Genomic DNA, 114,475 nt, shown 5'->3' on the forward strand with positions numbered 1-114,475 from the left:
CCGGCTCTACGGCTGGTGTTACGTGCGGATCGCCTTCGCGGTGCTGCGCCGCCAGGAGATCGAGGCCGACCGCGCCGCCGCCGCGGTCGCCGGACCCGCGGTCACCGGCGAGGCGCTGCGCTCCGCCCTGGTGCTGATGGCCGCCTGGACCGACTTCCGGGACCGCTTCCTCACCCCACTGGCCGCCGCCGGGGCCGTGCCGGATGACCCGTTCAGCGCCTTCGAGGCCATGCTCGCCGACCCCGACTACCGCGATGTGCTCGCCCAGCACCGCGCCGCGCCACCCGAATCCGCCCGCGCCGCCCTGGACACCCACCCCAGCCTGGCCGACCGGCTCACCTACCTGACCACCCTGCCGCCCAGGGACCTGCCGCGCGAACTGCGGCCCGCGCTGAACCTGCTCGGCGCCGACCCGGCCGAGGCCGCGCACCGGGTCCGTGAAGCCATGTTCCCCAAGCAGCGCAAGACCATGCCGTGGCGGGAATGGGTGGCACTGGCCGCGGGCAGCCACGTCGAACGCCAGCTCGCCTGGCTGCGCCCGGCCGTGCACACCCTGCGCGGCGGCACAACCACCGAACTCACCATCAACGCGGTGCTGGAACTCCTCGACGCCCGCCGTGCCGGGGAACTCGCCGACCAGGTCGCCAAACACGCGGGCGTCCCGGCCGAGCGCGGCCCGGACCTGCTGCGCGCGTCCCTGGTCAGCCTGCTCGGCGCCGCCCTGGTCCGGGCGGGCTCGGCCAGCTGGACCGCGCCCTGGGCAGGCACCCCGAAACTCATCGTGCGCGATCCGGCCATCGAACTCGGCGACCTGGTGCAACGCGCCCTGGACAATCCGCGCGAGGTCCCCCGGCTGCGACTGCACCTGGCCGCACTCGGCGTGGACAGTCACAAACCCCGCCCCGCCCCCGCCGCCAAACCAGGCAAGACCGAGCTGCGCCTGGGCATCGCCGACCCGGAGATCCGCGCGAACAGCAGGCGCAGCCAGAAACTGAGCCTGTGGACCGCCTGCATCGTCGCGGTCGGCGTGCTGCTCGCGCTGTTCGTCTTCCGCGAGGAATACCGCCCCTACCGCCCGCCGCTGAACACCCACAACCCATTCCGCACCCCGGCGTACCAGCAGCCGGTGTACCCGGTGCTGCCCAGCCTGCGGCTGCCGACTTTCGTGCTGCCCACGATCCGGATCAACCCGAATGACCTGCGACCGGTGACCCCACGGCGCACGGCGGGCCAGCCCTGAACTGGGCGTTGGCGTCAAAGAAGAGAAACGGCTATATTTGCCATTCCTGAGCGCATCAGACTGTGCGCATGGGAAACGGACACTGAAAATGTGTCTGGCACGAGCTTAGTAGAGGGGAAGCCCGCTTGTCAACCGACGAGGACCTGCGGACGGCGGAGCTGGCTCGGGAGCAGGAGCACGTCTCCATGCTCTACGGCAGGCTCGACGGGTTGCGCGCCCGCGCGAAGACCGGGCTGGCCAAAACCCTGCGCGAATCCGCGGGCGGCAGCCTGTCCGCGGGCACCGAACGCGATGTCTCCGCCGCGCACTTCAACCGCCAGCTCGCCCAGTACAGCGCGGTCGAGGCCGGGCTGTGTTTCGGCAGGCTCGACTACGACAACGGCGAGGCCAGGCACATCGGCCTGATCGGCATCTTCGACGAGGACAACGAGTACGAACCGCTGCTGATGGACTGGCGCGCGCCCGCCGCCCGCCCGTTCTACCTCGCCACCGGCGCCAATCCCCTGGACGTGCACCGGCGGCGGCACATCAAGACCCGGATGCGCAAGGTCGTCGACATCGACGACGAGGTCCTGGACATCACCGCCGACAACAAGGGCCGCCAGTCCAGGCACGGCGACGGCCTCACCGGCGAGACCGTGCTGCTGGCCGCGCTCAACGCCAGCCGCACCGGCCGGATGAAGGACATCGTCCAGACCATCCAGGGCGAGCAGGACCGGATCATCCGCGCCGACCTCTCCGGCGTGCTGGTCGTCCAGGGCGGGCCCGGCACCGGCAAGACCGCGGTCGCCCTGCACCGCGCCGCCTATCTGCTCTACACCCACCGCGACATGCTCACCCGCCGCGGCGTGCTCATCGTCGGCCCCAACCAGACCTTCCTGCACTACATCGGCGAGGTGCTGCCCTCCCTTGGCGAGACCAGCGTGCTGATGGCCACCATGGGCGAGCTGTACCCCGGGGTCACGGCCACCGGCCAGGAATCCCCCGAGGCCGCCGCGATCAAGGGCGGCCTGGATTTCCTGGGTGTACTCAAGGCCGCGGTCAGGGACCGGCAGCAGCCCCCGGAGGAGTCCGTCGAGATCCTCTTCGAGCGGCAGCGACTGGTGCTCAAACCCGCCGACTGCCGGGGCATCGTCAGCCGCGGCCGCCGCTCCCGGCGCCTGCACAACCTGGCCCGCCCCCTGGTCGAACGCGAACTACTGGAACGGCTGACCAGCAAGGTCGCCGGCAAACTCGGCCGGGAGTTCCTCGACCGCGGCGACCTGGCCGACATCAGGGCCGAACTGCGCGCCGAGGACGAGGTCCGGGCCGCGATGGACCAGCTCTGGCCGGTGCTCACCCCCGAACAACTGCTGCGCGACCTGTTCAGCGACCCCGACCGCCTGGAACGCGCCACCCCGCACCTGTCCGAGGCCGAGCGCAAACTGCTGCTGCGCGAACCCGACGCGCCGTGGACGCCCGCGGACGTGCCGCTGCTGGACGAGGCGATGGAACTGCTCGGCGTGGACGACCGGGCGGAGAAGGCCCGCGAGCGCAAACGCCAGGAACAGCGCCGCGCCTACGCCCAGGGCGTCCTGGACATCCTCGACCTCGACGACGACGCCGACCCCGAGATGCTGATGGCCTACAACCTGATCAGCGCCGAACAGCTCGCCGACCGCTACGACGAAGTCGACACCCGCACCGCCGCCGAACGCGCCGCCACCGACCGCACCTGGACCTTCGGGCACATCATCGTGGACGAGGCCCAGGAACTGTCCCCGATGGCCTGGCGGCTGCTCATGCGGCGCAGCCCCAGCCGGTCGATGACCCTGGTCGGCGACATCGCGCAGACCGGCGACCTGGCCGGGGCCAGCTCCTGGCAGGACGTGCTCGGGCCCTACGTGGCCGAGCGCTGGAAGCTGACCCAGCTCACGGTCAACTACCGCACCCCGCGCGAGATCATGGACATCGCCGCCGAGGTCCTGGCCGAACTGCCGGCCGGGCTCACCCCGCCCAGCTCGGTCCGGGACAGCGGACAGGCCCCGTGGAGCCGCCGGGTCGACCGCGGTGAGCTGGCCAAACAGCTCGCCGACACGGTGCTGCGGGAACTGGCCGAGATCGGCGAGGGCCGCCTCGGCGTGATCGTCCCGGCCGCCGAGCTGGCCGAACTGGGCGAGGCGGTCCTGGAGGTCGTGCCGGGCGCCGCGCTCGGTGAGAGCCCCGAACTGGAGAACCAGGTGGTGCTGATGAGCACCCGGCAGGCCAAGGGCCTGGAGTTCGACGGGGTCCTGGTCGTCGACCCGGCCGAGATCCTGGCCGAGTCCCCGCGCGGCGCCAACGACCTCTACGTGGCGCTGACCAGGGCGACCCAGCGGCTCGGCGTGCTGCACACCGCGCCGCTGCCGCCCGCGCTGAGGGGCCTGACACAGGTCGAGGCCAGCTAAGTTACCGACTGGTAGCCTACCGGGGATCTTCTTCCAGGACGAAGGGACCCGACCGTGGGCAACGAGGTGCTGTTCAACCCCGACAGCTACGACCCGACGCACCTGGACGCCGAGTCCCGGCGCCTGCTGCGGGCCACGATCGACTGGTTCGAGGCCCGCGGCAAGCGCAGGCTGCTCGCCGACGCCCTGGATCGGGTCTGGTACACGGAGTTCCTGGACTTCGTGCGGCGGGAGAAGCTGTTCGCCACCTTCAACACTCCCGCCGCCGACGCCGCCGGGGACGAGCACAAGCGCTGGGACGCCGCGCGCAACGCCGCGCTGAGCGAGATCCTCGGCTTCTACGGCCTGCCGTACTGGTACACCTGGCAGGTCAGCGTGCTCGGCCTGGGCCCGATCTGGATGAGCGAGAACAAACAAGCCCGCGACCGGGCGGCCGAACTCCTGGACAGCGGCGCGGTGTTCGCCTTCGGCCTGTCGGAGAAGGAACACGGCGCGGACGTCTACTCCACCGACATGATCCTCACCCCGGCCACCGACGGCGGGTTCACCGCGACCGGGGACAAGTACTACATCGGCAACGGCAACGTGGCCGGGATCGTCTCGGTGTTCGGCCGACGGTCCGATGTGGACGGTCCAGAGGGTTACGTGTTCTTCGCGGCAGACTCCCAGCACGAGCGGTTCTCGCTGGTGCAGAACGTGGTCGACTCGCAGATGTACGTCTCCGAGTTCCGCCTGGAGGACTATCCGGTGCGGGAGCAGGACATCCTGCACACCGGCCCGGACGCCTTCAGCGCGGCGCTGAACACGGTCAACGTGGGCAAGTTCAACCTGTGCACGGCATCGATCGGTATCTCTGAACACTCATACTATGAGGCAATCACGCACGCGCACAACCGGATCCTCTACGGCAAGCGGGTCACCGAGTTCCCGCACGTGCGGCAGAACTTCGTGGACGCCTACGCCCGGCTGGCCGCGATGAAGCTGTTCGCCGACCGGTCGGTGGACTACTTCCGCTCCGCCACCGCCGAGGACCGGCGCTACCTGCTGTTCAACCCGATCACCAAGATGAAGGTGACCTCCGAGGGCGAGCAGGTGATCGACCTGCTGTGGGATGTCATCGCGGCCAAGGGTTTCGAGAAGAACACCTACTTCAACCAGGCCACCGCGCACATCCGGGCGCTGCCCAAGCTGGAGGGCACGGTGCACGTCAACCTGGCCCTGGTGCTCAAGTTCATGCCCAACTACCTGTTCAACCCGGCCGGGTACGCCGACGTGCCCACCCGGCACGACGCCGCCGACGACGAGTTCTTCTTCCGGCAGGGCCCGGCCCGCGGCCTGGGCAAGATCCGCTTCCAGGACTGGCGCGCGGTGTACGAACGCTTCGCCAAGATCCCCAACGTGGCCCGCTTCCTGGAGCAGGCCGACGGCCTCAAGACGCTGCTCACCACCGCCGCCCCGGATGAGGCGCAGCAGAAGGACCTGGACTTCCTGCTCAACCTGGGTCAGCTGTTCACCCTGGTCGTCTACGGCCAGCTGATCCTGGAACAGGCCGAGCTGACCGGATCCTCGCCGGACCTCCTGGACCAGGTCTTCGACGTGCTGGTCCGCGACTTCTCCGGTTACGCGGTGGCCTTGCACGGCAAGGCTTCCGCCACCGACGCGCAGCGGTCCTGGGCCCTGGCGCACGTGCGCGGCCCGGTGGTGGACCGGGAGCGGTTCGAGCGGCTGTGGGGCGAGGTGGCGGAGCTGTCCGGCCGCTACGAGATGCGCCCCTGAGCCTCCGGCGCCCAGACACCGGCGGCCGTCCCCGCGCGGACGTGCCGCCGGTACGCGCTGACCTTGCCCTGGATCACCGCCAGATTCGCCTCCAGGTCGGCGATCTTCTCCCGCACCGCCCGCTCGTGTTCCTCCAGCAGGGCAAGGCGTTCCGGCTCGTTGCCGGGTCCGAGCCGGACCAGGCGGGCGAACTCCTTGATCACCGTGATCGGCATGCCCGAGGCACGCAGCCGGTTGCACAGCACCAGCCAGTCCACATCGGACTCCTCGAAGAGCCGCTGGCCGCCACTGGTGCGCGGGATCTCGCGCAGGAACAGCCCTTCGCGCTCGAAGAAGCGCAGCGCGTGCACGCTCAACCCGGTCGTCTCGGCGACCCGTCCGATCGGCAGCCCGCCGCCACTCGTAGCCACGGCACTCCTTGACCTAGAGAACACTCTAGATTTTAGCGTCGTCGCATGTCCTTCACCGCGCAGCACACCGCCGCCGAAGTCCTCACCGGCATCGACCTCACCGGGCGCACCGCCCTGGTCACCGGCGGCTATTCCGGGCTGGGCCTGGAGATCACCCGCGCGCTGACCGCCGCGGGCGCACACGTCCTGGTCCCGGCCCGCCGCCCCGAGATCGCCCGCACCCACCTCCCGGACACCGAGGTCGAGGCCCTGGACCTGGCCGACCAGCACGACATCCGGGACTTCGCCGCCCGGTTCCTCGACTCCGGCCGCACCCTGGACCTGGTGATCGCCAACGCGGGCATCATGGCCTGCCCGGAAACCCGGGTCGGCCCCGGCTGGGAAGCGCAGTTCGCGGTCAACCACCTCGGCCACTTCGCCCTGGTCAACCAGCTCCGCCCGGCCCTGTCCGGCACCGCTCGGGTGGTGTCGGTCAGCTCCTCCGGCCATTTCCTCGCCGACATCCGCTGGGCCGACCCGCACTGGCGCACCGGCTACGATCGCTGGCTGGCCTACGCGCAGAGCAAAACCGCGAACGCCCTGTTCGCCCTGCACCTGGACACCCTGGGCGTGCGGTCCTTCGCCGTGCACCCCGGCAGCATCCTCACCCCGCTGCAACGCCACATCCCGCGCGCGGAACAGCTCGCCCTGGGCTGGTTCGCCGCCGACGGCACCCCCGCGCCCGGGTTCAAGACCCCGGCGCAGGGCGCGGCCACCGCCGTGTGGGCGGCGACCGCGCCCGAACTGGACGGGCACGGTGGCGCGTACTGCCAGGACAACGCCCTGGCCCGGCCCGCGGACACCGAGGACATGCTGATCGGCGGCGTCAAAGCGTGGGCCAGGGACCCGGCGGCCGCGGCCCGCCTATGGGACCTCTCCGCCGAGCTGACCGGGGTGGGCTGAGGTCAGCGGAAGGCCCCGGCATGCTCGGCCACCCAGTCGGCGAAGGTCCGCGCGGGCCGCCCGAGCAGCTGCTCAACGTCCGGGTGCACGGTGTAGCCCTCCCGCGGCGGATCGGCGTACCAGCCGATCACGTGCTCGACCGCCTCGGCCGAGTACCCCCCAGCTCCGCATCCGCTCCTTGGCCTGTTCCTCGGTCAGCTCGACGAACCGGAGGTCCCGGCCCAGCGCGGCGCCCAGCTGCCGGACCCGGTCGGCGAAGGTCAGCACCTCGGGTCCGGTGAGCACGTAGTCGCGGCCGGCGTGCCCGTCCTCGGTGAGCGTGCGCACCGCCACCTCGGCGATGTCGTCCTCGTGCACCATGGCGCTGCGCAGTTCGGGAAAAGCCTCCCGCACCACGCCTTCGTCCCGGATCGACTGGACCCAGGTCAGCGTGTTGGACATGAACTCCACCGGCCGCAGCACGGTCTGGGCGAGCCCGGCCGCGTCGATCGCCCGCTCCACCGGCCCCGGCTCACCGCCCCACAGCGTGCTCACCCGGCGCACCCCGGCCGCGGCGATCTCGGTGGCCAGTTCGGGGCCGGTGCGCAGCGGGGCGCCGGTGGCCGCGTCGTAGGTGAGCAGGAACAACGCGCTCGCCCCGGCCAGCGCGGGGCGGAGGCTGCCGGGGTCGGCCAGGTCGCCCACGGCCACCTCCACCCCGTCCGGGAACGCCGCTCGTTCCGGACTCCGGGTCAGCGCCCGGACCCGGTGGCCCCGGCGACGCAGTTCGGCCAGCACCCGGCCGCCGATGTTCCCGGTCGCCCCGGCGACCACGGTGATTCCGTTGTCATAGATCATGATCCGGAGGCTATTTCCTCCATTTAACTGGAGGTCAACGGCCGAATCGCGGGAGCTGCGGACCGCCGCCTACGATTCACCTCGATATGAGCGCCACACTCGTCGCCAAGGGTCTCGCCGCAGGGCATGGGGACCGTGTTCTGTTCTCCGATCTGGACCTGGTCGTCGCCCCCGGCGATGTGATCGGCCTGGTCGGGGTGAACGGGGCGGGCAAATCCACCCTGCTGCGCACCCTCGGCGGGCTGCTCGCCGCTGAGGAGGGCTCGATCCGGCTCAACCCGCCCAGCGCCGTCGTCGGCCACCTCCCCCAGGAACCGGAACGCCGGGCCGGGGAATCGGTGCGGGACTTCCTGGCCCGCCGTACCGGGGTCGCCGCCGCGCAGACCCGGATGGACACCGACCTGGAAGCGCTGACCGCGGGCGCGCCCGGCTCCGACGACGCCTACTCCGACAGCCTGGAACGGTGGCTGGCCCTCGGCGGCGCGGACCTGGACGAGCGGATGGGCGAGGTGGTCGCCGACCTGGGACTCACCGTCGGGCTGGACGCGCCGATGACCGGGCTCTCCGGTGGGCAGGCCGCGCGGGCCGGACTGGCCTCGCTGCTGCTGAGCCGGTACGACATCTTCCTGCTCGACGAGCCCACCAACGACCTCGACCTGGACGGCCTGGACCGTCTCGAAGCCTTCGTCACCGGGCTGCGCGCCGGGACGGTCCTGGTCAGCCACGACCGCGAGTTCCTCACCCGCACGGTCAACCGGGTGGTCGAACTCGACCTGATCCAGCAGCAGATCCGCAGCTACGGCGGCGGCTACACCGCCTACCTCACCGAACGCGAGGTGGCCCGGCGGCACGCCCGCGACCAGTACGACGACTACGCCGACACCGTCTCCGCCCTGGAAGCGCGGGCCCGCACCCAGCGGTCCTGGATGGAGAAGGGCGTCAAGAACGCCCGCCGCAAAGCCGGGGACAACGACAAGCAGGGCCGCAAGTTCCGCAGCGAGTCCACCGAGAAGCAGGCCTCCAAGGCCCGGCAGACCGAGCGGCTGATCGAACGCCTGGACGTGGTGGAGGAACCACGCAAGGAGTGGGAGCTGCGCATGGAGATCGCCGCCGCACCCCGCGCGGGGGCGGTGGTGGCGACGCTGCGGGCGGCGGTGCTGCGGCGCGGCGGCTTCACCCTCGGACCGGTGGACCTGCAGGTCGACTGGGCGGACAAGGTCGCCATCACCGGCGCCAACGGGGCCGGGAAATCCACCCTTCTGGCCGCGTTGCTGGGCCGCGCAGAACTCGACTCGGGCCAGGCGTCACTCGGTCCGGGCGTGGTGGTCGGCGAGGTCGACCAGGCCCGCGGCCTGTTCCTCGGCGGCGAACCACTGGTGGACGCCTTCAACGCGGCCGTGCCCGAGCAGGCCCCGGCCGAGGTGCGCACGCTGCTGGCCAAGTTCGGGCTGAACGCGGTGCACGTGACCCGCCCGGCCGCGACCCTCTCCCCCGGCGAACGCACCCGCGCCGCTCTCGCCCTGCTCCAGGCCCGCGGCGTCAACCTCCTGGTCCTGGACGAGCCGACCAACCACCTGGACCTGCCCGCCATCGAACAGCTCGAACAGGCCCTTGCGAACTATCCGGGCACGTTGTTGCTGGTCACGCACGACCGGCGGATGCTGGACACGGTCGCCACCACCCGGCACCTGCACGTGGACAACGGCAAGGTCACCGACCGCTGAAACCCGGGCCGCACCGGGGATTCCCGGCGCGGCCCGGTCAAGCTCAGCGCGGCAGGTGCGACTGCACCCACTGCTCGATGCCGTCGGCGGTGATCGGCAGCGCCTGGGACAGCACCTCGTTGCCGGTGTCGGTGACCAGGAGGTCGTCCTCGATCCGGACGCCGATACCGCGCAGTTCCGGGGGCACGGTCTCGTCGTTGGGGTGGAAGTACAGGCCCGGCTCCACCGTCAGCGTCATCCCGGCCTCCAGGGTGCCCGCGTGGTAGGCCTTGGCGCTGGAAGAGGCGCAGTCGTGCACGTCCAGGCCCAGGTAGTGGCCGGTGCCGTGCACCATGTACCGCCGGTGCTGCTGGCCGTTCTGGTCCAGGGCCTCGGCCACCGAGACCTTCAGCAGGCCCCACTCGTGCAGGCCGGTGGCGATGACCTCCATCGCCTTGTTGTGGAAGGCCCGGTACTCCGCGCCCGGCTTGACCTCGGCCATCGCCGCGGTGTGCGCCTGGTGCACCAGGTCATAGATCCGCCGCTGCGGCTCGCTGAACGTGCCGGAGACCGGGAAGGTCCTGGTCACGTCGGCGGTGTAGAGGGTGCGGACCTCGACGCCGGCGTCCATGAGCAGTGCGCAGTCCTCGGGCACCGGGCCGTCGCAGCGCACCCAGTGCAGCACCGGGGCGTGCGGTCCGGCGGCCAGGATGGAGGCGTAGCCGACGCCGTTGCCCTCGGTGCGGCCGCGCCGGTCGAAGGTGCCCTGCAGCCAGCGCTCGCCGCCGCGGCTGATCGCGTACGGCAGTTCGCGGGCCACGTCCTGGAAGCCGAGCACGGTGGCGTCGATGGCCTGCTGGAGCTGGCCGATCTCCCAGTCGTCCTTGATCCGGCGCAGTTCGGACAGGGTGCGCCGCAGCTGCAACGTCTCACTCACCGTGCCGGGCGCGAGTGCGTCCAGGAGTGGTTCGACGCCGCTGGTGACCAGCACCGCCGGGATCGCCCCGCGCAGCGCGGAAGGCAGTTCCTCGATCGGCCGCACCGGGATCTCCAGCGCTGCCGACCAGTCGGGCAGGCCGGGCACCGGGCCGATCCACAGTTCGCCATCGCGGGCGTTGGCGAAGAAGTCCGGCTCGTCGGCGCGGGCGGGCTGCCGCAGGTGCAGCACCGCGTCGTGGCCGCCGCCGGAGGGGGTCATCACCAGCACCGCGCCCTCGGCCTGGCACCCCGTCAGCCAGACGAAGTCGCTGTCGGCGCGGAAGTCGTAGTCGGTGTCGTTGGCGCGAACCGGGGCGCGGCCCGCGGCGACCGCGATGCGCTTGCCCGGCAGGGCGGCGGAGAGCCGGGAGCGGTGCGCCGCCGAGGCCTTGGCCAGGCCCTCGGGCACCCGGACCGCGCGGTCCGCGGGGCCCCAGCCAGTGCCGATGAGGGCCCGGAAGCCCTCGGCATCAATCGGCCGGATCGGGTCGCGCCGGGCGGGTTCCTCCGCCTCGTTCTGGGTAGTCACTGCTCCTCCTGCCGTGTTCACGCCTGTACCTGCACAGTACGGTCCCTGGTGTAGAACCGGACGGCGGCCTTGCCCTGCTCCTTCTCGCCGTACCCGGAGTGTTTCTCGCCACCGAAGGGCAGGTGGAAGTCGACGCCGTTGGTGGGCAGGTTGACCTTGACCATGCCGGACTCGCTGCGCCGGACCGCGGTCAGCGCCGCGCCAAGGTCGGCCGTGTACACCGAGGTGACCAGCCCGAACTGGGTGCCGTTGGCCCGTTCGAAGGCCTCCGCCACGGTGGCCACCCCGGCGAGGGCGGCGATGGGGCCGAAGACCTCCTCGTGGAACAGCGGCGCGTCCGGGCCGATCCGGTCGACGATCACCGGGTTGAGGTACCAGCCGTCGGTGGCCTCGGTGTAGGGCGTGGTGAGCAGCCGGCCACCGGCGGCCTCGGCCTGGGCGGCGGCGGTGAGGACCTGCTTGCGGGCGCCTTCGGTGATCACCGGGCCGAGGTCGGGGCTCTCGGCCGGGTCGGCCACCCGCAGTCCGGTGACCGCGGCTTCGAGGCGTTCGGTGAACGGGCCGGGGTCGCCGACGACGAAGATCCGTTTGGTGGCGGTGCATTTCTGCCCGGCGTAGCCCATGGCGGCGCGGGCCACATCGTGCGCGGCCCGGTCCAGGTCGGCGTCGGGCAGCACGATGGTGGCGGAGAGGCCGCCCATCTCGGCCTGCACCGGGATGCCGCGCTGGGCGGCGGCCACCGAGATGATCCGGCCGACCGTGGTGGATCCGGTGAAGGACACCACGTCCACGGTGTCCAGGAGGGCCGAGCCGGTTTCCGCGCCGCCGGGGGTGACGGCGAGGAGTCCGGCGGGCAGCACCCGGTCGAGCAAGGTGGCGAACCGCTGGGCGACCGCGGTGGCCTCCGGCGCGGGCTTGATCACCACCCCGTTGCCTGCGGCGAGCGCGGGGGCGAGCTTCCACACCGGGATGGCCAGGGGGAAGTTCCACGGGGTGACGAGTCCGGCGACGCCGCGGGCGCGCCGGGTGGTGAAGGCCAGGCCGCCGCCGGTGGGGTAGTTCTCCCCGGCCGGGTCGTAGGCCTGCTGGGCGTAGTAGCGCAGGATGGCGATGGACCGGGCCACCTCGGCGACGGCTTCCTGCCGTGGTTTGCCGACCTCGCGCACGATGAGGTCGGTGAGGTGCGCGGAGTCCCGCTCGAATTCGGCGACGGCGGCGGTCAGCGCGGCCGAGCGCACGGCGGGTCCGGCGTCCTCCCAGTCCCGGCCGGCGGCGCGGGCGCGGGCCACGGTGGCTTCGACGGCGGCCCGGTCGGCGGCCGCGGTCTCCACGACGATGTCGCCGGGCCGCTGCGGACTGGTGGACACGATGGTGCTCACAGCACGAACCCCCTCGGGAACGGATCGGTCGGGTCGAGCAGGTACTGGCCCATCCCGGTGATCCACGCGCGTCCGGTGACGGCGGGGATGATCGCGGGCCGGTCGGCCACGGTGGTCTCCCCGGTGATCCGCCCGGTGAAGCGGGTGCCGATGAAGGACTCGTTGACGAAGTCGGCGCCGACCTCAAGCTCGCCCCGACTGTGCAACACCGCCATCCGCGCGCATGTTCCCGTGCCGCAGGGGGATCGGTCGAACCAGCCGGGGTGGATGGCCATCGCGTTGCGGGCGTGCCCGCCGTGCCGGCCGGGTGCGGTGAATTGGACGTGCTTGCAGCCGTTGATGCCGGGTTCCAGGAGGTGAACCGGGCGGTCGGTGGCGTTGATGGCGTCCATGATGGACAGTCCGGCGGCCAGGATGCGGTCTTTTTCGGTGCGCTCGAACGGGATGCCGAGCTGGGCCAGGGGCAGGATGGCGTAGAAGTTGCCGCCGTAGCCGAGGTCGTAGCGAACCTTGCCGTAGCCGGGCACCTCGACGGTGGCGTCCAGGCGGTCGGTGTAGGCGGGCACGTTCTGGATGGTGACGTGCAGGGCCCGCCCGTCCCGGACCTCGACCTCGGCCACGACCAGGCCGACCGGGGTGTCCAGGCGGACCCTGGTCATGGGTTCGCTGACCTCGACCATGCCGGTCTCCACCAGCACGGTGGCCACGCCGATGGTGCCGTGCCCGCACATGGGCAGGCAGCCGGAGGCCTCGATGTAGAGCACACCCCAGTCGGCCTCCGGGATGGTGGGCGGTTGCAGGATCGCGCCACTCATCGCGGCGTGCCCGCGGGGTTCGTTGACCAGCAGTTCGCGAAGGTGGTCGAGGTGGGTGATGAAGTGTTCGCGGCGCGCGGCCATGGTGTCGCCGGGGATGACCCCGACGCCGCCGGTGATCACCCGGGTGGGCATGCCCTCGGTGTGCGAGTCGACCGCGCTGAAGTACCGGGCCGCGCGCATGTCAGCCCGCCCGCAGCGAGTCGACGGCCCGGATCATGTCCGCGCGCAACCGGTCCAGCTGCTCGGGTGCGAGCGGGCCGCGGGGCGGGCGGCAGGGTCCACCGTAGCGGCCGACGTGGTCCATGCCGTACTTGATGGCCTGCACGAACTCCACCCGCGAGTCCCAGCGGAACGCGGCCACCAGTGGTTCGTACAGCTCCCGCGCCTCGGCGAGTTTCCCTTGGGTGGCAAGCTCATACAGCCGGACGGACTCGGCGGGGAAGACGTTGGGGAAGCCGGCGAACCAGCCGGTGGCGCCCATCAGCAGGCTTTCCAGGACGACGTCGTCGGCCCCGGCGACCACGGTCAGTTCGGGGGCCTGCTCGCGGATCTCCAGTACCCGCCGCACATCGCCGGAGAATTCCTTGACCGCCACGATGTTCTCGATCTGGGCGATCTCGGCGAGGAGTTCGGGGGTGAGGTCGACCTTGGTGTCGATGGGGTTGTTGTAGACCATCACCGGCAGTCCGGCCTTGGCCACCTCGCGGAAGTGGTGCAGCACCTCGGCCGGGTTGGCCCGGTACATCGTGGGCGGCAGGCACAGCACCCCGTGCGCACCGTCCTCGGCGGCCAGTTCGGCCCAGTAGCGGGCCTGGTGCGCGCCGACGCCGTGCACGCCGACCACGACGATTCCCTTGCCGCGCACGGCGTCCACCGCGGTACGGGCCACCACGCGGCGTTCGGCGTCGGTCAGCGAGGAGTACTCGCCGAGCGAGCCGTTGGGTCCGACGCCGCGGCAGCCGTTGTCCACCAGCCAGCGGCAGTGTTCGGCGTAGCGGTCCAGGTCGGGTCGCAGTCCCGCGGGCGCGGCGGCGTCCTCGGTGTAGGGCAGCGCGGTCGCCACGATCACGCCGTCCAGTTTCTCGGTGCTCAACTCAGCTCTCCTCCTCGTCCTCGACGGCCGCCAGGTCCCGCAGGCGCACCGGAACCGCGATCGGCCGGTTCTGGGTGAACGGGGCGCCGGTGAGTTCACCGACGATCCGCCCGCAGATCCGTCCCTGACACAGTCCGAGCCCGGCTCGGCTGACGAGCTTCACGGCCCGCATCCCCAGCGCACCCTGTGCCACGGCGGCACACAAGTCGGACATCCGGACCTCTTCGCACCGGCACACCACGGTGTCCGCGGAAACCCAGTCCCGCCAACCGGATCGCACCGGATAGGCGGTCGCCAAAGCCCGCCCGAACCGCCGCCCGGCGCGCACCATCCGCAGCGCGTCCCGGGGCACGGCGACCGCCCGCCCGACCCGCGCGGCGGCCGCGTACCCCGCCACGGTCCCTTCGGCGGCGGCGGGCCCGGCCCCGGCGATCCCGGTCACCTCGCCCGCCGCGAACACCCCGGCGACGGAGGTCCGCTGCGCCGGGTCGACGGCCACGGCCCCGTCCTCGATCCGGCACCCGGCCGAGACGGCCAGTTCAAGCTGCGCGGTGAACCCGAACCCCAGGCACACCGCGTCAACCTCAACAACCCGCTCGCTCCCGGCTACCGGGCGCCACTCCCGGTCCAGCCGGGCCACGGTGACCGCCTCAACCCGCGATTCCCCGTGCGCCGCGACAACAGCGGCCCCGAACCGCACCGGCACCCGCCGCCGGGCCAGCATCCCGCCGTACCCCGCCAGCTCCCCCACCTTCCCCAACGCCCCCAACGGATCCCGCCGCCACCCCCAGGAACTGCCCACCGAGTTGGCCTCCACCACTTCCGCGACCCGGGCCCCCACCTCAACCAAGGACCGCGTCACCGGCAACAGGAACGGCCCGGTCCCGCCAACCAGCACCCGACGCCCCACCGAGATTCCCTGCCCCTTGGCCAAAGCCTGCGCGGCACCCGCCGTGTACACCCCCGGCAAATCCCAGCCAGGAAACGGCAGCACCCGGTCATAGGCCCCGGTCGCGATCACCAGCGCCGCAGTGTCCACAGTGGACATACGACGTCCCGGCGCGTCGGCGGCCCCGGTCTGCAACCGGACCCGATGCCTGCCCGCCACGGTTTCCACGGCCCACACCGAGGTCTCCGGCAGCCACTCGATCAACGGATGCACCGGCACCCGCGCCGCCCGCAACCCCGACTGCCGCCGATACTGCCCACCCACCGCGGCCCCGGAATCCACCAGCAACACCGAAGCCCCAACAGAAGCCGCCGCCCAGGCCGCCGCGAGTCCCGCGGGTCCGGCCCCGACCACCACGACCCGCGACATCAGCAGTCCTCCGGAAGCTCGGCCCCGCACTGCGCCCGAACCACGTCCCCGTCGGCGACCCGGCGCTGACAGGCCCGGACATCAGGCACCCCGTTCACCACGACCAGGCAGTCGAAACACACCCCGATCCCGCAGAACACCCCTCGCTGCCGCCCGTCCCGCCGCGTGCTCCGCCAGGAAGTCCGCCCCAGCCCCAGCAACACCCCGGCCACCGTCTGCCCAGGCACCGCCGCCACCCGAACCCCGTCCACCTCAACCCAGATCCCGCTCACCCGAGCACCGCCGCCCGATCCACCCGGAACGGCCGCGGATCCACCCGGGGTGAGCGGCCCAACACCAAGTCCGCCAGCAGTTCCCCGGTCGCCGGGGCCAACCCGATCCCCGCGCCCTCGTGTCCGGTGGCGTGCCACAACCCCGGCACCCGCGGATCCGCCCCGATGATCGGCACATGGTCCGGCGCGTAAGGCCGGAACCCGCCATAAGCCCGCATCACCGGCACCTCGCCGAGTACCGGGAACAACGCCATCGCCTTGACCGCCAGCTCCCGCAACACCCGCACCCGCAACGATTCGTCGAAGCCCACCCGCTCCCGGCTGGACCCGATCAACACGGTCCCGCCCCGGGTCGACTCCACCACCGCCGAGGTCTGCAAGGCCGCGTCGCCACTGGCCACCGCGCCCACGTAGTCGCCGTCATACACCTTGTGCCGCACCACTTCCGGCAACGGCCCGGTCACCAGGACCATGCCCCGCCGGGGCAGCACCCGGATCGGCGCACCCATCACCGCCGCGAACTCCCCGGCCCACGGTCCGCACGCGTTGACCACGGCACCGCACCGGATCACGCCCTCGGAGGTCAGCACCCCGCCCGGCGCCAGTCCGAGCGCGGTGACCCCGGAGCGCACCGGCATCCCGCGCAGCAAGGCGGTCGCCGCCAGCACGGGCTGTACCTGGGCGTCCTCCGGGTAGTGCACGGCGCCGGTGGCCCGCCGCGTCAGGTGCGGCTCCAGGTCCCAGGGATCTTCGACCACCCGGGCATCCACCCCGGCGGCTCGCTGTGCCGCCGCGAACTCGAACAACGGCCCCGGATCCCGGGTGGCGACGGTCAGTCCACCCTTGGCCTCCCACTCGACCCCGGCCAGCTCGGCCAGCGACGCCGCTTCACCCACTGGCGCCTCGGCATCGCCCCGCGCGCCCGGACCCGCCTCGCCGGGACCAACGGCCAAGCCCGCCGGACTCGCCCCGGAAAGCCCGCCCGGCCCGGTCCGCGAATCCGCGACGCCGCTGCCCGCCCGGCCCCGCGCAGCCGCCAGACCAGCCGTTCCCACCCCGCCGCCCGCGTTCCCGGCCGCGTCCGCCCGCCTGGCCCGCTCCGCCGCCCCCAACTCCGCCAGCACCCCCGGCCACAACCGCCGGGACTCCACCGCCAGCTCCAGCTCCGGTCCCGGCGCCTTGTCCGAGACCAGCACGTTCCCTTCCCCGGCCGCGGTCGTCCCCGAAGCGGGCGTGCCCCGTTCCAGCACCAGTACCCGCAACCCGGCCCGCCGCAGCGCGTACGCGCACGCCGCCCCGATCACCCCGGCTCCGACCACCACGACGTCCGCCGCCACACCCACCTCCCATCGTTCAGTAAAATGAACGATCCCGAGGCTAGGTGCCGGACCGGTCGCCGTCAACGGCGGCTACTCCGGCGGATGTTCCAGCAGCAGCACCGACCGCACCTCGCCGTCCACCGCCGCGTACTGGTGCGGGGCGCCCGCGCGGAAGCGCACATAGTCGCCTGGGCCGATCTCGTGCACCCGCCCGTGCACCGTCACCCGCAGCGTCCCGGTCACCACAGCGGTGTGCTCAAACCCCGGGTGACCAGCGGATTCCTGCACCACGCCCGGTCGCACCCGCTGGTCGTAGACCTCCACCACCGCGCCGCCGTGCTCGATCCGCCGCAGCAGGCGCAGATCAACCGCCTCGCCGCTGAGCACCTCCAGGTCGGCCGAGCGCACCACCACCACGTCCGGGTCGGCCTGTTCAGTCAGCAAACTGGAAACCGGGACATCAAGAGCGTTCGACAAACTGAACACCGTCTCGATGGTGGGGTTGCCTGAGCCGGACTCCAGCTGGGAGAGCGTGCCCTTGGCGATGCCGGATCGCCTGGCCAGTTCGGACAGCGAGATACCGAGGGCCTCCCGCCGTTCCCGCAGGTTCGCGCCCAGCACCTGACCGGCCCGCTGACTCGTCATGCCGCCTCCTTCACCGTGCGGCCCATCGCACCACACCTGCCCGCCTGGTATGCAGGAGGACATGCCAATCGTGCACACCGTCGGCGGCGCGAAGGACCCGGACCAGCTCGGTCGCACCCTGATGCACGAGCACGTGTTCGTCCAGGACCCCGAGATCATGGCCAACTACCCGCACCTGTGGGACGAGTCCGCCGAGATCGACAACGCGGTCACCCGGCTGCGGGCCCTGCGCGACACGGGCATCACCGCCATCGCCGATCCCACCGTGCTGGGCCTGGGCCGGGACATCCCGCGCCTGCTCCGGGTGGCGGCGCGGGTGCCGGATCTGACGATCATCGTCGCCACCGGCCTCTACACCTACCGCGACGTGCCGCTGAGCCTGCACCACCGCGGGCCGGGCACCACTCTCGGCGGCGAGGACCCGCTGATCCCGCTGTTCCTGCACGACCTCACCGAGGGCATCGCGGGCACCGGTGTGCGCGCGGCGTTCCTCAAGTGCGCCGCCGACATCCACGGCCTGACCCCGGACGTCACCCGGGTGCTGCACGCGGTCATCGCCGCCCACCACCGGACCGGCGCGCCGATCACCGTGCACACCAGCGTCACCAACGACACGCCACTGGAAGTCCAGGCCCTGCTCAAGGCCGAGGGTGTGGACCTGTCCAGGGTGGTGCTCGGCCACGTCGGCGACAGCACTGACCTGGATCTGTTGAAACGCTTGGCGGACAACGGTTCCTACCTCGGCATGGACCGTTTTGGGCTGGATCTGGCGATCACCGCCGAGCAGCGGATCGAGACCGTGCGGGCGCTGTGCGCGGCGGGTTACGCGGAGCGGATGGTGCTGTCCCAGGACAGTTGCAGCCACATCGACTGGTTCCCACCCGGCGTCAAGGAACAAATGCTGCCCAACTGGCGCTACGACTACCTCAGCGACACCGTCATCCCCGCCCTGCTGGCCCAGGACGTTCCCCAGTCGGCCATCGACCAGATGCTGATCACCAACCCCCGGGACTACTTCACCCCCGCCTGACACGCATATCGTCGGCATATCAAAAACCGCATACGGGCTGACAACACCGCGCTGCCTTCACTGGCGGTATGACCCTCGGCGAATCAGCACGAACGGCGCCCCGCCGTACCCGGACGGCAATCCTGGTCAGCCTCGCGATCGGCGCGGCCGCACTTCTCGTTGTCCTCATCCAGCTGTGGCCATCCGCCTCGCCCCTGTCCTCCCTCGACATTCCCCACGGCGACCGGCATGGCCCACCTGATCTCACCATGACCGACGGTTCGGTCCCGGACGGTGTGACGGTCTTCGCCAATGACGTTCCGGCCGTGACCAAACTCAGCCCCGCTCTGCTCGACGCCTTGCGGAAAGCCGCGAAGGACGCCGAGGAGAAAGGGATCCAGTTCGTCGTCAACAGCGGCTGGCGTTCCCCGGAACACCAGGAACGACTACTCCGCGACGCGGTCGCGAAGTACGGCTCGAAAAAGGAGGCCGCCCGCTGGGTGGCCACCGCGGAAACCTCGCTGCACGTCTCCGGCGACGCGGTCGACATCGGACCCGCCAAAGCCACCACGTGGCTGTCCAAGCACGGCGCCGAGTACGGGCTGTGCCAGATCTACGGCAATGAGCCCTGGCACTACGAACTACGCCCCCAAGCCATCAGGAACGGCTGTCCATCCCAGTATCCCGACCCCACCAAAGATCCGAGGTTGCAGCGATGACCAGTGAGTTCGATCGGCGTTCGGCGTTGCGGGCGATGGCCGTACTGGCCAGCACCGCCGCGGCCGCACCACTGCTGGGCGAGTCGGCCCTGGCCCAGACCGGCCCCGCCGGTGACGCGGACACCCTGTTCAAGGCCGGGAAATTCGACCAGGCCGGTCGCGCCTACGAGAAAATCCTGACCACCGACCCCGGCAACGTGCGCGCCGCCCGCCAGCGCGGCTATGTGGGGTTGCTGTCCAACAACTTCCCCGACGCCGAGAAATACCTCACCACGGCCATCACACTGGCGCCGCAGGACAAAGACGCCAACCGGCTGCTGGCCGACTGCTATATCCGGCAGGACAAGTTCGCCCTGGCGGCGCCCCGCTGGCAGGCGGCAGGCCAGGAGAACACGGCCAAGTTGTTCGCGGCATTCCGCGGTGAGCCGTATCAGATCCACGGCGACAGCGCGCGGGTGCCATGGCAGCAGCTGGACCCGGTGCCGCTGGTAGAGGCGTCAATCAACGGCGGCCCACCCAAGAAGCTCTCGTTCTACACCCGCGTCGGGCCGCTGAACCTGTCGGAGAAAACCGCCAGAGAAGCCGGACTGCAGGCCGTCGCCAAGGAACAGCACGAGTTCGAGGGCAAGCTCGTGTGGAGCTACTACGGGGTCCTGGACTCCTTCAGACTGGGCGACCTCGAACTCCGCAACATCCCCGTACGCTGGTCCGACGGCGAGGCCCGGGTCGGCGCGGACGGCTTGATCGGCACCTGGATCCTGTACCACTTCCTGACCACCATCGACTACGCGGGCCGGTCCCTGATCCTGCGCCGCCGAACCCCGGGCACGGCCAGGCAGGCCCGCGCCGCCGCCGAACGAGCGGGCGCCGAGCAACTGCCGCTGTGGCTGGCCCGCGAGCACCTGCTGTTCAGCAAGGGCAGCGTCGTCGACTCCGGTCCGCGGGTGGCAGGCCTGAACATCGGCGGAACCGGCGAGATGCTCGCCGGCATGACCCAGGAAACAGCCAAGCAGCTACGAGTCCGCATCGACCACGACCGCCCACTGGAAACCTCAGCCGGCGGCCAGTTCCTCACCACCTACCCCTGCTACCCAAAGGAAGTCCGCCTCGGCAACGCCATAGCCAAGGACAGCTACTGCTACGCGAACGACCAACCCGCCCTAGGCCGCGAAGGCTTCGACGTCCTGCTCCACTTCTCCCACTCCTTCTACAAGCCCTACCACGTAACCCTCGACTTCACCGCCATGACCCTCCACATCGCCCAAGGCCCCGCCACCTAACCGCGTGTTGGCTGTTGTTGCACGGTGAGTTGGCCGTTATGGACGCCGAATTGGCCGTTACGGACGGCGAGTTGGCTGTTGTGGGACGGGGCGGAGGGGTGAAACCCCCACGACGAGGGCCCTCGCGTGTTCTCCGTACGGCCTGGAGCATGCAGACCGCGCCTCGCCGAGTGGCCCCTGCAACCTGCCGCCGCCTGCCCGCCCAACGCGACCGGGGCCGCTCGGTGAGGTGTGGTTGGCTGGCGGAAGGCCGTACGGAGAACACGCGAGCCCTCGGAGCCACGCTGGGTCTCAAGTCGGCAGCCCAAACCCCGCCCCGCAACCCGCTGGACCCGGCTCTTGATCTGCCCCACCCCCTCCGGTGGTCTGCCCGGCCGGCGAGGCCATCCTTTTTTGATCTTAAAACCGAAGATCAAGATCGTCCTCGCCGGACGGGCAGGAATCAAAGGATGGGGGGAAATTCAAGAGCAAAGAGCAGTGCTCGTGTGCGGTTCCCCATCCCCGTCAGCCCTCCGATACCAAACCACATCTCACCGAGCGGCCCCCGTCACGCTGGGCAGGATTGGCGACGGTTTGTGTTGCAGGGGCCACTCGGTGAGATGCGGTGTGTCCTCTCCAGGCTGACGGGGATGGGGAACCGCTCAGGGAAAGTTTTCGAAAAGCCACCCCCGCTGCCCGTTCCGGGCTTCGCCCGACCGCAGTGCCCATGGCGTCCCACCACGGCCAACGTGGCGTACAACAACGGCCAACACACCGTCCATAACGGCCAACTCGGCGTACGACAACGGCCAACACGCGCGGAGGTTGAATCCTCGCTGGCGTGTTGGCCGTTCTGGGACGGGGTGTTGGCCGTTTTCGTCGCCGGAGGATCGGTTTGGCGCTTGGTTAGGGGAGGCGTTCGATGATGGTGACGTTGGCTTGGCCGCCGCCTTCGCACATGGTTTGCAGGCCGAAGCGGGCGCCGGTGCGTTCCAGTTCGTTGAGCAGGGTCGCGGTCAGTTTGGTGCCGGTGGCGCCGATGGGGTGGCCCAGGGCGATGCCGCCGCCGTTGACGTTGACCTTTTCCCACGGGGCCTTGATCTCGCGCATCCAGGCCAGCACCACGCTCGCGAAGGCCTCGTTGACCTCGAACAGGTCGATGTCGTCCACGGTCATGCCTGCCCGGCGCAACGCGTGCCGGGTGGCCCGGATCGGGGCGGTCAGCATCGCCACCGGGTCCGCTCCGCGCGCGGACAGGTGGTGTACCCGGGCGCGGGGCTGCAACTTGTAGCGGCGGACGGCTTCTGCCGAGGCGACCAGGATGGCGCTGGCGCCGTCGGCGAGTTGGCTGGACAGGGCGGCGGTGATGCGGCCGTGCTCGCGCAGGGGTTTCAGGCCGGACATTCGTTCCAGGGTGGTGTCCGCGCGGGGGGTCTCGTCGTCGGAGATGCCGTTGCAGGCCACGATCTCGCAGTCGAAGCGGCCCTCGGCCCTGGCCGCGATCGCCCGCTGGTGACTGGCGAGGGCGAACTCCTCCATCTCCGCCCGGCTGATCTCCCAGCGCAGGGCGATGTGATCCGCCGCCCGGAACTGGGACAGCTCCTCATCGCCGTAGCGGTGTGCCCAGCCTGGCGACATGGCGGTCGGGGTCGGGTCGCCGAACTGCTCACCCAGGGTCATCGCCGAGCCGATCGGGATGCGGCTCATGTTCTGCACGCCGCCGGCCACCACCAGGTCCGCGGTGCCGCTCATCACCGCCTGGGCGGCGAAGTGCAGGGCCTGCTGGCTTGATCCGCACTGCCGGTCCACGGTCACCCCTGGCACCTGCTCCGGGTAGCCGGCGACCAGCCACGCGGTGCGCGCGATGTCCCCGGCCTGGGCGCCGATGGTGTCCACGCAGCCGAACATCACATCGTCCACTTCGGACGGATCGGCGCCGGTGCGCTCGAACAGCGCGGTGATCACGTGCGCGCCCAGGTCCGCCGGGTGGATGGTGCTGAGTCCGCCGCCGCGGCGGCCGACCGGAGTGCGTACTGCGTCGATGAGGTACGCCTCGGGCACGGAACTCTCCTCCTCTGATCACCTACGCCTTGCGGACGGGACGTCGCCGGGTGGCGATGCCGTCGAGCAGGATGCCGAGGTACTGCCGGGCCACGTCCTGCGCGGACAGCGGGCCGTCCGGCCGGTACCAGTGCACCGCCACCCACACGGTGTCCCGGACGAACCGGAACACCAGCTCGACATCCAGGTCCGGCCGGAACACCCCGGCGCGCACCCCGTCCTCCAGGATGCCCACCCACAGTTTGCGGAATTCCACGTTGTGGTCGCCGAGGTAGCCGAACCGTTCCTGCTGGGCCAGGTATTTGGCCTCGTTCTGGTAGATCGCCACCTCGGCGTGGTGCGCGTCGATGCACTCGAAGGAGCTGATCACGACCTGTTCCAGGCGTTGCCGCGGGCCGAGGTCGGTGGCGGTGATCTCCCGGTAGCGCCCGAACAGCTCGTTCAGGAACCCGGTGAGGATCTCATCGGCCATCGACTCCTTCGAGTCGAAGTGGTGGTACAGGCTGCCGGAGAGGATCCCGGCGGCGTCGGCGATGTCGCGGACCGTGGTCGCCCGGAACCCGCGTTCGGCGAACAGTCGCGCGGCCAGCGCGAGCAGTTCGGCCCGGCGCTGCGATCCGCCGGTGTCGGGGGCACGTCGTGGGGTCACGCGGTTCTCCTTGGTCACGGGTGCTGGCTGCTCACCGACAGCACCTCGCCGGTGAGGTAGGTGGCGTAGTCGCTGGCGAGGAAGATCATGACGGTGGCCACCTCCCAGGGCTGCGCCGCCCGGCCGAACGCCTCCCGCCCGGCCAGTTCGGCGAGCAGTTCCGCGCTGGTCACCTTGGCCAGGAAGGGATGCGTGGCCAGGCTGGGCGCGACCGCGTTGACCCGGATGCCGTGCTGGGCCACGTCCAGCGCGGTGCACCGGGTGAACGCCATCACGCCCGCCTTGGCCGCAGCGTAGTGTGCCTGCCCGGCCTGGGCGCGCCACCCGATCACCGAGGCGTTGTTGACGATGGCGCCGCCCTCGCCCTGCTCGACCAGCAGCCGCAACGCCGCCCTGGTGCACCGGAAGGTCCCGTTCAGCGTCACGTCCAGGACCCGTTGCCACTGCTCGTCGGTCATGTCCAGGATCGACGCGGTGCCACCGAGCCCAGCGTTGTTGATCACTACGTCGAGTCGTCCGAAGTGGACGGACGCGCCGGTGAACAGGTGCTGCACCTGGGCTTCGTCGGTGACATCGCAGGGAATCCCGGTCACCCGGTCTCCGTGTTCGGCGGCCAGCCGCTCGACCGTCTCGGCCAGTCGCCGTTCATGCCAGTCGCTGACCACCACCGCCGCGCCCTCCAGGAGGCAGCGTTCGGCGGCGGCCGCGCCGATCCCGGTGCCCGCGGCCGCGGTGACCACCGCGACCTTCCCGGTCAGCAGCCCGTGTCCCTCGGGTGGCTTCACGGCCGAACCTCCTTGGGCAGCCCCAGAATCCGTTCCGCGATGATGTTGCGCTGGATCTCGTCCGAGCCGCCGTAGATGGTGTCGGCGCGGCTGAACAGGTACAGCCGCTGCCACCGGTCCAGGTCTCCCGGCGCGGTCAGCCCGGCCGCGCCGCGCACCGCCATGGCCAGCTCGCCGAGTCCGCGATGCCAGCGGGACCAGCACAGTTTGGCCACCGAGGCCTCGAATCCGGTGCGTGGCCCGGACATCGTGCGCACTGCCTGCGCCCGCATGACCTCCAGGCCGATCCAGGCCCTGGTCACCCGTTCCCGGATGCCCGGATCTTCCAGCGCACCACAGTCCCTGGCCAGTTCCACCAGCGCGGTCAGCTCCCGCCGGAACCCGACCTGCTGACCCAGGGTGGCCGCGCCGCGTTCCACGGTCAGCGTGCCCATCGCCACCCGCCAGCCGTCACCCGGTTGGCCCACAACGAGTTCCGCGGATGTGCGGGCGTCGGTGAAGAAGACCTCGTTGAACTCGGCGGTGCCGGTGAGCTGCCGGATCGGCCGGACCCGCACGCCCGGCTGGTCCATCGGGATCAGCAGGTAGGACAGCCCGGCCTGGCGCCGCGAGCCCGGTTCGGTGCGCACCAGCGCGAAACACCATTGGGCCAGATGGGCCAGCGAGGTCCACACCTTCTGTCCGTTGACCACCCACTCGTCGCCGTACCGGCGCGCGGTGGTGCGCACCGCGGCCAGGTCCGATCCGGCCTCCGGTTCGGAATAGCCCTGGCACCACAGCTCGCGCACCGCGGCGATCTCCGGCAGGAACCGTTGCCGCTGTTCGGGTGAACCGAAGGCGATCAGCGTGGGCCCCAGCAACTCCTCACCCACATGGCTCACCCGGGCCGGGGCCTCGGCCCGCGCGTACTCCTCGTGGAAGATGACCTGTTCGGCCAGGGACAGTCCGCGGCCACCGTGTTCCAGGGGCCAGCCCAGGCAGGTCCAGCCGGCCGCGGCGAGGCGCCGGTCCCAGGCCAGCCGCTGCTCAAAAGCCTCGTGTTCGCGGCCCGGCCCGCCAAGACCGCGCAGCGCGGCGAACTCGCCGGTCAGGTTGGTCGCGAGCCATTCCCTGACCGCGCAACGGAACGTATCCATGTCGGCCTCCAGGCTTCTCAAGGCGCACCGACCTGCGTAGGCTAGCCTACCAAGCACTTGCTTGGAGGTGTTCGGTGAATCCCAGCACCATCCCCGCGGCGTTGCACTCGGCGGCGCAGCACTTCGGCGCGGCCGAGGCCGTGGTGGACGGCGAGACCCGCTGGAACTTCACCGGCCTGCTGGACCGGGTGCGCGCGGCGGCCGGGGTGTTCCTCGGCGCGGGCCTGCACCCGGGCGACCGGGTGGCGGTGCTGGGGCCGAACACGGCGCACTGGATTGTGGCCGCGCTCGGCGCGTTGTACGCAGGCGGCACCTTGGTCCCGCTCAACACCCGGTTCACCGCGGCGGAAGCTCTGGACGTGCTCACCCGCAGCGGCGCGAAAGTCCTGGTGGCCACCGAGGTTTTCCTCGGCGTCGACCGCCTCGCCGAACTGCGCCGGGCCGGGTTGCCAGCGGAACTGCGCACCGTGCTGCGCATCCCAGTCGACTCCGCCGCCCCAGCCCCCGACCTGGCTCGCTCGCCGGTTTCGCCGCACGCGGTGGCGGCGCGGGCGGAATCGGTGCGGGACAACGACGTCAGCGACATTCTTTACACCTCGGGCACCACCGGCCGCAGCAAGGGCGCGATGAGCGCGCACCACCAGTCCCTCGGTGTGGCCGCGGCCTGGGCCCAGCTCGCCGGACTGCGCACGGGCGACCGCTACCTGGTGGTGAATCCGTTCTTCCACAGCTTCGGCTACAAGATCGGCATCCTGGCGAGCCTGCTCACCGGCGCGACCCTGGTGCCCCAGGCCGTGTTCGACCCGGCGACCACGGTCCGGCTGATCGAGCGGGAGCGGATCACCGTGCTGCCCGGGGCGCCGACGATCTACCAGTCGCTGCTGGATCACGAGCACACCGCGGACCTGTCCACGCTGCGGCTGGCGGTCACCGGCGCGGCCGTGGTGCCGGTGCGCCTGGTCGAGCGGATGCGCACCGAACTGGGCTTCGACACCGTGCTCACCGCGTACGGGCTGACCGAGGCGGTGGTGGCCACCATGTGCCGCCCCGGCGACGACCCGGTCACGGTGGCCACCACCTGCGGTCGCCCCGCCGCCGGATTCGAGCTGCGACTGGCCGGGAACGGCGAGGTCCTGTTGCGTGGCCCCAATCTGATGCTCGGCTACCTGGACGACCCGGTCGCGACGGCGGCCGCGATCGACGGTGACGGCTGGCTGCACACCGGCGATATCGGCCGCCTGGACGAGCGCGGCTGTCTCACCATCACCGACCGGCTCAAGGACATGTACATCAGCGGCGGGTTCAACGTGTACCCGGCGGAGATCGAGCAGGCCCTGGCCGAACTGCCCGGGGTGTCCGCCGCCGCGGTGATCGGGGTGCCGGACGAACGGCTCGGCGAGGTGGGCCGCGCCTTCGTGGTGCCCGGCCCCGGCCTCGCACTGTCCATTTCGGACGTTATGGAGTTCTGCAGGGAAAGGCTGGCCAACTTCAAGGTGCCGCGGTCGGTGGAGTTCCGGGATTCCTTGCCCAGGAACCCTTCCGGCAAGGTGCTCAAACAGCGGTTGCGCGAGGAGAGCTGATGGTGGTCGAGTACGTCCGCAAGGACGCGGTGGCGGTCGTGACGATGAACCGCCCGGAGTACCGCAACGCGCAGAACTCGGCGATGACCTACGCCATGGACGAGGCGTTCGCCCGCGCGGTGGACGATCCCGAGGTCAAGGTGATCGTGCTGGCCGGTTCCGGCGAGCATTTCTCCGCCGGCCACGACATCGGCAGCCCCGGCCGGGACGCGGACACCGCCTTCGACCGGAAAGCCGTGCTGTGGTGGGATCACACCGACCGCGAAGGCGGGGATCGACGCTATGCCAGGGAGATGGAGGTCTACCTCGGCATGTGCCGCCGCTGGCGGGAGATCCCCAAGCCGGTGATCGCGATGGTGCAGGGCGCCTGCATCGCGGGCGGGCTGATGCTGGCCTGGGTGTGCGATCTGATCGTGGCGGCCGAGGACGCGTTCTTCGCGGATCCGGTGGTGCGGATGGGCATTCCCGGGGTGGAGTACTTCGCGCACCCGTGGGTGCTGGGTCCACGCGCGGCGAAGGAGGTGCTGTTCACCGGTGACCGGTTCAGCGCGGCCCGCGCCTACGAATGGGGCATGGTGAGCCGGGTGGTGCCACGTGCCGAACTGGCCGAGGCCACCTTCATGCTGGCCGAGCGGATCGCCAGGATGCCGCAGTTCGGCCTGGCCCTGACCAAGCGCGCGGTCAACCAGTGCGAGGACCTGATGGGTCAGCGGGCAGGCATGGACTCGGTGTTCGGCCTGCATCACCTGGCACACGCGCACAACGCCGAAACCAGCCCGGACGCGCTGGCCGGGCTGGATGCCAGGTCGATGCGAGCGGACAGCTGAGGTGGACCTGACCCTGGACGCCGAAGCCCGCGCTTTCCGCGCCGAGGCAACGGAATGGCTCGCCGCACACACCCCTGCGCGGCTGCCATCCCTTGACACCGCAGCGGGTTTCGCCGCGCACCGCGAGTGGGAACACACCCTGGCCGAGGCCCGCTGGTCGGTGGTCAGCTGGCCGCGGGAGTTCGGCGGCCGGAACGCGAGTCTGCTGCACTGGCTGCTGTTCGAGGAGGCGTACTACGCCGCCGGCGCTCCGGCCCGGGTCAGTCAGAACGGCATCTTCCTGTTGGCCCCCACCCTGTTCACCCACGGCACCGAAGAACAACGCGACCGCCTGTTGCCGCCGATGGCCCGCGCCGAGCAGATCTGGGCCCAGGCCTGGTCCGAACCCGAGGCGGGCAGCGACCTGGCCGCGATCCGCTGCCGGGCAAGGCAAACCAGCGGCGGCTGGCTGCTCTCCGGTCAGAAGGCCTGGAGTTCCCGGGCCGCCTTCGCCGACCGGGCCTTCGGCCTGTTCCGCACCGATCCGGACGCGCAACGCCACCGCGGCCTCACCTACTTCCTGTTCGATCTGCGCGCCCCCGGCGTCACCGTCCGTCCCATCGCTCAGCTCGACGGCGAACCCGGCTTCGCCGAGATCTTCCTGGACGAGGTTTTCGTCCCGGACGCCGACGTGCTGGGCAAACCCGGGGACGGCTGGCGGGTCGCGATGAGCACCTCGGCCAACGAGCGCGGCCTGTCCCTGCGCAGCCCCGGCCGCTTCCAGGCCACCGCCCGCGCACTCCTCACCCTCTGGCAGCAGAACAAAAACCCGGTGCACCGGGACCGGGTGGTGGACGCCTGGATCGGCGCCCAGTCCTACCGCCTGCACACCCTGGCCACCGTCACCCGCCTGGCCGAAGGCGGCGAACTCGGCGCGGAATCCAGTGTGGGCAAGCTGTTCTGGTCCGAACTCGACCTGTCCCTGCACGAGACCGCCCTGGATCTCCTTGGCGCCGAGGCGGAACTGGACGGCGACTGGCTGCGCGGCTGGCTGTTCGCGCTGGCCGGACCGATCTACGCGGGCACCAACGAGATCCAGCGCACCGTGGTCGCGGAACGCCTGCTCGGCCTCCCCCGGAGTCCCCGATGAGATTCGCCCTCACCCCAGAGCAAACCCAATTCGGCAAAACCCTGCACGCCGCACTGGAGTCCACAAAGGACCCATGGTCGACGCTCACCGACCTCGGGGTCCCCGCCCTGCTCATCCCCGCCGAACACGGCGGTCTGGGCGCGGACCCGATCGACCTGGTGGTGGCCATGGAGGAACTGGGCCACCACGCCGTCCCCGGCCCGCTCGCCGACACCCTGGCCGCACTCCCGGCCCTGCTCACCGACCTCGACCAGCCGGAGTCGCTGGCCGAACTGGCCACCGGAACCCAGGCGGCACTGGTGCTGCCGCCGCACGTTCCCTTCGCGCTGACCGCCACCCGCTACTTCCACCTCGACCACGACACCCTCGCCACCGCGACACCCACACCCCGCCCCAGCCCCAACTCCGTCGCGCCCCGCTCCGCACTGTCCTCTGTAGACCCGCACCGCCACCTCCACCAGCTCACCCCGACCACTCCCCTCGCCCAAGGCCCCGCCGTCCGCCTCGCCGCCGCCCGCGCGTTCAACCTCGCCACCCTGGCCACCGCCGCCCAGCTGCTCGGCGCGGCCAGGGCCATGCTCGACCTCACCGTCGCGCACGCCAAGGCCCGCACCCAGTTCGGTCACCCCGTCGGCGCCTTCCAGGCCGTGCAGCACCGCCTCGCCGACACCCACGTCGCCCTCGAACTGGCCCGCCCGCTGACCCACGCCGCCGCCCTCACTGGCACCGCCCGCGATGTCTCCGCGGCCAGGGTGGCCGCCGCCGACGTCGCCCAGCGCACCGCCCGCACCGCGCTGCAACTGCACGGCGCGATCGGCTACACCCGGGAATATCCGTTGAGCCGCTGGCTCACCCTGGTCCGTGCCCTGCACACCAGCTGGGGCACCCAGGACCACCACCGCGGCCGGGTCATGGCCGCGCTCACGGAGGACTCATGGACCTGGGATTGACCGAGGATCAGCTGGCCCTGCGCGCCACCATCCGCAGCGCACTCTCCCGTGGCCACCGGGACATTGATCTCGGACTGTCCATTCCGGACACCCACGGCGGCCAGGGCGGTGGTCTCGCCGAGGTCGCCATCGCCCTCGGCGAACTCCGCCTCACCCCCAACCCCCTGCTCAGCTCCACCCTGGCCGCCCAGGCGATCCTGGCCACCGGAAACCCGGAAGCCCAGGCCCGCCTGCTCCCCCGCATCGCGGGCGGCGAACCGGCCACCCTCGCCTGGACCGACCACAAAGGACACTGGGCAGCCCCGGCCTGCGCCTACGACGGCACCCTGACCGGCACCGCGCACTACGTCCTCGACGGCGACCTCACCCTGGTCCTCGCCCAGACCGACACCGGCCCCGCGCTGTTCCTGCCGCGAACCTGTTCCCGCGTCGACGCCAACGCCCTGGACCCCACCCGCCCACTCGGCACCATCCACTGCGCGGGCACCCCGGCCGACCACCTCGGCCCGGTGGACCTCGACCGGCTGCGTGACCAGGCCTGTGTGCTGCTCGCCTACGAACAGGCCGAGATCGCCGCCGAGGCCCTGGCCCGCACGGTCGGCTACGCCAAGTCCCGCGTCCAGTTCGGCCGCCCGATCGGCTCCTTCCAGGCGATCAAGCACCGCCTCGCCGACCTGCACCTCACCGTGGAAACCGCCCGCTCGGCCGCCGCGTCCGCCCTGCACGCCCTGGCCAACCCGACCGAACTCCCCCGCTACGCCGCGCTGGCCAAGGTGCACTGCTCCGAGGCACTGTCCACAGTGGCCGGTGAGATGATCCAGCTGCACGGCGGCATCGCGATCACCTGGGAGCACGACGCGCACCTGTTCTTCAAACGCGCGCACGGCAGCGCGCACCTGTTCGGCACTCCGGCCCAGCACCTGGACCGGCTCGCCGGACTCCTGGAATTCACATCCAGTCGGTCGGCCGCGACCAGGTGACCAACGAGTCCAGGTGTCCGGGCGACTCGCCGCCGCCGTCGGTGGCCGCGTACCGCCCGCGATAGAACAGCAGTGGCCGCCCGTCGCTGACCGGCCCCAGCTCGCGCACCTCACCGACCACGATCACGTGATCACCGGCGTCGTGCTCGGCCCGCAACTCACAGTCCACCCAGGTCAGCACCCCGGCCAGCAACGGCGAGCCGCTCCCGGCCGGATTCCAGGCCACCCCGGCGAACTTGTCCGGTCCACTGCGACCGAACACAGTGGACAGTCCCTGCTGATCTTCCGCGAGCATATTCACGGCGAACACGCCCGCCTGCCGGATCAGCGGCAACGACCGCGAGGACCGCCCGGCGCAGAACAGCACCAGCGGCGGGTCCAGGGACAACGCGGCGAAGGACTGGCAGGCGAACCCGACCGGTCCCGGCGCGGTCACCACCGCCACCCCGGTGCAGAAATGCCCGAGCACCGCGCGGAACCGGTCCGCGGTCAGTCCGCTGTGGACGGTCACGACGGTGGCTGCCCGATGCTGAAGTCGTGACCCCACAGGCTCACCGCCGTGCTCTCCCTGGCGATCCAGTTCTCATCCTCGACCTGCCTGCCCTCGCAGCCGTACTCGACGTCGAACCCGCCGGGGGTCTTCATGTAGAAGGACAGCATGAGGTCGTTGACATGCCTGCCCAGGGTGGCCGACATCGGCACCTTGCGCCGCAATGCCCGATCCAGGCACAGGCCCACGTCGTCGGGTTCCTCCACCTCGACCATCAGGTGCACGATCCCGGACGGGGTGGGCATCGGCAGGAAGGCCAGGCTGTGGTGCCGCGGGTTGCAGCCGAAGAACCGCAACCAGGCCGGATCGCCGTCGGCGGGCCTGCCAACGAGTTGCGGAGGCAGCCGCATCGAGTCCCGCAACCGGAAACCCAGCACATCCCGGTAGAAGGCCAGCGCCGCCGCGTCGTCGTGAGTGGAGAGCACCACGTGCCCAAGGCCCTGCTCGCCGGTGACGAACCGGTGTCCGTACGGGCTGACCACCCGCCGGTGTTCCAGGGCCGCGCCGTGGAAGACCTCCAGGGTGTTCCCGGACGGGTCCTCGAAGCTGATCATCCCGGTGACCCGCCGGTCCGCCAGTTCCGCTTTCGCCGCGACCTTCACCGGCACCCCGGCCGCGTCCAGGCGGTCCGTGACCCCGGTCAGCTCGGCCTCGTTGGCGACCTCCCAGCCCGCCGCGGCCAGCCGGTCGCGCTCACCGGGCAGGATCACCAGGCGGGCCGGGAAATCGTCCATGCGCAGGTACAGCGCGGCCGGGTCGGCGCCCTTGCCCTCGACCATGCCGAGCACCTTGAGGCCGAACTCGCGCCACTTCGGCAGGTCGGTGGCCTCGATGCGCAGGTATGCCAGCGATCGGATGCCCATCTCAGTCCTCTCCGAGGAAGTCCAGCGCCAGCCGGTTGAACTCGGCGAACTTCTCCAGCTGCGCCCAGTGCCCGCACCGCCCGAACACGTGCAGTTGGGCCCGCTGGATCAGCTTGAGCGGCAACAGCGCGCCGTCCAGTGGGTTCACCCGGTCCTCCCGGCCCCACACCAGCAGCACCCGCTGCCGCAGCCGATGCGCCTCCCGCCACAGCATGCCGTCCTCATAGCTGTCCGGCCTGCCGAAGGATTTGCCCATCGAGGCCATGGCGCGCAACGACTCCGGCGTGCTCGCCACCGCGAACCGCTCCTCCACCAGTTCATCGGTGACCATCGCCGGGTCGAAGACCAGGGTGCGCAGGAACTCGGCGAGCTTCTCCCGGCTCGGCCCCGGCGGCGCGCCGAAGCGGGCCAGTTTTTTGACACCTTCGGTCGGGTCGGGCGCGAACACGTTGAGCCCCAGCCCACCCGGCGCCATCAGCACCAGTCGCCCGGCCCGCGCCGGATGCCGCAGCGCGAACCGGACCGCGGTACCGCCGCCGAGGGAGTTGCCGAGCAGGTCCGCCTTGCCGATCTCCAGGTGATCCAGCAGTGCCAGCAGGGCATCGGCGCTGAAGGTGAAGTAGTGCCCGGTGATCTCCGGCTTGGCCGAGTGCCCGAAACCGGGCTGGTCCAGCATGATCGTGCGATGCCGGTGGGCGAACACCGGCAGGTTGCGGCCGAAGTTGCTCCACGAACTCGCCCCTGGTCCGCCGCCGTGCAGCAGCACCAGCGGCGGGCCGTCCGCGGGTCCGGCCTCGTGGTAGTGCAGCCGCAGCCCGCCGACCTCGGCGTAGCGACTGGTGGACTCGAAACTGAGCACCGAGGCGGTCATCAGAACATCCCGTCCCGCACTGGAATGCCCAGCTCGTGCTTGCCGAACATCACCAGCGCGCGTTCCAGATCGTTGGCCGCGTGCGCCCGCGCGGCGTGCGCGTCCCGCCAGAACCGCGGGATCGGCAGCCCATTGTTGATCGCCTTTCCGCCCGCGGACTCGAACAGCCGGTCGATCGCCGCGATCGCCCGCCCGGTGCCCATCACCTGGTCCCGCCGGGCCCGCAGCCGCAGCGTCACCGGGATCCGCTCGTTCGCGGCGATCAGCGCCAGCTCTTCGTCCACAGTGGACCGCAGTTGCAGCCAGGCGGCGTCGATCTCGCCCGCCGCCTCGGCGATGCGCACCTGGGCGAAGCCGTCCTCGGCGGCCTTCTCGCCGAGGTAGGCGGCCCGGATCCGGGCCCGGGTGTGCCCGACGTGCGCCTCATACGCACCGCGGGCCATGCCGATGATCGGCGCGGTGATCGCGAACGGGTGCACGGTGCCGTAGGGCAGCCGGAAGATCGGCTCCGGGTTGACCTCCTGGCCGGGGCACACGCATGTGGCGGTGTGGCTGAAGCTGAGCGTGCGGTGCTCGGGCACGAACACGTCCTCCACCAGGATGTCGTTGGACCCGGTGCCGCGCAGGCCGACCGTGTCCCAGACGTCCACAATGGAGTAATCGGCGATTGGCAGCAGGAAGGTCCGGAAGTCCACCGGTTTGCCCTCCGGACCGATCACCAGTCCGCCGAGCAGCACCCAGGTGGAGTGGTCGCAGCCGGAGGAGAAGCTCCACCGGCCGCTGAACCGGAACCCGCCGTCCACCGGGGTGGCCCGGCCGGCCGGGGCGTAGGAGGAGGAGGCCAGGGTGTCCTCGCTCTCGCCCCACACCTCCTGCTGGGCCCGGTCGTCGAACAGGCCGATGTGCCACGGATGCACGCCGAGCACCGAGGCCACCCACCCGGTCGAGCCGCAGGCCGAGGCGAGCTGGGTGACCGCTTCGTAGAACACCACCGGGTTCGCGGCCGCACCGCCGTAGCGGGTGGGTTGCAGCAGTTTGAAGAAGCCGTTCTCCTGCAACGCTTTGATGGACTCGGTGGGAATGCGGCGCAGGTCTTCGGCCTCCTGCGCCCGGTCCCGCAGCGCGGGCAGCAGCTCGCGGACGGCGGCGGTCACCTGCTCGGTCATGAGACGATCCCGTTCTCTCGCTGGAGTTCCAGGGCGATGTCGATGAGCTGGTCTTCCTGGCCGCCTACTAGGTTGCGCGCGCCGGCCCGGACCAGGATCTGCGCGCCCGAGACCTGATGGCGGCGGGCCAGGTCGTCGGCGTGCTTGAGGAAGCTGGAGTAGACGCCGGTGTAGCCCATCACCAGGGCGAGCCGGGAGAGCAGGCATTCCTCGGGCATGGCCGGGCGGACCACGTCCTCGGCGGCGTCGGTGATGGCGAAGAAGTCGATGCCGGTGCGGAAACCGAGCTTGTCGGCCACCCCCACGAACGCCTCGGTCGGGGTGTTCCCGGCCCCGGCGCCGAACCGGCGGGCGCTGCCGTCGATCTGCCGGGCGCCTGCCCGGACCGCGGCCACCGAGTTGGCCACCGCGAGGCCCAGGTTCTCGTGCCCGTGGAACCCGACCTGGGCGTCGGCGCCGAGTTCGGCGACCAGCGCGGCCACCCGGTCACTGACCTGTTCGAGCACCAGCGCGCCCGCCGAGTCGACCACGTACACGCACTGGCACCCGGCATCGGCCATGATCCGCGCCTGCTTGGCGAGCACCTCCGGCGGCTGGGAGTGGGCCATCATCAGGAACCCGACGGTCTCCAGTCCCCAGTCCCTGGCCAGCCCGAAGTGCTGGACCGATATATCCGCCTCCGTGCAATGTGTCGCGATCCGGCATATACCGGCGCCGTTGTCCCTGGCAGCGAGGATGTCGTCGGTGACGCCGACGCCCGGCAGCATCAGGAAAGCGATCCTGGCCTGGCTCGCGGTCTCGGCGGCGACCCGGATGAGGTGCTGTTCGGGGGTGTGGCTGAAGCCGTAGGCGAAGGAGGAGCCGCCGAGTCCGTCGCCGTGGGTCACCTCGATCACCGGCACCCCGGCCCCGTCCAGCGCGGCCACGATCGCGCGCACCTCCTCGGGCGTGAACTGGTGCCGCTTGTGATGCGACCCGTCCCGCAGCGAGGTGTCCGTGATCCTGATGTCGATCATGCCCGCACCTCCGCCAGCTGTTCGCCGACCCGGGTCGCCGCGGCGGTCATGATGTCCAGATTCCCGGCATACGGCGGCAGGAAGTCACCCGCGCCTTCGACCTCCAGGAACACCGTCACCCGCGCCATGCCACCGGTCGCCGGACTGGGATCGTCGTACTGGGGTTCGTTGAGCAGCCGGTAGCCGGGCACGTACCCGGCGATCTCCGCGGCCATGGCCAGCACCGAGGCGGTGATCGCGGCCCGGTCGGCGTACTCCGGGATGGCGCAGAACACGGTGTCCCGCATGACCATCGGCGGATCGGCCGGGTTGAGCACGATGATCGCCTTGCCCCGTTCCGCGCCGCCGATCCGCTCGATGCCACGCGCGGTGGTGCGGGTGAACTCGTCGATGTTGGCCCTGGTGCCGGGTCCGGCGGAGACCGAGGCGACGCTGGCCACGATCTCGGCGTAGCGCACCGGCACGATCCTGGACACCGCGTGCACCATCGGAATGGTGGCCTGCCCGCCGCAGGTGGTGAGGTTGACATTGCCCGCCTCGCGGTGCTCGCCGAGGTTGACCGGCGGCACCACGGCGGGGCCGAGCGCGGCCGGGGTCAGGTCGATCGCGGTGATCCCGGCCTCGGCGTACCGCGGCGCGTTGGCCCGGTGCACCGCGGCGGAGGTGGCCTCGAACACCAGCTCCGGCAACTCGGGTTGGCCGAGCAGCCAGTCCACCCCGTCGGCGGAGGTGGCCAGGCCCAGGTCGGCGGCCCGCTTGAGCCCAGGACTGTCCGGGTCCACCCCAACCATCCACTGTGGACTGATCACCGGCGAGCGCAACAGCTTGTACAGCAGGTCGGTGCCGATGTTGCCGGAGCCGACGATGGCGGCGGCGGCCTTGGTCATGCCTGGCCCTCCTGGAACGTCAGGGACACGGTGCCGAGTCCGGTGAAGTCGGCGTGGAAGGTGTCGCCGGGACGGGCGTCGTAGGCCCGGGTGCAGGAGCCGGGCAGCACCACGTCCCCGGCGCGCAACCGCACGCCAAAGCCCGCCACCTTCCCGGCCAGCCAGGCCACCGCGGTGGCCGGATTGCCCAGCACCGCGTCGCTACGGCCCTTGGCCAGGACCTCGCCGTTACGGGACAGGCTGGCCCAGATCCGTTTAACGTCCACATGGGACGGTGGCACCCTGGCCGCGCCGAGCACGAACGCGGCCGAGGAAGCGTTGTCCGCCACCGTGTCCGGCAGGCTGATCCGCCAGTCGGTGATCCGGCTGTCGATCAGCTCGATCGCCGGGGCCAGCGCCGCGGTCCTGGCCAGCACCTCCGCCTCGGTGCAGCCGGGCGGCAGATCCTCGCCGAGAATGAAGGCCACCTCGACCTCCACCCGCGGCTGGCAGAACCGGCGCGGATCCACCGGCACGTCCTCGGCCAGGGCCATATCGTCCAGGAGGTGCCCGTAGTCCGGTTCGGTGACGCCCATCATCTGCTGCATGGCAGCGGAGGACAGCCCGACCTTGTGGCCCAGCACCCGCCGTCCCGCGTCCAGGCGCCGCCGGATGTTGAGCAGCTGGATCTGGTAGGCGTCCACCACGTCGATGCCGCGGTGACTGCGGATCAGCGGACTGATCGGTCTGCGCCCGGTTTCGGCCGCACGCAACAACTCCGCGGCGTCGACGCGCTGGTCAGCGGTGAGCACCGGACCTCCTGGTGGCGGCGAGGTGGGCCCCGGCGCGGCGGCCGGAGAACACGCAGTCGGCCAGGGACAGGCCGCTGACGTAGGAACGCGAGCAGAGGCCGACCGCGGAACGCCCGGCCGCGTACAGGCCGGTGATGGCCGAGCCGTCCGGCCTGCGCACCGCCCCGGTCCGCTCGTCCACGACCAGTCCGCCCAGTGGCAGCATCGGGCACGGGTTGAGCCGGTTGCGGATCGACATGTCCAGCAGGGCGAACGGCGGCCGGAGTTCCCTGGACAGCTCGGCGGGCCGTCCGGTCGGATCGGCGGCCCGGCCGCGCACCCGGTCCTGATGCGCTTGCACAGTGGCGCGCAGTCCGGCCGGGTCGACCCCGGCGCGGGCGGCCACCGACTCCAGGGTCGGCCCGGTGACCCGCGCGGCGAGCTGGGCGTAGGCCTGAAATCGTTGGAACCACAGTGCTTGCCGCGGCACCTGGCGGCGGGCCTCGGCCAGGATCGCCGCGTCCACCAGCAGCCAGCCGCGCCCGCGGTGCCTGCTGATCAACGCCTCGCCGACAGCCGCGCCGTAGCGGGACTCGTCGATCACCCTGGCCCCGTCCCGATCCACCAGCAGCCCGGACAGCAACGCGCTGGGCGGGCTGAGGAAACGCCAGGCGGACACCCGGTCCAGCAATCCGGTCGCCCCTCCCGCCTCGACGCCGAGCCGGATGCCGGAGCCGTCATCCCCAGGCGTGCCAAGGGCAAGCCCACCGCGATAGTCCGGCGCGTGCTCGCGCAGCATCTCCCGGTTCTCCGCGAACCCCCCGGCCGCGATGATCACCCCGGCGCTGGCGCCGATCCGGATCCGCCTGCCGTGCCGCCGTTCCAGCCCGGCCGCCCGCCGGTGCAGCACCCGCCGCAGCCACGGCAGGTACACCCCGGGTTTGGCCGCGTACCGGCTCAGCACCCGGTGCGCGAACCGCACCCAGCCCGGCGCGCGATCCAGGGTCCGGCATTCCACCCCGGTGACCCGCCCGCGCTCGACGATCAGTCGGCGCGCGGTGGTCTGGGTGCGCACGCGCGCTCCCTGACAGCGCACGGATTCGGCCAATGCGGTGAACAGCGTGGCCCCCGAGGTGCCGGGTCCCTTGGCGCGATGGCCGCGCGGGGCGGGCACGGCGTAGCGGCGGAAGGCGCCGGAGTTCTCGCTGCCGGAGAAGTACAGGTAGTAGCGGTTGTCCGGGTAGGAGGTCTTGTACGGGCACAGGCTGCCCTCGAACGGCACACCCTGGCGGCGCAGCCAGTCCAGGTGATCAGCGCTGGTGGCGCAGAAGCGGCGCAGGGTCTCCGGAGAGACCGCGTCACCGACCTCTTCGCGCAGGTAGGCGTGCATCGCCTCGACCGAATCGCCGACCCCCGCCTCGGTTTGGATCTTCGTGCCGCCCCCGGCGTAGACCACGCCACCGGAGATCGCGGTGGTGCCGCCGCCACTGAACCGGTCCACCACCAGCACATCCGCGCCACCGGCCGCGGCCTCGATCGCCGCGCACGCACCCGCCGCCCCGAACCCGAGGATCACGACCTCGGCACGGTCGTCCCAGGCTGTGGACACGGATCCTCCCGAAGCGCGTGTGCAACACGTTCTCTTCGCTCGATCGCAGCAATCTAAGCCAACCATAGCGTCTTGCCCCGAAAAAACTATAACCTGTTCCAGTCTGATGTTCGAGGGAGGTGGCATGGAGGTCGACCTCGTGGTGGTCGGCAGCGGGGCCGCCGGGCTCACCGCCGCACTGACCGCCGCCCAGCACGGCCTGACCGCACTGGTGGTGGAGAAGTCCGCCCGCTACGGCGGATCCACCGCCCGTTCCGGCGGCGCGATCTGGGTGCCGGGCAACTCGGTGCTGCGCGCGGCCGGGGTGACCGAAGCACCGGAACAGGCCGCGACCTACCTGGCGCACCTGCTCGGCGACTCGGTGGCCGAGGCCCGCTGGCGCGCGTTGCTCACACACGGACCCGACATGCTGGACCTGGTCCTCGCGCACACCCCGCTGCGACTGGCCTGGGTGCCCGGCTACGCCGACTACTACCCCGAGGCGCCCGGCGGAGCCCCCGGCGGCCGAACGGTCGAACCCCGGCCGGTCAGCGCGAACTCCCTCGGCGGCGAGGTCGAGGACCTCGAACCCCCTTACCTGAGCGCGCAGTACGGGCTGACCGTGACCGCGGCCGACTACCGCTGGCTCAACCTGGTGCTGCGGCATCCACGCGGGCTCTGGCGGGCCGTACGGGTGGGCGCGCGCAAACTGCGTGATGTGCTGCTGCGCCGGGAACCCGTGCTGACCATGGGCCAGGCCCTGGCCGCCTGCCTGCGCTCCGGGCTGGTCCAGGCCGGGGTGCCGGTGTGGCTGAACACCCCGCTGCTGTCCCTGGTGGTCGAGGAGGACCGGGTCACCGGCGTCCAGGTCGGCGGCGAGGAGGGCGAGCGGATCATCACCGCGCGGCACGGGGTGCTGCTGGCCTGCGGTGGTTTCGAGCGGGACGAGGAACTGCGCAGGCTGCACCACCGGGCGCCGAGTTCCGCCGAGTGGACCGTGGGCGCGGCGGGCAACACCGGCGACGGGATCGAGGCGGCACAACGACTCGGCGCGGCGGTGGAGCTGATGGACGAGGCGTGGTGGGGGCCCTCCATCCCGCTGCGCGGCGGCCCGTACTTCTGCCTGGCCGAACGCACCCTGCCCGGCTGCCTGCTGGTCAACGGGGCCGGACAACGGTTCGTCAACGAGGCCGCGCCGTACGTGGACGCGGTGCACGCCATGTACGGCCCGCCCGGCGGCCCGGCGGTGAACCTGCCGACCTGGCTGATCTGCGACCAGCGCTACCGCAACCGCTACCTGTTCGCCGGACTGCCGCCCCGCCAACCGTTCCCGGAGCGCTGGCGCACACTCGGCGTGGTCCGCAAGGCCGACAGCGTCGAAGCACTCGCCGGGCAGATCGAGGTGCCCGCCGACGCGTTGAAGTCCACTGTGGACAGATTCAACGGGTTCGCCCGCACCGGCCGGGACGAGGACTTCCACCGCGGCGAATCCGCCTACGACCGCTACTACGGCGATCCGCGGCAACGCCCGAACCCGTGCCTGGGCGCGGTGCAGAAGGGACCGTTCTACGCGATCCGGGTGGTGCCAGGGGATCTGGGCACCAAGGGCGGGTTGCGCACCGACGAGCACGCCAGGGTGCGGCGTGCCGACGACTCGGTGATCCCCGGCCTGTACGCGGCCGGGAACACCAGCGCCGCGGTGATGGGCCGCACCTACGCCGGGGCGGGCGCGACCATCGGCCCGGCGATGACCTTCGGCTACCTGGCCGCGCTGGACGCGGCACGGACCAAGGCAGGAGGAAGCTGATGACCGCGACAGCCGACGAGGTGCGGTTGATCGAATCCGGCGCGCCGCCGGCCAGGTTCGCCCGCGGCTGGCACTGCCTGGGCCTGGCCTCGACCTTCCGCGACGGCGAACCCCATCCGGTGGAAGCCTTCGGCACCAAGCTGGTGGTCTTCCGCGGCGAGGACGACCAGCTGCACGTGCTCGACGCCTACTGCCGGCACATGGGCGGGGATCTGAGTCAGGGCACGGTAAAGGGCGCCGCCATCGCCTGCCCGTTCCACGACTGGCGCTGGTCCGGAAATGGTCGGTGTGTGGAAATCCCTTACGCCAAAAGGGTTCCACTGCGGGCCCGCACCCGGTCCTGGCTGACCTTGGAGCAGAACAAGCAGCTCTTCGTCTACCACGACCCGCAGGGCAAACCGCCGCCGGAGCATGTGGTGATCCCGCGGATCGAGGGCGCGTACAGCTCCGAGTGGAGCAACTGGACCTGGGACTCGGTGCGCATCGACGGCTCGAACTGCCGGGAGATCATGGACAACGTGGTGGACATGGCGCACTTCTTCTACGTGCACTTCGCCTTCCCCACCTACTTCAAGAACGTCTTCGAGGGCCACATCGCCAGCCAGTACCTGACCACCCGCGGCCGACCGGACGTGGCGGTGGCCTCCAACTACACCGGCGATGTGCAGGTGCGCTCCGAAGCCTCCTACTACGGCCCGTCGTACATGATCAACCACCTGGCCAACGACTACAAGGGCACCGTGATCGAGACGGTGCTGATCAACTGCCACTACCCGGTCAGCGCCAACTCCTTCGTGCTGCAGTGGGGCGCGATCGTGAAGAAGCTGCCCGGCCTGACCGACGAGCACGCGGACAAGATCGCCGGCAAGTTCGCCCGCGGCATTGGCGTGGGTTTCCTGCAGGACGTGGAGATCTGGAAGAACAAGGCCCGCATCGACAATCCGCTGCTGTGCGAGGAGGACGGGCCGGTCTACCAGTTGCGCCGCTGGTACGACCAGTTCTATGTGGACACCGAGGAGGTCACCGAGGACATGGTGCGGCGCTTCGAGTTCGAGGTGGACACCAGTCGCGCGGTGGCCGCGTGGGAGCGCGAGGTGGCCGAGAACCTGGCCCGGCGGGACGGCGATGGGCAGTGACCGCGCGGACTACCTCACCGGCGGCCTGCGCCCGCTGACCTGTCCCGGCTGCGCCACCGAGGTGCTGGTGAAGAAGAACAGCCCGGAGCACACCAGCGTGCAGTGGACCACCGGCACCTCGGCCTGTCCGGTGCTCAGCGGCGCGGACCGGCCGAGTGCGCAGGTGCCCGGCTGTCCGCGGTTGCGGGCCGGGATCGAGGCGGCGGTGGCCCAGGGCGGGCTGGCGGTCTCCGATGGCTGACCGGGGCCACCGGCTCCGGGTGTCCACTGTGGTCAGTGAGACCGCCGACGCCCGCACCCTGGTGTTCGAGGTGCCACCGGAACTCGCCGAGGTGTTCCGGCACCGGCCCGGCCAGTTCCTGACCCTGCGCATCCCCGGCGAACGCGGGGAGATCGCCCGCTCCTACTCGCTGTGCAACGGCCCCGGCGAACCACCGGCGGTCACGGTGAAGCGGGTGGCCGAAGGCTACGGCTCGAACTGGCTCTGCGACCGGATCACCGCGGGCGCCGAACTGGACGTGCTGCCCCCTGCTGGGGTGTTCACCCCGCCCTCGCTCGATGAGGACCTGGTGCTGTTCGCGGGCGGCAGCGGCATCACCCCGGTCATCTCGATCATCGAGGCGGTGCTGGCCAACGGCTCCGGCCGGCTGACCTTGTTCTATGCCAACCGGGACGAGCACTCGGTGATATTCGCGGCGCGACTGCGGGCGCTCTGCGCCGCCCACCCGGACCGGCTGCGGGTGCTCCACTGGCTGGAGTCCGTGCAGGGCCTGCCCACCGTGCCCGCCCTCCGCGCCTTCGCCGGGCCACTGACCCGCTGCCGGGTGTTCCTGTGCGGGCCGGGCCCGTTCATGACCGCGGTGCTCGACGCATTGTCCACTGTGGATATTCCTGAAGACCGGATCCACCGGGAGATCTTCCTGTCCCTGGCCGACAATCCGTTCGCCACCGCACCCGAGGCGGACGCGGACGCCGCCGTGGTCGAGGTCGACCTGGACGGCGAGACGCACACCCTGCCCTGGCCACGGGAACGCAAACTCCTGGACGTGCTGCTCGATCACGGCCTGGCTGCGCCGTACTCCTGCCGCGCGGGCGCGTGCAGCGCGTGCGCCTGCCGCCTGCTCGACGGCAAGGTGACCCTGGCCAGCAACGAGGTCCTGGACGAGGAGGACCTCGCCGAGGGGATCATCCTGGCCTGCCAGGCCCTGCCCGCCGCCGATTCGGTCCGGATCAGCTACGAGTGACGGGAGCGCCATGCCCATCGACCCCGACCGCGCGATCGGCGCCGAGCTGCCGCCGGTGGAGTTCTCCTGGTCCGCCACTGACGTGCTGCTGTACCACCTGGCCCTGGGCGCGACCGAACTCCCCTACACCTACGAACCCGGGCTGCGGGTGCTGCCCACCTTCGGTGTGGTCGCGCCGACCCTGCACGTCACCGCCCCGCCCACGGTGTCCTACCCCGGGGTCGAACTGGACCTGACCAAGGTGCTGCACGGCGAGCAGTCGATCACCCTACGCCGGCCCATCCCGGTGGCGGGCACCGCGCGCGTGGTGACCAGGATCGTCGCGGTCTACGACAAGGGCGAGTCCGCGGTGGTAGTGCAGGAGTCCACAGTGGACATCGACGACGACCCGCTGTTCAGCACCCGCTCCAGCATCTTCGCCCGCGGCGCGGGCGGCTTCGGCGGCGACCGCGGCCCGTCTGCCCGCTTCGCCGCGCCGGAACGCGAGCCGGACGCGGTCCTGGACACCCCGACCCTGCCCCAGCAGGCCATGCTGTACCGGCTCTGCGGCGACCGGAACCCACTGCACATCGACCCGGCCTTCGCCGCCAAGGCCGGTTTCCCGCAGCCGATCCTGCACGGCCTGTGCACCTACGGCATGGTGGCCAAATCCATTGTGGACGGCATGTTGTCCGGTCGGACAGATCGCCTGGCCGGTTTCGGCGCCCGGTTCACCGGCGTGCTCTACCCGGGCGAGCCGGTGCGCACCCGGGTCTGGCGGTCCCCGGAGTCCTGGACCTTCGTCACCACCGCGCCGGAGCGTGCGGAATCGCCGGTGCTGACCGGGTCGCTGATCGCACTCTAGCCGCCCCGTATCCAGCCAAGGTCACGATCCTGTTGCGGGGCACCGGACCAGGCAAGAGCGGGCAGGCTACCCCGCCCGCTCGGGCAGGTGCAGAAAAATTCACTTGACCTCCACCACGCTGTAGCTTCTAGCGTCAACGGCATGAGCTTTCTGGTGGTCGGCGAGCCCGGTCCGATCAGTGACGAGGTCGAGCGATTACTGACCGAAGCGGGTGTTCCGGTCACCCGCCGCGGCCTGGGTTCGGCCGAGGAACTGCGGGCGGCCGCGATCGGCTGCTTCGCGGTGTTCCTGGACTGGCCCTACGACCGGGCGAGCGCGGAGTACGCCGCCGCTGACTCCGCCGTGGACGTGGTGGGCGCGCTGGCCGGGGAGGGCCGCCGGTTCGTGCTGCTGTCCACGCACGCCGTCCGCGACCACGAGCCGCCCGCCTCCTTCCACGGCACCCTGGAGTTGCTGGTGCGGGCCGCCACCGAGGACTGGACCGCGTTGCGGATCAGCATGCCGGCCTCGATCACGCTGAGCTGGATCGAGCAGCTGCGCGCCACCGGTGTGGTGCGCGGCCCTTATGCCCAGGCGGCGCGCACCCTGGTCGACGAACGGGATGTCGCCGAGGTGGCGGCCCGGGTCCTGCTCGACGGCGGGCACGCGGGCCGGGCCTACTACGTCACCGGCCCGGCCGCGCTGACCCACGCCGACCGGGCCCGCATCCTCGGCGAGACCTTCGGCGAATCCTGGCGGTACCAGGAGGTTCCGCGCGCGGAGTTCCGCGAGCAGCTCCTGGCCACCTGGTCGGCCGAGCACGCCGACGGCATCCTGGACCACATGGCCGAGCAGGTGGACAATCCGGAACGCCCGACCGACGTGGTCGAGCGGATCACCGGTCACCCGGCGCGGTCGCTGGCCGAGTGGGCCCGCGCGCACGCCGCCGCGTTCACCCGGTGAGCACCAGCGCGCTGGTCGGCACCCCTGTCCCCGCGGTGACCAGCACATTGTCCACTGTGGACACCTGATTCACCGCGGTGCCGCGCAGCTGGCGCACGCCCTCGGTGATCCCGTTCATACCGTGCAGATAGGCCTCGCCCAGCTGGCCGCCGTGCGGGTTCACCGGCAGCCGCCCGTCGATCTCGATGCCGCCGTCGGCCAGGAAGTGCCGGGCCTCACCGGGTCCGCAGAATCCCAGTTCCTCCAGCTGCACCAGCACAAACGGCGTGAAGTGGTCGTAGAGCACCGCGACCTGGACGTCCGCGGGCCCGATCCCGGCCTGCCGCCACAGCTGTTCGCCGACCACCCGCATCTCCGGCAGCCCGGCCAGTCCGTCCCGGTAGTAGCTGGTCATCACGAACTGGTCCGGTCCACTGCCCTGTGCCGCCGCACTGATCACCGCGGGCGGCTGCCGCAGGTCGCGGGCCCGCTGCGCGCTCACCACCACCAGCGCCACCCCGCCGTCGCTTTCCTGGCAGCAGTCCAGTAGCCGCAACGGTTCGGCGATCCAGCGCGAGGACTGGTGCTCGGCCAGGCTGATCGGCCGCTGGTGGAACCAGGCGTTCGGATTGGTCGCGGCATGCCTGCGCATGGCGACCGCGACCCGCCCGAAATCCTCGGTGCTGGCCCCGTAGTCGTGCAGGTACCGCCGGGCGAACATGGCCACCATGGCCGCCGGGGTGGCCAGTCCCATCGGGTAGTGCCAGCTGTTGTCGACCCCGTTGGTATTCGGCTGTTGCGCGGCCGCGGCGTGCGCCAGGCCGAACCGGGTGCCGGAGCGTTCGTTGAACGCCCGGTACACCACCACCACCTCGGCGACCCCGGTGGCCACCGCCATCGCCGCCTGCTGCACGGTGGCACAGGCCGCACCGCCGCCGTAGTTGATCCGGCTGAAGAACTTCAGCTCCGGCAGCCCCAGTTCCCTGGCCACCGCGATCTCGGCGTTCCCGTCCATGGTGAAGGTCACCAGACCGTCCACATCGGACACATCGAGTCCGGCGTCCCCGAGTGCGGCCCGGATCGCCTCCACGGCCAGCCGCAACTCGCTGCGGCCGGAGTCCTTGGAGAACTCGGTGGCCCCGATCCCGGCGATGGCCGCCGCCCCGGACAACGGACTCATGCACTGCCTCCCAGCTCGAACCGAACGGTCCCGGTCACGTGGTCGCCAAGCCGGCAACTCCCCACCACCGACACGACAAACCCGTTGTCCCCGAAGGTCTCCTCGACCCGGCCGCGGAAGGTCAAGGTGTCATAGGCGTAACACGGCACCCCGAGCCGGATCGCGATGCCCCGCACCAGCACCCTGGGCCCGCCCCAGTCGGTGACGAACCGCTGCACCAGCCCGGTGGTGGTCAGGATGTTGAGGAAGATGTCCGGCGAACCCCGCCGGATCGCCGCGTCCCGGTCGTGGTGCACGTCCTGGTAGTCCCTGGTGGCGATGGCGGTGCTGATGATGAACGTCGGCGTGACCTCGATGGCCAGCGGCGGCAACTCGACCCCGGTCGCGATCATCACGGCACCACCCGCCAGGCCGGGATCGAGAACTCCCCCTGCCGCTGGAACTCCACTGTCACCGACTGTCCAATGAGGACTTCATCCGGTTGCACGCCCACCAGTTCGCCCACCATCCGCGGCCCCTCCGCCAGTTCCACCAGCCCGATCACGAACGGCCCCGAGTGTCCCGGCACCGGCGGGTGGTGGTGCACCACGAAGCTGTAGACGGTGCCCCGCCCGATCATCACTGCGAACTCCGGCCGCAACTCGTGACACCGCGGGCACATCGGCCCCGGCGGATGCCGCAACTGTCCGCACGCCCCGCACTTCTGCACCCGCAGTTCACCCACCGCCGTACCGGCCCAGAAGAACTCGGTGTCCCGGCTCACCAACGGCGGAATCCCGGCCGGCGGCGGTGGTGGTGTCGGCCGGTACTTGAACACCCGGAACGACATCTCCGCCACCGCCTCGGCGCCGGAGTACCAGATGTTGTGCACCGTGACGAACCAGCCCTCGCCCAGCGCCGTCCGTTTGGGCCCGGCGACCTGGTCCAGCCGGGTGCTGATGGCCAGCTCCTCCCCCGGCCGCAGGTAGCGGTGGTAGGTCTGTTCGCAGTTGGTGGCCACAATGGACGGATAGCCCGCCTCGTCCAGCGCTTCCAGGATCTGCCCGAACGGATCGTCCGGATCCCGTTCCCCGTGCAGTCCCATCATGGTCCAAACCTGGGCCATCGCCGGCGGCGCCACCTCTGGGTAGCGCGGATCGGTGTCCCCGATCGCCTCGGTCCAACTCCGGATCATCGGCTCGTTGACCGGATCCCGCCCGAACCGCACCCCGCCGACCCCGGTGGCCATGATCCGCGCCGCCGCAACCCGCACCAGCTCGTCACTGTCCACAGTGGATGTCATCCCACTCCCTTCACCGGGGCGGCCTGGGCAACCCGAGCCCAGCGGTCACGATCAGCTCACGCTGAATCTCATTGACCCCACCACCAAAGGTCAGCACCAGATTCCGCTTGGCCTGCAGGTCCAGCCACCGCATCAACTCAGCGGTGTCGGGCGCAGCCGGATCCCCATACCGCCCCACCAGATCCAGCACCACCCGACCAACCCGCACCACCAGCTCCGAGGAGAACACCTTGGTGATAGAGGCATCCGCGACATCCACTGCCCCCGAGGCCGCCGCCACCTGCCAGTTCAACAACTCATTGACCCGCATCCCCACCCGAGCGAAAGTCAGCTCCCGCTCAACTTCCCCAGCCACCCCATGCGCCGCGGCCCAGGCGTCAAAGCGATCCAGCAACGCGGCCACCCGACCCGCTGGCCCCAACATCACCCGCTCGTGGTTGAGCTGCATGGTGATCAGCCGCCACCCCGCGTTCTCCGCCCCCACCAGCCGACTCACCGGCACCCGCACATCGTTGTAGTAGGTGGCGTTCACATGATGCGCACCGTCACAGGTGATGATCGGCGTCCACCCAAACCCCGGATCCCGGGTGTCCACAATCAGAATCGAAATCCCCCGATGCCGAGCAGCCCCCGCATCAGTCCGACAGGCCAGCCAGATGTAGTCCGCGTCATGGGCCCCGGTCGTGAACACCTTCTGCCCATTGACCACATACTCATCCCCCACCCGCACCGCACTGGTCCGCAACGCGGCCAGATCGGTCCCCGCCTCCGCCTCGGTGTACCCAATGGCGAAATGCAGCTCCCCAGCCAAGATCCGCGGCAGAAAGAACTCCTTCTGCTCCGCGGTCCCCAACGCCTGCAACGTAGGCCCCACCGTCTGCAACGTCACCCCCGGCAACGGCACGTCCGCCCGGGCGGCCTCATTCACAAAGATCTGCTGCTCAATCTCCCCAAACCCCCGCCCCCCATACGAAACCGGCCACCCCACCCCCAGCCACCCGTCCCGCCCCAACCTCCGCACGATCGCCCGATAGGTCGGCCCATGCCGCTCAGTCCGCAAAACCTCCCGCTCCGCAACAGAAACCAGCCCCGAGAAGTACTCCCGCAGGTCGTCCCGCAACGCCACCTGCCCCGCACTCAACTCAATAAGCACGCAAGCCCCCCAAAAACCGCGTCAGGTCCCGCCCCAGCGCCGAGTACCGATGCAACGGATACCCCACATCCAGTCCCAACCCCCCATGCAGGTGATGACACACCTCCAACGCCCCCAACAACTTCTCCCCCACCCAATACCCCACGACATCCACATCTCCCCGATCCCCCACCCCCGCCCCCACGCTCCAGCAAGCGGCCCGGTTCACCACCTCAACCGTCCGAGCCACCACCCGAACATCCGCCACCTGCATGGCCACCGCCTGAAACTCAGCCAAAACCCGCCCAAACTGCCGCCGCGACCCCACATGCGCCACAGTCAGTTCCAACGCCCCACCCAGCAACCCCTCCCCAAAAGCACAACCCCCCACCACGCCTAGCCACCGCACCTCCGCCAAAACCCGCCCACTCCGATCCTCCCCCAGCAACCCCATCGGCTCCGCCCCGGAGAACCGCAACGTGCACTCCAACCCCCCAGCGGAGGTAGGCGTCCCCACCACCTCAACCCCCTCACCCCGAAGATCAACCAAAGCCACCCCAAGCCCCCCATCCCCAAGCCGCACCCCAACAAGCCCCCACCGAGCCCATTCCCCAAACGGAACCCCGACCTTCGTCCCCACCAATCCCCGTTCCCCCCACACCACCTCCCCACGCCCCACCGCCCCGGTCAAACCCCCACCCCCCAACAACAACTCCTGCTGGGCCGCCGTCCCCAACCGCGCCACCGGCAGTACCCCCAACGCCACATGCGCCACCCCCGGCGAAATCACCCCACCCCGCCCCAGCTCCGTCAGCAGAACCGCAGCCTCAACCACGCCAAGCCCAGACCCACCCAACCGCTCAGGAACCGCCAGCGACAACAAATCCGCCGCCCTCAACCGCTCCCACAACCCAGCCCACGACTCCCCAGCCCCGCTCTCAACTCCTGCCCCACCAACCCGCTCAACCGCCGCCAGCCCGCCAACCCCCGTCTGCCCCGTACCCGCTCCCACTTGCCCCGCCCCAGCCAACGCGGAACCCCCAGCCACCCGCCCAACCGCCGCCAGCCCAGCACCCCGCCCGCCCTGCTCTCCTTCCTCCCGATCTCCTTGCCGCACCAGGCTTCTCGTCAACTCCCGAACCGCGACCTGAGTCTCGTCAAACTCAAAATTCACCGCCCCTTCCCCTCTCCCACAGCCCCATCCCTAGGCAACCCCAGCACCCGTTCCCCCACCATCGTCAGCAGCACCTGCGTCGTCCCCCCGGCAATGCTCAAGCACCGGCTCAACAGGAACCGGTGCACCTCAGCCGCATCCCCCACCGCGGCCCTCTCCCCCAACAACTCCGCCGCCACCTCCGCCACGTCCTGCCGATGCCGCACCCCCACCAGCTTCCGCACCCCGGACTCCGCCCCCACCTCGCCACCGGCCACCGCCCGCTGGGTGGCCCGAAGATCCAGCAACGACAACGCCAACCCGTCCACCACCAACCCCCCAACCCGCTCCGCCAGCACCGGGTCCGCCAGCAGTCCCGCCCGCTCCGCGAACGCCAGCACCTCCTCCACCGGCTCCCCCAACGCCGACCCCCGGCTCATCGCCACCCGCTCATCGGCCAACGTCCCCCGCGCCAGTCGCCACCCCTCCCCCGGCTGCCCCACCACATCCGCGTCCGCGACGAACACCTCATCCAGGAACACCTCGGCGAACCGGGTATCCCCGGTGATCTCACGTAACGGCCGCACGGATATACCGTCCGACCGCATATCCACCAGGAAGTAGGTCAACCCGCGATGCCGCGGCACCGCGGAATCCGTCCGCGCCAGGCAGATCCCTCGATCCGCCCGATCCGCCAGCGAGGTCCACACCTTCTGCCCGCTGAGCAGCCACCCGCCGTCGGTCCGCACCGCCCGGGTCCGCAACGAGGCGAGATCCGACCCAGCCCCCGGCTCGCTGAACAGCTGGCACCACCGCACCTCCCCGCGCAACGTCGCCGTCACAAACCGCTGCCGCTGCTCATCAGTGCCATGCCGCAACAACGTCGGCGCCGCCCACCCCCCGATCACCAGATCGGCCCGGCCGACCCCCACCCGAGCCAGTTCCTCCGCCACCACCAACTGCCCCAAAGCCCCCAACCCCAGCCCATAGGGCCGAGGCCACTGCGGCGCGAACAACCCGGCCGCCACCAACGCCCCGCGCCGATCCCCCTCAGCCAGCGCGGCAATCCGCTCCGCCGCCGCCCGCACCCTCCCCCGAAGCTCCCCAACCCCCAGCTCACCGGCACTCGGGCCAACCCCAAACCCCATCCCACCGGCGCCGGAACCAGCCTCTCCGTCACCAACGGCCCCAAACTCCGCACCGCCAGCACCAACCCCAGGCCTCCCAACACCAACAGCCCTGCCCGTGGCAGAGCCAGCCTTCCCACCACCCGCCGTCCCAAGCCCGGCCCCGTCCGCGCTCGCCCCACCCACTTCCCCCTGATCCCCCCTCCCGCTGCCAACCCGATCCGCCCCGCCGTCATCAACCCCGCCCGCACCGCCCTGGCCCGCACTCCCGCCCGCCACCCGCTCACGGCCCACCGCACCCAGACCCTCACCCCCGACGGCGACCTCCCCCTGGCCCCCGCCGTCGCCCACCTCAACCCGCAACCGCCGCCGAACCCCCCGCCCCGCCAGCACCGCGGCCCGCCCGCGCCACCGCACCCCACTCAGCCACTGCCGCAACACAAACGCCCGCCGCAGGTACAAATGCGCGTCGTGTTCCCAGGTGAACCCGACCCCGCCCAGCACCTGCACGCAGTCCTTCGCGTTGGCCACCGCCGCGTCCAGCGCGACCGCCCCCGCGGCCGCCGCCGACAGCGACACCGCGGGCGAGTCCTCCTCCACCGCCCGAGCCGCGTCCCAGGCCACCACCGCCGCCCGCTCCGATCGGCACAGCATCTCCGCGCACAGGTGCTTGACCGCCTGGAAGGACCCGATCGGCCGCCCGAACTGCTCGCGTTCCCTGGCATATCGGCTCGCGATATATACGCACCACCGAGCTATCCCGGCCGCCTCCGCCGCGGCCAGCACCACCGCCCGGTCCAGCACCACTTCCCGGCTCAGGTCCGGCAGCACCCGGTCGGCCGGGACCACCGCCACCACCTCGACCTCGGCCAGGTCGCGGGAGAAGTCCGTCGCGGGCAACGGCCGTATCCCGGCCTCGCCCGGCGTCAGCAGGATCCACCCGGTCTCCCCACCCACCGGCACCAGCAGCACGGCGTCCGCACTGGCCCCCAGCACCGGCCCGGTCGCCCCGGTGACCAGCAGCCGTCCGGCGGAATCCCGTTGCGCGGTCAGGGTTCCCGGCGACAGCGCGACCGCGGCGGGCATGCCACCGACCACGGCGGGCAGCAGCTCGCGGACGCCCGGATGATCGGCGAGCACCAGTCCGGCCAGCGCGGTCGGCAGGATCGGCCCGGGTATCAGGGCCTCGGCAGCGGCTTCCAGGGCCACCGCCAGGTCCACCACGGTGCCGCCGGCCCCGCCCAGCTCCTCGGGCACCGCGATCCCGGTCAGTCCCAGGTCGACAAGGCCCGGCCACAGGCGCCGCCACGCCGGGTCGCCGCGTTCCTGCGCGCGCACCGCGGCGATGGCGCCCGCGCCCTGTCCGTAAGCGAGCACGGACTCGTGCAACGCCTGTTGCTCCGCGGTGACCGCGATCGGCACAACACCTCCAGGCGAACCGAAGATGTAGAACGTGTTTCACTTTGCCGGACCGAGGAGCAGGATGCCACCCTCCACTCGGACGCACCAACAACCAGACCCGAACGGGCCAGCGCAGGGCGGGATCTCACCGAGATAGCGGGTAGGTTCGACAGGCAGAACTGGAACAAGTTTCGCCTTTGTCGTGATGTTAGCCTAACTTCATGACCACTACGCCCAAGGCCCGCGCGGGCGGGGCCGAGGCACTGACCGGCCTCGCCGAAGAGGAGCTGGGCTCGGCAGCCCAGCGCGACCGGCGCAGGCGGATCATCGACGCGACCATCGCGCTGGCCTCCAAGGGCGGCTACGACGCGGTGCAGATGCGGGCGGTGGCCGACCGCGCCGAGGTCGCGCTGGGCACCCTGTACCGCTACTTCCCGTCCAAGGTGCACCTGCTGGTCACCGCGCTGGCCAGGGAACTGGAACGGGCCAACCAGAAGATCGAGCGCGCGGCCATCCCCGGCGACACCGCCTACGACCGGGTGCTGTTCGTGTTGCGCCGCACCACCCGCAGCCTGCAACGCGACCCGCTGTTCACCGAGGCGATGACCCGCGCGTTCATGTTCGCCGACGCCAGCGCCGCCGCCGAGGTCGACTCGGTGGGCCTGCTGATGGAGCGCATGTTCGTCACCGCGATGGGCGGCGAGCCGGACACCGAACGCAAGGCGATCGCCCGCGTCATCGGCGACGTCTGGCTGTCCAACCTGGTGGCCTGGGTGACCCGCCGGGCCTCAGCCACCGACGTGGCAACCCGCCTGGAACTCACAGTCCGCCTGCTGCTCAAGGACTGACCACCACGGTGGCGCGCCGGCGACACCCGTCGATGCGCCACCGTCAGCAGCCGCTCCGGTCCGTCTGGCCGTCCGGTCCGGTCCGGTCCGGTCCGGGATTCAGCGCACCGATCTCGCCCCCAGGCCCCGCCCCTCTTCCCCGAATGAGAGCCCGCCCCCGCCCGCACCCGAATCGCCACGGCGTCGGCGGCCACGGGGTCCCGGTAAGGCCCTGCGGGCGACAAGCCGCACTGGCCGCAAGTCGACCCGGGCGCCGCCTACGCCACGAGTACCGGATCCAGTTGTCCGGCAACGGCTCCACCTGCTGGACCACCGCGTTCGAGACATACTCCGGCGCCGGAGGTATCGAGGACATCCCCATATCCGGCAACGCGACATATATCGGGACGCAGGGTATTCGCCACGCAATGCCATACCGCTTTTCCCGGCGAGAACTGGAGGCGTTCGACGCCTGCCCCAGCGAAACATGGGCGCCGAGCACGGCCTCCCCGCGGGAACCGGTCAGGCGACCGGGAACCTGGTATGGGGAGTGACGGCTCCCCACCCCTGATGGTCACCCACGACGCTGGTACTTGAGGAAGAGCACTCCGCTGTCGAACCGAGTCAGGTCGGCCAGCTCGAACCGATCCGGGCTGAACCCACCGTTGAACATCGGGATCCCCTGGCCCATCACGGTCGGATGCTGCTTCACGAAGATCTCGTCGATCTCCGGCAGCAACGTAGCTGCCAGCCCACCCCCACCAACCAGGAAGATCCCCAGCCCCTCCTGCTGCTTGATCTCCTTGACCTTGGCCAAGGCGTCCCCGGCGACCAACTCCACGGTCGGCGCGGCCTCGGTCAACGTCGAGGAGAACACGTAGTGCTTGAGATGCGTGTAGGCATCCGGAATCCCCTGCACCACACCACTTTCGTAGGACTTGCGCCCCTCCAGCACGGTGTCGAACCGGGTCAGCTCCCCCGCGATCCCCAGCGCCTCCCGCGCCATGAACGGCAAGGTGTCCCCGTAGTGCTGGAACAGATGCCCCATATGGTCACCCTCCATGAGGAAGTGACCGGACTGCGTCGGATCGGCCCCACCGGACTCCGCGATGAAGCCATCCAGAGTCGTCGCCACGAAATAAGTCAACTTACGCATATATCGCCTCCCAGAATATCCGCGGGAGCACCCCGCACCCCTAACCACTGCAACCATAGTACTCCACCCATAGTGGTTGCAAACCTCTTGTCCCCACCCCCAGCCAGCCACACCTCCACCCGGCGCACGAGCACCCCGCAGCTACCCCAGCAACAACCGCGACACCGGCCGGCCACACGGAACGATGCCTGCTCAACGGCCACAACCCACGGGCCCTACGCAAGACCACACCCAACTCGCGGGCCCCACCCCACCCCCGCCCCGCCCACGACCTCACAGGCCTCACCGACGTTTCCCGCCGCTCAGCGCACAGCTCGGCCGGCCGCCCCCAGTCCCGGCCGGTCGCTCCCCGCCCCAGCCGGTCGCTCCCCGCGCCGGCTGACCACTCCCAGCCTGGCGACCAGACCCCCGCCGGACGGGTCGTGGCCGTCACCCCAGCACCCAACCTGCCCCCCAGTACCCAACCTGCGGTCGCCGCCTGGCCCCGCGTCGCTCCGTGCGCAGGCCCGGCCCCCCGTCGCTCCGTGCGCGGATCGCGCGGCCGGTCGCCACGCCGCGGTCGGCGGCCTGCCCACACCCTGCCCGGCGAGCGCCTGGCCTACCCATGCCATCTCGGCAGCGCCCGGCTTCCAGCTCGGCAGCGCCCGGTCTATCCATCTCGCCGGTCCGTCTCGCCAGGGTCCGTCTCGCCAGTCCGGGTCCGGCTCGGCGCTCGCCTCTCCCCGCCCCGCGCACCGCTTCTTTCTGCGGAACGAAACGATCAGCGACCGAAGTTCCACGAGCCATTCAGCTCTGAGCGAACAGCCCCCAGGGCACCGACCGCAGCCTGGCGACCAGCAGGAACCAGTCGCTGACCAGGGTAGTGGCGCGGGCTGACGCAGCGAACCGGCGCAGCGAGCCGGGTGCGGTGGCGCGGCCCGGTGGCGCGGGCTGACCGCACGGCCACCGGGTAGGCCACACAGGCCGGGCGAACCGCGCTCGGTGGGGCGAACCGCGCTCGTCGGGGCACCCGGACGCCAGACTCGATCCACACTCGGCGGTCCGAACCGGCGGCCGGCTCGCACCCGAACCCGACCACCCGTGCACGCCGCAAGCCGATCTACGCGCGCGCCGCGCCGCGAGCCGATCTAGCGGTGTCGGGCGGCAGCTCGGCGGTCTTGTTTCAGCTCGTGCATGTACGGGTGGAAGTCGACCTGGATGGTGTGGCGTTTCGAGGCGATGTAGCGCTTGCGCTGGGCGCGGTTGTAGTCGGTGATGCTGCGGCGCATGGACTCCGGCGCGGGCAGGGTGGTGGTGCCGTCCAGGAGGTCGGCCACCCAGGCGGATTGGGCTTCGGCCAGGGGCATGATGGCGCCCAGGGGCTGGACCAGGCCGATGAAGTAGAGGCCGGGGTGGTCTACCGAGGCGATTCGGCGGTACAGGTCGATGTGGTTGTCGACGGGTTTGACGATGTCCTCGCCCAGGAAGGGGAAGGTGATCCGGTAGCCGGTGCAGTAGACGACCACGTCCACGGGTTCGCTGGCGCCGTCGGTGAAGTGGACCGTGTCGCCGTCGAACCTGGCGATGGTGGGGCGGATCTGGATGTCGCCGTGGCCCAGGCGGCTGAGCAGGTCCTCGGAGACCGTGGGGTGGGCGGCGAAGAGTTTGTGCTCGGGCTCGGGCAGGCCGTAGTCGGACATCTTGCCCAGCTTCAGCCGCAGGAAGGCGCCCAGTAACCACCGGCGGGCGAACATCGGCAGGGTTCTGGTGACGAAGGGGCTGCTCAACGTGTCGGTGGGGCGGCCGAAGAAGTACTTGGGCAGCACGTATTCGCCGCGACGGAAGGCCAGCAGGGTGCGGTCGGCGATGCGGGAGCTTTCCACCGCGATGTCGCAGGCCGAGTTGCCGAATCCGAGTACCAGCACGCGTTTGCCGGTCAGGATGTCCGGGGTGCGGTAGTGGTGGGCGTGCAGCTGGGCGCCGGTGAAGGTCTCGGCGCCGGGGAAGGCCGGTTCGGGCCAGCGCGGGTCCCAGTGGTGGCCGTTGGCGACCAGGACGGCGCGGAAGGTCTCGCTGTGTTCGGTTCCGTCCACTGTGGACCGGGTGTCGACCTGGTAGCCGCCGTCGGGCAGCGGGCGGACGCTGGTGACCTCGGTCTGGAACCGGATGTGCTCGCGCAGGCCGAAGTGGTCCGCGAACGAGTCGAAGTAGGCCGCGATCTGGGCGTGGTTGGGGTAGTCGGGCAGGTCGGCGGGCATCGGGAAGCTGGCGAACTCCATCTGCTGCCTGGAGGTGTTGATGTGCAGCGAGCGGTAGGCCGAGGACATGCCGTTGTCGTTGTCGTAGCGCCAGTTCCCGCCGACCTGCGAACCGGTCTCGAAGCAGGTGAACTCGATGCCCCGGGCCTGGAGCACCTGGGCGGCGGCGATCCCGGATGATCCCGCGCCGATGACACAGACCCGCTGCATGATCATCCCCTGTGATTGTGACCGGGTGGTCATGGCAGCATGCTCTGTGTCGGGGGGCCAGGGCAAGACCGCGCCAACGGAGATCGCCATGCCCACACAGACCTGGACCAACCTGCCTGCGCCACGGCGGGAGCGGGTGCTGGCGGCCGCGATCGCGGAGTTCGGGCGGCACGGCTACTCCGGCGGCAGCCTCAACGTGATCGCGCAGGCGGCCGGGGTCGCCAAGGGCTCGCTGTTCCAGTACTTCCCGGACAAGTTCGACTTCTTCCGGCACGTCACCGAGCACACCGCGCTGCGGGTGCGGGCGGCGCTGGACCCGTGGCTGGACCGCCTCGACCCTGGCGGCGGGTTCGCCGAGACGGTGCTGGACGCGGCGCAGGCGTGGATGGCCTACTTCGCCGCGCATCCGGCCGACCGCGGCATGATCGCCGCGATCAACCTGGAGCTGGACCCGGCGATCCGCGCGGTGGTGCTCGGGCCGGTGCACCAGCGGTACCGGGAGGCGTTGCTGCCGCACTTCGTCCGGGCCAGGGAGCACGGGACGTTGCACCGGGCGGCGGATCTGGACGCGTTGCTGGCGTTGTTCCTGTTGTTGTTGCCGCACTTGGCGCTGGCGCCGTTCGAACCGGGGATCGACGGCGCGCTGGGGTTGCACGGGCGGCCGGTGGCGGAGTTGCGGGCGGAGGCGGCGCGGTTGATCCGGCCGGTGCTCGCCGGATTCGGGGTGGCGGAGGCGGGGCAAGCCGGCTGACCCGGGGGCGCGACGGGGCGAGCCTGGCGGCGGTGCCGTGCCGGTGGGGTGGCGACTATCGGCGGATTGACCGGGCGGGACCACCTCTCGAAGATGGATGAAAACGTATTCACCACGCCGGGGTCGCCGCCAGCCCGGGAGGGAGAGTGGGCGATGGGGCCGTCTCGGCGGGACTTCCTGAAGGTGACCGGGCTGGCCGCCGGTGGCCTACTGCTCCCCGGCGCGGCGTTCGCGCACGCTGGTGAGTCGGCCCCCGCGCCCGAGCCTGGCGCCACGGCCGGGCCGCGCGCCTCGGCTGGGCTGGGCGAGGCAGCTGGACTGGACGAGGCAGCTGGACTGGACGAGGCAGCTGAGCTGAGCGAGGCGGCTGAGCTGGACGAAGCGGCAGGGCTGGACGAGGCGGCTGATCCGTGGGACGCGGTGCCGGGGATCCTCGCCCGGATCGTGCCGCCGACCTTCCCCGCCCGCGACTTCCCCGTCACCGGTTACGGCGGCAAGGGCGACGGGAAGGCGGACAACACCGCCGCGTTCCGCGCTGCCATCGCGGCCTGTGCGCAGGCCGGGGGCGGCCGGGTGGTCGTGCCCCCGGGGACGTTCCTGACCGGGGCCATCCACCTGGCAAGTAACGTGAACCTGCATATACAGTCCGGCAGTATAATCAGGTTCAGCACTGATCCCGCCAAGTTCCTGCCGGTGGTGCGTACCCGGTGGCAGGGGATCGAGTGCATGAACTACTCCCCCTTCATCTACGCCTACGAGGCCACCAACGTGGCGCTCACCGGGTCGGGGCGTATCGACGGGCAGGCCGCCAACGGGCCCTGGTTCGACTTCGACCCCAAGCGCCAGCCCGACTGGGAGAAGCTGCAGAAGCAGGCCTTGGACAACGTGGCGCCGGACAGGCGGGTCTTCGGCGGTGGGCACTTCCTCAAGCCGAACATGATCCAGTTCTACCGCTGCCGGAATGCCCTGGTGGAGGGCCTGGACATCCGCAATCCGGCGATGTGGACGGTGCACCCGGTGTTGTGCCGCAACGTCACCGTGCGCGGGGTCACCATCTACAGCCGGGGCGGGATGGTGGACGGGGTCGATCCGGAGGCCAGCTCGGACGTGCACGTCACCGGGTGCACCTTCGACACCGGCGACGACGGGGTCGTGATCAAGTCCGGGCGGGACATCGACGGGCGGCGGGTCGGGGTGCCCAGCGAGAACATCGTGGTGGAGAAGTGCACCTTCCTGGGGCGGTGGGGCGCGATCGCGGTGGGCAGTGAGATGTCCGGCGGGGTGCGCAACGTCTTCGCGCAGGACATCACCATCCGGCCGGGGCCGAACTACAAGACCTTCCACGCGGTCTACATCAAGACCAACAAGCGCCGCGGCGGCACCGTGGACGGTGTGCACGTGCGCAGGCTCACCGCGGACAAGATCGACCGGGGTGCGGTGTTCATCACCATGAACTACAGCCTCACCGGGCCGGGGTTCGGGCCGATCGCCAACCCGTCCGTGCGCAACGTCACGTTGGACCAGCTCACCGTGCGCGGCACGCCCTGGGCGGTGCGCCTGGACGGCCTGGCGGAGAGCCACATCCAGGACGTGCGGATCTCCAACAGCACGTTCACCGAGGTCAAGGACACCAACATCTCGATCAAGAACGCGGACCGGACCGTGTTCGGCAATGTGAAGGTGAATGGCAAACCGGTGTCCTGACGTGGCATTCTGCCCGAACGTTCGCACGAATGGGTGTGATGCGCGCCGAACCGCGTAAAGCTGGGAAGCCTCAGACGTCCCCCCACCGCACGCGACGGGCGAGACGGAAGGGCAGCAGCCATGCGCGAGGACCACGCGGAGATCGAGACCACCACGATGTTCAACCTGCTGGTGGCGCCTCCGGTGCCGGTCGAGGTCGAGTTGGGGTACTCGACCACCGACCCGTACGCGGTGCGCGCCGTGTTCAACCCCGGCGGCAGTCAGAGCGTGGAGTGGATCCTCGCCCGCGATCTGCTGGCCGACGGGCTGATCAGCGACAGCGGCGAGGGCGATGTGCGGATGTGGCCGATCCTGGACCAGGTGGACCAGGTCGTCATCGAGTTCACCACCCCGGCCGGGCACGCGCGGTTCACCGCCGACGCCGAGGAGCTGGCCGACTTCCTCAACCGCAGCTACGAGCTGGTCGCCCCAGGCAGCGAGCACGAGTGGTTCGACTTCGAGCACGAACTCACCCACCTGGGCAACGTGAACTGAGGGGCGCTCTCACCCCCGGGTGAAGCAGGTCCGCCTGTCGGGCGAACAACGACGCGCGGACACCCGGCCCGGCATCCGGCCGCCTAGGTTCGGCAGGCGAGAGCCGAACCGGGCAGGGCGCTGGTGCTGTGGGACAGCCTGCTCGTGGTGGGCGGCGCCATCGGCGTCAGCGTGCTGGCCGCCTACCTGGTGGACCGGGCGGTCAGCCGGGAGTCACGGGCCCGCTATCACGATGTGTCCGGGCATTTCTTCGCCGCGGTCGGCGCCTTCTACGCGATCCTGGTGGCCTTCGTGGTGGTCGCGGTGTGGGAGGACATGGAGTCCGCCCGCCGCAACACCTACATCGAAGCGTGGCCTACGCGCGTGCGGTGATCACCGAGGAGTGGCCGTTGCTGGCCACCGGGCAGGCCAGTCCGCAGGTGGAGGACGCGGCCAGGCGGATGTGCCGGGCGATCGTGTCCATCGACGTGTCGACCCCGCGCCAGGAGGGCCTGTACTCGGCGATGATCGAGCGGGTCAACACGATCAACACCACCCGTCGTGAGCGGTTGAACGAGGCGAGACCCTCGGTGCCGCGGTTCTTCTGGGTGGGTCTGGTCATCGGCGGCATCCTGGTGATCGGGTTCGCGTTGTTCTCCGGCCCGCCAGGTTTCCTGCCGCACGCGTTGATGATCGCGGTGCTGGCGGCGCTGGTGTCGGCCTCGCTGTACTTCACCTACCTGATGGATCACCCCTTCCGCGGACAGATCGCGGTGGCCCCGGACGCTTTCCGCACCGCGCTGGTCCAGATGGGACAGACGCCGCCGTGATGAGTAACCGAGGAGAAGTCATGCCCGCCAGCCCTTCCCGCCGCTGGTTGCGCCTGACCGTGCTCGCCGCGGTGGCCGCGCTGCTGCCGCTGGCCGGCGCCCTGCGGGCCGTTGTTCCACAGCAGGCCGACCGGGTCGGCGCCGGGGATCCGGGACCAGAGGTCGGCGCAGGTGCGGGCGATGTCGTCCAGGCCCCAGCAGAAGTGGAAGGCCGTCGGCGGGCAGGTGGCGCGGTGCACCTGCCAGGGCAGTGCGGTGGACAGGAAGGTCAGGCCCAGTTCCGCGGTGGCGGCGGCGAGCGCCGGCAGCACGGTGGTGCCGCCCAGGGCCACGACGAGTCGCGCGCCGTCGCGGGCCAGTTCGCGCACCGCAGCCCGCGCTCAGTCCACTGTGGACTGAGCGCGGGCTGCGGTGCGGAACTCGATCGGGCGACCGTGCGCGGTCAGCCGCAGCGCGCGGAAGTGTTGGGCCACATAGTGCAGCGGGTCGCCCAGCGGGGTCAGGCGGCCGGTGCGGGGCAGCGCGACGCCGATCCGCGGTGGGTCAGTCACGGGCGCTGCGCAACTCGCGGATCTCCGCCCGCAACGCCCGGAGTTCCAGCAGCACCGCCTGATCCACCGATTCGGCCGCGCGCGGTTCCGGGATGGCCGCTTCCTGCTCCGAGGCGATCTGGGACTCCATCGCGCTGACCATGGTGGCGATGAACAGGTTCAGCACGGTGAAGGTGCCCACCAGCACGAAGCCGACGAAGAAGATCCAGGCCAGCGGGTCGTCGGTCATCACCTCGCGCATGACGTCGGACCAGGCGTCGCCGGTGATGATCTGGAACAGGGTCAGCATGGAGGAGCCCAGATCGGTGAAGTAGCCGCCGGGCGCGGTGCTGTACAGGTTGGTGGCCATCACTCCCGCGACGTAGAGCAGCAGGCTCAGCACGGCGACGATGGAGAGCACCGCGGGGATCGCGCTGAGCAGCGCGGCCACCACCCGGCGCAGGTTGGGCAGCACCGAGAGCAGCCGCAGCACCCGGACGACGCGCAGCGCGCGCAACGCCGAGGAGCCGTGCGCGAACGGGGCCAGGGAGACGGTGACCACGAGCAGGTCGAAGCAGTTCCACGGGTCGCGGAAGAAGTCACGACCGTGCGCGTAGAGCCGCAACACCAGCTCCACCACGAAAATCACCAGCGCCCACCGGTCGATGGTGTCCATAATGGACCCGTACTCGCGCGCCATCGCGGGCGCGGTCTCCAGGCCGAGGACGATCGCGTTGAGCACGATGACGGCGACGATGAGCTGCTGGAAGCGGGCTGAGTCGACGAGGCTCCGAACCTGGCTGCGCAAGCAGTTCCCTTCCCGGACGGGTGTGCTGTGCGGCGGGAGCCTAACCCCTCACCCGGTCCAGGCGTGCCATTCCCTGACGCTGCCGCACTTTCCGGTGAATCCGGCGGCCGAGGGCTCAAGTCAGGCGATGCGGTCCAGTTCGCGCGAGCGGGTCTCCGGGGCGGCGAAGGCCAGCCACAGCACGGCGAGGCCGACCAGAGCGCCGACGACCAGGAAGGTGGTGGTCAGGCCGAGCAGCGGCCACAGCACCGAACCGAAGATCACCGGCACGAAGCCGGCGCCGATCCGGCTGATCGTGGAGGCCCAGCCGAAACCGCTGGCGCGCAACGTGGTCGGGTACACCTCGGAGACGTAGGCGTACAGCGCCGGGATGGTCACCTGGATCACCAGGCCGTAGGCGGCGATCCAGGTGTAGGCGCTGGCGGGCAGGTCCAGGTGCAGGGCGAAGAGCACCAGGGCGAACGCGGCCAGTGGGGCACTGAGGCCGATGACCCACTTGCGCCCCACCGCTTCCACCAGCCAGGCTGAGATCAGCACGCCGAGGGTGCCAACCGCGGTCATCAGCGTGGTGACCATGAAGGCCGCGTAGTCGCCGTACCCCTGGGCGCGCAGGATGCTGGGCAGCCAGGTCAGCGCGCCGTAGTAGAGCACGAACACGGTGAGGAAGACCGCCCACATGGCCGAGGTGATCCGGGCGCTGAAGGTCCACAGTGCCCGGAACTGGCTCAGCATGGCGCGCACCGACAGCGCGGGCACGTCCTGTTTGTCCGGCAGTGTCCAGGGTTCCGGCGTGGCCCCGGTGCGCCGGACCAGGTCGTCGATCACCGCGCGGGCTTCCTGTTCGCGGCCGCGGCGCACCAGGTACATCGGCGATTCCGGCACCGAGCGCCGCACCCAGAACACCAGCAGCGCGGGCAGCACCATGACCAGCAGCAGCAATCGCCAGTTCTGCAGCGGCAGCAACGCGGTGGACACCAGTCCGCACAGGGTGGCGCCCAGCGGCCACCAGATGTCCAGCGCGGTCAGCACCCGGCCGCGGACCTTTGCCGGGGTGAACTCGCCGACCAGGGCGTAGTCCACCGGGATGCAGCCGCCCAGCCCGATCCCGGCCAGGAACCGGAACACGCAGAAGGTCACGTAGTCCGGGGAGGCCGCGCCCGCCACGGTGAACAGAGAGAACATCAGCAGCGTGAGACTGAAGGCTTTCTTGCGGCCCACGAGGTCGGCGATCCCGCCCCAGGCGAAGGCGCCCACCGCCATGCCGATCAGGTTGGACGTGCCGACCCAGCCGCGTTCGGCGGTGGACAGGTTCCACTCGGCGCCGACCAGGGGGATCAGGTAGCCGTTGAGGGCCACGTCCCAGGCGTCGAACATGAACCCGAGGCCGCCGATGAGGAAGATCGTGCCCTGGGTGCCCCACCGCCACGGCAGTTCCTGCACCACCTGATCGCCTGTTCGCACGCCGAGCAGTCTGTCATTCAGGCCCCCGGGTAGCTGCCGAAGCTCCACAGATGGCCCTCGGGGTCGCGCACGGTGAACCCGCGGGAGCCGTAGTCGGTGTCGGCGATATCGCGCACCAGTTCGGCGCCGGCCGCGGTGGCGCGGGCGAGCACCTCATCCGGTGTCGCGGTCACCACGTAGACCGAGCCGTGGGCGCTCCAGCAGACCTCGCTGTCGCGGGTGGTGCCGAGCATGACGCCGCCGCCCTCGGGCCAGCCGAGTTCGGCGTGCGCCACCTCGCCGTCGGCCTCGCCGGGCACCACCAGGGTCTCGGTGAAGCCGAAGGCGGTGGTGAGGAAGCGGATCGCGGCCGGGGCGTCGGTGTAGGCGAGGCCGGGCCACACGGTGGGAGCTGGAGTCGTCATGCGCTCAGACTGGCGGCCGGTCCGGGTCCGGGTCTTGAGCGAATGGAAGCTCCTCGGCCAGCCAGACCGTTGGCGACAGGCCGCTGAAGGCCCGCCAGTCCCGGCTGAAATGGGCCTGGTCGGCGTACCCGGTGCGGGCGGCGATCTCGGCCAGCGCGGGACGATCCGGGCGGATCAGCAGGTCGCGGGCGTGCTGGAAGCGCACCACCCTGGCCAGCACCTTGGGGCTGACGCCGAACTCGCGCTGGAACCGGGTGCGCAGGTGCTGGCGGCTCCAGCCGACCTCGGCGGCCAGTTCGGCCACCGCCACCGCGGAAGGCGCGGCGGTGAGCCGCCGCCAGGCCCAGCCCAGTTCGGGCGCGGGGATCGCGGCCGGGCGGGCGACCCGGTCCAGGATGTCGGTGAAGCAGGCGAACCGGTCGGTCCAGGTGCCCGCCGTGCGCAGTCGATCCAGCAGTTCGGTGGCTGGAGGGCCCAGCAGGTCGCCCAGGTGCACGTCCAGCCCGGCCAGTTCGCCAGCGGGCAGGCCGAACAGGGCCCTGGCGCCCAGGGGGGTCAGATCGGCCTCGATGCCGTGCTGGAGGCCGTCGTGCTCGATGGTCACCGGGGTCTCGTGCAGGCCGCCGACCAAGGCTGCGTAGCGGCGCGGCGGGCCGTCCGGCGCACGCAGGTCGATGGTGCCGGTGACGGTGGCGATGAAAGTGAGCTTGCTGGAGGGCAGGCCGCGGTGCACTCCCGGCGCGGACCGGTAGTGGTAGCCGATGTAGCGGTTGACCAGCGGGCGCAGCCGGGGCGGCGGCAGTCCGATCACCTGGGTGGCCTGCTCCACCCGGTCAGCCTAAGCGCAAACCCCTAACGTGACCCCATGAAGGTTGCAGCCACAGTGGGTTACTGGAGCGCCGGCCCGCCCGCCGACGCCGCGAAGATCATCCAGATCGCCGACGAGCTGGGCTTCGAGTCGGTGTGGACCGCCGAGGCCTACGGCAGCGATGTGCTGACCCCGCTGGCCTGGTGGGGCGCGAGCACCAACCGGGTCAAGCTGGGCACCGGGATCGCGCAGATGGCCGCCCGGCCGCCGACCACCCTGGCGATGGCGGCGATGACCCTGGACCACCTGTCCAACGGGCGGGCGATCATCGGCATCGGCGCGAGCAACCCGCAGGTCGTGGAGGGCTGGTACGGGGTGCCGTATCCGCGGCCACTGGAGCGGACCAGGGAGTACATCGAGATCATGCGCAAGGTCATCGCCCGGGAGGGGCCGGTGACCTATGAAGGCAAGCACTTCCAGCTGCCGCTGGCCGGGGGCAGCGGGCTGGGCAAGGCGTTGAAGTCGACTTTGCACCCTTTGCGGACCGATATCCCGATTTTCCTGGCGGCGGAGGGTCCGAAGAACGTGGCGCTGGCGGCGGAGATCGCCGACGGGTGGCTGCCGTTGTGGTTGTCGCCCAAGACGAGCGACGAGTTCCGGGTGTCCCTGGAAGAGGGGTGGGCGCGGGAGGGCGCGAGGCATACGGCGGAGACGTTCGAGGTGGTGGGCGGGCCTTACTCGATCATCGTGCACGATGACGTGGAGGCCGCGGCGGACTGGTTGCGGCCGGTGCTGGCGCTGTACGCGGGCGGGATGGGGGCCAAGGGGCTCAACTATCACCACAACGTGATCGCCAAGGCGGGCTGGCACGACGAGTGCGAGCGCATCCAAGATCTTTATCTGGCCGGGGACAAACAGGCCGCCATCGCCGCGGTGCCCACCGCCATGGTCGAGGACTTCGCCATCATCGGACCGATGCCGAAGGTGCGCGAGGAGATCCAGCGCTGGAAAGAGACGGTGATCACTACGTTCTCGATCAACACCATGCAGACCCAGCACATCCCGCAGCTCGCGGAGTTCGTCCTCGGGTGATGGGACTTTTTCCAACGCTGTAAGGCCACTCGGGCGGGTCCAACCTGCCGACCCCACTAGCTCTGATGGGTGCCCTCAGTTGTGCTTCGGCCCGAGTTTTGCCATCCTGCCCCTGACTGCGCGATCGTCCGTTCCATCCCCCCGGGCGGACGGAACGCGTCAAGTCGATGCGGGGAAGGCGTTCTATCCGTCTTCCTGCGCCCAGGTCGCCGGCCGCGACTTCCTCCCCCCTAGGTCCCGGCCGGCGACCTCGCATCGTTCATGAGTGAACTCTGCTCGCGCGGAGCGCTCGCCGAGTTCACTCATTGATGTCTTCTGGGGGCTCAGCCCCCAGGCCCCGACCGGCGGGCTCCGCCCCCGGACCCCCGCCCACATGTCCGGGACCTCGATCCGCGTCCCCGTGTTCGGGACCTCGATCCGTCAGCCTCTGTGGTCACTCGGCTTCGCCGTCGGATTGCCTTGCTGGGTAATGGATTGCTTGCTCTTGTTTGTGCGAACGGGGCGACTCCGGGCACGCAAGCGACCCCCAGTCGCTTGGTGCGGGGAGTCGCCCCGTCTGGTGAGGCCCGGTGCTGCGGGACTCACGTGTCGCAGCTTAGGGTCAAAACGAGCGCTTTTGCAACACAGTGGAACGGGATGGTGCTAGTTTCCACTTCAGTGTTCTAAGGGAGGTGGGTCGTGGAAGAGCGGGAAGTGCCGGGGCAGCGGGCGTCCGATGGGGTCACGGCTGCGCGGTCCGCCTTCGTGGAGCGGTTGCGGTATCTGCTGGAACAGCATCCGGCGGGGCCGCACACCCCGGCCGAGGTGGCGGCGGGGACTGGGTTGTCGCAGTCGGGGATTTATGCGTTGTTGTCGCCTCGGGCGAACCCGACGGTGGAGACTATGGCTACGTTGGCCTCGTTCTTTGGGGTGCCTTTGGGGTACTTCGTGGATGAGCAGATCGCTGAGCGGACCCGGGCTGAGCTGGGGTTGTTGAGTCGGTTGAAGGATGCGGGGGCGCAGAAGGTGGCGTTGCGGTCTACCGCGCCGATGGAGTCTGCCTCGTTGCCTGAGCTGCTTGATCTGATCGGCGCTGCTGTTGAGCAGGCTCGGCGGTTGAAGGAGACGGACGGCCCTCGACGGCCGGATGAGTCCCCGACAGAATGAAGGTCGCCAGGTGGCGTCGCGGGGACGTCAGGCGGGAAGGCGACTCGGGGTTGCGGCGCACATACCGGGAATGCACAGCGATCGTGAACGGGCTGGATCTGCCCCAGCCCTTTGACGTGCAGGTGCTGTGCGACCGGATCGGCGGCGACCGGGGGCGGCCGATCTTCCTGGCGCCGATCAGCCTGCCGACTGGCGGGCCGTGTGGGTTGTGGATCAACACCGAGCCCGCCGACTACATCTTCTTCGAGGCCGACACCTCGCCGCTGCACCAGCGGCACATCGTGCTGCACGAGCTGGGGCACCTGCTGTGCGATCACCACGCGGCACCGGTGCTCACCCCGGATGCCTCCCGGCTGCTGATGCCTTCGCTTGACCCGGCCATGGTGCGCCGAGTGCTCGGGCGGGGCTGCTATTCGGCGGTGGAGGAGCAGCAGGCCGAGATCATCGCGTCGATGATCATCCAGCGGACCAGTTCGTGGGTGGCCGAACCGGTGCGGCCGGTGCCCCCGGAGGCCGCGGAACTGGTGCGCCGGATCGAACGCGCGCTTGAGCGAACGGTGCCCTGACCTGGACGCCGTCAGCCTGATCCTGCCGCCACTGTGCGCGCTGGTCTCCTTCATCGCGCTGCTGTACAAGCTGCGCGATCTTCGGCGTGACCGGCGGGAGCCTGGGCTGCTCGCGTTGTGCGCCACGTTCGCGGTGCTGACGGTCACCTACACGCTGTTCATTCCGGTGGTGTGGGCCTGGGTCGACCGGGTGCTGGGTGTGCCCAACATCGGCGGGATCATCAATCAGGGCATGGTGATTCTGCTGACCATGGCCCAGTTGAGTGTGGTGCTGCGGTGGTCCGCGCCTGCTGAGGTGGCCTGGCCGCGGATCCGGTATCGGTTGTGGCTGTACAGCCTAGTGCTGGCCGCGATGGCGGTGTTGTACGTGCTGGCGCTGGCTACTGAGCCGCAGGATCACGAGTACGTGCTGGCGCTGGTGCGGTCGCCGTACTACCAGGTGTATCTGGTGCTGTACCTGGGTGCTTACACGTTGGGGCAGGCCGATGTGATGCGGCTGTGCTGGCGGTACGCGAAGGTCGCGGGGCGGCCCTGGTTGCGGCGTGGGCTGCGGCTGGCGGCGGCATCGTCTGCCTTGGGGCTGGTGTACTCGGCGGGGCGGACCGGCGACCTGGTGGCCGCGTTGTTCGACTACACCGGACAGTGGTGGGAGCCGGTGGTGCAGGTGTGCATCGGGCTGGCCGCGCTGTTGAAGGTGGTGGGCTGGACCATTCCGGGGTGGGGGCCGCGGTTGTCGGTGGCGCTGGGCGCGCTGGACCGGCGGCGGGCGCTGCGCGAGCTGACTCCCCTGTGGCAGGCCCTGTACCGGTCCGCGCCGGATATCGCGCTGATCGACCCGCTGGGTGGCGGGCAGCGGCAGAAACTGGACTTCCGGTTGTACCGCAAGGTGATCGAGATCCGGGACGGGCAGCTCGCGCTGCGACCGTACCTGGATCCGGCGGTGGCGGAGACCGCGCGGCGAATCGGGACCGAGGCCGGGTTGCGCGGGTCTGAGCTGGATGTCGTGGTGGAGGCGGCCCGGTTGCGGGTCGCGTTGCGGGATCAGGCCGAGGGGTACCGGCCAGAGCACTCGGGGTCGGTGGGCTCGGACGGGGTGGGTGATCTCGCCGAGGAACTTTCCTGGCTGCGTCAGGTGTCCAGGGCGTTCTCCGGGTCGCCGGTGGTGGCCGCCGTGCTCGCCGAGACCAGCAGGGAGCACGCGTGACCATCCCGGCCTGCCCGTTCGACCAGGCGTTCTTCGCCGACCCGTACCCGGCCTACGCGGCCTGGCGGGCCGAGGCCGCCGCGGTGCCCGCGCGCACCCCGGACGGCGCGCCGGTGTGGCTGGTCAGCCGGGAGTACGACGTGCGCGCGGCGCTGGCCGATCCGCGATTGTCGGTGAGCAAGCGCAACTCCAGCGGCACCGGCTACCGCGGCTTCGCGCTGCCGCCCGCGCTGGATGCCAACCTGCTCAACCTGGACGCCCCCGACCACACCCGGCTGCGCAGGCTGGTCACCGCCGCGTTCACCCCGCGCCGGATGGCCGCGATGCGCCCGATGATCCAGGCCGAGACCGCGCGGCTGCTGGACCGGATCGCGGTGCAGGGCGGTGGCGACGTGCTCGCCGACCTGGCGTTCCCATTGCCGCTGAAGGTGATCGGCGACCTGCTCGGCGTGCCCGAGGCGGGACGGCACGACTTCGACGGCTGGACCACCACGCTGATCGCGCCCGACCCGGACGATCCGGGCGCGGCGGTCAAGGCGATCGGGAACATGCAGGCGTTCCTGGTGCATCTGGTGGCGGAGAAGCGGAAACGGCCTGCCGAGGACCTGCTGTCCGCGCTGGTGTCCGCAAAGGACAGTGGGGAGCGGGTCAGCGAGGACGAGCTGGTGTCGCTGGCGTTCCTGTTGCTGTGGACCGGATACGAGAACCCGGTGCACCTGATCGGCAACGGGGTGCTTGCACTGCTGCGGCATCCGGAGCAGCTGGCGCTGCTGCGCGAGGGCGAGGTGGACCCGGCGCAGGCGGTGGAGGAGCTGCTGCGCTACGACCAGCCCTACCAGTTCGCCATCCGCCGCTTTCCCATAGAAGACATCGAGTTAGGCGACACGACCATCCCGGCAGGCGACACCGTGCTGCTGGCGATCAACTCGGCCAACCGGGACCAGACCTGCTTCGCCGAGCCGGACCGCCTGGATTTGCGCCGCGGCCACAACCCGCACCTGGCCTTCGGCCACGGCCCGCACCACTGCCCGGCCGCGCCACTGGCCCGGATCGAGGCCGAGGAGACGATCACCGCGCTGGTGCGGCGCTTCCCCAAGCTGCGGCTGGCGGTCAGCGCGGACGACCTGCGCTGGCGGCCGTCCTGGCGCAGCCACTCACTGCACGCGCTACCGGTGGAGATCTAGGCTTCCCGCACCGGCTCGGTCACGATCCCCATCACTGTGAGCACGGTCACGCCGCGGATGTGCGGTTCTGGACAGACTGTCGTGATCATCAGGAGCAGTCTGTGCCCGCCCGACTCCGCCGCCGAAGTTCCCGGAGCACCAGGATGAGCCAGCACCAGCCGCCACCGTTGCCGCCCTACCGGGCTGTGCTGGTCGCGGACAGCCGGGACCACGGCGGCCAGGGACCGCCGCGGCCACCGGATGAGGCGGTGCCCGAGGTGCTGTGCGCGACCTTCGCCCGCATCGGCCACCCCGGCCTGTGGCAGGAGCTGACCTTCCAGGACAGCACCGCCGACGGCCACACCCTGGCCCTGGACACCCAGCACCTGCCCCTGCTGATCGATCCCTACCTCCAGGGCCTGCACCAGGAACTCGCCTTCCGGCACCGCAGCGCGCACGGCCCCGCCCTGCGCCACCCACTGCGTTTACGGATCAGCCTCAGCGTCGGCCCACTCGCCGAGTCCCCCCAGGCCACCGCCAGGGGCGAGGCGCACAACCTGGTCAGCGCCCAGTCCGTGCGCAACCTGCTGTGCCGCACCGAACCCGGCGTCGGCTTTGTCGCCGCGATCCTGTCCGACCGGGTGTTCACCGATGTGGTGCGGGCCGGCTACACCCGGCTGACACCGGCGGAGTTCACCAGGACCGAGGTGCGGGTGAAGCAGTACCACGGCACCGCGTACCTCCATCTGCCCCAGCACCGCCCGTGAATCCGCACCGGGGCTTCCGGCAGATGACCGGCGAGGCCACCTGGGCCGAGCTGCTCGGTCTGGGCCGACCGCACCGGTTCCCACCTCGGGCGGAACTGGTCCGCCAGGGCGGTTGCGACGATTTCCTGTTCGCGGTGACCGAGGGCCGGATCAAGGTGCTGCACCGGGACGAGGACGGCGAGCAGTTGCTGATGGCCGTCCGCGGACCGGGAGACCTGGTCGGCGAACTCGCCAGGACCGGGTCGACGCCGCGCAGCGCCACCGTGCTCGCGGTGGATCCCTGCTTCGCGCACCGGATCGGCTCGACCGAGTTCGACCGCTTCGTCAGCAGGCACGGGCTGACCGGCAAGGTGCTGGACTACTCCTACGGCAAGTTGCGGGAAAGCGTGGCCAACCGCACCCGGCTGGTGCACGCTCGGCCAGGCGCGCGGATCGCGCGACTGCTGGCCGACACCCTGGACCTGGCCGGTCCCCGGCTGGCCGACCCGCGACGACTGCCGTTCACCCAGCAGGAGCTGGCCACCGATCTCGGCCTGTCCCGCAGCAAAGTCGCCACGGTGATCGCCGAGCTGCGTTCGACCGGCGTGCTCGGCCGGGGCCCGCGGCTGCGGGTCGCCGACCCGGTCCGGCTGCGCGAACGCGCGAACCGGTCCTGTCACGATCCTGATGATCTGTGACCCCAGTCACGCCAATTGTGTCCAGCGGTGGACAAAATCCGTCGCTGGGCCCGGCGACGCTGTGCCTGTACCGGCCTCGGCCACCACCTTCGGCGACACCACGGAGCCATCAGCATGTCCCAGCACCAGCCCAGTGACCTGCCGCCGTATCGCGCGGTGCTCGTGGTCGACATCAAGGACTACAGCGGTTACCAGGGCGTCGAGCACCAGTCGCTGAGCGAGCAGGTGCCGGAGATCCTGGCCGCCACCTTCGCCCGCATCGGCCGCCCGGAGGTGTGGGCGGAGAAGAGCTTTCACGACAGCACCGGCGACGGCTACGCGGTGGGCCTGGACCCGCGGCGGCTGCCTCTGCTGATCGACCCGTTCCTGACCGGACTGCAGCAGGAGCTGGCCGGCCGGCATGAGCTGGCCACCGGCGCTGCGGCCCGCACCCCGGTGCGCATGCGGGTCAGTCTCAGCGTCGGCCCGCTCACCGACACCGGCCACAACCTGCTCGGCGACGGCAAGGGCGCGCACCGGGTCGAGGCGCACCGCCTGGTGGACGCGCCGGCGTTGAAGGAGCTGCTGGAGCGGACCAACCCGATGCTCACCTTCGTGGCCGCGATTCTGTCCGAGCGGGTGTTCACCGACGTGGTGCGGGCCGGCTACACCCGAGTGCAGGCCAGCGAGTTCACCCCGGCCGAGGTGCGGATCAAGCAGTACCAGGGCACCGCGTACCTGTACCTGCCCCGATCCTCGGGCGACGCCCTGGCCAACGGCCTGGTCCCCGGGACAGCACCGGTGACCTCGCCGACGGAGACCCCGCCCACCCCGGCAGCTCCCGCCGCCGAGGGGAACCGGAGCCGCGGTGGCATGGGCGACCTGCACGAGGTCAGCGGCACGATCATCGCGGGCAATGACGGGGCGGTACAGACCGGCGACGGCCAGCAGATCATCGGGGATCCCGGCCTGGCGGTGCACAACTCCGAGTTCACCGGGGGCATCCACCAGTCCGCGCCGCGCCGGAAGCGGGGACGGCGACCGTGACCGAGCCGTCCTTCGCGGACCGCGGCCGGGGTGGCATGGGCGATCTGCACAACGTCAGCGGCCAGGTGCTGGCAGGCAACGACGGTCCCGTGCAGGCCGGCAGCGGCATCCAGATCATCAACTACAACCAGTTCCGCGAGGAATTGGACGACCGGCAGGCCCAACGGCATCGCTGGGTGTCGGCGGAGCAGGTGACCTGGTTGCGGGCCCGTTTCGTCGAACCGAGGGGTTTTGGCGAGGCGGCCGGTCGGCTGGACCTCGGGCGGACCGTGTTCGTGCACGGCTCCCCGGGGTCCGGCCGCCGGAGCGCGGCGATCATGCTGCTCGCCGATGTGGACGTGGCCGGTGACATCCGGGAGATCTCCGTGATTCCCGGCGAGGCGGCCATCTTCGACCCCATGGACGTCGGTGAGGCAGAACGACTCCTGCTCGATCTGTCCACTCTGGACGGACCCGATCTGGTGCGGGCGGGCGAGCTGCTCGGCATGCTCACCGGCCAGGTCCGGCAGCGGCACGGCGCGCTGGCCGTGGTGCTCCCGGAACGCGGCACGGCCAGGGTGGACGACTGGTTCCGGGAGTCGCTGGCCGCGGTGGCCCTCGACCCCCACCACCGGAGGCTGGTGCTGGAGCGCCACCTGCGAGAGAACGGGATCGCCGTCACCCCCGCCGATCTCGACGATCCCCGGCTCGGCGTGGTGCACCGGGCGGACCCCGCCGCTGAGCTGGCCCGGCTGGCCGACCTGCTGACCACCGAACTGCCCCGGCACCGGGACTTCACCGACACGGTGGAGACCGCGCTGGCGGCCTATCGGAACTGGGCGGAGGAACTGACCCAGCGGTTCAAGGACAACACCGATCCGCGCTGGCGGGCATTGATCGTGGCCGCGGCGTTGCTGGAGGGAACCCGTCTCGAAGCAGTGCACCACGCGTGCGCGAGCCTGCTCGTCCACGCGGGTGATCCGATCTCAGTGGAACACCCGCTGGCCGCCGAGCCGCTGACGCACCGGCTTACCCTGGTCGGCGCGCAGGTGGTGGCCGGCCGGGTGTGGTTCACCAAGCTGGCCTACGGCGAAGCGGTGCTGAACCACGTGTGGCGGGAGCTGCCAGGTCTGCGCGAGCTGCTCACCCGATGGGTCGAGCAGTTGCCCACGGCGCCGCGCACCATGATGTCCGCCGCCGACAGGCGCGGCATGGCCGACCGGTTCACCGAGCTGACCCTCAACTCCGGCGAGCGGACCGATCTGCGGTGGCTCACCCGGCATTGGGCGGACTCCACCAATCCGAGGGTGGTGCCGCTGGCGCTGAGCACGCTCCGGCTTTCGGTGTTCGACCGCGGTTCCGGCGGCTACTTCCGGCAGATGCTCGCCGACTGGTCCCGGGCGACCAGCGGTTCGGCCAATCGCGCCAGAATGATCATCACAGCCTGTGCCGAGTTGCTGAACGAATCCCATCTGCCACTCGCCCTGTCCATGTTGCAGAACCTGTTGGCGCACCACGATTCCGCGGTGGTCGCCGATGCTCGCGCGGCGCTGCTGGAGCTGGCCGTCACGACCAGTGCCCGGTTCTCGGTCCTGCGGCGGGTCACCGAAGCGATGGCCCGTGGCGACGCGGTGCTCGCCAACTCCTCGGTGTTCCACACGCTGACCGCCCCGCCGGAACTGTTCGCCCCGGACGGCGTGTCGGTGCCGTTGTGGTCGACACCAGGCATTCGGGACCTGCTGCACGCCGGCTGGCGGGCCACATTCGGACATGGCCTCACCGGCGAGGCCGTCGAGGCGGTGCGGGCGTGGCTGCGACTGGTGGATGGCTCCATTGTGGACGGTGACAAGGTGCCGGTTCTGGTGCAGCTGCTGGTGGATGCCTGCGACGGCGACTACCGGCTGCTGGCCGTGTTGCGGCGCATCGCCGCCGACTGGGTCGGCGACGAGACGGAGCAGACCCCGGCCAACCAACGGGAATGGGTGCTGGCCTGGGTTGACGACAAGATCGAGGACGCGCAGGACGACGCCTGGGCACGGATCCGTGAAGAGGGGAATGTTAGTGGTTGAGCCAGTCCGTCCCGGTGAGCCACAGGGGTGTCTCGGTCAGCTCACGGCCTGGATGCGCAAAGCGGGTCAGCAGCTGCCACCGCCGGAGCCGCCGAACCCGGTGCGGGGAATCGAGGTCCGGGACTGGCAGGTGCGCAGTTCGGTGCAGGGCGTCGACTTCCACCTGACCTGCCAGATCTACTGGCAGGTGTTGGCGGGCAAGAGCTTCCACCCGGACCTGGAGGGGATCGCGCGACACGCGATCCTGCAACGGGTGAGCGCGGTGACCACCAACGGGTACCCAGGACACCACGTGTCACTGCAGATCCGGTTGAACGCCGAACTCGGGGAATCCATGGTGGACCCGACCGGACGGATCGCGGCCCGCGCCGAAGAGCTGACCCTGACCATCGCCGACGGCACCCTGGAACGGATGCAGCGGTACAAGGATCTGTTGCTGGCCAAGGCGGTCTGGGACCTGGAGTCCCAGCTGGAGCGCGATCGCAGCCGGTACTTCCAGCAGGAGGTGCTGCGCGACACCAGCGCGGCCGCCGCCTGGTGGCTGGCCCGGAACCCGGACCGCACCGAGGCTGCCCCGGACATGGTCGAACACCTCGGCCAGTGGGTGCGCGCGGCCAACGGCGCCGCCCACCCCGGACCGCCACCCGCCGGGCCGCCACTCACGACCGCGGTCGTCGAGATGGCCGCGGACATGGACGAGACGAGCCGCGAGTTGTTCGTCAACCACCTGACCCGCTTCCTCGACCAGTACGGGCGGACTAACGCCAGCGCCGAACTGCGGCAGTCGCTGTTACGGCCCGCGAACGGCCGGCACGCTCCGCCACAGTGAGGCCGTTCTCACGCTGGCATCCGGGTTAGGCGGCCCTCTGCGTGACAAAAGTCACGCTCGCCAGGCGTACGACCCTCCACACTGCTCCGGCGGGTCCATTGCCAAGGAGGGTCGTACATGACCGGATCCACACCGGTGCGGCGGACGGTCGGACCGTTCGCCGGGGTGGGCACCTGGTGGCGTTCCCGCCAGCTGCAGAAGGAGATCGGCGCTGCCGTGGTGGCCCCGGCGGTCAGTCCCGCCGCGGTGGCGCGGTATGAGGTCGCCGCCTGCCGGGTGCCCAGTTCGACCGCGGAGTTCACCTTCAGCTTCTCCTGCACCGTGCGCTGGCGCATGGTGACCTCGGACGGGCCTCGGCATCCGAATCCGGCCGGGGTGGCGGTGAACGCGGTGCTGCACCGGGCGATGGCCATCACCGCGGTCGCCGAGCTGACCGACGGGGAACGGGTCAACGCCGAACTCGCCGCCGAACTCGGCACGCCCAAGGCCGATCCGGGTGGCTGGGTGCAGGGCTGGGCCGAGGACATCGGGCTCTCCGCCGACGCCGAGGACCTGACCCTGGTCGCCCAGTTGCAACGCTTACGCCGCAAGCGGTTGGCCTGGGCGGCGGAGCGGGAATGGGAATGTGATCAGCGGCAGTATCTGACCGACAGTGTGCTTCGCGACCCCGGTTCGGCGGTCGCGTGGTGGCTGGCCCGCCACCCGGACGAGATCGAGGAAGCCGTCCGGTTGGTGGGCCCGCTGGCCCGGCTGGTCTCCGCCGTGCACCAGACCGAGATCCACCCGCTCTACCGCGAGTTCGAGCCCCGCCACCAGCTTCCGGGCCCGCGGAATCAGGACGGTTCCGGTCCCTCGCCGATCACCGGCGGCGGGACCGTGGGCAGGTCGTCCAGTCCGTAGATCTCGTCGCTGAGTGTGCGATACCTGGTGTTGTGCTCGACCTCGTCCTCCCGCCGGGCGCCGGGGGTGACTGGCGGCTGGAGCAGTGAAGCCCCTGGGGCGCCTGGCTTTCCGGGTGCACTGGGGGTCGCGCGCTGGGTGGGGGCGGTGGCCGGGGCTGGGGTTCGGGGTGTTGAGCCACGGTGGCCCTGGCCGCCCGGCACGCCGGGAAGTCCTGCGGCGGAACCGAATCCGACACTGGAGCCGCCGGAACCGGTGCCGCCACCGGCTGCCGCGCCGCCCGGGATCGGCGGTTCCGGACGGAGTGCGGGCGAGGCGGCGGCCTGCGGGCGGGTGGCGTCCGCCGGTCTGGTGGGATCGGCCGGGTCCGCGGGATTGCCTGGGACAGCGGGGGTTCCGGGATTGGCGGGGCCGGGCTCCGCGCCGGTGGGTGGCTGGGTGCGGGCGGGGTCCTCGGCGCCGCGGGCGGGTGGGTCGGGCACGGGTGGTTCCCGGCGGCCGCGGTCGCGGTCGCGACCGCCGGGTGGTGCCGGGGGCGGGCCCGCGGGCACCGCCTCGACCGCGATCCGCGGTGGGTCGGGCAGTGCGGGCGCCGACTCGGCCTGGGCCCTGGCCGCGGTCTCGAAGGCGTAGAGCGCGCGGTTGGCCGCGTCGTCGCGGGCCTTGTTGGCCGCGAGCTGCTCGTGCATGTCCTGCTGGATCTGGAGCAGCGCCAGGGGGTTGAACGTAGCGGTGGCCCCGTCGGACAGGCCGGGCTGGCGTACCGCCTGGGCCGACTCGATCCTCGGTTTGGTCTCGGCGAAGTCGATCCCGTGCGCGGCCACCCCGGCGAGGTTGGACTGGGCGGCGGTCATCGCGCCCATCGCCCACTCCAGGGACGGCCGGGCCGCGTCGAACAGGGCACTGGCCGCCGCGCCGTGCCAGTCCAGGCCGAGGTCGGCCAGCGCCCTGGCCACCCGGTCCCGGCACTGCTCCGCGGCCTCGTGCACCGCGCGCAGCGTGTCCACGGGCTGGTGCACCGCGCCGCTGCCCGCGCCCTGCTGCATCCAGTCGTACTTCACCTCCAGCGGATAGCCCTCGAACCGGTTGTGCCGTATCCGTGGCCCCTCGCTCATCCCCGCCCCCTTGTCGTCATCGTCTGCCGCGCAGCTCCACCAGGTTCCGGGTGGCCAGCTCGGCCATGGCCACCGCGCGCCCGCACAGCTCGGCCGCGGTCAGCGGCACGGGCTCGGTGTCGTAGGAGTACTGGATCCCCAGCCGCTGGCCGTCCGCCACGCTGACATCCACGAAACAGCCGCGGCCGTCGGTGCTCCGGCGGTTCTGCACCGCCGGGAACCCGGCCACGGTGACCACCTGGACCTCCAGGTCGGTCGCCCCCGGCCGCAACCAGACGTCCGCGCCTTCCTGCGGCACCGGTGTCACCCCGTAGGCGTACCGCGGCTGTCGGCCCGCCCTGGAGAAGGAGCAGCCCCGGTTGTCGAAGCGGTCTCCCGCCTGCGCGGCCATCACGAAGTCCAGGCCGAGTTCCCGCTGCTGTGCCTCGGTGAGCAGCGCGCAGACCTGTGCCCCGGTGAACCCGTCCAGGCGGATCTCCCTGGGCCGGGCCGACACCAGCGCCTTGGCCGCCGCGCGTGCCGACGCCTCGTCCATGGCCACCGGCGAACCCGGCACCGAACATCCCGCCGCGAACACCAGCGCGGCCAGAACCAGCGCGCGCGGCGCGATCATGACGGATACCGTGCCAGGGACTCGGCGATCTCGGCTTCGGTGAATCCGTATTCCTCGGCGGCGACCCGGAGTTCGACCGCCGCGTCCAACAGGGTCTGGCTGTACTTCCGGTACTGCCGATAGATCGAATCCGGGGCGTCGACGAACTTCCAGTTGTACACCTTGGCGGTGTCAATGCTGACCGGATCACCGCCGCAGGGTTGCAGCCGGAGTCGATCCTGCAACGCCCGCAACTGCTCGCGGAGCCACTCGCCCTCGCGGTAGAGCACCGCGTACGCCCTGAGCACCTGTTCCCTGGTGACCCGTACCCGATCGTCCAGCCCCACGACTACTCCCCGATTTCCACCCATAACGATCAGTAACCGTGAATGAGGAAAGCAAGTGTCACCGTGACTATTCGCACACAGCTCCGGACCTTCACCCGGATGTTTGAATCAGGTGGAAAAAATGCTTGTGTCCGCCTGCAATTTGCCACCGTTGGCCGGAATTCTATGCGCCCACCAGCCTAGTGCCACCACTGCCATTACCTCGGTGAAGGCGAGCAGGCGTTCCCACAGGCCGAGCGGGAAGATCTCCCACCAGGCCACGCCCAGCGGCCCGTAATAGGCGATCACCGCGATCAGCGGCGGGAACCACAGCAGCGAGGCCAGGCCCAGCCACCACACCACTCTGGCGAAGCCGCGCGCGGCCGCGTCCCGCAGCCAGGGCCGGGCCAGCAGCAACGCCGCGATCGGCAGGCCGAGGAAGGCCAGCGCGCTGCCGATCCGGTGGATGTCGCCGCTCATGCTCGGCCCCACCGTCCAGTCGTGCTTGGGGAAGAGCACCACCATGACCAGGCCCACCACCCACAGTCCGAGGAACACCGTGGCGGGCGCGGCGGGCCGGGTCACGCCCTTGCGCACCAACCCGAACAGGATCACCGCGGAGCCCGCGGCGAGGATCAGCAGGGCCAGGTCGAAGACCCAGCGCGCGTCGGTGAGCGCGTAGTGGCTGATGGTGCGGCGCAGCGGGGCCGAACTGGGCAGCAGGTCCAGCAGGCCGACCAGGGCGATCCCGGCCAGCACCAGCACGGTGCCGAGCGGGGCGGCGGCGCCCAGCACCCGTTCGGGGAGGGGTCTGGGCGCCGCCGCGACGGCGGTGCCGGCCGGTTCCGTCGGCATGGGGGGAACCTCGGGAACCAGCACGGGCACCTCCGCGGCAGGGCGCCGGGGTCTGCACTCCGCCGGCGCCAGGTCGTTGCGATCTGTCCTCCGGTCAACGCGGGGGCGGGCAGTGCCCGTTCCCACCCGCGGCTGTCGACATCCTGAAGACAGCTTCGGGTGCCGCCGACTTGAGGGTGAGCAACCCCACCACCCGACCGGAGCAGTGCCGCGACCAGGGCTTTCGTCCGAGCAACCGATTACCTATACACAAGGGTTTCGAAATACGGGTTAATCGATCTCACGACGCAACGTCGACGGGTTGGCCACACACAGTCAGATGTCCTAGCGTCACCCGGCATGGCGGTAAAAGACCTGTACCAGGAGTTAGCGGACGTACCGGACAAATTCGACTACACCGCGGACCACGCGTGGATCGAGTTCGGCGAGGACACGGTCAAGCTCGGCCTGACCGCGCCCGCCTCCCGATGCCTCGGCACGGTGCGCTACCTCAGCCTGCCCCCGCGTGGCGCGCGGCTGGAGGCGGGTGAGCGCTGTGGCCTGATCGCCTCGATCCGGCTGTGCAGCGATTTGTTCGCGCCGGTCAGCGGAGAGGTCGTCGAGGTCAACACCGAGGTGCTCGACGACCCCTCCTTGCTGTTGTGCAGCAACGATTCCGATGTCTCGTGGCTGGTGAAGGTGCGGCTGACGGCGTGGCCGGAGCACGTGCTGACCCCGGAGGAGTACCGGGAGTGCGTGGACGCGGCCTACCCCAGCCACCGCAAGGACTGACTCAGCCGACCGCGGCCGCCGCGGCCCGGCCCGCCGTGCGGCCGGAGAACAGGCAGCCACCTAGGAACGTGCCCTCCAGGGACCGATAACCGTGCATGCCGCCGCCGCCGAAGCCCGCCACTTCGCCCGCGGCGTACACGCCGGGCAGCGGCTCGCCACCGGCCTGGAGCACCCGGCCGTCGAGGTCGGTCTCCAGGCCGCCCAGGGTCTTGCGGGTCAGGATGTTCAGTCGCACCGCGATCAACGGCCCCGCCTTGGGGTCGAGCAGCCGGTGCGGGCTGGCCACCCGGATCAGCTTGTCCCCCAGGTAGTTCCGGGCGCCGCGCAACGCGGTCACCTGGAGGTCCTTGGTGAACGGGTTGGCGATCTCGCGGTCCCGCGCCACAACCTGACGCTCCACATCGGACAGTTCGATCAGCGGGTCGCCGCCGGTGAGTTCGTTCATCCGGCGCACCAGCGCGGGCAGGGTCTGCTCGACGATGAAGTCGATCCCGTTGCGCTTGAACGCCTCCACCGGCGCCGGCGCGCCCGCGCGGGCCCTGCCCAGCACCTGACGCACGCTCTTGCCGGTGAGGTCGGGGTTCTGCTCGGAACCGGAGAGCGCGAACTCCTTCTCGATGATCTTCTGGGTGAGGATGAACCAGGTGTGCTCGTGCCCGGAGCGCATGATGTGCTCCAGGGTGCCCAGGGTGTCGAAGCCGGGGAACAGCGGCACCGGCAGCCGTTGCCCGCGCGCGTCCAGCCAGAGTGAGGACGGGCCGGGCAGGATCCGGATGCCGTGCCTGGCCCAGATCGGGTTCCAGTTCTGGATGCCCTCGGTGTAGTGCCACATCCGGTCCGGGTTGATGATCCGCCCGCCTGCGGCCTCGGTGATGCCGAGCATGCGGCCGTCCACGTGCGCGGGCACGCCGGAGAGCAACTTGGCCGGCGGGGTGCCCAGGCGTTCCGGCCAGTTGCGGCGGACCAGATCGTGGTTGCCGCCGATGCCCCCTGACGTGACGATCACGGCCTGGGCGCGTAGCTCGAAGTCGGCGATCGGGGTGCGTGAGCTGCCTTCGCCGCGGGCCACCGAGCTGGGTTCCAGGACCTGGCCGCGCACGCCGTCGACCACGTCGCCGGTGACGGTCAGCTCGTCCACCCGGTGCCGGAACTTCAGCGTGACCAGGCCGCGGTCCACCGCGGCGCGCACCCGTTTGACGAACGGGGCGATCACGCCGGGCCCGGTGCCCCAGGTGATGTGGAAGCGCGGCACCGAGTTGCCGTGGCCGTTGGCGTCATAGCCGCCGCGCTCGGCCCAGCCGACCACCGGGAAGATGCCGATGCCCTGCTGTTTGAGCCAGGACCGCTTCTCCCCCGCGGCGAACTGCACATACGCCTGCGCCCACTTGCGCGGCCAGTGGTCCTCGTCGCGGTCGAAGCCCGCGGTGCCCAGCCAGTCCTGCCAGGCCAGGTCGTAGGAGTCCCGGATGCGCAGCCGCCGCTGCTCGGGCGAGTCGACCAGGAACAGGCCGCCGAAGGACCAGAACGCCTGTCCGCCCATGCTCGTCTCGGGTTCCTGGTCGAGCAGCAGCACCCGGCGGCCCGCGTCGGCGAGTTCGGCGGTGGCGACCAGACCGGCCAGCCCGGCGCCCACCACGATGACATCGGCATCGGCAGCCATTGACGACCCTTCTCCCGGAGCAGGTGACGCGATGCGCCGATCATGCCGCGTCGGCGGGGGCTGGTCCTAGTGACGCGCGCGGATTTCTACTCGCGGGTAGCGGATTGGCCGGGTCGCCGGACCCGCCGCTCGCCGACTTGGGCCAACCCGGCGTCCCAGTTGGGCCAAACCGGCGTACGACTTGGGCCAACCCGGTGTCCGTAACGGCCAACTCGGCGTCTGCAACGGCCAACTCGGTGTACGAGAACGGCCAACACTCGGTCAGGGGGTCCAGGCGGTGGCCAGGACGGCTACCAGGGGGGCCAGTTCGGGGAGGGCCTGGGCTTCGGTGAGGGCCTCGGCCAGGGCGTCGTCGTGGATCGGGCGGGCCTGGTCGAGCAGGCGCTGGCCGGCCGCGGTGACCTCGGTGTAGATGCCGCGCCGGTCGTCGGCGCACAGGTAGCGCTCCAGCAGGCCGCGCTCCTCCAGCCTGGTGACCAGGCGGGTGGTCGCGGACTGGCTGAGCACCACCGCGTTGGCCAGCTGGTTCATCCGCATGTGGTAGCCGTCCTGGCGGGACAGGATCGAGAGCACGCTGAACTCGCGCACCGACAACTCGTGCTCCTTCTGCAGCGCCCGCTCCAGTTTGTCCTCGATCCGGCCGTGCAGGGCCGCCAGGGTGCGCCACCCCTGAGCCCGCGCTTGCACCGCGTCGTCGGCCAGTCCCATCGCCTTCACCCCGTCTGAACTGCTCGGCTTGCGCCGTCCGGTCTACCGGTGCATCATACAGCTCGCGCAATAACCGGCGTGTGCAACTATCGCAGACGCGGGTTATTGTGAACGCCGCTAGTTGAGAACGCTACCTACCTGGGAGCTGGACATGCCCGTTGCACTGCTCGCCCTGGCGATCAGCGCGTTCGCCATCGGCACCACCGAGTTCGTCATCATGGGGTTGTTGCCCGAGGTGGCGGCCGATTTCGGGGTGACGATCCCGGCCGCGGGGCTGCTGATCTCCGGGTACGCGCTCGGTGTCGTGGTCGGTGGCCCGGTGCTCACCGCGGTGGGCTCGAAGCTGCCGCGCAAGACGATCCTGGTCAGCCTGATGGCGCTGTTCATCGCCGGGAACCTGGTCTCCGCGCTGGCCGAGACCTACGGGGTGCTGATGACCGGGCGGGTGGTCGCCGCGCTCGCGCACGGCGCGTTCTTCGGCGTCGGCTCGGTGGTGGCCGCGGACCTGGTCGCGCCGGAGCGGCGGGCCAGCGCGATCGCGATGATGTTCACCGGGCTGACCATGGCCAACGTGCTCGGCGTGCCCCTGGGTACCGCGCTGGGTCAGCAGCTCGGCTGGCGGTCCACCTTCTGGGCGGTGACCGTGCTCGGCGTGCTCGGCCTGATCGGCATCCTCGCCCTGGTCCCGCGCACCCAGGCCGCGCCCGGCGGCGGACTGCGCCAGGAGCTGGCCGTGTTCCGGATCCCGCAGGTGTGGCTGGCGCTGGCGATGACCGCGCTCGGCTTCGGCGGGGTGTTCGCCTCCTTCACCTACATCGCGCCGATGATGACCCAGGTCGCCGGGTTCACCGGCGGCACCGTGACCTGGCTGCTGGTGCTCTTCGGCGCCGGGCTGTTCGTGGGCAACCTGCTCGGCGGCAAGGCCGCGGACCGCGCGCTGATGCCCAGCCTCTACCTGATCCTGGCCGTGCTGGCCGCGGTGCTGTTCACCTTCACCTTCACCGCGCACTCCCAGCTCGGCTCGGTGCTGACCATCGCGGTCTTCGGCATCGCCGGGTTCGCCACGGTTGCCCCGCTGCAGATGCGGGTACTGACCAAGGCGGCGGGCGCGCCCGCGCTGGCCTCGGCGGCCAACGTGGCCGCGTTCAACCTGGGCAACGCCGGTGGCGCCTGGCTGGGCGGACTGGCCATCGAGCACGGGCTGGGCTACACCGCGCCGAACTGGATCGGCGGCACGCTGACCGTGGCCGGGCTGGCGGTCGCGTTGTTCTCCGGCTGGCTGGACCGGCGGCGGCGCGCGACGATCAGCACCGGATCGATCGAACCGGCCACCGCCCTGGCCCGCTGAATATCCGTCTCCACCGCATATATCGCCGTACTGAATATCCTCGCCCCGAAAGGCAGCAAGCAGCGATGAAGATCGACCTGACCGGACGCACCGCCCTCGTCACCGGCTCGACCAGCGGGATCGGCTACGCCGTGGCCGCCGGATTCGCCCAGGCGGGCGCCGCGGTCGTGGTCAACGGCCGGAGTGCGGACCGGGTGGACGCGGCCGTGGCCACGCTGAAGGCGGAGACCGGCTCGGACACCATCACCGGCGTCGCGGCCGACATCGCCACCGCCGAGGGCGCCGAGGGCCTGTTCGCTCAGCTCCCGGACGTGGACATCCTGATCAACAACACCGGGATCTTCGAGCCGAAGCCGGTCTTCGAGATCACCGACGCGGACTGGCTGCGCTTCTTCGAGGTCAACGTGCTCTCCGGGGTGCGGCTGTCCCGGCACTACGCGCCGCGGATGGCGCGGCGCGGCTGGGGCCGGGTGATCTTCGTCAGTAGCGAGTCCGCGGTGATGATCCCGCGCGAGATGGTGCACTACGGGATGACCAAGACCGCGCAGCTCTCGGTGGCCCGCGGCCTGGCCCTGGAGGTGGCGGGCACCGGGGTCACGGTGAACAGCGTGCTGCCCGGCTCGACCCTGACCGAGGGTGTGCGCACCTTCATCGGCGAGCTGTACCCGGACCTGCCCTTCGAGGCGGCCGAACGCGAGTTCATGGCCACCGACCGGCCGACCTCGCTGCTCAAGCGGCTGATCCGGCCGGAAGAGATCGCCAACCTGATCGTCTACACCGCCAGCGAGGGCGCCTCGGCCACCACCGGCGCCGCACTGCGGGTCGACGGCGGCCTGATCCCCACCATCTGATCCACCCCCTGATTTTCTGGCACGCCACGAAAGGAAGATCGATGAGCACCGTTCCGTCCCTCACCCTCAACAACGGGGTGGCCATGCCGCAGCTGGGCTTCGGCGTGTTCCAGGTGCCGGACGCCAAGACCGAGGCCGCTGTCACGCACGCACTGGCGGCCGGGTACCGCAGCATCGACACCGCGGCCATCTACGGCAACGAGGCAGGCGTCGGCGCCGCCCTGGCCGCCGCGGACCTCCCCCGCGAGGAGCTGTTCATCACCACGAAGCTGTGGAACAGCGACCAGGGCTACGACAGCGCGCTGCGCGCCTTCGACGCCAGCCTGGACAAGCTGAAGCTGGACTACCTGGACCTGTACCTGATCCACTGGCCCGCCCCAGCCAACGGCCGCTACGTGGACTCCTGGAAAGCGCTGACCAAGCTGCAGGCCGACGGCCGGGTCCGCGCGATCGGCGTGTCCAACTTCCAGCCCGGCCACCTCAACGATGTCATCGACGCCACCGGCGTGGTCCCCGCGGTGAACCAGGTCGAACTGCACCCCCGCCTGGTCCAGTCCGAGGTGCGCGCCGCGCACCAGGACCTGGGCATCGCCACCGAAGCCTGGAGCCCCCTGGCCAAGGGCGGCCTGCTCGACCACGACCTGCTGACCAGCCTGGCCACCAAGTACGACCGCAGCCCCGCCCAGGTCGTCCTGCGCTGGCACCTCCAGCTCGGCAACATCGTCATCCCGAAGTCCGTGACCCCGTCCCGCATCAAGGAGAACCTGGACGTCTTCGACTTCGACCTGACCCAGGACGACCTCACCGCCATCACCGCCCTGCACGACGGCCACCGCACCGGCCCCGACCCCGACACCTTCAACGGCTGACCCACAACGGCCAACACCCCGTACGACAACGGCCAACACGCGACACGCATCGCGTGTTGGCCGTTGTCGTACGCCGGGTTGGCCGTTGTGGGTCAGGTGCAGTGGGGGCGTTGCGGGACGCCGGGGAAGTACTGGTCCCATTCCTGCTCGGTCAGCTCCGCCCCTGGCAGGCCGCACACCGCCGCGGCCGCCTGCTCCGGATCGGCGTCCCACAACAGCACCACCCCGTCATGCCCGCCACTGACGACCGTCCTGCCGTCCGGGCTGAACTGCGCGCTGTACACCCGGTCCTTGTGCAGGGCCAGCACCGCGGACTCGGTGAGCCTGCCCTCGGCGGAGATCTCCCACAGTCGCAGCGTCTGGTCGGCGCCGGTGCTGGCCACCGTGCGGCCGTCGGGGCTGAAGGCCACCGAGTAGGTGGTGTTGCCGTGTTCGGTCCTGGCATCCACCAGCTTGGGGTCGGCCGGGTTGCGGATGTCCCACATGCGCACCGAGTGGTCCGCGCCGGTGGAGGCGACCAGGGTGCCCTCGGGGTTGATCGCGACCGAGTAGGGCAGGTCCAGGTGTCCGGTGGCGGTGGCCAGCGCGGTGGCGCGCTGGTAGTTCTCGATCCGCCACAGCCGGATGGTGCGGTCGGCGGCCGCGGCGGCCAGAATGCGGGTCTTCTCGTTGTAGGACACGCCCATGATGGCGTCGGTGGGGCTGGTCAGCTGGGCGCCGCGGCGGGGGTTGGCCGGGTCGCGGATGTCCCACATCAGCACCGTGCTGTCGATGCTGCCGGTGATCAGGGTGGCGCCGCCGTCGGCGAAGGCCACCGACAGCACCCCGTCCTCGTGGCCTTCCAGGGTGCCGCGCAGGGTGACCTCGGTCAGGTTGGTCACCGACCACAGCCGGACCTTGCCGTCCAGGGTGGCGGTGGCCAGCACTGAGCCGTCGGGGCTGAACCGGACGTCGTAGACCATGTCGTGGTGGCCTTCGAGCACCTTGATCAGTCTCGGGTGCCGCTGGTCGCGCACGTCCCACAGCCGCACGGTGTGGTCGGCGCCGCCGGTGACGAGCAGTTTCTGGCTGGGGTGCAGCACCGCGGTGCGCACCGGCCCGCTGTGCGCGCTCAGCTCGGGCAGTTCCACCGGGCGTTCCGGGTCGGCGAAGTCCCACAGTCGCACGCTCTGGTCCAGGCTGCCCGAGGCCAGGGTGGTGCCGTCGGGGTGGAAGACCACCGAGCGCACGATGTCGGTGTGCTTGCTCAGCACCGCGCCCGCCCTCGGCCGGGCGCGGTCGCGCAGGTGCCAGACCCGGAGGTCGTTGTCCAGCGCGGCGGAGACCAGGGTGTCCCCGGTCGGGCTGAAGGCGAGGTCGAAGACGGTGTCCCGGTGGCCCTCCAGGCGGGGCAGCGCGACGGGGTTGGCCGGATCGCGCAGGTCCCACACCCGCACGCTGCGGTCGACCGAGCCGGTGGCGAACAGGGTGCCGTCGCGGTTGAAGGCCGCGCCGAAGGCGGTCTGCCGGTCCACCGGCAGGTTGCCAGAGCGGGCCACCTGCAGGCTGCCCATCGGGCGCGGGTCCGCCGGGTCGCGGATGTCCCAGAACCGCACCGGCTGATCGCCGGAGCCTGCGATGGCGAAGGTGCGCTCGTCCGGGCTGAAGGCCATGCCGTGCACGGTCCTGGCGTCCTTGAACTTGGCCCGTGGCTTGGCCGCGGCCGGATCGCGCACGTCCCAGAGTTCGACCACGCCGTCCACCCCGGCCACCGCGAGCAGTCCGCCGCTGCGGTCGAAGGCCAGTGCGCTGACCGGGGCGCCCTGCCACGGCAACCGGCCGATCTCCTTGCTCTGCCGCGGATCGCTGACATCCCAGAACAGCACGCCTGCGCCGCCGGAGGCGACCAGGCCGCCGCCGGGCCGGTAGGCGAGCGCGGCCACCGGGCCGCTGTGCCCGTGCAGGGTGCGCAGCCGGTACGGGTGCCTGCGGTCGCTGACATCCCACAGGCTCAGGGTGCTGTTCTGGTTGGCCACCACCAGGTGCCTGCCGTCCGGGCTGTACATGGCCGCGCCGATGGTGTTGCCCTGTTCGGTGAGCGGGCTGGCGTAGTGGATGGCGTTGGTGCTCAACAGGTTGCCGCGGGTCTCCGGGATCGGCGCGAGCCGGTAGGCGGCCAGGCTGAGCCGGGCGGCCAGGGCGGGATTGGTGCCGCGTAAGGAGATCGACCGGTCGGAGACCTGCTGGGCGAGGGTGGTGGTGCGTTCCTCATCGGCCATCCGCTGGGAGTCCACGGCGAAGCCGGTGGCCACCACGCTGAGCACGAGCATCACGGTGAGCAGCGCGACGGCCTGCCACAGCCGCCGGGTGCGCCGCCGGTCCACCTGGTCCTGCCGGGCCTGTTCGGCCAGGCTGGCGTCGAGGAACCGCCGTTCCCCCGCGGAGAGGGTGGAGTCGTTGCGGCCCGCCCAGTCCTTGGCCACGGCCAGCCGGGAGCCGCGGTAGAGCGCGCCGGGATCGCGGTGGTCGGCCTCCCAGCCGGCGGCGGCCTCGGTGAGCTGGCGGTGCACCCGCAGGCTCTCCCGGTCCTCGGTGAGCCAGCCGCGCAGCCGGGGCCAGGACCGGATGAGCGCCTCGTGGGTGATCTCCACGGTGTCGCCGTCGCGGGTGAGCAGGCGGGCCGCGGTGAGCCGGTCGAGCACCAGCGCGGTGTCCGGGTCGGCGGTGTCGAGTTCGCCGCGGTGGATGCGGCGTTTGGTGTCCTCGGTGCCCTCGCCGAGCGCGGTCAGGCGCAGCAGGATCTGCCGCAGCAGGGCGCGCTGGTCCGCGGTGAGTCCACTGTGGACTTCCTCGGCGGTGCGGGCGACGGCGTGTTCGATGCCGCCGACGGCGTCGTAGCCGGTCAGGGTGAGGGTGGTGCCGCGGCGGCGGCGCCAGGTCTCCAGCAGCGCGTGCGAGACCAGCGGCAGCACGCCCGGCCTGCCGGAGGCGTCCGCGACCAGGCGGGTGACCAGCGCGGTCTCCACCGTGCAGCCGGATCGGACGGCGGGTTCGACGATGGCGGCGCGTAGTTCGTCGGTGCTGAGCCTGCCCACGACGATCTGCGCGTCCTGCAGGATCCCGGCGAGTTCGGGGCGTTGCAGGCAGTGGGTGTAGAAGTCCGAGCGCACCCCGATGACCACGCGGGCCCGGCCGGTGATGTCGTCGTCGGTGGCCGCGCGCAGGGCGGCCAGGAAGGCGGAGCGTTCGGCTGGGTCGGCGCAGAGGGTGAACAGTTCCTCGAACTGGTCCACGACCAGCAGGAACTCGGCGCCTGCCGGTTCGCGCTCGAGGAGCTGGCGCAGTGCGAGCCCGAGGTTGCGCGGCTGGTCCCGCAGGTCGGCGGCCAGTCCGCCCGCGGGGGTGCGCAGCCGGGCGGCCAGGGCCACCGCGCATTCCTCCAGCGGGCGGGCGCCGGGGGTGATCACCAGCGCGGGCCCGGCCTTGGGCAGCACGCCGGCGCGCAGCACCGAGGACTTGCCGGAGCCGGAGGCGCCGACCACCGCGACGAAGCGCCGGACGGTGAGCAGGTCGAGCAGTTTGCGCACCAGGTCGGCGCGGCCGAAGAACCGGTCGGCGTCCTCGGCCTGGAAGGCGGCCAGTCCCGGGTAGGGCGGCTGGTCGGTGTCGGTCTCGCGTGGACCGTCGGGTTCGAGTTCGGCGACCGTGTCCCGCCACCGCTGTTCCCAGTCCTGCTCCACGCCGCCGCAGGCCCGGACGTAGGCGCGGGTGACGGCCAGGCTGGGCAGCCGGTCGCCGCGCGCGGCCTGGGCGAGGGTGGCCATGGAGAAGTGCGCCCGGCGGGCGAGTTCGCGGTAGCTCGGGTTTCCGGCCTGCTGGCGCAGCACGCGCAGCTCCCCGGCGAATCGCTGGATCGGTCCGGCAGCCGGATCCAGCGGACGTTCTGGACGTGGCATAACCCCCACCCCGGATTGTGTGCGGGTTGATTGTGTAGTGGGTGCGGCGAAGCCACACAACAACGGAAGGGCTAAAACTGTTCGTGAGGGGCTGACACGAGTGCTGGGGGAGTACTGGGGTCACGCTGAGCGCGAGCACTGGGGGTCGCGCACGGGGGGCCCGCACAACCGGAGGATTGTGCGGGCCTTCCCTCTCTTTCCCAGCCCGGTTCAGCCGGCCAGATTCCAGGTCACCGTGTCGGTGTGGGTGCGGCCGTTCTTGAGGCCGGTCACGGTGACCGTGTTGGCGCCGGGTCGCAGCGTCACCGGCCAGGTGTGGATGCGGTCGGCCGAGGTCTTGGCGCCGTGCGAGACGCCGTTGACGGTGAGGGTGACCGAGTCCAGGTTGGCGTAGGCCTTGACCGTGGTGGCCGCGGTGCTGCGCTGGGTCCAGCGGCGGCTGGCCAGGTACACGGTGGGCGTGTCGGTCCAGTTGGCCTTGTAGTAATAGAAGGCGTCCTTGCGGGTGTGCCGGTCGTAGGTGACCAGGCCCTTGTCGTTGCGGCCGTCAGTGTCGCCCTCGGAGCGGCTGTCCACGGCGAAGTCGAACATGTTCCAGACGAAGCTGCCCCACAGGTAGCGCCGGGTGTCCAGTTGCTTCCAGTGGTTCTCGTGCAGCAGGTTCTGGTATTCCTCCGGATGCCATTTCCCGGTGGTGACCGGCGGTTTCGGGTTTTCCTCGTGCTGGTGCACGCTGGCGCCCGCGCCGTATTCGCTGATGCTGATCCGGCGGCCGGGGTCCTTGGCGTGCAGCTGGTCGGCCCATTTGCCGGGGCCGGTGTCGCTGAGGCCGTACCAGCCGTAGTACTTGTTGTAGCCGATCACGTCGGTGTGCCCGGCGAGTCCGTCGGTGTCGCCCTTGTGCGTGGCGTAGGTGGACAGCCTGCCGGAGTCCTCGGCCTCGACCTGGGCGGCGAGGGTGTCCAGTATCCCGTTGGTGACGGCGTTGTCGCTGGCCTGCTCGTTGCCGATGCCCCAGAAGAAGACCGAGGGGTGGTTGAAGTTCTGCCGGATCAGCTCGTAGAGCTGCTGCTGGAGGTTGGCCCGGAAGCCCGCTGAGTCGGTGACCTGGTTGACCAGCGGGATCTCGGTCCACACCACGTAGCCGCGCCGGTCGGCCAGGTCCAGGACGTGCTGGGACTGCTGGTAGTGCGCGGTCCGGTAGGCGTTGACGCCCATCTCGTCCATGAGGTCGAAGTCCTGGGTCTGCTGCGCCGGGCTGACCGCCCAGCCGTGGTCCAGGCGGTCCTGGTGCGCGTTGACCCCGCGCAGCTGGAGGCGTTGCCCGTTGAGGGAGAAGCCGGTATTGGCGTCGACGGTGGCCGCGCGCAGGCCGAGCGGCTGGGTGAGCACGTCGGTGACCCGCCCGGCGCCGGCGTCGATGATCTCCACGTGCGCCTGGTAGAGGTAGGGGTCGGTTTTGCCCTGCCAGCGGCGCGGGTCGCGCACGGTCAGGCTCTGCACGGTGGTGAACTCACTGGCCGCGGCCACGGTCCTGGGGGCCGAGGTGGTCTCCGCGACGATCCGGCCGGTGGCGTCGGTCAGCACGGTCCGCACCCGCGCCTGCCGGGCGGCGGGATGGTTGTTCCAGGCCTTGCTGGTCACCTCGACGGTGGCCGCGGCCGCGGTGACGGAACGTTGCCGCAGGTAGACGCCGGGCCCGCCGTAGTCGCCGAGCCGGATCGCCAGGGGGTCGACGGCGGTGAGCCGGACCGAGCGGTAGATGCCGCCGAAGAAGGTGTAGTCGGCGGAGATGGGCGCGATATCCGGGTTGGCCGCGTTGTTGACCCGCACCGCGAGGATGTTGTCCTGCCCGATGCGCAGGGCGGCGGTGGCGTCGAACCGGAATGCCGCGTAGCCGCCGCGGTGTTCGCCGAGCCGGGTCCCGTTGAGCCACACCTCGGCCACCGAATTGACCCCGTCGAACTGCAACCAGACCCGTTTCCCGGTCCATGCGGCCGACGGCGTCACGGTCCGCCGGTACCAGCCGATGCCACGGTGGTAATTGTTGCCACCGTCCTGCCCGTCCCGGGAATTCCAGGTGTGCGGAACGGACACAGCCGACCAGGACGAGTCGTTGAATCCGGGCGCCTGCGCGCCGGGCACATCGGCGCGGGTGAATCGCCAGCCGGAATCCAGTCCGGAATGCTGACGTAGCGAAGGCGCCGCATAAGCGGCGGCGACCGGCGCCGGGACGAACAGGCCGGTCGTGACCATTGCGAGGGCGAGAACCAGGACGAACAGGCGGAACCGGGACACAACACCACCTCATTGTTCATGTGTGTGAACGGTGTTCTGCTGGTTGAACGATCCAGAAAGGTAGCCAGCGTCCGGTCCGGACAGCAAGACCCATTAGTCGCCAGAGCCATCCGCGCAGGTCAAGATGCCCGCGTTGTGCGGCGGTTGGTTGTATGCCGTCGCCCTCGAAGCCAGACAACGCGGGATCAGTTAGAACTGACCACCGAAGGCACCGTCGTGACTGGGGGTCGCGACGGTGTCCGCAGGCGGTCTCCCTCGACCGCACGTGGCGGGGCCGCCACTCCCACTGCGACCCCGCCACGACCCGCCCGCTTCCGGACTGTCTGGGGCAGTTCCGGCGGAGCCCACGCTCCGAGATGTCCGCCGCCCATTCCGGATCCCGAGTTTCCCCGGAATGGTCGGCGGACACGGATCAGCTGTTTGTCCATTCCAGGGCCGCGGCGGCGATTTCCTCGTCTGGCACGTCGCGATCGTGCCGGGCGATGCACCAGCGGATTCCCGCCGGACAGCGGAAAACACCCATCCGGTCACCGGAGAAAGCGTCGCTGACCGGGTTGACCGGGGTCGCGCCCAATTCGATCGCGCGGTCGTAGACCGCGTCCACATCAGCGGTCCAGAAGGTCATGGTGAAGGCGTTGCCCTCGGCTGGGCTGGGCAGGATGCCGTAGTCGGGCATGGGTTCGCTGAGTTGGAACATCGAGTCGCCGAGGCGGAGTTCGGCGTGCAGGACCTGGCCGTCGGGGGCGTCCATCCGTTTGACCACCTCGGCGCCCAGGGCCTGCTGGTAGAAGTCGATGGCCTTGGCGCAGTCGGGGGCGGCGAAGAAGGTGTTCAGGCGGTGGTAGCCGGTGGGGGCGGGGCCGGTGGCGGCGATGTTGTCGGTCATGTGCGGCATCCTGGCTGCCGTGCCGACCGACCGGCTTGGACAAACGCGACAGCTCGCCACGACGAGCGAGTACGGCGTGCTCGGGGTGCGCGACCTCGACTTCACCCTGACCAGGGTGCCGGTCTCGCCGGACCTGGCGCCCCTGGTGGAGCGGCATTGGCTGGTGTCCTGGGCGTTGCCGCCGGGGCGGCGGGCCTCGGTGACGTTATTGCCGCATCCGTGCGTGAACCTGGTGTTCGACCGGGGACGGCCGGCCGTGAGCGGGGTGGGCAGCGCGCGGTTCAGCTACGCCTATGAGGGGGTGGGGCGGGTGTTCGGGGTCAAGTTCCGGCCTGGTGGGTTCCTGCCGTTCCTGGGTGCGCCGGTGGCGGAGCTGACCGATCAGGTGCGGCCGTTGTCGGCGTTGTGGGGCGCCGGGGCCGAGGTGCTGGCGGGTGAGCTGGCGGCGGCGCGGGACCTGGGTGACCTGGTGGCGGTGGCGGAGCGGCATCTCCGGGCGCGCTGGCCGGGGGTGGCACCGGAGACGGCCGAGGTGGGCCGGATCGTGCGGGCGTTGCTGCACGACCGGGACATCACCAGGGTGGCCGATGTGTGCGACCGGTTCGGCATCTCGCCGCGGTCGTTGCAGCGGCTGTTCCACCGGCATGTCGGGGTGAGTCCGAAGTGGGTGTTGCGCCGGTACCGGTTGCACGAGGCCGCGGCGCGGCTCGCCGAGGGCACTGCTGGCACCTGGACCGAGGTGGCCGTGGAACTGGGTTACTTCGACCAGTCGCACTTCATCCGCGATTTCACCAGGGCGATCGGGCTGACGCCGGTGGCCTACGCCGAGGCCTGCCGGTCACGGCAGGCCCCGGTCAGCGCCTGATCTCGGCGAGCAGCTCCTGGATCTGCTCCCGCTGGGGCGCGTCCTCGGCCAGCTGTGCCAGCGCGGCCGTCAGCAGCGGCCCGGCCTCGGGTCCCCGGCCCAGCCCGACCAGCAACCGGCCGCGCAGCACGTCGGCGGTCAGCGTGGGCTCCACCGCCCCGTCCAGGCCGCGGAACTTCTCGGCGGCGGCGTTCGCCCTGGCCAGGGCCGGGTTGAGGTCCTTGTCCGCGGAGAGGATGCGGGCCGCGTCGTAGTCCAGGATGGCGAGGTTGAAGATCTCCTCGGGGTCCTGGCCCAGCCTGGTGGCGAGCTGGTCGGCGGCGGCCAGGTCGGCGCGGGCCTGTTCGGGTTCACGGGCCCAGTGCCAGGACAGGGCGGCGCGGCGGCGGTGGCCGAGTTCGCGCAGGGTTTCCCCGACCTGGCCGAGCACTTCGGCGGCGGCGAGGTGGCGCTGGGCGGCCTGGGCGTCGCGGTCGAGTTCGTCCAGGATGCCCGCGGCAAGGTCGTGCATCTGGGCGAGGCCGTAGGTGTTGTCCGCGGCGGTGCAGTGCGCGGCGACCTGGTCGAGCAGGGCCAGCGCCGAATCGGGCTGGCCGAGTTCGCGGTAGGCCTTGTGCAGCAGGAACCTGGCCCTGGCGAGCAGATCCGGGTCCTCGATCGCGGCGATGGCCTCCTCCAGTGCGTCGGCGGCCTCCGCCGGCAGGTCCACGGCCATGGCCGCGACGGCCAGGTCGATCCTGATCCGGGGCAGGGATTCGACCTGGTGGCGCAGGGCGTCGGCGACCGCGTCGGTGAGGTGCCGGTAGCCGTCGGCCGTGCGCTCCATGGCCATGGCCACCCGCCCGGCCTCGTGCCGGGCGTAGCTGCGCACGACCGGGTCGACGGCCTGGAAGGCCTCGGTGAGCAGGGTGTAGCCGGCTTCCAGCTCGCCTGCGGCGGCGGTCAGGTTGCCCGTGGTGCACAGGTGCTCCCACAGCGCGCCGGCCGGCGGCAGTTCGCGGAGCACGGCGAGACCGCGCCGCGCGTAGTCGAGTGCGGCGGGGACGTGCTCCTCGCCGAGGGCCAGTTCCTTGTGGGTGGCCAGCACGAGCATGTCGGCGGCGAGTTGCCGGTCCGGGTGCCCGTCGGTGCGCTCAACCAGGTCGCGGGCGAGCCGGGCCGCGGTCTCGTCCTCATCGAGGCGGCCGTGGCCGTCAACGAGCCGGGACTGGGCGCGGATCAGCGCTTCCTCGTCCCCGGCCGGGCGCAGCGCCTCGATGGCCGCGCGCAGCAGGGCCAGTCCGGTGTCGCCGTCGCCGTCGTAGCAGTGCACCAGGCCGAGGCGGCTGCGGCAGGTCTCGGCGCGCACCGGTTCGCCGTGCTCGGCGAAGAGCGCGATGGACTCGCGCAGGCAGTCCTTGGCCCGGTCCGGGTCGGTGTCGAAGGTGGCCATCGCCCTGGCCGCCAGTCGACGGGCGCGCAGCAGTGGCGGCGGTTGCGGGCACAGCTCGTCGAAGCGGGCCCACACCGCCGCGGCGACCTCGTCGTCCTCCCGCTGGGTGGCGGCCTCGGCCGCGTCGGCGAGGTCCGCCGGGGTGTCCGGGTAGCTGACCGGTGGCGGCGCGGCCGCGGGCAGGCGGGTGGCGGCGCGGGCCGGGCCGGACAGCGACAGGTGGTCGAGCAGGGGTCGCGCGGACAGGGTGGCGCGGATCCGGTCACCCTGTTCGGTGCTGCCGTTGCGGGCGTCGAAGCGGGCGGCCAGGTCCAGGGCCTGCTCGGCGAGTTCCTCGCGCAGCGCGGCGGCGGGCCAGTCCACGGCGGCCCGGTCGCGGTGCGCGGGCCTGCGGAGGGGGGTGTCCGGGTGTCCGGCCTCGATCACCTGGGTGAGCAGCAGCGCGCCGGCGGCGGCGAAGCGCATGGCGGCGTTGGGGTTGCTGGGTTCGTCGAGCCAGCCGAGGTGGCGGGTCAGGATGTCCAGGCCACGCGGGTGGTTGCCGGTGCGGGCGCAGAAGACGAGATGTTTGCCGATCAGGCCGAGTTCGGCGCGGTCGTGCTGGATCGCCCGGTAGGCGCCGCGGTGGGCTTGCGCGGCCTCGGTGAGCCTGCCGGTGCGCAGGTAGGGCAGCAGCAGGTCGGTGCGGATGCTGTGCGGTTGCTCCCGGCAGTTGAGCGCTCCGGTGAGCACCGGCTGCGCGGCGGCCACCGCGTCCTCGTCCCGGCCGAGCCAGACCAGGTGGTTGATCTTGCCGTTGGGTTCGCAGCCAACGCAGTCGGAGAGTTCGCCGCGCGGGCTGGCGTCCCAGAGCCGGAACTGTTCGGCCGCGGTCTCCCGGTCGCCGATGTGCCTGGCGAGCATTTCCCGGTACTGGTGCACCGGGTTCATGCCGTGTCCGGCGAGCCGGTAGCGGCGTTCCATGTCGTCGAGCACGGCCTGGGTCTGCGCCAGGGGGACCTCGGGGAAGTCGGTGAGGGCGTTGACGATGCCCTTGAAGTTCCAGAACAGGTGGTGGTCGAAGCGCCGCTCGCCCTCGCCGCGGTCGTAGGCGGCCAGGCACCAGGCGAAGGGCACGAAGGTCTTCGCCGGTTCGGCGCCGTAGCGGTAGGCCTGCAGGCTGAAGATCCGGGCGGCGTACTGGAGGTCGGCCAGGCCAAGCGCGTCGGCGTGCCGGATGACCTCCTCGACCGCGGCGGTGCGGGCCGGGCCGTAGGGCAGGTCGTGGCTGGCCCGCAGCTTGTCCTGGAGTTCCTCGGGGCTCACTGGTTGTCCTCCTGGGGCACGGCCGCGTCGAGCAGACCGAGGAACGAGCGGTTGAGCAGGGCGGCGTCGGCAGGCCGGATCGGGTGGTAGCCGAGCAGCAGGGCCTGGCCGTAGAGGGCTTCCACGGCGAGGCCGATCATGGCCGGGTCGGTGAGCGCGCAGATCCGGCGCACCAGGGGGTTGCGGTGGTTGAGCACGAGTTGCGGCCGGTCCTCGGCGGGTTTCTCGAACGCGGCGAGCACGCCGGCCCACAGCTGGTCGGCCTTGGCCCTGGTGGCCTTCAGCTCACTCTGGAAGGCGGCGTCGCGGTCGATGAGGTAGAGCACGGACAGCGCGGCCGGGTCGAAGGCACGCAGCACGACCTCGCAGCCGAGCCGGTCCAGGGCACGCTGGGCGCTGGCCAGGAACGGACGCAGGCCGAGTTCGACGGCCGGGTCGAGTGGGGCGAGCCGGGTCATGACCTCGCCGGGTTCCAGGCGCTGCACGACCAGGCCGGGGTCCAGGGCGGGCAGTCTGGTGATGATCTCGCTGTCGTAGGTGTAGCCGCCGTTGACCACCGCCAGGCCCTGCGCGGAGGCGACCGCGGCGAGCTGGCGGAAGTCCTCGGCGGTGCTGGTGTAGCGGATCCGGCCGTGCCGGGCGCGGAATTCGCCGAGGGTCATCCGCCCCATGTTGGTCTCCACCGGCAGCCATTCGTCGACCAGCGCGAGCATGTCGTCGTCGTGCAGGGCGAGGGCTTTGACGCCGAGGTGGTGGATGCCCAGGAACCGGGCCAGCCGTCCGGGGTCGGTGGCGGCCAGGCCGACCAGCCAGCCGCGGAGCTGGGCGCCGAGGGCTTCGCGCACCTCGTCGAGGAGGCCGTCGTCGTAGAGGGCTTCGCGGCTGGCGGTGGGGCGCAGTTCGGTGGCGTCGACGACGCAGCGGGCGAAGAAGGCCCAGCCGGGCAGCAGGCCGTCGGCGCTCTCGGTGAGCAGCATGCCTTTGAGGTAGACGCGGTGTCCGGCGCGTTCGGCCGGGTTGGCCTGGAACGGCAGCACGTAGGCCACGCCGGTCAGCCCGGCCTGGGGCACGTCGAGTTCGACCACGTCGAAGGGGGTGAAGCCGACGGTGTCCTGGGCGTAGCCGACCAGATCGGCCAGCCGCGCTCCGGCCGGGCGGTCGTCGGCACGCCAGGGCGGTCCGTCCCCGGCGACCCGCGCTCCCCCGACGGTGACCGGGAAGGGCAGCATCGAGCCGTAGAGGGTGGCGAGTTCGATCACGGTGGGCGCGGCGAACCAGGTTTCCGCGCCGGGCCGGGCGGACAGGGTGACGGTGGTGCCCGTGTCGGCGCGCTCGGCGGCGGCGATCCGGTAGGTGCCGTCGGCGCGGCCGACCCATTCCACCGCGGGCGCGCCGGTGTGCGAGCGGGTGATCACGGTGACCTCGTCGGCGACCAGGAACGCGGAGAGCAGGCCGATGCCGAACTGGCCGAGGAACTCGTGCCGGGCGAAGCCCAGCTCATCGCGTTTGGAGCTGCGGCCGATGGTGGCCAGCAGTTCGTGCACCTGGTCCTCGGACAGGCCGATGCCGGTGTCGGTGATGGTCAGTGTCGTGCCGGTGGTGTCGATCGCGATGGCGGCGGGCGCCCCGGGTTCGGCGGCCCGGCGGGCGGTCACCGCGTCGACGGCGTTCTGCAGCAGCTCGCGCAGGTAGACCCGCGGGCTGGAATAGAGGTGGTGGCTGAGCAGGTCGACCACGCCGCGCAGGTCCACCTGGAATGTGCGATCCAAAATGATTCGTCCCCCCTGATGTGCTCGGGCCATCCTAGGCCGGTGGACGAACGCGGCATGCAGGAATTGTCCGACGCGGTGTGGACGCCGGGCGCCCGCTGGCATCCGGGTGAGCTGACCTGGTCCCGGTTGCAGCACCTCGGCCGCGCGCCGGACTGGCCGACCCGGGTGTGGCGGCGGGGATCGACGGTCCTGGCCTGGGGCTGGGTGGACCTGCCCGGCTCGCTGTACCTGCAAACCCGGCCGGAGTCGGCGGACCTGGTCGGCGAGGTGCTGGACTGGGCCGAGCCGGTGGCAACCGGACCACTGTCGGTGCACGTGCTGGACCGGGAACGCCACCTGGTGGACTCCTTGCACGCCAACGGGTACGCCGAGTCCACAGTGGACGGTCCGTTCTTCCGGCGGATGGTCGGCGGTCTGGACGAGCTGCTGGAAGTCGTGCTGCCGCAAGGGTTCACCGTCGCCGAGGCCACCGATATCGTTGCCAGGGTGGGCATTCACCGGGCCGCGTTCCACCCGTCGCGGGTGACTGTGGACAGTTACACCAACGTCGCCAGGGCCTGGTTGTACCGGCGGGAGCTGGACCTGGTGGTGCACGCCCCGGACGGCCGCCTGGCCGCGTTCTGCCTGGGCTGGCTGGACTCGCGGTCCAGGGTCGGCACGTTCGAGCCGGTGGGCACCGATCCGGGGTTCCGCGGGCTGGGCCTGGCCAGGGCGGTGTGCCTGGCGGTGCTGCACCGGATGCGGGCGCTGGGCGCGAGCACGGCCACCGTGCTGCCCAGGGGCGATGCCGCCTACCCGGTGCCCGCGCGGCTCTACGCCGGACTGGGGCTTTCCCCGATCGGCCGAACGGTGGTCTTCACCCGAACCCGCTGAACCATTCCCTCGGCGGCGGACGTTGGCCGGAGCATGAGCACCGCATCGATCGCCGGAATCCTGGTCATGCTGCCCGCGCTGGTGGGGATCGCCATCCTGTGGCGGTGGAGCGGACCGGGCCTGACCGAGCCCAAACCCCTGCCCCAGCCCCGGGAACTGCTCGCCAAGGCCAGGCAGGCCCTGGACCGGCTGGCCCCGCCCCGGCGTCCACAACCCGCGCCGCCAGTGCGGGTCGGCTCGCACCGCAGCCGGGTGCCGCGGTACGCGCCGTTGCCCACCATGCATTCGGTGGCCGAGATCCGCGCCCGCGAGGACGCCGATCACCTGTCCTACTACCCGAGGTTGCGCCGGAGTTAGCGGCGGAACCGCCAGGTCTTGCTGTCGAAGGCCACGCAGATGCCCGGCGAGAGCACGACCACCCGCAGCGTGCCGTCCCGGAAGTCGTAGTCGATGCCCTCGACCTCGAAACTGCCGGAACACCCGCTCCGCAACGGCAACTGCCCCAGCTCCCGGACCACCCCACGGACGTCCGTGCCGCCCAGCGCGGCGTCCAGATCGACCTGGAGCAACTGTTTGCCGGGACCGTCGGAGGGGCAGAGCAGCTGCGTGGCCGAGGTGAACTCGCAGCCCTGGAGGTTGCTGACGGTGCGGTCCAGCCGGATCGCGAAGGCGTACGGCAGGTTCTTGCCCGGATCGGTGCCGGCCACCCCCGGGTTGGGGAAGACCAGCAGCCGGTTCATCTCGCCCCACTCCCCCGACACCAGCCACCGGGCGTCGGGGGACACGGCGGCGAAGGAGTTGTTGCCAGCCTCCCAGGATTCCAGCTGGTGCACGTATTCCGCCCACCGGCCGTCCGGGGTCTGCACCCGGAACATCTTGGCGCGCACCGTGCTGCTCTGGTACGGCTCGACGTAGACGCCCGCGCGGGAGCCGGGGTCGCCGACGTGGTCCCAGCCCCTGGTGCGCACGTCCAGGGGGATGGTGCCGATGCCGGTGTAGCGGATGGATCCGTTGCCGTCGCGGATGATCGTGGTCAGGCCCTGGCTCTCGTCGAGTGGGCGGGCGTAGTCGGAGCCGAGGGTCCGCCAGGGACCGACGTCGGCCGAGGCTGGCGGGGCGCCCAGGATCAGGGCGGTCGAGACGAACAGGGCGGTGGCGGCGCTGCGCAGGGCGTTCCCGCGGGTCATGCTCGCTCCTGGGGGACGGACGGATGGCGCGGCGGAGCCGGTTCGGACCCTACCCGGCCGCGCTGGCCGCGGTCGAGCATTCCGCGGTCGAGTAGTCCCAATGCGGCCGCGCGCAACCCGGCCTGGAACCGGCTGGTGGCGCCGAGGGTGTCCATCAGCGCGCGGACGTGGCGTTGCGCGGTGCGCAGGCTGACGCCCAGGCGCAGCGCGATGGTCTTGTCGGTGAGCCCGGCGGCGAGCAGTTCCAGGACCCGCCAGTCCACGCCGGGGGTGGCGTGCTGGCCGGGCAGTGGGGTGGCGCGCTGCCAGCTGTGCTCGAACAGCGAGCGCAACCCGGTCAGCAGGGCCGAGGCGGAGACCAGCAGCGCGCTGTCGGTCTCGTGCCCGATGGCCACCGGCAGGATCGCCCAGCGCCGGTCGACCAGGCCCAGTTTGGTCGGCAGTCCGGGCAGCACCCGGATGCGTTCACCGCGGGATCGCCTGCGGTGCAAGGCGTCCAGGACGTGCGCGCAGTCCACATAGGACGCGTCGTAGACGGTCCGGTAGACCACGCCTGCGGCCAGCGCGCTGCGGGCCTCCTCGTTGGCCGAGCCCGCGACGTAGGGTGGCCGCTCGAACTGGCACACCTCGAACCGCGCGGCCCGCTGCAATCCGGCCCAGCGCCGCGCGATCGCGGCGTGCCCGCGCAGCAGTTCGACCGGCCCGTGGTTCTCCGAGTCGCCGGTGGCCCGGTCGTAGATGGTCATCAGCGCCGGGATGAGCGCGCGCACCCGGTGCAGTCGTTGGTGGTGGGAGACGATGTAGGACTCGATCGCCGAGTCCGGCGGCACCCGGGTCCAGCGCCCGTCCGCGCCGACCACCAGGCCGGCCTGGTCGAGGAAGGCGAGCAGATCCGCGGTGTGCGCCGGGTCGAGCCGGGCCGTGACGGCCAGTTCGTCGGTGGTCCAGGACGGGCGGGTCAGCACGATCTCGTAGACGCGCTGTTGATCAGCGGTGAGGCCGAGCACCTCCAACATGCCACACACTCCGAGCAGCAGGGGTACTCGACATCTACCGCCCCGGGCGGCGAGTGGCTACCCGCCGCCCGGAGGGTCACCCACCTACCCGGCGGGTCGGCCACCTCACGCGGCGGCGGGTTCCCGCACCGCGACCGTCGCACCGGACAGGGTCCACGCGCCGTGGGCGGCGGCGTTGGTGGCCACGCCCATCACGGTCGCCGCGACGTTGGTGATGGTGTCGCAGCGCTGGTGGTAGCAGGGATCGTTGCCGCTGCCGATGCCGCCGACCGGGATGCCGACCCGGGAGAAGCTGGCGTGGTCGGAGCGGCCGCCGATGTTCATCGTCCGGGTCGGGATGCCCTTGCCGCGGAAGTAGGCCTGGAACATCTGCTGGATGCTCGCGTTGTCGTTGTAGACGCCCCAGGTGGTGGTGGCACGGGCGCCGACCATGTCGAAGTTGAGGTAGCTCTTGATCTTCGCGCGTTCGGCGGCCGGCAGCGCGTTGACGTAGTAGCGGGAGCCGATCAGCCCGAGTTCCTCCGCGCCCCACCAGCCGAAGCGCAGCTTCTTCTGCGTGACGAGCTTCTCCCTGGACACCGCGAGGGCGGTTTCCAGGGCGGCGGCCGAGCCGGAGGCGTTGTCGTTCATGCCGGGCCCGGCGGTCACCGAGTCCAGGTGGGCGCCCAGGAACACCACCTGGTTGGCGTCGCCGCTGGTCCAGTCCGCGGTGAGATTCCAGCCGGTGGCGCCGTTGTGGGTGAAGGACTGCAGGGTGGTGCGGAACCCGGCGGCGTCCAGCTTGCCCTTGACGTAGTCGATGGAGGCCTTGTAACCGGGCCTGCCGTGCGCCCGGTTGCCGCCGTTGCGATCGGCGATGGCCTGGAACTGCTGCATGTGCGCCATCACGTTCGCGTCCGGGATATTCGGCGGCGCGGCATATATCGGCGCACTGAGTATGCCGGTGGCGCGGGCCTGACCGGCGCTGGAGGCCGCGACCGCCGGAGACACGAAGGAAAAGCCAAGCAGGGCAACGGTTGTCAGCGCGGTGAGGGCTCGCGAGGCCGTCCTTGTCACAGGCATGAGCACGCTCCTAGAGTCCGGGAACCTACGGCCGCACGCTAGGTGTCCGGCCGACGGTCCCGGGCGGGCTGGCACAGATGCGGTGCGGCACTGGCGCAATTACGTCGCGAGCCCACCCGAGGCGTTGCGCCGCAACAGACTTCCGCCATGCGAAGACTGCTCCTCGCCGTCACGGCCACCGCCCTGCTGCTCCCCGCCACCCCCGCGTCCGCCGCTCCCCCGCTCGCCGCCACCCCGGACGCGCGTACCGCTCCGGCCTCCGTCACCCTGGACGCGCCCACCGCTCCGGCCTTCGCCGCCCCACGCATCCCCGCTGCCGCGTCCACCGCGCACAACGCCCTCGCCCACCGCGCCCCTGCCCTTCTCGCCCCCGACATCCCGGTCGCCGCCGTGCAACGCCACCTCACCCGCTTCGACGCCATCGCCGCGGCCAACGGCGGCAACCGCGCCCACGGCCGCCCCGGCTACCGCGCCTCCATCGACTATCTCAAGTCCATTGTGGACAGTGCGGGCTTCCGCACCACCCTCCAGTCCTTCACCTATCGCGGCGCCACCGGCTGGAACCTGATCGCCGACTGGCCCGGCGGCGACGAGTCGAACGTGCTGCTCACCGGCGCGCACCTGGACAGCGTCACCACCGCCCCCGGCGTCAACGACAACGGCTCCGGCTCGGCCGCGATCCTGGAGGTCGCGCTCGCCGTGGCCAGGGAGAAGCCCGCGGTCAAACGGCATCTGCGGTTCGCCTGGTGGGGCGCGGAGGAGCTGTGGATGATCGGCTCCGCGCACTACGTCAACACCCAGCCCGCCGCCGAGCGCGCCAGGATCAAGTCCTATCTCAACGTGGACATGATCGGCTCGGTGAACACCGCCTACTTCGTGCTCGACGGCGACCGCTACCCCGCCGGCTCGCTGGCCATCGAAGGCGCGCTGAAGGAGTACTACGCCCGGATCGGCGTGCCGGTGGAGGACCTGGACATGGGCGGCCGCGGCGACCACGCCTCCTTCACCCGGTACAACATCCCGGTCGGCGGCCCGTTCACCGGCGCCGAGGGCCGCAAGACCGCGGCCCAGGCCCGCAAGTGGGGCGGCACCGCGGGCGCGCCGTATGACCCCTGCTACCACCGGGCCTGCGACACCGTGCGCAACATCGACGTCACCGCGCTGGACCGCAACACCGACGCGGTCGCGCACGCGGTCTGGTCCCTGTCCGGCTGACCGCGCCCGGCCGCCACGTACAGTGTTCAGGGCGGTAGCGGCGTAGCGGAACGGATTGAGCAGCGATGACGGCAAGTGTCGACGAGGCGATCGAGCAGGCGGAGGGCCCCGGGATCGACCGGGACCGGATGGCGATCTGCCTCCAGGTGCTGGCCGAGGTCGGCGAACTCGACACCGAACACCCGGACGCGGTGGCCATCCGCCGCGCCACCGCCGGGATCTTCAAGGACGTGCGCAAGCGCCGCCGCCAGGCCAAGCGGCTGGCCGAGATGGACGCCGACCGCGCGGTGACCGCGGCCACCGCCACCGGCTCGCCCGAGCGTATCGACGACGAGACCAGGGGCATCCCGCTGGTGTCCAACGCCGCGGGCGCCACCGCGGGCACCCTGATCCGTGCCCGCGCCTGCTACCACTGCAAACAGCGCTACAACCTGGTCGACGCCTTCTACCACCAGCTCTGCCCCGACTGCGCCGCGCTCAACCGCGCCCGCCGGGACGCGCGCACCGACCTGACCGGGCGGCGCGCGCTGCTCACCGGCGGCCGCGCCAAGATCGGCATGTACATCGCGCTGCGGCTGCTCCGCGACGGCGCGCACACCACCATCACCACCCGCTTCCCCAACGACGCGGTGCGCCGCTTCGCGGCCATGGAAGACAGCGGCGACTGGCTGCACCGGCTGCGCGTGGTCGGCATCGACCTGCGCGATCCGGCCCAGGTGGTCACGCTGGCCGACTCGGTCGCCGAACAGGGCCCCCTGGACATCCTGATCAACAACGCCGCGCAGACCGTGCGCCGCTCCCCCGGCTCCTACGCGCTGCTGGAATCCGCCGAGGCCGCGCCACTGCCCGCGGGTCCGCTGCCGGAGCTGATCACCTTCGGCCACACCAGCGACGCGCACCCCGCCGCGCTGGCCGGTTCGCTGTCCTCGGCCTCGGCGAGCGAGGCCAGCGCCCAGGCACACAACCTGACCGCGCTCGCGCTCACCGCCGGCTCAGCCTCGCCGGAGCGGGTGGCCGCCGAGATCGCCATCGACGCCGGCGGCCTGGTGCCCGACCTGCACGATGTCAACAGCTGGACCCAGCGGGTGCACGAGGTGGACGCGCTGGAGATGCTTGAGGTCCAGCTCTGCAACCAGACCGCGCCGTTCATCCTGATCAGCCGCCTGCGCCCGTCGATGGCCGCCGCGGCGGCGCGACGCAAGTACGTGGTCAACGTCTCGGCGATGGAAGGCCAGTTCAGCCGCAAGTACAAGGGCCCGGGCCACCCGCACACGAACATGGCCAAGGCCGCGCTGAACATGCTCACCCGCACCAGCGCGGGCGAGATGCTGACCACCGACCGGATCCTGATGACCGCGGTGGACACCGGCTGGATCACCGACGAACGCCCGCACCCGACCAAGATGCGCCTGGCCGAGGAGGGCTTCCACGCCCCACTCGACCTGGTCGACGGCGCGGCCAGGGTGTACGACCCGATCGTGCGCGGCGAGGCGGGCGAGGACGTGTTCGGCTGCTTCCTGAAGGACTACGCGCCCTCGCCGTGGTGACCCGCCCGGTGGTTCAGCAGGCCAGCCGGTAGGCCAGCCACTCGTCGGCGACCACCAGCCCGGCCCCGGCCAGGGCCTCGGCCAGCACCGGGTCCGCCAGCTCGCGCACCACCAGCCCGGAGACCTCGGTCCGCGCCTGCTCGATCACCGCGACCAGCAGCACCAGCAACTCGGCCGCGCTGGTGTCCCGGTGCACGACGAGTTCGACCTCGGCGGTCTCGTCGTCGACGAGCACCGCGGTGGTGAACGCCTTGGGCCGCCCGTCGACATCGCGCAGGTCCACGGTCAGGTAGCCGGCCAGGTCGGCGCCGACCGCGTCCGCCACGTCGTCGACGGTCCATTCCCCGCCGAGCACCGCCGAGCACAGTTCCACGTACTCGGCGAGTTCGGCGTCGGTCGGCTCGACCGGCAGCTCGCGCACCGCGACCTCCGGCAGCCCGGCCGGCGGCTGCCAGCCTGCCAGTTCCAGCCGCCACACCCGGCCCAGCTCGGCCGCGGTGACGGCCTGTACCGCGGCCGCCACCCGCCGATCCAGCCCACCCTCGGTGTCACACCACCGGACCCCGGTGCAGCCGGCCTCGCGAGCCAGCTCCACCGCGGCCGTGACCAGCACGGACAACACCTCGACCTCACTCGCCGAGCCCTCACCCACCGCCCCGGCGACCCGGCGGGCCTCCCGCTCGACCAGCACCCACTGCAACCCGGCATCGGTCTCCGGCAGCTCCGGCCAGAACAACTCCGCCCAGCCGATGAGGACCTCGCCCCGGCGCGCGACCACCGCGCCCAGGACCCCACGGTCCTCCTCATCCAGTTCAGGTTGCGACTCACCGAGGGTCTGGAACATCTCGTGCACCAGCCGCAGGTCGACGTGCTCGTCCCGCCTCAGCTCGACGGTCAGCGCGGTGGCGTCAGTGGTCCCGGTGCTCATGTCTCCCCGTTCGCCGTACCTGGGCCTGGCGCGAAGGTACTGGCGAGCGGGCCCGCTGACCTGCGGAACCACCCGGTGGGGCGGCCAACTCAACCCGGTCGGCGGCGCACGGACTACCGGAACGTCACGATCGGCGGCGTCCCATGATGCCGATCGGAGAACTGCCACTCATGCCACAGCCAGACGTGCACACCCATCACCTCCCCGACGATCTCGGCGACGTGCCCACGCACCGTGACCCCACAACCGAACGGGCATTCCATGGCCAGGCGGACGTCGGTCTGGTCGGTGGGCTTGCGCGCCCGCGGCGCCGGCGCAGGGGCCGGGGCCGGGCTCGGCGGATGGACGGTGGCGGGCCGGGGCCGCGGCTCCGGCAGCTCCGGACCAGGCCACAGCGGCGGCGGCCCCGGATTCGGCACCCCAGGCTGGACCAGGCGCAGCCGCGGCCGGGTGAGCTGACACTGGTCGCCAACCGGACCCGGCGGATTCAGGTTCCTCCCCATTTCCCCAACCTTGGGCGGTGACCCGAGGTCAAGGCAGGTTCCGGATGCGTGACTGGGTGGCGGGTTTGCCGAACACAGGGGGACAGTGATGAGGTATGGCTAACACCCGTGGGAGTGAGTGCGATCCCACGAAAGCAGGTACCAGGAGAGTGGGGAGGTCACGCTGTGAACCCGAAGAAGCAGGAAGTGCTCGACACCGGCAACTCCGGCACGCACTGACAGGGACCGGCGCACCCGCGGCGCCGGGGTCACAGGGGGACGGCAAGGGGCCGCCGTCCTCTGGGCCGTTCCAGCGAGAACGCCAGGCAACACCCGAGGTGGGAACAGCAGCGGATCAGCCGCCGACGTGCTGACGACGACAGATCCGCTCAACACCCCACCCCCGCCTCAGCACCGGAACCACCCTCGTTGCCGCGAGCGCAAGAAAATCGCCACTCCCCACCCAGACCACCCCCCAACGCCGGGACGCCACCCCCTGCCCTGTGGAAACTGGTCCGGCACTCCCCGAACACCGCCGTAAAATGGCTGGCACGCCACCGCACAACGCACCAGACCAGTGGTCCGGACAAGCACCACCTGGTCCCCATTTCGCACCCGCCGCAGGCGTAGCGACCCGCCACTTTTCACCCGCCCGAGCGACAAGATCCAAACATCAAGGCAACCAAAACCGGGGTTTCCGCGTTCCGCAGAGGAACGGTGGCGGCGGCGGACCGGGCTCCCCGGACAAGCAGGACGAGCACCGGCCACGCACACGGCAACCAAGCAGCGACCAAGCAGCGACCACCGGAGCAGAGCAGCGCCCCCCACCGGAGCCGAACGGGGACGGCCAGGCTCCAGGCAGCCAGGCCGGTGCCCGCGGCGAGCCCGGCACCGTGCCAAACGGCGGCGAGCGCGACGGCGGCGAGCGGAACGGCGACGAACGCGACGGCGGCGAACGCGACGGCGGAGCTGGCACAGCCGAGCGGATCAGGCGCGAGGCGCCAGCCGGCAGTTGAAGTGCCGCAGCAGCGGCGGGTTGTGCGTGAGCCGGTACCCCGGCACCCGCTCCGGATCCTTCGCGATCTCCGCCAGGATCTCCCCCACGTACTCGAGGTGGCTCTGCGTGTACACCCGGCGGGGGATGGCCAGCCGGACCAGCTCGTGTGGCGCGGGCTTGGTCAGCTCGGACTCCTCGTCGAACTCGCCCAGGTACAGCGAGCCCAGTTCGGCGCAGCGGATGCCGCCGCGGCGGTACAGCTCCAGGGCGAGGGCGTGGCCGGGGAAGGCGCTGGGCGGGAGGTGGGTGAGCAGGCGGCCGGCGTTGAGGTAGATGGCGTGGATGCCGGCCGGCTGGACGATCGAGACGCCGGCGGCCACGGCGAGGTCGCCCAGGTAGCGGGACTGGTCGGCGCGGGTGGCCAGGTAGGCGGGGTCGGTGACCTCGCGCAGGCCCTGGGCGAGCATGTCCAGGTCGCGGCCGGCCAGGCCGCCGTAGGTGCGGAAGCCCTCGGTGGCGATCAGCAGCAGTTCGCAGCGGCCTGCCAGGTCCGCGTCGCGCAGGGCGAGCAGGCCGCCCATGTTGACGATGCCGTCCTTCTTCAGGCTGGCCACGCAGCCGTCGGCGAGGTCGAAGGCCAGGCGGGCGACCTCGCGCGGGGTGTGGTTCTCGTAGCCGGGTTCCCGTTGGGTGACCAGCCAGGCGTTCTCCGCGAAGCGGGCCGCGTCCAGGAAGAACGGCACCTCGTGGGTGCGGCACAGCTGGGCGACCGCCCGCAGGTTGGCCATGGAGACCGGTTGGCCGCCGCCGCCGTTGTTGGTGATGGTCATGATCACCAGGCCGACGGGGGTGCCGTCGGTGAGCACCCGGCGCAGGGCTTCCAGGTCGATGTCGCCCTTGAACGGGGATGGTTCGTCCAGGTTCCTGGCGGCGGGGCCGGGGAGGTCGAGCGCGGTGCAGCCGAGCAGTTCGACGTTGGCCCTGGTGGTGTCGAAGTGGGTGTTGCTGACGCTGACCTGCCCCGGCTTCAGCAACGCGGTGAACAGGATCCGCTCGGCCGCCCGGCCCTGGTGCACCGGCATCAGGTGCGGGTAGCCGGTCAGCTCCTCGGCCACCTCGCGGAACCGGAAGAAGGAGCGCGCCCCGGCGTAGGACTCATCGCCCAGCGCCGAGGCGGCCTGCTGGGCCGCGGACAGCGCGCCGGTGCCGGAATCGCTGAGCAGGTCGATGGTGACCACGTCGGCTGGCAGGTTGAACTGGTTGTATCCGGCCTCGATCAGCGCGGCCTCGCGCTGCTCCGCGGTGGTGATCGGGATCGGCTCGACGACCTTGATCCGGTACGGCTCCATCAACGGCATGCGGGGTGCTCCGTCTCTTCTAGGATGCGAGCGATTCGGGCCGCGGCGGGGTGACCGCGTAGGTCTCGGCCGACAGGTACACGGTGAGCCCGGCGTGCGGACGTCCCGTGCGCAGCGACAGGTGCGGGATCAGGCCGACGCCCTCGTTGAGCGGGCGGCGGGCCAGCGCGGACAGCGCCCGGTCCAGCAGCGCGGGGTCCAGGCCGTGCCGGGCGAGCAGCGCGTGCGCCCGGTCCAGCGCGACCGCGTCGTCCTCGACGTAGTCGCGCACCGGCAGGTAGACGGAGAACCCGCTGGCCCGGTCGGTGTCCCCGGCCAGGAAGGACAGGCTGGAGATCAGCGGCCTGCCGGTGAAGCGGCCCTGGTTGCCGCCTGCGATCGCGGTGAACTCGCGGACCTGCTCCTCGTCGACTTCCCGGGCCGCGCCGGCCGCGCGCAGCAGCTGGGTCAGGTCGCCGTCGTGGTGGGACAGGTAGACCTTGACCCTGGGGTCGGGCTGGGTGTGCAGGTCGATGGAGAAGAAGGAGTACCGGTCGAGGTCGCCGCAGGGGCGCAGCGCGCGCCGCTTGAGCGTGCCGAAGGCCCCGCCGAAGCCGAGCCGGTCCAGTCCGGCCGCGACCAGGCCGGCGGCGGCCTGCCTGCCGCGGACCTCCGGATTGAAGTAGATCTTGAACGCCGGTGGCGCGGCCGGTCGCAGCACGATCGACCACCACCAGGCGAAGGAGCCTCGCGGGTCGGCGGGCAGGAACAGGTCGGCGACCGCCTCGAAGGGGGCGAGGGAGAAGCCGTAGCGCTCGGCCAGCCGGGGCAACAGCGCCCGAGCTGCGCAAACGTTTGCTCGGACGGACGCGCGGTCCCCCTGGGTTTCCAGGAGGAGGCGCACCGCGGGACGGCCCGCGTGGTCGACGGCGAGGGAGAACTCGACCGGGGTGTGGTCGTCAGCCACGTCGGAAGGCCAGGCCGGTGGTTGTCCCAGCGGGCGGTTCCCGCCGGGTCCCAGCATTTCCCGCACAAGGTCGGCGTATTCATTGGTGAATTCCGACAAACCGACCGCGCGGCACAGTTCGTTCGTTCTTGCGGAAATGTCGTCAGCCAGCGAGAGCGCAGCCATGCCCATCTGACTCCGTATCGTCGTTATTGGACCGACGGCTGATCAACTTAGCCGAACGGAGATCACGACGACACCGCTCTCCCGGTGACCATGACAACCAGCTGCAAGTTACGGAACGCGTTTTTCATGCGATCGGGCATGATCGGCGAACGCACCGCGCCCGCCGTTCGTGCACAGGTGCGAGATCACAGGGTTACACACTGTTACTTGGGCTGACCAGGGCACTGTCTTCACCCGCCGACTCGGCCAATCGGGCGAGCACGTGCTCGACCAGGGTCACCAGGGCCTGCTTGCTCGACTCGCGCTGCCGCGCGTCGACCATGAGCACCGGCACCTCGGGGTTGAGCACCAGGGCCTTGCGGACCTCGTCCGGCTCATAACTGTGCGCCCCGTCGAAACAGTTGACCGCGACCACGAACGGAATTTTCCGCCGCTCGAAGAAATCAACGGACGGAAAAGAACTGTCCAGCCGACGGGTGTCCACCAGCACGATCGCGCCGATCGCACCATTGGCCAATTCGTCCCACATGAACCAGAACCGATTTTGTCCTGGCGTGCCGAAAAGATACAGCACGATTTCGGTGCTGATGCTGATCCGGCCGAAATCCAGGGCGACCGTGGTGGTGGTCTTGCCCTCGACCCCGGCGAGGTCGTCGACGTCCTCACCGGCTTCGGTGAGCAACTCCTCGGTGCTCAGCGGGGGAATCTCGCTGACCGAGCCGACCAGCGTGGTCTTCCCCGCGCCGAAGCCGCCGGCGACCAGCACCTTGACCGAGGTGGGGATCACCAACTCGGTTTGCGGGTCAGATCCTGCGGACACCATCGAGCACCGCCTCCAGTAGGTTCCTACTCGGTCTTTCCACGGCCCCGGCGTACCGGGTGACCACGTCGCCGCGTTCGATCAGGTCGCTGACCAGGACCTTGACCACGATAAGCGGCACATCGATATAGGCGGCGACCTCGGCGACTGACAGGGGATGCCTGCACAGGTCGATGATGGAGAACTGCTCCGGGGTCAGGGTCTGCAGGTCGTTGTCGGTCAGCACGCTGACGATCTGGGTGGCCAGGTCCAGCTCGGTGTTGCCGGGCCTGGTCCGCCCCCTGGTCATCGCGTACGGCCGCACCAGCGGACCGGCCGCCTCGTCGAACCAGTGAATTTCCTCGTCCACCGGCATGCGCTCAGCTCCTCGGGAGGTTGGCGGCGGCGGTCTCCCGTGGTGCCGAACTCAGGTAGACACCCACCTGTTTGACCAGGAGGTTCATTTCGTAGGCGATCATGCCGACATCGGCGGTCTCCTCGGCCAGCAGCGCCAGGCAGGCGCCGCGTCCGGCCGCGGTGACGAAGAGGTAGGCGTGCTCCATCTCGACGATGGTCTGGCGCACCGCGCCACCGCCGAAGTGCCTGCCGGTGCCGCGGGCCAGGCTCTGGAAGGCCGAGGCCATCGCGGACAGGTGCTCGGAGTCGTCCTTGGACAGGTCCTGCGAACGGCCGATGAGCAGGCCGTCGGAGGAGAGCACGACCGCGTGCCGGACGCCGACGGTCCGCTGCACCAGCTCGTCCAGCAGCCAGTTCAGATCGGTGTTCCGAGAAGCCTTGTCGCTCATGCTGGGCTGACCTTCTTCGTCGAGGCCACCTCGGGCGGGCGGCGGCCGTTGATCATCCTGGGAATGGGTCTGCGTCGCGTCCCTCGCGGGTCCCGCGCTGGAAGGCGGCCATGGTGTCGCGGACCTGTTCGGCGGTGCGCCCGGTGGTGGCCGGGGCCTCGTTCTCGCCGGTGTCCTCGGTGCCGGAGTCGAGCAACTGCGGCGCCAGGTTCTGCTGCGGCCGGCGGACCGGCAGTTCCGGGCGCTCCCCGGTGGGGGTGTTGTGGGTGAGCAGCGGGGCGTGCGTGAGCAGCGCGCCGGGTCCGGTCTGCTCCAGGGACAGGCCCCCGGTGCGCTCGGCGGGCTGCTCGGGCTCCGGCTTGGGTTCCGGGGTCAGGTCCTCGTGCTCGAAGCGGTCCTCGGGCGCTGCGGGCCGCTCCTCCTGGATGGCGGCGAAGGTGGCGCCGCCGAGCAGGTTGATCGAGCGGCCGGGGGTGTCCTCGCCGTCGTTGAGCGGATCGGCCCAGAAGCTGTGCAGCTCCCGGCCGGGACTGGCCACCCGGTCCTGGTCAGCCCCGCCCCGCTCGTCGTCGTCCACCTGGTCTGCTTCTGCCGCGCGCTGCTGGTGGACCGGTCCGAGCGGCGTGCGCACGGGTTTTCCCGAGCCGGTCGCCCGCTCCCGTTTGGTGAGTTCGCGCAGGGTGTCCTCGGAGAGCTGGGTGCGCACGTCCGAGGCGAGGATCTCATTCGGCACCAGGATGACCGCCCTGGTGCCGCCGTAGGGCGAGTCGCGCAGTTCGACCCGGACGCCCAGCCGCAGCGCGAGCCGGGCGACCACGAACAGGCCGAGCCGGGAGTCGCCCTTGAGCGCCATCGCGTCGAACTCGGGCGGGTTGGCCAGCATCGCGTTGGCGCGGTCCCGGTCCTCCTCGCTCATGCCGAGGCCGTGGTCCTCGACCTCGACCACGACGCCCTTGGCCGCGATCGAGCCGTGCACCTGCACCTGCGAGCGGGGCGGGGAGAAGGAGGTGGCGTTGTCCACCAGTTCGGCGACCAGGTGGATGGTGTCGGCCACCGCGGAGCCGATCACCGCGGCGTCCGGGATCCGCTGCAGCCGGACGCGGGCGTAGTGCTCGGTCTCGGAGATGGCCGCGCGCAGCACGTCGACCAGGCGGATCGGCTTGCGCCAGCGGCGGCCAGGCTGCTCGCCGCCGAGGATTATCAGGTTCTCCGCGTTGCGGCGGGCCCGGGTGGCGAGGTGGTCGAGCTGGAAGAGGCCCTCGATCTGCTCGGGGTCCTCCTCGTGCCGCTCCATCCGGTCCAGGATCTTGAGCTGGCGGTGCACCAGCGTCTGGTTGCGGTGCGCGATGCCGAGGAAGACGTTGTTGATGCCCTCGCGGGCCTGCGCCTCCTGCACGGCCGCGGCCACCGCGGTGAGCTGGGCGGCGTTGAAGGCGCGGGCCACCTGGCCGATCTCGTCCCGGCCGTAGTCGAGGTCGGGCACCTCGGCCGAGACGTCCACCGGCTCGCCCTGGCGGAGGCGGCGGACGATGTCGGGCAGTCGTTCGTGCGCGAGGTGCAGGGCGTCCTTGCGCAGGCTGTCCAAGCGGACCACCAGGGCTCGGTCGACGAGTTTGCGGGACACCTTGAGCGCGACCATGATCGCCACGATGGCCAGCACCAGGGCGATCAGCGAGCCGAGCAGGGCGTTGGTCAGCGAGTCGCCGCCGTCCTCCAGGGCCTGGCCGGAGACCAGGTCGGCCTGCTGGACGGTGAGCTTGGACAGCTCGTCGGCGATGGCCACGGTCAGCCGCTGCCACTCGTCCTCGCTGATGCCGACCGCGCCGAGGCTGCCGCGGCCGGTGCGGACCACCCACGGACCATTGCTGATCAGCGCGTTCTCGACCTCGGTGAGCCTTTTCCAGGAATCGCTGTCACGCAGCCTGCGATAACTGTCCTGCACTTCCTGGCGCGCAAAGGGGATTGTGCTCTCCAGCTCGGAGTGGTATGCGCTGACCAGGTTGGTGAACTCAAGGTGGTCGGTCGCCGGGAGAGCACTGGAGGCGATCGCGCCGGCCATCAGCGAACCGGACCGGGACATGCGGTCGGCTGCCCGGAAAATTGCCGTCGCGCCGATAGCACCCTGGGTGGAGGTGACATCGGGCACGATACGGGCCTGGGTGTCGAACAACCGGGCAGCGGAATCCAGCAGCCGGTTGTAGAAGGCGTAGACCTGCACCTTGTCGATACCGGAGGACTCGATCCTGGTGCGAATCCGGGGCAGTTCCTCCAGCAGCGAGTTGAGCTGGTTGATGCGGTCGACCACCGCGGGCGGGGCGTTGCCCACCACCGGCGGCAGGGCTGTCTTCATGACGCCGAGGGCTTCGTCGGTCTGCTGCTGGACCAGTCGCAACTCGGTCAGTCCCGTGGCGGGTTTGCCCAGGTAGACCATGCCGAGCTGACGTTCTTTCTGGGCCGAGGCGAGCGCGTTGACCGCGGGGATGGACACCGAGCGGACGCTCGAGGCGACCTCACGCAGGTAGTACCCGTCGAAGATCAGGTAGGACGAGCCGGACACCCACATGACGAGCAGGGCCACACTCGGGATCAGCACGGCGCCGGTCAGCCGTGTCCTGATCGACCGGTGGCTCTTCTGAGAACCGATTTCTTCCGAGCTCACGACGCTCCACTGCTTGTGAAAGACCACCCCGGGAAACCGCGGTGGTAATTCACCACGCCGCTATCCACCAGGGGAAGTTGGACCGGAGGGGACGGTAACAAGTTCCTGGTTGAATACGACACCTTCCATACCGAGGAGTTCTCCCGCCCGAGCGCGGGGAGATTAACACAAACGCTGGCTTCGTTACCAGCCCCAACAAATGCGCATTAACGCAGAAGACGTGAAACCATACCAGCGAGCCCGACCCGGAGCCCAGACCCGATTGGCGAGTATTGCACCCCTAGGTCCGTCACCTGCGCTTTTTCCACACGTAACCTGGATCACTCCCGGTCATCGGACGACGTCGGCACGTGTCGATCATGCCCTAGGTCCCCCGGACGGCGGTCGCGCCCCGGCTACCCGGCCCAGTAGCTCTCCCCCGCCCGCTGACGCCCGACCGGGCGGTAGCACAATGCCCAGCGGGCGAGCGTGATCGCGGTCACGAACCAAGAGAGAATCACGCACGGGTGTTCTCCACGGTCTTTCCGAATAAAACGTGAGCAGTTTTCAAGTCTCTTTGCGAGGATCCGCCCATGAGGTCCGCCATCCGCCACATCACCGTCAACTGCCCCCACCCCCTGGAGCCCTACGCCCTGGCCCAGTTCTGGAGCGACACCCTGGGCCACCCCGTTCACCCCGACGACCAGCCCGGCGACGACGAGATCCTGATCGACCTCCCGCACGCCCCCGGCCTGCTCTTCATCCGGGTCCCCGACCCCAAACCGGCCACCCGCAACCGCCTCCACCTGGACCTCCAGCCCGAACTACCCCGGGATGAGGAGGTACGGCGACTGCTGGACCTGGGCGCGACCTTCGTCGACGACCAGCGCAGGGCGGACGGCCGGGGCTGGGTGGTGCTGGCAGACCCAGCGGGCAACGAGTTCTGCGTGGAGCGCAGCGCGGCGGAACGCGAGTCAGCCTGACCACCCCGCCCGCACCCACCACCACCCAACTCGGCTCGGCTGGTCCTCGGCGGATAAATCTCAGCCCCGGCTCGCCAGGCCCGACTGAACCCCGGCCCCGCACCCACGATTTTCAGTCGACCGCGCCCCGCCAGGTCACCTCCACCTCCGGCACTCCCAGGAACGCCACCGCCTCCGCCAACTGCTCGTCCTGGTCCTCGGCCAGATCGCCGTGCAACTGGACACCCGGAGTCGGGTTCCCGCGGCGCCGCAACAGGACGACCTGCCGGGCGGAGGGCCGGGTGAGGGTGAGTGCCGCACAGTGGTCAAAGTGGGTTGTCAAGGTCGGTGCAGCGGTTCGCGAACTGGGTTCCGGCGTGGATGGTCCGCTTGGGGGCTCGACCGCGAGCACGGGGATGGCGCTGATCTCGTAGAATGGCCAGGGAACCTCGGTGGGTCCGCCGGGCTCGGCAAGCGCTCGGCCATCGTCATCTCACCCATTCGGATGAGGGATCGAAACATGAAGGCAACCAAAACCGGGG

At 70.7% G+C, this 114,475-nt stretch carries 103 protein-coding genes and 1 pseudogene (1 of these 104 running past the window's edge); 45 read left to right on the forward strand and 59 right to left on the reverse strand.

Annotation, left to right across the window (positions count from 1 at the left end; all coding sequences use genetic code 11):
* From ACTOWY_RS01435 to ACTOWY_RS01445, 3 genes are all read left to right on the forward strand, one after another.
* On the forward strand, nt 1-1,240 hold the 3' portion of the coding sequence (locus ACTOWY_RS01435) for a M48 family metalloprotease (protein WP_441307769.1). It extends 647 nt beyond the left edge of the window; 1,240 of the gene's 1,887 nt are visible here — the last part of the coding sequence; the start codon falls outside the window, past its left edge; its stop codon occupies nt 1,238-1,240.
* A 185-nt stretch (nt 1,241-1,425) separates the two neighbouring features.
* Nucleotides 1,426-3,666, forward strand: a complete 2,241-nt coding sequence (locus ACTOWY_RS01440; RefSeq protein ID WP_441307960.1) for a HelD family protein — start codon at nt 1,426-1,428, stop codon at nt 3,664-3,666.
* A gap of 66 nt (nt 3,667-3,732) precedes the next feature.
* Complete coding sequence (locus ACTOWY_RS01445; RefSeq protein ID WP_441307961.1) at nt 3,733-5,442, forward strand: acyl-CoA dehydrogenase family protein; 1,710 nt, start codon at nt 3,733-3,735, stop codon at nt 5,440-5,442.
* Here ACTOWY_RS01445 and ACTOWY_RS01450 read toward each other — a convergent pair.
* Nucleotides 5,424-5,852, reverse strand: a complete 429-nt coding sequence (locus tag ACTOWY_RS01450; RefSeq protein ID WP_441307770.1) for a MerR family transcriptional regulator — start codon at nt 5,850-5,852, stop codon at nt 5,424-5,426. The two genes, ACTOWY_RS01445 and ACTOWY_RS01450, sit on opposite strands and share 19 nt — an antisense overlap.
* Nucleotides 5,853-5,897: 45 nt before the next feature.
* Between ACTOWY_RS01450 and ACTOWY_RS01455 the strand changes: the two genes are divergently transcribed.
* Nucleotides 5,898-6,794, forward strand: coding sequence for an oxidoreductase (locus tag ACTOWY_RS01455; protein WP_441307771.1), 897 nt, complete (start codon nt 5,898-5,900; stop codon nt 6,792-6,794).
* Nucleotides 6,795-6,866: 72 nt separating this feature from the next.
* On the opposite strand, the gene ACTOWY_RS01460 is transcribed toward ACTOWY_RS01455, so the two are convergent.
* Nucleotides 6,867-7,631 (reverse strand): SDR family oxidoreductase, encoded by a 765-nt coding sequence (locus tag ACTOWY_RS01460; protein ID WP_441307772.1) that lies wholly within the window; start codon nt 7,629-7,631, stop codon nt 6,867-6,869.
* A gap of 86 nt (nt 7,632-7,717) precedes the next feature.
* Here ACTOWY_RS01460 and ACTOWY_RS01465 point away from each other — a divergent pair, with 86 nt between their 5' ends.
* Entirely contained in the window at nt 7,718-9,355 is a 1,638-nt protein-coding gene (locus ACTOWY_RS01465; protein ID WP_441307773.1) for an ABC-F family ATP-binding cassette domain-containing protein, read from the forward strand.
* A gap of 43 nt (nt 9,356-9,398) precedes the next feature.
* On the opposite strand, the gene ACTOWY_RS01470 is transcribed toward ACTOWY_RS01465, so the two are convergent.
* The 8 genes from ACTOWY_RS01470 to ACTOWY_RS01505 all read right to left on the reverse strand — a co-directional run bounded on the left by ACTOWY_RS01470 (nt 9,399) and on the right by ACTOWY_RS01505 (nt 17,685).
* On the reverse strand, nt 9,399-10,841 hold the full coding sequence (locus tag ACTOWY_RS01470) for an aminopeptidase P family protein (protein WP_441307774.1): 1,443 nt from the start codon (nt 10,839-10,841) through the stop codon (nt 9,399-9,401).
* 17 nt (nt 10,842-10,858) lie between these two features.
* On the reverse strand, nt 10,859-12,220 hold the full coding sequence (locus ACTOWY_RS01475) for an aldehyde dehydrogenase family protein (protein WP_441307775.1): 1,362 nt from the start codon (nt 12,218-12,220) through the stop codon (nt 10,859-10,861).
* Nucleotides 12,217-13,218, reverse strand: a complete 1,002-nt coding sequence (locus ACTOWY_RS01480; protein ID WP_441307776.1) for a proline racemase family protein — start codon at nt 13,216-13,218, stop codon at nt 12,217-12,219. The genes ACTOWY_RS01475 and ACTOWY_RS01480 overlap by 4 nt, the downstream gene beginning before the upstream one ends.
* 1 nt (nt 13,219) lies before the next feature.
* A complete protein-coding gene (locus ACTOWY_RS01485; RefSeq protein WP_441307777.1) occupies nt 13,220-14,131 on the reverse strand; it encodes a dihydrodipicolinate synthase family protein in 912 nt (303 codons plus the stop codon).
* Between the two features lies 1 nt (nt 14,132).
* Nucleotides 14,133-15,449, reverse strand: coding sequence for an FAD-dependent oxidoreductase (locus tag ACTOWY_RS01490; RefSeq protein ID WP_441307778.1), 1,317 nt, complete (start codon nt 15,447-15,449; stop codon nt 14,133-14,135).
* Nucleotides 15,449-15,712 carry a (2Fe-2S)-binding protein gene (locus ACTOWY_RS01495; protein WP_441307962.1) on the reverse strand — a complete coding sequence of 88 codons (264 nt, stop codon included), beginning with the start codon at nt 15,710-15,712 and terminating at the stop codon, nt 15,449-15,451. The genes ACTOWY_RS01490 and ACTOWY_RS01495 overlap by 1 nt, the downstream gene beginning before the upstream one ends.
* A gap of 5 nt (nt 15,713-15,717) precedes the next feature.
* Nucleotides 15,718-17,058 (reverse strand): NAD(P)/FAD-dependent oxidoreductase, encoded by a 1,341-nt coding sequence (locus ACTOWY_RS01500; RefSeq protein ID WP_441307779.1) that lies wholly within the window; start codon nt 17,056-17,058, stop codon nt 15,718-15,720.
* Nucleotides 17,059-17,130: 72 nt separating this feature from the next.
* On the reverse strand, nt 17,131-17,685 hold the full coding sequence (locus ACTOWY_RS01505) for a helix-turn-helix domain-containing protein (protein ID WP_441307780.1): 555 nt from the start codon (nt 17,683-17,685) through the stop codon (nt 17,131-17,133).
* Nucleotides 17,686-17,746: 61 nt separating this feature from the next.
* On the opposite strand from ACTOWY_RS01505, the gene ACTOWY_RS01510 reads away from it, so the two are divergent.
* From ACTOWY_RS01510 to ACTOWY_RS01520, 3 genes are all read left to right on the forward strand, one after another.
* Nucleotides 17,747-18,715 (forward strand): phosphotriesterase family protein, encoded by a 969-nt coding sequence (locus ACTOWY_RS01510; RefSeq protein ID WP_441307781.1) that lies wholly within the window; start codon nt 17,747-17,749, stop codon nt 18,713-18,715.
* Nucleotides 18,716-18,783: 68 nt separating this feature from the next.
* Nucleotides 18,784-19,413: a M15 family metallopeptidase gene (locus ACTOWY_RS01515; RefSeq protein ID WP_441307782.1), complete on the forward strand. Its 630-nt coding sequence runs from the start codon at nt 18,784-18,786 to the stop codon at nt 19,411-19,413.
* The gene (locus tag ACTOWY_RS01520; protein WP_441307783.1) at nt 19,410-20,693 is read left to right on the forward strand and encodes a tetratricopeptide repeat protein; all 1,284 of its coding nucleotides are present in this window, start codon (nt 19,410-19,412) and stop codon (nt 20,691-20,693) included. Before ACTOWY_RS01515 ends, ACTOWY_RS01520 begins: the two co-directional genes overlap by 4 nt.
* Before the next feature lie 885 nt (nt 20,694-21,578).
* Here the strand turns inward: ACTOWY_RS01520 and ACTOWY_RS01525 are convergent.
* The 4 genes from ACTOWY_RS01525 to ACTOWY_RS01540 are packed head-to-tail and all read right to left on the reverse strand — an operon-like array spanning nt 21,579 to nt 25,303.
* Nucleotides 21,579-22,733, reverse strand: a complete 1,155-nt coding sequence (locus ACTOWY_RS01525) for an acetyl-CoA C-acetyltransferase (protein ID WP_441307784.1) — start codon at nt 22,731-22,733, stop codon at nt 21,579-21,581.
* Nucleotides 22,734-22,755: 22 nt separating this feature from the next.
* Complete coding sequence (locus ACTOWY_RS01530; protein WP_441307785.1) at nt 22,756-23,382, reverse strand: TetR/AcrR family transcriptional regulator; 627 nt, start codon at nt 23,380-23,382, stop codon at nt 22,756-22,758.
* Nucleotides 23,383-23,396: 14 nt separating this feature from the next.
* Nucleotides 23,397-24,167 carry an SDR family oxidoreductase gene (locus tag ACTOWY_RS01535; protein ID WP_441307786.1) on the reverse strand — a complete coding sequence of 257 codons (771 nt, stop codon included), beginning with the start codon at nt 24,165-24,167 and terminating at the stop codon, nt 23,397-23,399.
* The gene (locus tag ACTOWY_RS01540) at nt 24,164-25,303 is read right to left on the reverse strand and encodes an acyl-CoA dehydrogenase family protein (RefSeq protein WP_441307787.1); all 1,140 of its coding nucleotides are present in this window, start codon (nt 25,301-25,303) and stop codon (nt 24,164-24,166) included. The genes ACTOWY_RS01535 and ACTOWY_RS01540 overlap by 4 nt, the downstream gene beginning before the upstream one ends.
* A gap of 74 nt (nt 25,304-25,377) precedes the next feature.
* On the opposite strand from ACTOWY_RS01540, the gene ACTOWY_RS01545 reads away from it, so the two are divergent.
* Genes ACTOWY_RS01545 through ACTOWY_RS01565 form a run of 5 tightly spaced genes read left to right on the forward strand, consistent with a single transcriptional unit; the run spans nt 25,378 to nt 30,769 of the window.
* Nucleotides 25,378-26,883 (forward strand): FadD3 family acyl-CoA ligase, encoded by a 1,506-nt coding sequence (locus tag ACTOWY_RS01545; protein WP_441307788.1) that lies wholly within the window; start codon nt 25,378-25,380, stop codon nt 26,881-26,883.
* Nucleotides 26,883-27,710 (forward strand): enoyl-CoA hydratase, encoded by an 828-nt coding sequence (locus tag ACTOWY_RS01550; RefSeq protein WP_441307789.1) that lies wholly within the window; start codon nt 26,883-26,885, stop codon nt 27,708-27,710. The genes ACTOWY_RS01545 and ACTOWY_RS01550 overlap by 1 nt, the downstream gene beginning before the upstream one ends.
* Nucleotide 27,711: 1 nt before the next feature.
* Nucleotides 27,712-28,839, forward strand: a complete 1,128-nt coding sequence (locus tag ACTOWY_RS01555; RefSeq protein ID WP_441307790.1) for an acyl-CoA dehydrogenase family protein — start codon at nt 27,712-27,714, stop codon at nt 28,837-28,839.
* Complete coding sequence (locus ACTOWY_RS01560; protein WP_441307791.1) at nt 28,836-29,789, forward strand: acyl-CoA dehydrogenase family protein; 954 nt, start codon at nt 28,836-28,838, stop codon at nt 29,787-29,789. Before ACTOWY_RS01555 ends, ACTOWY_RS01560 begins: the two co-directional genes overlap by 4 nt.
* The gene (locus ACTOWY_RS01565; protein WP_441307792.1) at nt 29,774-30,769 is read left to right on the forward strand and encodes an acyl-CoA dehydrogenase family protein; all 996 of its coding nucleotides are present in this window, start codon (nt 29,774-29,776) and stop codon (nt 30,767-30,769) included. Before ACTOWY_RS01560 ends, ACTOWY_RS01565 begins: the two co-directional genes overlap by 16 nt.
* On the opposite strand, the gene hsaB is transcribed toward ACTOWY_RS01565, so the two are convergent.
* Genes hsaB through ACTOWY_RS01605 form a run of 8 tightly spaced genes read right to left on the reverse strand, consistent with a single transcriptional unit; the run spans nt 30,738 to nt 38,501 of the window.
* Nucleotides 30,738-31,280 carry a 3-hydroxy-9,10-secoandrosta-1,3,5(10)-triene-9,17-dione monooxygenase reductase subunit gene (gene hsaB, locus ACTOWY_RS01570; protein ID WP_441307793.1) on the reverse strand — a complete coding sequence of 181 codons (543 nt, stop codon included), beginning with the start codon at nt 31,278-31,280 and terminating at the stop codon, nt 30,738-30,740. The genes ACTOWY_RS01565 and hsaB overlap by 32 nt on opposite strands.
* Nucleotides 31,277-32,182, reverse strand: coding sequence for an iron-dependent extradiol dioxygenase HsaC (hsaC, locus tag ACTOWY_RS01575; protein ID WP_441307794.1), 906 nt, complete (start codon nt 32,180-32,182; stop codon nt 31,277-31,279). The genes hsaB and hsaC overlap by 4 nt, the downstream gene beginning before the upstream one ends.
* A 1-nt stretch (nt 32,183) precedes the next feature.
* Nucleotides 32,184-33,053, reverse strand: a complete 870-nt coding sequence (hsaD, locus tag ACTOWY_RS01580; RefSeq protein ID WP_247757645.1) for a 4,5:9,10-diseco-3-hydroxy-5,9,17-trioxoandrosta-1(10),2-diene-4-oate hydrolase — start codon at nt 33,051-33,053, stop codon at nt 32,184-32,186.
* Complete coding sequence (gene hsaA, locus ACTOWY_RS01585) at nt 33,053-34,219, reverse strand: 3-hydroxy-9,10-secoandrosta-1,3,5(10)-triene-9,17-dione monooxygenase oxygenase subunit (protein ID WP_441307795.1); 1,167 nt, start codon at nt 34,217-34,219, stop codon at nt 33,053-33,055. Before hsaA ends, hsaD begins: the two co-directional genes overlap by 1 nt.
* Entirely contained in the window at nt 34,216-35,235 is a 1,020-nt protein-coding gene (gene dmpG, locus ACTOWY_RS01590; protein ID WP_441307796.1) for a 4-hydroxy-2-oxovalerate aldolase, read from the reverse strand. The genes hsaA and dmpG overlap by 4 nt, the downstream gene beginning before the upstream one ends.
* On the reverse strand, nt 35,232-36,122 hold the full coding sequence (locus ACTOWY_RS01595; RefSeq protein WP_441307797.1) for an acetaldehyde dehydrogenase (acetylating): 891 nt from the start codon (nt 36,120-36,122) through the stop codon (nt 35,232-35,234). The genes dmpG and ACTOWY_RS01595 overlap by 4 nt, the downstream gene beginning before the upstream one ends.
* On the reverse strand, nt 36,119-36,913 hold the full coding sequence (locus ACTOWY_RS01600) for a 2-keto-4-pentenoate hydratase (protein ID WP_441307798.1): 795 nt from the start codon (nt 36,911-36,913) through the stop codon (nt 36,119-36,121). The genes ACTOWY_RS01595 and ACTOWY_RS01600 overlap by 4 nt, the downstream gene beginning before the upstream one ends.
* On the reverse strand, nt 36,900-38,501 hold the full coding sequence (locus ACTOWY_RS01605) for an FAD-binding protein (RefSeq protein ID WP_441307799.1): 1,602 nt from the start codon (nt 38,499-38,501) through the stop codon (nt 36,900-36,902). The genes ACTOWY_RS01600 and ACTOWY_RS01605 overlap by 14 nt, the downstream gene beginning before the upstream one ends.
* A gap of 124 nt (nt 38,502-38,625) precedes the next feature.
* On the opposite strand from ACTOWY_RS01605, the gene kstD reads away from it, so the two are divergent.
* From kstD to ACTOWY_RS01635, 6 genes are all read left to right on the forward strand, one after another.
* Entirely contained in the window at nt 38,626-40,287 is a 1,662-nt protein-coding gene (gene kstD / locus ACTOWY_RS01610) for a 3-oxosteroid 1-dehydrogenase (protein ID WP_441307800.1), read from the forward strand.
* Nucleotides 40,287-41,423, forward strand: coding sequence for a Rieske 2Fe-2S domain-containing protein (locus ACTOWY_RS01615; RefSeq protein WP_441307801.1), 1,137 nt, complete (start codon nt 40,287-40,289; stop codon nt 41,421-41,423). Before kstD ends, ACTOWY_RS01615 begins: the two co-directional genes overlap by 1 nt.
* The gene (locus tag ACTOWY_RS01620) at nt 41,413-41,664 is read left to right on the forward strand and encodes a hypothetical protein (protein ID WP_441307802.1); all 252 of its coding nucleotides are present in this window, start codon (nt 41,413-41,415) and stop codon (nt 41,662-41,664) included. Before ACTOWY_RS01615 ends, ACTOWY_RS01620 begins: the two co-directional genes overlap by 11 nt.
* The gene (locus ACTOWY_RS01625) at nt 41,657-42,667 is read left to right on the forward strand and encodes a 2Fe-2S iron-sulfur cluster-binding protein (protein ID WP_441307803.1); all 1,011 of its coding nucleotides are present in this window, start codon (nt 41,657-41,659) and stop codon (nt 42,665-42,667) included. The genes ACTOWY_RS01620 and ACTOWY_RS01625 overlap by 8 nt, the downstream gene beginning before the upstream one ends.
* A 10-nt stretch (nt 42,668-42,677) precedes the next feature.
* Nucleotides 42,678-43,511, forward strand: coding sequence for a MaoC/PaaZ C-terminal domain-containing protein (locus ACTOWY_RS01630; RefSeq protein WP_441307804.1), 834 nt, complete (start codon nt 42,678-42,680; stop codon nt 43,509-43,511).
* Between the two features lie 141 nt (nt 43,512-43,652).
* On the forward strand, nt 43,653-44,453 hold the full coding sequence (locus ACTOWY_RS01635) for a nucleoside-diphosphate sugar epimerase (RefSeq protein ID WP_441307805.1): 801 nt from the start codon (nt 43,653-43,655) through the stop codon (nt 44,451-44,453).
* Here ACTOWY_RS01635 and ACTOWY_RS01640 read toward each other — a convergent pair.
* The 6 genes from ACTOWY_RS01640 to ACTOWY_RS01665 are packed head-to-tail and all read right to left on the reverse strand — an operon-like array spanning nt 44,443 to nt 51,728.
* Nucleotides 44,443-45,612, reverse strand: a complete 1,170-nt coding sequence (locus tag ACTOWY_RS01640; RefSeq protein ID WP_441307806.1) for a lipid-transfer protein — start codon at nt 45,610-45,612, stop codon at nt 44,443-44,445. The genes ACTOWY_RS01635 and ACTOWY_RS01640 overlap by 11 nt on opposite strands.
* A complete protein-coding gene (locus tag ACTOWY_RS01645) occupies nt 45,609-46,004 on the reverse strand; it encodes a MaoC family dehydratase (RefSeq protein WP_247757658.1) in 396 nt (131 codons plus the stop codon). The genes ACTOWY_RS01640 and ACTOWY_RS01645 overlap by 4 nt, the downstream gene beginning before the upstream one ends.
* Complete coding sequence (locus tag ACTOWY_RS01650; protein WP_441307807.1) at nt 46,004-46,894, reverse strand: bifunctional MaoC family dehydratase N-terminal/OB-fold nucleic acid binding domain-containing protein; 891 nt, start codon at nt 46,892-46,894, stop codon at nt 46,004-46,006. The genes ACTOWY_RS01645 and ACTOWY_RS01650 overlap by 1 nt, the downstream gene beginning before the upstream one ends.
* A gap of 10 nt (nt 46,895-46,904) precedes the next feature.
* Nucleotides 46,905-48,047 (reverse strand): acyl-CoA dehydrogenase family protein, encoded by a 1,143-nt coding sequence (locus ACTOWY_RS01655; RefSeq protein WP_441307808.1) that lies wholly within the window; start codon nt 48,045-48,047, stop codon nt 46,905-46,907.
* Nucleotides 48,037-49,200: an acyl-CoA dehydrogenase family protein gene (locus ACTOWY_RS01660; RefSeq protein WP_441307809.1), complete on the reverse strand. Its 1,164-nt coding sequence runs from the start codon at nt 49,198-49,200 to the stop codon at nt 48,037-48,039. Before ACTOWY_RS01660 ends, ACTOWY_RS01655 begins: the two co-directional genes overlap by 11 nt.
* Nucleotides 49,197-51,728 (reverse strand): acyl-CoA dehydrogenase family protein, encoded by a 2,532-nt coding sequence (locus ACTOWY_RS01665; RefSeq protein ID WP_441307810.1) that lies wholly within the window; start codon nt 51,726-51,728, stop codon nt 49,197-49,199. The genes ACTOWY_RS01660 and ACTOWY_RS01665 overlap by 4 nt, the downstream gene beginning before the upstream one ends.
* A 200-nt stretch (nt 51,729-51,928) precedes the next feature.
* Here ACTOWY_RS01665 and kstR point away from each other — a divergent pair, with 200 nt between their 5' ends.
* Nucleotides 51,929-52,555, forward strand: coding sequence for a cholesterol catabolism transcriptional regulator KstR (gene kstR / locus ACTOWY_RS01670; RefSeq protein ID WP_185007335.1), 627 nt, complete (start codon nt 51,929-51,931; stop codon nt 52,553-52,555).
* 553 nt (nt 52,556-53,108) lie between these two features.
* Here kstR and ACTOWY_RS01675 read toward each other — a convergent pair.
* Nucleotides 53,109-53,747 (reverse strand): dihydrofolate reductase family protein, encoded by a 639-nt coding sequence (locus ACTOWY_RS01675; protein WP_441307811.1) that lies wholly within the window; start codon nt 53,745-53,747, stop codon nt 53,109-53,111.
* A gap of 1,070 nt (nt 53,748-54,817) precedes the next feature.
* Nucleotides 54,818-56,143 (reverse strand): NAD(P)-binding domain-containing protein, encoded by a 1,326-nt coding sequence (locus ACTOWY_RS01680; protein ID WP_441307812.1) that lies wholly within the window; start codon nt 56,141-56,143, stop codon nt 54,818-54,820.
* A gap of 82 nt (nt 56,144-56,225) precedes the next feature.
* On the opposite strand from ACTOWY_RS01680, the gene ACTOWY_RS01685 reads away from it, so the two are divergent.
* The 4 genes and pseudogenes from ACTOWY_RS01685 (at nt 56,226) to ACTOWY_RS01700 (ending at nt 59,935) form a co-directional block, all read left to right on the forward strand.
* Nucleotides 56,226-56,888, forward strand: a complete 663-nt coding sequence (locus ACTOWY_RS01685) for a TetR/AcrR family transcriptional regulator (RefSeq protein WP_441307813.1) — start codon at nt 56,226-56,228, stop codon at nt 56,886-56,888.
* A 153-nt stretch (nt 56,889-57,041) separates the two neighbouring features.
* Nucleotides 57,042-58,592: a glycosyl hydrolase family 28 protein gene (locus ACTOWY_RS01690; RefSeq protein ID WP_441307814.1), complete on the forward strand. Its 1,551-nt coding sequence runs from the start codon at nt 57,042-57,044 to the stop codon at nt 58,590-58,592.
* A 120-nt stretch (nt 58,593-58,712) separates the two neighbouring features.
* Complete coding sequence (locus ACTOWY_RS01695; RefSeq protein WP_441307815.1) at nt 58,713-59,126, forward strand: SsgA family sporulation/cell division regulator; 414 nt, start codon at nt 58,713-58,715, stop codon at nt 59,124-59,126.
* Between the two features lie 189 nt (nt 59,127-59,315).
* Nucleotides 59,316-59,935: pseudogene (locus ACTOWY_RS01700) on the forward strand (bestrophin-like domain).
* On the opposite strand, the gene ACTOWY_RS01705 reads toward ACTOWY_RS01700, so the two are convergent.
* From ACTOWY_RS01705 to ACTOWY_RS01730, 6 genes are all read right to left on the reverse strand, one after another.
* Complete coding sequence (locus ACTOWY_RS01705; RefSeq protein WP_441307816.1) at nt 59,854-60,303, reverse strand: hypothetical protein; 450 nt, start codon at nt 60,301-60,303, stop codon at nt 59,854-59,856. The pseudogene ACTOWY_RS01700 and the gene ACTOWY_RS01705 overlap by 82 nt on opposite strands.
* Before the next feature lie 12 nt (nt 60,304-60,315).
* Complete coding sequence (locus ACTOWY_RS01710) at nt 60,316-60,486, reverse strand: hypothetical protein (protein ID WP_441307817.1); 171 nt, start codon at nt 60,484-60,486, stop codon at nt 60,316-60,318.
* Entirely contained in the window at nt 60,479-61,273 is a 795-nt protein-coding gene (locus tag ACTOWY_RS01715; RefSeq protein WP_441307818.1) for an ion transporter, read from the reverse strand. The genes ACTOWY_RS01710 and ACTOWY_RS01715 overlap by 8 nt, the downstream gene beginning before the upstream one ends.
* 120 nt (nt 61,274-61,393) lie before the next feature.
* Nucleotides 61,394-62,734, reverse strand: a complete 1,341-nt coding sequence (locus tag ACTOWY_RS01720) for an MFS transporter (RefSeq protein WP_441307819.1) — start codon at nt 62,732-62,734, stop codon at nt 61,394-61,396.
* A 17-nt stretch (nt 62,735-62,751) separates the two neighbouring features.
* Entirely contained in the window at nt 62,752-63,138 is a 387-nt protein-coding gene (locus tag ACTOWY_RS01725; protein ID WP_441307820.1) for a VOC family protein, read from the reverse strand.
* 4 nt (nt 63,139-63,142) lie between these two features.
* On the reverse strand, nt 63,143-63,967 hold the full coding sequence (locus ACTOWY_RS01730; protein ID WP_441307821.1) for a helix-turn-helix domain-containing protein: 825 nt from the start codon (nt 63,965-63,967) through the stop codon (nt 63,143-63,145).
* A gap of 36 nt (nt 63,968-64,003) precedes the next feature.
* Between ACTOWY_RS01730 and ACTOWY_RS01735 the strand changes: the two genes are divergently transcribed.
* The 11 genes from ACTOWY_RS01735 to ACTOWY_RS01785 all read left to right on the forward strand — a co-directional run bounded on the left by ACTOWY_RS01735 (nt 64,004) and on the right by ACTOWY_RS01785 (nt 75,364).
* Nucleotides 64,004-65,038, forward strand: a complete 1,035-nt coding sequence (locus ACTOWY_RS01735) for an LLM class F420-dependent oxidoreductase (RefSeq protein WP_441307822.1) — start codon at nt 64,004-64,006, stop codon at nt 65,036-65,038.
* A 678-nt stretch (nt 65,039-65,716) separates the two neighbouring features.
* The gene (locus tag ACTOWY_RS01740; protein WP_441307823.1) at nt 65,717-66,184 is read left to right on the forward strand and encodes a helix-turn-helix domain-containing protein; all 468 of its coding nucleotides are present in this window, start codon (nt 65,717-65,719) and stop codon (nt 66,182-66,184) included.
* Between the two features lie 83 nt (nt 66,185-66,267).
* Complete coding sequence (locus tag ACTOWY_RS01745) at nt 66,268-66,750, forward strand: ImmA/IrrE family metallo-endopeptidase (RefSeq protein WP_247757677.1); 483 nt, start codon at nt 66,268-66,270, stop codon at nt 66,748-66,750.
* Nucleotides 66,731-67,954 carry an MAB_1171c family putative transporter gene (locus ACTOWY_RS01750; protein ID WP_441307824.1) on the forward strand — a complete coding sequence of 408 codons (1,224 nt, stop codon included), beginning with the start codon at nt 66,731-66,733 and terminating at the stop codon, nt 67,952-67,954. The genes ACTOWY_RS01745 and ACTOWY_RS01750 overlap by 20 nt, the downstream gene beginning before the upstream one ends.
* A complete protein-coding gene (locus tag ACTOWY_RS01755) occupies nt 67,951-69,138 on the forward strand; it encodes a cytochrome P450 family protein (RefSeq protein ID WP_441307825.1) in 1,188 nt (395 codons plus the stop codon). Before ACTOWY_RS01750 ends, ACTOWY_RS01755 begins: the two co-directional genes overlap by 4 nt.
* A gap of 143 nt (nt 69,139-69,281) precedes the next feature.
* The gene (locus ACTOWY_RS01760; protein WP_441307826.1) at nt 69,282-69,884 is read left to right on the forward strand and encodes a hypothetical protein; all 603 of its coding nucleotides are present in this window, start codon (nt 69,282-69,284) and stop codon (nt 69,882-69,884) included.
* Nucleotides 69,881-70,561 carry a Crp/Fnr family transcriptional regulator gene (locus ACTOWY_RS01765; protein ID WP_441307827.1) on the forward strand — a complete coding sequence of 227 codons (681 nt, stop codon included), beginning with the start codon at nt 69,881-69,883 and terminating at the stop codon, nt 70,559-70,561. The genes ACTOWY_RS01760 and ACTOWY_RS01765 overlap by 4 nt, the downstream gene beginning before the upstream one ends.
* Before the next feature lie 114 nt (nt 70,562-70,675).
* Complete coding sequence (locus ACTOWY_RS01770) at nt 70,676-71,587, forward strand: hypothetical protein (protein WP_441307828.1); 912 nt, start codon at nt 70,676-70,678, stop codon at nt 71,585-71,587.
* Nucleotides 71,584-73,635, forward strand: coding sequence for a hypothetical protein (locus ACTOWY_RS01775; protein WP_441307829.1), 2,052 nt, complete (start codon nt 71,584-71,586; stop codon nt 73,633-73,635). Before ACTOWY_RS01770 ends, ACTOWY_RS01775 begins: the two co-directional genes overlap by 4 nt.
* A 52-nt stretch (nt 73,636-73,687) precedes the next feature.
* A complete protein-coding gene (locus tag ACTOWY_RS01780) occupies nt 73,688-74,464 on the forward strand; it encodes a hypothetical protein (RefSeq protein WP_441307830.1) in 777 nt (258 codons plus the stop codon).
* Nucleotides 74,465-74,581: 117 nt separating this feature from the next.
* Complete coding sequence (locus tag ACTOWY_RS01785) at nt 74,582-75,364, forward strand: hypothetical protein (protein ID WP_441307831.1); 783 nt, start codon at nt 74,582-74,584, stop codon at nt 75,362-75,364.
* Here ACTOWY_RS01785 and ACTOWY_RS01790 read toward each other — a convergent pair.
* The 4 genes from ACTOWY_RS01790 to ACTOWY_RS01805 all read right to left on the reverse strand — a co-directional run bounded on the left by ACTOWY_RS01790 (nt 75,298) and on the right by ACTOWY_RS01805 (nt 78,252).
* Nucleotides 75,298-76,479, reverse strand: a complete 1,182-nt coding sequence (locus ACTOWY_RS01790; protein ID WP_441307832.1) for a hypothetical protein — start codon at nt 76,477-76,479, stop codon at nt 75,298-75,300. The two genes, ACTOWY_RS01785 and ACTOWY_RS01790, sit on opposite strands and share 67 nt — an antisense overlap.
* Nucleotides 76,480-76,495: 16 nt before the next feature.
* Nucleotides 76,496-77,092 carry a DUF3558 domain-containing protein gene (locus ACTOWY_RS01795; RefSeq protein ID WP_441307833.1) on the reverse strand — a complete coding sequence of 199 codons (597 nt, stop codon included), beginning with the start codon at nt 77,090-77,092 and terminating at the stop codon, nt 76,496-76,498.
* Nucleotides 77,089-77,418 (reverse strand): hypothetical protein, encoded by a 330-nt coding sequence (locus ACTOWY_RS01800; RefSeq protein WP_441307834.1) that lies wholly within the window; start codon nt 77,416-77,418, stop codon nt 77,089-77,091. The genes ACTOWY_RS01795 and ACTOWY_RS01800 overlap by 4 nt, the downstream gene beginning before the upstream one ends.
* A 108-nt stretch (nt 77,419-77,526) precedes the next feature.
* Nucleotides 77,527-78,252, reverse strand: a complete 726-nt coding sequence (locus ACTOWY_RS01805) for a DUF998 domain-containing protein (RefSeq protein ID WP_441307835.1) — start codon at nt 78,250-78,252, stop codon at nt 77,527-77,529.
* Nucleotides 78,253-78,591: 339 nt separating this feature from the next.
* Here ACTOWY_RS01805 and ACTOWY_RS01810 point away from each other — a divergent pair, with 339 nt between their 5' ends.
* A complete protein-coding gene (locus ACTOWY_RS01810) occupies nt 78,592-79,023 on the forward strand; it encodes a glycine cleavage system protein H (protein ID WP_247757686.1) in 432 nt (143 codons plus the stop codon).
* A gap of 1 nt (nt 79,024) precedes the next feature.
* On the opposite strand, the gene ACTOWY_RS01815 is transcribed toward ACTOWY_RS01810, so the two are convergent.
* Together ACTOWY_RS01815 and ACTOWY_RS01820 are read right to left on the reverse strand one after the other, a co-directional pair.
* On the reverse strand, nt 79,025-80,683 hold the full coding sequence (locus tag ACTOWY_RS01815) for an FAD-binding dehydrogenase (RefSeq protein WP_441307836.1): 1,659 nt from the start codon (nt 80,681-80,683) through the stop codon (nt 79,025-79,027).
* 261 nt (nt 80,684-80,944) lie between these two features.
* The gene (locus ACTOWY_RS01820) at nt 80,945-81,391 is read right to left on the reverse strand and encodes a MarR family winged helix-turn-helix transcriptional regulator (protein ID WP_441307837.1); all 447 of its coding nucleotides are present in this window, start codon (nt 81,389-81,391) and stop codon (nt 80,945-80,947) included.
* A gap of 151 nt (nt 81,392-81,542) precedes the next feature.
* Here ACTOWY_RS01820 and ACTOWY_RS01825 point away from each other — a divergent pair, with 151 nt between their 5' ends.
* The 3 genes from ACTOWY_RS01825 to ACTOWY_RS01835 all read left to right on the forward strand — a co-directional run bounded on the left by ACTOWY_RS01825 (nt 81,543) and on the right by ACTOWY_RS01835 (nt 84,459).
* Nucleotides 81,543-82,739, forward strand: coding sequence for an MFS transporter (locus tag ACTOWY_RS01825; protein WP_441307838.1), 1,197 nt, complete (start codon nt 81,543-81,545; stop codon nt 82,737-82,739).
* 65 nt (nt 82,740-82,804) lie between these two features.
* Nucleotides 82,805-83,590, forward strand: a complete 786-nt coding sequence (locus ACTOWY_RS01830; protein ID WP_441307839.1) for an SDR family NAD(P)-dependent oxidoreductase — start codon at nt 82,805-82,807, stop codon at nt 83,588-83,590.
* 41 nt (nt 83,591-83,631) lie between these two features.
* Nucleotides 83,632-84,459 (forward strand): aldo/keto reductase, encoded by an 828-nt coding sequence (locus ACTOWY_RS01835; protein ID WP_441307840.1) that lies wholly within the window; start codon nt 83,632-83,634, stop codon nt 84,457-84,459.
* A gap of 92 nt (nt 84,460-84,551) precedes the next feature.
* Here ACTOWY_RS01835 and ACTOWY_RS01840 read toward each other — a convergent pair whose 3' ends face one another.
* The 3 genes from ACTOWY_RS01840 to ACTOWY_RS01850 form a co-directional block, all read right to left on the reverse strand.
* Nucleotides 84,552-88,394, reverse strand: coding sequence for an nSTAND1 domain-containing NTPase (locus ACTOWY_RS01840; protein ID WP_441307841.1), 3,843 nt, complete (start codon nt 88,392-88,394; stop codon nt 84,552-84,554).
* Between the two features lie 210 nt (nt 88,395-88,604).
* Nucleotides 88,605-90,692: a glycoside hydrolase family 2 protein gene (locus ACTOWY_RS01845; RefSeq protein WP_441307842.1), complete on the reverse strand. Its 2,088-nt coding sequence runs from the start codon at nt 90,690-90,692 to the stop codon at nt 88,605-88,607.
* 412 nt (nt 90,693-91,104) lie between these two features.
* Nucleotides 91,105-91,578, reverse strand: a complete 474-nt coding sequence (locus ACTOWY_RS01850) for a VOC family protein (protein ID WP_441307843.1) — start codon at nt 91,576-91,578, stop codon at nt 91,105-91,107.
* Between the two features lie 19 nt (nt 91,579-91,597).
* Between ACTOWY_RS01850 and ACTOWY_RS01855 the strand changes: the two genes are divergently transcribed.
* The gene (locus ACTOWY_RS01855; protein WP_441307844.1) at nt 91,598-92,443 is read left to right on the forward strand and encodes an AraC family transcriptional regulator; all 846 of its coding nucleotides are present in this window, start codon (nt 91,598-91,600) and stop codon (nt 92,441-92,443) included.
* Here the strand turns inward: ACTOWY_RS01855 and ACTOWY_RS01860 are convergent.
* Nucleotides 92,433-95,180 carry a hypothetical protein gene (locus ACTOWY_RS01860; RefSeq protein WP_441307845.1) on the reverse strand — a complete coding sequence of 916 codons (2,748 nt, stop codon included), beginning with the start codon at nt 95,178-95,180 and terminating at the stop codon, nt 92,433-92,435. The two genes, ACTOWY_RS01855 and ACTOWY_RS01860, sit on opposite strands and share 11 nt — an antisense overlap.
* The gene (locus ACTOWY_RS01865; RefSeq protein ID WP_441307846.1) at nt 95,177-96,949 is read right to left on the reverse strand and encodes an HSP90 family protein; all 1,773 of its coding nucleotides are present in this window, start codon (nt 96,947-96,949) and stop codon (nt 95,177-95,179) included. Before ACTOWY_RS01865 ends, ACTOWY_RS01860 begins: the two co-directional genes overlap by 4 nt.
* Nucleotides 96,950-96,991: 42 nt before the next feature.
* Between ACTOWY_RS01865 and ACTOWY_RS01870 the strand changes: the two genes are divergently transcribed.
* On the forward strand, nt 96,992-97,825 hold the full coding sequence (locus ACTOWY_RS01870; protein ID WP_441307847.1) for a GNAT family N-acetyltransferase: 834 nt from the start codon (nt 96,992-96,994) through the stop codon (nt 97,823-97,825).
* A gap of 33 nt (nt 97,826-97,858) precedes the next feature.
* The gene (locus ACTOWY_RS01875; protein WP_441307848.1) at nt 97,859-98,182 is read left to right on the forward strand and encodes a hypothetical protein; all 324 of its coding nucleotides are present in this window, start codon (nt 97,859-97,861) and stop codon (nt 98,180-98,182) included.
* Here ACTOWY_RS01875 and ACTOWY_RS01880 read toward each other — a convergent pair.
* The 3 genes from ACTOWY_RS01880 to ACTOWY_RS01890 form a co-directional block, all read right to left on the reverse strand.
* Nucleotides 98,179-99,012: a hypothetical protein gene (locus tag ACTOWY_RS01880; protein ID WP_441307849.1), complete on the reverse strand. Its 834-nt coding sequence runs from the start codon at nt 99,010-99,012 to the stop codon at nt 98,179-98,181. The genes ACTOWY_RS01875 and ACTOWY_RS01880 overlap by 4 nt on opposite strands.
* Nucleotides 99,009-100,028 (reverse strand): helix-turn-helix transcriptional regulator, encoded by a 1,020-nt coding sequence (locus tag ACTOWY_RS01885; protein WP_441307850.1) that lies wholly within the window; start codon nt 100,026-100,028, stop codon nt 99,009-99,011. Before ACTOWY_RS01885 ends, ACTOWY_RS01880 begins: the two co-directional genes overlap by 4 nt.
* Nucleotides 100,029-100,133: 105 nt before the next feature.
* The gene (locus tag ACTOWY_RS01890) at nt 100,134-101,018 is read right to left on the reverse strand and encodes a M28 family peptidase (RefSeq protein WP_441307851.1); all 885 of its coding nucleotides are present in this window, start codon (nt 101,016-101,018) and stop codon (nt 100,134-100,136) included.
* Nucleotides 101,019-101,237: 219 nt separating this feature from the next.
* Between ACTOWY_RS01890 and ACTOWY_RS01895 the strand changes: the two genes are divergently transcribed.
* Nucleotides 101,238-102,305: a M28 family metallopeptidase gene (locus ACTOWY_RS01895; protein ID WP_441307852.1), complete on the forward strand. Its 1,068-nt coding sequence runs from the start codon at nt 101,238-101,240 to the stop codon at nt 102,303-102,305.
* A 65-nt stretch (nt 102,306-102,370) separates the two neighbouring features.
* A complete protein-coding gene (locus tag ACTOWY_RS01900) occupies nt 102,371-103,852 on the forward strand; it encodes an SDR family NAD(P)-dependent oxidoreductase (protein ID WP_441307853.1) in 1,482 nt (493 codons plus the stop codon).
* A 13-nt stretch (nt 103,853-103,865) separates the two neighbouring features.
* Here ACTOWY_RS01900 and ACTOWY_RS01905 read toward each other — a convergent pair whose 3' ends face one another.
* The 8 genes from ACTOWY_RS01905 to ACTOWY_RS01940 all read right to left on the reverse strand — a co-directional run bounded on the left by ACTOWY_RS01905 (nt 103,866) and on the right by ACTOWY_RS01940 (nt 112,992).
* Nucleotides 103,866-104,780: a hypothetical protein gene (locus ACTOWY_RS01905; protein ID WP_441307854.1), complete on the reverse strand. Its 915-nt coding sequence runs from the start codon at nt 104,778-104,780 to the stop codon at nt 103,866-103,868.
* Nucleotides 104,781-104,893: 113 nt separating this feature from the next.
* Entirely contained in the window at nt 104,894-105,283 is a 390-nt protein-coding gene (locus tag ACTOWY_RS01910; protein WP_441307855.1) for a hypothetical protein, read from the reverse strand.
* A 966-nt stretch (nt 105,284-106,249) separates the two neighbouring features.
* A complete protein-coding gene (locus tag ACTOWY_RS01915) occupies nt 106,250-107,617 on the reverse strand; it encodes a tryptophanase (protein ID WP_441307856.1) in 1,368 nt (455 codons plus the stop codon).
* 19 nt (nt 107,618-107,636) lie between these two features.
* On the reverse strand, nt 107,637-108,734 hold the full coding sequence (locus ACTOWY_RS01920) for a tryptophan dimethylallyltransferase family protein (RefSeq protein WP_441307857.1): 1,098 nt from the start codon (nt 108,732-108,734) through the stop codon (nt 107,637-107,639).
* 187 nt (nt 108,735-108,921) lie between these two features.
* Nucleotides 108,922-109,551: a GTP-binding protein gene (locus ACTOWY_RS01925; protein ID WP_441307858.1), complete on the reverse strand. Its 630-nt coding sequence runs from the start codon at nt 109,549-109,551 to the stop codon at nt 108,922-108,924.
* Nucleotides 109,532-109,903 (reverse strand): DUF742 domain-containing protein, encoded by a 372-nt coding sequence (locus ACTOWY_RS01930; RefSeq protein ID WP_185007444.1) that lies wholly within the window; start codon nt 109,901-109,903, stop codon nt 109,532-109,534. The genes ACTOWY_RS01925 and ACTOWY_RS01930 overlap by 20 nt, the downstream gene beginning before the upstream one ends.
* A gap of 4 nt (nt 109,904-109,907) precedes the next feature.
* Complete coding sequence (locus tag ACTOWY_RS01935; protein WP_185007446.1) at nt 109,908-110,333, reverse strand: roadblock/LC7 domain-containing protein; 426 nt, start codon at nt 110,331-110,333, stop codon at nt 109,908-109,910.
* 52 nt (nt 110,334-110,385) lie between these two features.
* A complete protein-coding gene (locus ACTOWY_RS01940; protein WP_441307859.1) occupies nt 110,386-112,992 on the reverse strand; it encodes a nitrate- and nitrite sensing domain-containing protein in 2,607 nt (868 codons plus the stop codon).
* Between the two features lie 572 nt (nt 112,993-113,564).
* On the opposite strand from ACTOWY_RS01940, the gene ACTOWY_RS01945 reads away from it, so the two are divergent.
* Nucleotides 113,565-113,954, forward strand: coding sequence for a VOC family protein (locus ACTOWY_RS01945; RefSeq protein WP_441307860.1), 390 nt, complete (start codon nt 113,565-113,567; stop codon nt 113,952-113,954).
* A gap of 112 nt (nt 113,955-114,066) precedes the next feature.
* Here ACTOWY_RS01945 and ACTOWY_RS01950 read toward each other — a convergent pair whose 3' ends face one another.
* Entirely contained in the window at nt 114,067-114,276 is a 210-nt protein-coding gene (locus tag ACTOWY_RS01950; protein ID WP_441307861.1) for a hypothetical protein, read from the reverse strand.
* Nucleotides 114,277-114,475 lie beyond the last annotated feature (199 nt).

The organism is Crossiella sp. CA198 (assembly GCF_052078295.1).
In the GTDB taxonomy this organism is placed as follows: domain Bacteria; phylum Actinomycetota; class Actinomycetes; order Mycobacteriales; family Pseudonocardiaceae; genus Crossiella.

Bases quoted from the DNA above. Each gene is read 5' to 3' on its own strand.
- ACTOWY_RS01440 (WP_441307960.1), top strand. From the start codon at position 1,426: ATGCTCTACGGCAGGCTCGACGGGTTGCGCGCCCGCGCGAAGACCGGG.
- ACTOWY_RS01455 (WP_441307771.1), top strand. From the start codon at position 5,898: ATGTCCTTCACCGCGCAGCACACCGCCGCCGAAGTCCTCACCGGCATC.
- ACTOWY_RS01460 (WP_441307772.1), bottom strand. From the start codon at position 7,631: ATGATCTATGACAACGGAATCACCGTGGTCGCCGGGGCGACCGGGAAC.
- ACTOWY_RS01465 (WP_441307773.1), top strand. From the start codon at position 7,718: ATGAGCGCCACACTCGTCGCCAAGGGTCTCGCCGCAGGGCATGGGGAC.
- ACTOWY_RS01480 (WP_441307776.1), bottom strand. From the start codon at position 13,218: ATGCGCGCGGCCCGGTACTTCAGCGCGGTCGACTCGCACACCGAGGGC.
- ACTOWY_RS01490 (WP_441307778.1), bottom strand. From the start codon at position 15,449: ATGTCGCGGGTCGTGGTGGTCGGGGCCGGACCCGCGGGACTCGCGGCG.
- ACTOWY_RS01505 (WP_441307780.1), bottom strand. From the start codon at position 17,685: ATGACGAGTCAGCGGGCCGGTCAGGTGCTGGGCGCGAACCTGCGGGAA.
- ACTOWY_RS01510 (WP_441307781.1), top strand. From the start codon at position 17,747: ATGCCAATCGTGCACACCGTCGGCGGCGCGAAGGACCCGGACCAGCTC.
- ACTOWY_RS01515 (WP_441307782.1), top strand. From the start codon at position 18,784: ATGACCCTCGGCGAATCAGCACGAACGGCGCCCCGCCGTACCCGGACG.
- ACTOWY_RS01520 (WP_441307783.1), top strand. From the start codon at position 19,410: ATGACCAGTGAGTTCGATCGGCGTTCGGCGTTGCGGGCGATGGCCGTA.
- ACTOWY_RS01540 (WP_441307787.1), bottom strand. From the start codon at position 25,303: ATGGATACGTTCCGTTGCGCGGTCAGGGAATGGCTCGCGACCAACCTG.
- ACTOWY_RS01550 (WP_441307789.1), top strand. From the start codon at position 26,883: ATGGTGGTCGAGTACGTCCGCAAGGACGCGGTGGCGGTCGTGACGATG.
- ACTOWY_RS01560 (WP_441307791.1), top strand. From the start codon at position 28,836: ATGAGATTCGCCCTCACCCCAGAGCAAACCCAATTCGGCAAAACCCTG.
- ACTOWY_RS01565 (WP_441307792.1), top strand. From the start codon at position 29,774: ATGGACCTGGGATTGACCGAGGATCAGCTGGCCCTGCGCGCCACCATC.
- hsaC (WP_441307794.1), bottom strand. From the start codon at position 32,182: ATGGGCATCCGATCGCTGGCATACCTGCGCATCGAGGCCACCGACCTG.
- hsaD (WP_247757645.1), bottom strand. From the start codon at position 33,053: ATGACCGCCTCGGTGCTCAGTTTCGAGTCCACCAGTCGCTACGCCGAG.
- hsaA (WP_441307795.1), bottom strand. From the start codon at position 34,219: ATGACCGAGCAGGTGACCGCCGCCGTCCGCGAGCTGCTGCCCGCGCTG.
- dmpG (WP_441307796.1), bottom strand. From the start codon at position 35,235: ATGATCGACATCAGGATCACGGACACCTCGCTGCGGGACGGGTCGCAT.
- ACTOWY_RS01595 (WP_441307797.1), bottom strand. From the start codon at position 36,122: ATGACCAAGGCCGCCGCCGCCATCGTCGGCTCCGGCAACATCGGCACC.
- kstD (WP_441307800.1), top strand. From the start codon at position 38,626: ATGGAGGTCGACCTCGTGGTGGTCGGCAGCGGGGCCGCCGGGCTCACC.
- ACTOWY_RS01615 (WP_441307801.1), top strand. From the start codon at position 40,287: ATGACCGCGACAGCCGACGAGGTGCGGTTGATCGAATCCGGCGCGCCG.
- ACTOWY_RS01620 (WP_441307802.1), top strand. From the start codon at position 41,413: ATGGGCAGTGACCGCGCGGACTACCTCACCGGCGGCCTGCGCCCGCTG.
- ACTOWY_RS01625 (WP_441307803.1), top strand. From the start codon at position 41,657: ATGGCTGACCGGGGCCACCGGCTCCGGGTGTCCACTGTGGTCAGTGAG.
- ACTOWY_RS01630 (WP_441307804.1), top strand. From the start codon at position 42,678: ATGCCCATCGACCCCGACCGCGCGATCGGCGCCGAGCTGCCGCCGGTG.
- ACTOWY_RS01635 (WP_441307805.1), top strand. From the start codon at position 43,653: ATGAGCTTTCTGGTGGTCGGCGAGCCCGGTCCGATCAGTGACGAGGTC.
- ACTOWY_RS01640 (WP_441307806.1), bottom strand. From the start codon at position 45,612: ATGAGTCCGTTGTCCGGGGCGGCGGCCATCGCCGGGATCGGGGCCACC.
- ACTOWY_RS01645 (WP_247757658.1), bottom strand. From the start codon at position 46,004: ATGATCGCGACCGGGGTCGAGTTGCCGCCGCTGGCCATCGAGGTCACG.
- ACTOWY_RS01650 (WP_441307807.1), bottom strand. From the start codon at position 46,894: ATGACATCCACTGTGGACAGTGACGAGCTGGTGCGGGTTGCGGCGGCG.
- kstR (WP_185007335.1), top strand. From the start codon at position 51,929: ATGACCACTACGCCCAAGGCCCGCGCGGGCGGGGCCGAGGCACTGACC.
- ACTOWY_RS01675 (WP_441307811.1), bottom strand. From the start codon at position 53,747: ATGGTTGCAGTGGTTAGGGGTGCGGGGTGCTCCCGCGGATATTCTGGG.
- ACTOWY_RS01680 (WP_441307812.1), bottom strand. From the start codon at position 56,143: ATGATCATGCAGCGGGTCTGTGTCATCGGCGCGGGATCATCCGGGATC.
- ACTOWY_RS01685 (WP_441307813.1), top strand. From the start codon at position 56,226: ATGCCCACACAGACCTGGACCAACCTGCCTGCGCCACGGCGGGAGCGG.
- ACTOWY_RS01690 (WP_441307814.1), top strand. From the start codon at position 57,042: ATGGGGCCGTCTCGGCGGGACTTCCTGAAGGTGACCGGGCTGGCCGCC.
- ACTOWY_RS01695 (WP_441307815.1), top strand. From the start codon at position 58,713: ATGCGCGAGGACCACGCGGAGATCGAGACCACCACGATGTTCAACCTG.
- ACTOWY_RS01725 (WP_441307820.1), bottom strand. From the start codon at position 63,138: ATGACGACTCCAGCTCCCACCGTGTGGCCCGGCCTCGCCTACACCGAC.
- ACTOWY_RS01735 (WP_441307822.1), top strand. From the start codon at position 64,004: ATGAAGGTTGCAGCCACAGTGGGTTACTGGAGCGCCGGCCCGCCCGCC.
- ACTOWY_RS01760 (WP_441307826.1), top strand. From the start codon at position 69,282: ATGAGCCAGCACCAGCCGCCACCGTTGCCGCCCTACCGGGCTGTGCTG.
- ACTOWY_RS01770 (WP_441307828.1), top strand. From the start codon at position 70,676: ATGTCCCAGCACCAGCCCAGTGACCTGCCGCCGTATCGCGCGGTGCTC.
- ACTOWY_RS01780 (WP_441307830.1), top strand. From the start codon at position 73,688: ATGCGCAAAGCGGGTCAGCAGCTGCCACCGCCGGAGCCGCCGAACCCG.
- ACTOWY_RS01785 (WP_441307831.1), top strand. From the start codon at position 74,582: ATGACCGGATCCACACCGGTGCGGCGGACGGTCGGACCGTTCGCCGGG.
- ACTOWY_RS01790 (WP_441307832.1), bottom strand. From the start codon at position 76,479: ATGAGCGAGGGGCCACGGATACGGCACAACCGGTTCGAGGGCTATCCG.
- ACTOWY_RS01795 (WP_441307833.1), bottom strand. From the start codon at position 77,092: ATGATCGCGCCGCGCGCGCTGGTTCTGGCCGCGCTGGTGTTCGCGGCG.
- ACTOWY_RS01805 (WP_441307835.1), bottom strand. From the start codon at position 78,252: ATGCCGACGGAACCGGCCGGCACCGCCGTCGCGGCGGCGCCCAGACCC.
- ACTOWY_RS01810 (WP_247757686.1), top strand. From the start codon at position 78,592: ATGGCGGTAAAAGACCTGTACCAGGAGTTAGCGGACGTACCGGACAAA.
- ACTOWY_RS01815 (WP_441307836.1), bottom strand. From the start codon at position 80,683: ATGGCTGCCGATGCCGATGTCATCGTGGTGGGCGCCGGGCTGGCCGGT.
- ACTOWY_RS01820 (WP_441307837.1), bottom strand. From the start codon at position 81,391: ATGGGACTGGCCGACGACGCGGTGCAAGCGCGGGCTCAGGGGTGGCGC.
- ACTOWY_RS01825 (WP_441307838.1), top strand. From the start codon at position 81,543: ATGCCCGTTGCACTGCTCGCCCTGGCGATCAGCGCGTTCGCCATCGGC.
- ACTOWY_RS01830 (WP_441307839.1), top strand. From the start codon at position 82,805: ATGAAGATCGACCTGACCGGACGCACCGCCCTCGTCACCGGCTCGACC.
- ACTOWY_RS01835 (WP_441307840.1), top strand. From the start codon at position 83,632: ATGAGCACCGTTCCGTCCCTCACCCTCAACAACGGGGTGGCCATGCCG.
- ACTOWY_RS01840 (WP_441307841.1), bottom strand. From the start codon at position 88,394: ATGCCACGTCCAGAACGTCCGCTGGATCCGGCTGCCGGACCGATCCAG.
- ACTOWY_RS01850 (WP_441307843.1), bottom strand. From the start codon at position 91,578: ATGACCGACAACATCGCCGCCACCGGCCCCGCCCCCACCGGCTACCAC.
- ACTOWY_RS01875 (WP_441307848.1), top strand. From the start codon at position 97,859: ATGAGCACCGCATCGATCGCCGGAATCCTGGTCATGCTGCCCGCGCTG.
- ACTOWY_RS01880 (WP_441307849.1), bottom strand. From the start codon at position 99,012: ATGACCCGCGGGAACGCCCTGCGCAGCGCCGCCACCGCCCTGTTCGTC.
- ACTOWY_RS01885 (WP_441307850.1), bottom strand. From the start codon at position 100,028: ATGTTGGAGGTGCTCGGCCTCACCGCTGATCAACAGCGCGTCTACGAG.
- ACTOWY_RS01895 (WP_441307852.1), top strand. From the start codon at position 101,238: ATGCGAAGACTGCTCCTCGCCGTCACGGCCACCGCCCTGCTGCTCCCC.
- ACTOWY_RS01900 (WP_441307853.1), top strand. From the start codon at position 102,371: ATGACGGCAAGTGTCGACGAGGCGATCGAGCAGGCGGAGGGCCCCGGG.
- ACTOWY_RS01905 (WP_441307854.1), bottom strand. From the start codon at position 104,780: ATGAGCACCGGGACCACTGACGCCACCGCGCTGACCGTCGAGCTGAGG.
- ACTOWY_RS01910 (WP_441307855.1), bottom strand. From the start codon at position 105,283: ATGGGGAGGAACCTGAATCCGCCGGGTCCGGTTGGCGACCAGTGTCAG.
- ACTOWY_RS01915 (WP_441307856.1), bottom strand. From the start codon at position 107,617: ATGCCGTTGATGGAGCCGTACCGGATCAAGGTCGTCGAGCCGATCCCG.
- ACTOWY_RS01920 (WP_441307857.1), bottom strand. From the start codon at position 108,734: ATGGGCATGGCTGCGCTCTCGCTGGCTGACGACATTTCCGCAAGAACG.
- ACTOWY_RS01925 (WP_441307858.1), bottom strand. From the start codon at position 109,551: ATGGTGTCCGCAGGATCTGACCCGCAAACCGAGTTGGTGATCCCCACC.
- ACTOWY_RS01930 (WP_185007444.1), bottom strand. From the start codon at position 109,903: ATGCCGGTGGACGAGGAAATTCACTGGTTCGACGAGGCGGCCGGTCCG.
- ACTOWY_RS01935 (WP_185007446.1), bottom strand. From the start codon at position 110,333: ATGAGCGACAAGGCTTCTCGGAACACCGATCTGAACTGGCTGCTGGAC.
- ACTOWY_RS01945 (WP_441307860.1), top strand. From the start codon at position 113,565: ATGAGGTCCGCCATCCGCCACATCACCGTCAACTGCCCCCACCCCCTG.